Genomic DNA, 115343 nt, shown 5'->3' on the forward strand with positions numbered 1-115343 from the left:
GGCCGAAGATTTTGCAATGGCTGATCCCGAAACTCTAAAAGCCGCAATCGCAGCCTGGGAAAAAGAAGCCGACGCAAAACGGCACAAAGCCAAACAGGACGAACTGCAAAGCCTCTTTGAAGAATATAAAAGTGAAAGGCGCAGGGGCCTTGTTTAGAGAGCCTCCTTTTAACCTCCAAGCCGTTAACCTAAAGCTGTTGTGCCGAAACCGTTGCGCCGGTTTATCACCAAGCGTTGCGCCGTTTGATCACGCTGTTTTAATTAAAGCATGGTTTTTGATCAAATTTTTTTCTAAAAAGTTTGTGATCAAACATATTTACGGCACCTTTTTTAAGTAATAAATTCTATCTGGGTCAACATGCCATATCCCGTAAAAAAGCCAGCTGAAGAACCTGACCATGCCCCGATTAAAGAGCATTTCCAGCTCAGGGAAACCATAGTTACTATTGCGGCTGATGACCAGGCTCATATCGAAGCTGCAAAAGAAGCGATCCGCATCCACAGGGCAGCCCTTGAGACTTACATTCTTTCCGATCCTTATTTTCGGCTTACTCTTGAGCCCTATGAATGCCCGAAAAATGCTCCTGAGATTGTAAAGAGAATGGTAAAAGCCGGAAACACTATGGGAATAGGTCCTATGAGTGCGGTTGCAGGTACGATTTCGGCGCTTGCAGTGGAAGCTATGGTTAATGCAGGAGCTAGGTACGCAATTGTTGATAATGGCGGAGATATTGCACTTATTAACGACAGGCCTGTTGTGGTAGGGATCTATGCTGGACAATCCGCTATTAAAAATCTAGGTCTGATATTCGAGCCCCGACACTCGATTACAGGCGTATGCACTTCAGCCGGTACAGTTGGGCCCTCGATAAACTTTGGGATGGCGGATGCAGCGGCTGTGTTCTCGGACGACGTTTCCCTGGCAGATGCGGCTGCAACTGCTCTTGGAAATGAGGTGGGCATAGGCAAGGAATCCGTAGAGGCTTCTTTCAGAGCTGTGAAGGGAATTCCGGGAATAAGAGGGGCACTTGTGATTCAGGGAGAATACATTGGCATGTGGGGTCAGTTACCAGAAATTACAAGGGCTGATATTAGGTATGAACATATAACTAAAGCGTAAGTATTTTTAAAACAGGATACTCACATGAAATTTATCACGGCTTTTATATATTCAAAGCACTTTTTATTAGCTATGCATGTAGTAAAATGGCCTTTTAACTTGATTCTGCATGAAGCCAGGGCAAAAAACTAATACAATATCAGATTTATTTTTAAATAAATATTAAAATTATAAAGTATACCGACCCTGTTTTTGTACATATTCTAGGGAATATTCTGCTAATTTACCCTTTCTGCTATTTACTAGATATATCAGAAAAACTGTCTCATCTCAAAAACTAAATTACATACTAGCAATTAAATAAATATTTAAAGGTTATCATTAATTGTGGGGAAAGATATAGAATGAGTGAAAAACTGAGAAGATCCGGTATTGATATCATTGGAGATCTGCCCTGGGGAGCACATTTTTGTCAATTCTATCGGACAAAGGATGATTTGACGGAAGTACTTATTCCCTATTTTAAAGCAGGACTGGAGAGTAATGAACTTTGCCTGTGGATCACAGCATATCCGCTGCGTGCTGAAGAAGCAGAAGAAGCCTTAAGGAAAGCTGTCCCTGACTTTGATGTTTATCTCAAAAATGGCCAGATATAAATTATTCCCTACACTTACTGGTATGTAAAAGAAAATATTCTTGACTCGGAGAGAGCTTTAAATGGCTGGATTGAAAAACTCAGTCAAGCCCAGGAAAATGGCTATGAAGGAGTGAGATTTAGCTGGAGCTTTTCCTGGCTAAAAAAGGAGGATTGGGGAAATTTTGTTAATTATGAGAGAAAAGCGAATGATGTTGTTAGCAACTACCGTATAATATCTTTATGTACCTATTCTCTTGATGCACACGATGTAACAGAAGCCTTAGATATTGCCACAAACCACCAGTTCAGTCTGGTTAAAAAGGAAGGAAAATGGGAGCAGGTAGATAACTCCGGGAGGAAAAATCTCAACTGGCATAAAAGAATCGAGAAGACTCCTCCCCAGAACAAGCAGAGTATCAGGTTGAAGCCGGCAAATATGCTCTCACATGATAGGGAGACGATAAACCTGGAGTTTGCCGATATTATTGATATCCAGGCTATACAGTCTCTTATGGAGGATTTCTATAAGCTTGCTCACATTCCCATCAGTCTGAACGATCTCAAAGGCAATGTTCTGGTAAGTGTCGGATGGCAGGACATCTGCACGAAATTCCACAGAGTTCATTCTGAAACCTGCAAGCACTGCACGGAAAGCGACACAAAACTGTCTTCAGGAGTTTTTCCTGGCGAGTTTAAGATGTACAAGTGCAAGAACAACATGTGGGATATAGTGACTCCCATTATGGTAGGCGACCAGCATGTCGGTTATATCTTCTCAGGGCAATTCTTTTTTGAGGACGAGCCTCTTGACTATGAACTTTTCCGATCTCAGGCCAGAAAATACGGCTTCAATGAGGAAGAATACCTTGCAGCGCTTGAGAAAGTCCCACGGTTGAGCAGGGAAGCCGTGAACACAGGCATGTCCTTCCTCATGACGTTTGCCAATATGATCTCGCAGCTAAGCTATAACAATATAAAGCTAGCCAAATTGCTGGCTGAACGCAGTAAACTTGTTGACGCACTGCAGGAGAGTGAGAAACGTGAGCGGACTCGCTCAGATGAGCTGTCAGTATTACTGGATACTGTCCCTGTAGCTGTGTATATTACACACGATCCCCAGGCACTTAAGATAACTGGCAACCGGCTCTCATATGAGTGGTTACGGATTCCTGTGGGTACAAATTTCTCCAAGTCCGCTCCTGAAGGAGAGAGACCCGAGATGTTTAAGCTATTCAAGAATGGGGTGGAGATCCAACCAGAAAAAATGCCGTCGCAGATGGCAGCTACAGGCATAGAGGTAGACAACTGCGAGCTGGATATCGTATCTTCTGACGGCAAAACACGGCACGTATTGGGCAATGCCAGGCCTCTGCGTGACGAACAGGGAAACCTGCGCGGATCAATTTCTGCATTTATAGATATTACAGAACGTAAAAAAGCAGAAGAAGCACTGGTTAGAAGTGAGAACGAGTTCCGAACGCTGGCTGAGAATTCCCCTGACGTGATTGCTCGCTATGATAGACAAAAGCGCTACATATATGTTAATCCTGCTGCTGCAGAACCTGTTGGTTACCTTCCGGAAGAAATCATGGGAAAAACCAGCAGTGAACTGGGAATGGACCCTGAGATAGTAAAGTTCTGGGAAAAGCATATTGAAAATGTTTTCATTACAGGTAAACCTGAAGAAATCGAATCCCGATATAAATCACCTGATGGAAAAAAATATTATTTTAATACCAGAATAGTACCCGAGTTTATTGACGGTGAGGTGATATCAGCTCTTGCTATCTCACGGGATATTACAGATATAAAAAAAGCAGAGATCGGGTTGAAAGAAACACTTGATAATCTGGAAAAATTAGTTGAAAAAAGGACTGAAGAACTTGAGAAAGCTTATATTTCGTTAAAAGAAAGTGAAAAAGGTCTTGCTGAAGCTCAAATGATGGCTCATATAGGAAGCTGGGAATGGAATATTAAGACTGATAAAGCATACTGGTCTGAGGAGATGTATCGTATATTCGGGCGAGATCCTAAAAAACTGGCACCGTCTTATAATGAGTATCTAAGTTATATACATCCCGATGATCGAGATTATGTGGATAATACCCTTAAAGAAGCCGTAAGTTCAAGACTTCACGGTATTGAGTACAGGATTGCCCAGGACAACGGAGAAGAAAGGATAGTCCAGACTCAGTCTGAAGTTATTTTCGATGAAAAAAATACTCCCATTAAAGTAAAAGGAATAGTTCAGGATATTACTGAACGCAAAAAAGCCGAAAAAGCTCTTTTAAGCCTTGAAATTGCCCGCAAAAAGGAGATTCATCACAGGATTAAAAATAACCTGCAGGTGATCTCTTCTCTCCTGGATCTTCAGGCTGAAAATCTCAGTAACAGGAAATGCGTTGAAGAATCTGATGTCCTTAACGCTTTTCAGGAAAGTCAGGACAGAATAATGTCTATTGCCCTGATTCATGAAGAGTTGCATGAAGGTGGAGGAGACAATACACTGTATTTTTCACAGTATCTTGAAAAGCTCGTTGAGAATCTTTTCCAGACATACAGCCTTGGGAATGCCGATATTAACTTAAAGATGGATCTTGAAGACAATATCTTCTTTGACATGGATATTGCTGTCCCACTGGGAATAATTGTCAATGAGCTTGTCTCTAATTCGTTAAAATATGCATTTCCAGACAGGAATAGAGGAGAAATTCGGATTATATTATTCAAAGAAGAAAAAGCCGAAAATTCAGCAGATAATAATGATAAAGAAATTACTGGAAAAGGTGCAGAGTATACCCTGATTATCTCAGATAACGGAGTGGGCATTCCTGAAGAGATTTGTTTGGAAAATTCGGATACTCTTGGTCTACAACTTGTAAATATTCTTGTAGATCAGTTAAACGGTGAAATCGAGTTAAAAAGGAATAATGGTACGGAATTTGACATAAAAATAAAGGTATAGAAATGATAAGTGTTTTTCTATTACTTTGCAATCCCGAATGATCTTCTCAGCGCCTGGCAGCTATAGAATTTAAAAGGCTAAGTCTAAGAAAGCTGTACTGTAGTTCCAAAATAGATTTATGTTATTCGTACAGTAATTTACAGATAGAGAAAAAAATACAGATAACATTGACAAGGGATGAGCCTGGCATGGGATCAGTAGAAAAAGGTGAAACTTTGAAAGCTCTGGTTATTATAGATATGACTAACGATTTTGTCTATGACACATACGATTATGAAGGGACGTTATATGAGGGAAAACTTGTAGCCCCGATGGGAAAAGCGATCGTTGACAATATAGCCAAGCTGGTAATAAAAGTAGTAAAAGGGGGAACAGTCAGCGTCTTCAGGCTTCCGAAAGATCATGCCAGCGCCTTTATGAATCCCGAACTCGAACTGAAAATTGCAGAGCTTGGAATCAATGAAGTCTTCATAACAGGTCTGGTTGAGGAAGTCTGCATATACATTAACAGCATGGGTTTCCTTGAAAGGGGTTTTAAAACAAATATCGTAAAAGGGTGTACAGCACCTTTCAATAAAGAAAAAGGGAGAGAAGCCTTCAGGGAACTTACGGAATGCGGTGCAAAAATGGTTGATGATATTCCGGACGACATAAAAGTTATACTGCTTCTCGAAGACGAGCACGACGAAAACTCTGAAGAAATAAAATCAGGAGCCTGGCCGCCCCATAATATGAAAGGGACACCAGGTGCCCTGACCGTGAAAACGATCAGGGACGCACTTGAGGAAAGGATATAAGAGCAATAAAGCCCTTACTGGCTTCTTCTCATTTCTCTTTATACTTTTTCTTCGTATCCGAGTTACCATTTCTTTAAATATAATTTTTTCAGGCTTACTCTTCCTCTGCCAGTTTATGCAATTCCTGAATCCTTGATTCCACGACGTCCATGGCATCTTCAAAAAGTTGCCTGTTGATTTCGATCCCGAAGTGTTTCCTGAGTTTTGCTTCAGGAGGCATTGTGGAACCTGCCGAAAGGTACGCTATATAGTTTTTATTGAAAGTTTCGGGATCTTTCCTGTACTGTTTGAAGAGAGCGAGGGTTATTGCCTTCGAAACTGCGTAATTGAAGGTATAGTAGTTGCTTGTCAGGTAAATATGGTTGATGTAGGTCCATTCCGCAGAATCTTCAGGGTAATACTCAACTGAAGGGCTCCTGTACTCTTTTGATAGGCTCGTCCAGATGGCATTGAGTTCTGCTCCGGTTATGTTTTCTTTTTCTACACACAGCTTATGCGCTTTATATTCGAATTCCGTGATTAGCGGCTGCCTGGTGAAGAAATTCTGGTAATCGTCGATTTGCTGGGAAAGCACGGCAATTGCGGTAGCCCTGTCCGAAGTTTCGACAACGTGATCAACAAAAAGTTCTTCGTTAAAAGTGGAAGGGATCTCCATCTCGTAGATCGTGCCTGAGCAGTAAAGGTAGTCTACGGAATTGCTCATTAGATAGAAATTAACAGCATGTCCCAGCTCATGTATCAGAGTTTTCTGGTCTCTTAAAAGGCCATCGTAGTTCATAAAGATAAGGGGCGGAGCTTTCAGGGCGCATGAGTTGGTACAGTAGCTTCCTGGCTGTTTTCCGTGTTCAGGGTCAGGATATACGTCTATGAAGCTGCCAGTTACCATTTTTAAGAAGATTTCTTTAAAGCTCGGATCCATCCTCGAATAGGATTTCTGAACTTCTTTTAAGGCATCTATGTAAGCATACTTTTTCCCGGGTTGATCTGTCAGTTGCAGCATAAGATCGTACGGTTTTAGCACATCAACCCCTAGTTTTTTCCTCCTGAATTCGTTATAGTCCTCAAATACCCCTTTTCTCTGCTTGAAAACTGCGTTCATGTCATCAATCTGAGCATGGGTAAGATAGGAGTTATACAGGGTATTATCATAGAAGTCCGCGTATTTAAGCTCCCTTGCAACAAGATCGTCAAGCCGGGATTTTCTTGAATAAAGGGCTGCCATGGAATCTGACTCGTTTATCAGGTGGTAGAACCTCTTGTCATAACACCTTCTCCTGTTTTCCCGGCTCGGGTCGGTTGAAAGTAGGGTATTGTAAGACTGAGAATTGATGGAAAATTTCTCTCCGTTCTCAAGTGTTATTTCTCCTGCCTTTGTGACTTTGTTCGTTATTTGCGAAAGAGCTTCTGTCTCAAGTTTCATGCGCTGGTTTTCGAGTTCAGCGAGATACATAGCCTGAGACTCATTCACTGGCCTGTGTTCTGCAAACCTAATATAGCTGGCTTCAAGATAAGCCCTGTAGAATTCAAGTCCGGGCTCTTCGGAAAAGAGCCTGTCCCATTCCTCCTTCCCGAGCGAGGTCAATTTTACAGCTGAAAAGGCTATAGCTTTCCTGTATTCGGTAAACAGATCCTGAATACCCCTTACCAGGGAAATAAAAAACGGCTCGTTCACGTTTTTACTGAGCTGAGTATGTGCGTAGGTGTACAGAATCTCCAGCGATTTTGAATACTCCTTTTCACTTTCCAGAAAATCAAGTAAATCAGACCCCGACAGCTTTTCAAATTTTGGACGGAAAGTTTCGTTTATCTCTTGTGGTTTCTTTTTCAGTCTCTCAAGCTCTTTCGAAGCATCTTCCCTGCTGCTAAAAAGGTATGTATCATTCCATTCCGTCGTAACCTCATCGGGATTAAGCTCCTCTGATGCAGATTTCTCGCTTGTGATTTCAGAAGATCTTTCTGTCGTTTCCGAAGCCCTGCCTTCCGGAAAAACTGCAAAGGACAGCAATGCTCCGAGAGCGAGGGACCCTTTTAATTTTCCTGAGGATATAAGCCTTTTAACTGAATTCATAAAAAAGCTACCCCTGCTATAATATAGAAAAACTATTTATTATATTCAATTATTAGCATTGATATGATTTATTGCATGCTAATAGAGCAATTTGAATTTTTAATCAATTGCAGGATTGTGAGAGTTAACGGAATGAATATCCTTTAGAGTGTATTAACAGGTTCACTCAGGATAAAACCCTTTCCTCATAATTTATTACACTCTCGATTTGCTTTTCCGGCGGCATCATTTCTTCAGGGATTTTCTTTGGATCGGACTGGATACGAACTATACGCTGCGGTAAAGGAACTTCTATACCATAATCCTCCAGAGTCTTTTTTATATTCCATAGGACTCTGGTTTTTATTCCGAACCATTCACTCACAGGCGCCCAGATCCTGACAGTAAGATTTACCGAGCTGTCCCCAAAATCACTTACGAAAATCGAAGGAGGGGGATTCAGGAGAGCAAAAGGCTCTTTGTCGATAAGGTCTTTGATGAGAAAGATTGCGGTATCTGCGTCGTCACTGTAGCGGATCCTTATTGTATATTCAAACCGCCTGACAGGATGCCCGACAATATTTGTGATATTTGTGGTAAAGACCTGCTGGTTGGGCAGGCGGACAAGGAGCCCGTCATAAGTCCTTATAATTGTTGAAATTATACGAATATCGGTTACATAGCCTGAAATTCCGCTTATCTCAACCTGGTCTCCAATCTTTATTGGCCTCTCGACCATAAGGAAAAACCCCGAGATCAGGTTTCCCACAATGTTCTGGCTTGCAAAACCGAGAATGATACCTGTGACTCCTCCCGCAACCAGAAGAGCTGAGGGATTAATTCCTATTAGAGATAGATTAGAAAGAAATACAATAGTAAGCATACCGTAGTAAAAGATCTTAATTATAGTCTCACACATATCCTTACTGACTCTATCTTTGAGAGACCTGCGCAGGTAAAGCGAGAGAATTTTGGCAATGAGTGTTGAAAAAGAAAGAATTAGAATAAACTTTAGCACCGATCCCAGAGTTACGGTACCGTCTGAAATAGGCAGGCTGATATCAAGAAAATCGAGATCCGTAATCAAAAGCCCCACCCCATGTAAAACTTGGGAGGTACAAAACCAAGTTTCTGAAGACTATAGACCCCGAAAGCTTCTTTTCTGGCTTTAAAATCTCTTAGAGGGCTGCTTTTTAGCTCCCCACTAATATGCTGCAATTCAAAACTAGTTTCAGCCGTGTTCCTGTTGAGAATATCCATACGTGCCCGCATGAAAGCATCACCATCACTCCCATAATAAAGTTTCATACCATATGCACTGAAAACCGCCTTTGAGATGGACGCCCAATCCGAGGAGGTATTTCGAAGGGTCAATTCCATAATTCCCTCCTGTAGAGAATTGGGGGAAGGAGAAATTGAATATATCTTGCTTTTCCAGTGCTTACAGAGAACTCCATTTGAAACCTCCCCATAAAGGGTAAATTTCTGTCTCGCCAGTGTCATCACATCCAGAAGCTGAATATTCCTGTCTCCCTTATCCGAGATAAAAACGCCTATCTCTATCGGGAAAGTAAGGAAAATTCTTCTTTTTGCTCCTCCTGCAAGAAGCAGGGTTTTTTCAAACTCAATAAGCAGGTTTGGAGTAATTTCTTTAGGTGTATTCAGGGGTTCCACCGGATTTATTATCAGGCGTTTTCCATCCGCAAGGATAATCTTCTCTACTTTATCGGTTCCAAGCGTCCTTCTGTATATCCAGTGCTCTCCGTCGTTTTCCACAGAGATCGAAATCCCTTCCTGCTCTACTGAGAACGGGGGTTTATAATAACCGTACATAATAATCCGGAATTAAAATTTTGATAATTTCCTGAATCTCTTAATATAGACTTATAACATTATAAAAATTTTTATAGATAAACCCTTTCCTGGATAATGAGGGGAAAAGCAAAGAGGAAAAAGCAGGCAGGAAGCAGAAAAGAAGAAAAACGCCTGATAAGAAACAAAGGAAGAAGGTCTGCTGGGAGAGAAAACTATGAAGGCACGAAAAAGAACAAAAGAGAAAAGCAGTATACCTGGAAAAAAGAAAGTCAAACCCATTTCCTTTTTTTAAAATAAAGAAACATACTGACTCCCAGAATAGTCATTCCAAACATTACTGCCGGATAACCCCATCGCCATTCAAGTTCAGGCATGTATTTGAAATTCATGCCATAAACGCCTGCTATGAAAGTGAGGGGAATGAAAATCGTTGCTATAACGGTCAGAACCTTCATGATGTCGTTCATCCTGTAGCTTACACTGGAAAGGTAGATATCTACCATTGAAGATAGAATATCCCGGAAATCCTCGACTGAATCAATTACCTGGATTGTATGGTCATAAACATCTCTCAGGTAAATGCGGGTAGTCTCTTTGATAAGATCTGACTCGATCCTCTGCAAGCCATTTATCATCTCTCGGAGGGGCCAGACTGCTTTACGGAGAGTAATCATATCCCTTTTATATTTCTGGATAGTCTTGAGAGTTTCAGGCCTTGGCTGTATTACCAGCCCTTCTTCAAGATCTTCGATTTCGTCCCCGAAGTACTCAAGTATCGAAAAGTAATTATCGACAACTGTATCAATTAGGCTGTAGGCAAGATAATCCACCCCGGTTTTTCGCAGGCGGGAAGCCGGATTTACAAATCTTTCCCGCACAGGATCAAAAGCATCCCAATGCCTTTCCTGAAAAGAGAGGATATAATTGGGTCCAATGATGATGCTTACCTGATCTAGAATGATCGCTTTCTTTTCCTTATCAAGGAGCATCATTTTTAAAACCGTATAAATATACGATCCGTAATCTTCAGTCTTAGGTCGCTGCCCTGTGTTGAGCACATCTTCGAGGGTAAGGGGATGGATATTGAAATAACTCCCGAGCTTTTCTATAATGTCTATTCTGTCCAGCCCATCCACATTTATCCATAAATTGAGATGGGGCAGGTTCTTAAACTCCATGCATTCCTCAATGGTCTCCAGCTCTCGTTCTATAAGCTTATCACTGTTATAAGCCAGGACCCGGATTTCTACCTTTTCGACCTTCTTTTCTCCCACATGGACAAGTGTTCCAGGTGCAAGTCCGGTTTTTGACCCTCTTCTTTTAAAAGACCCCATGCGTGTTTCTCTGCCCCACATTCTAATAAAATAGATTATTCATTAATTAAAACTTCATTGATTTAAGCTTGTGCACAACTTTTTACTCGAACAACTTTTATACTTTTGAGTTATTCTGTCTTATTTTTAATGCAACAGAATTTTCAACTTGAAATAAATTTTTTATATGCCTGCAGATAAATATATGTATTATATATTTAATAGAATAATATATTAAATATATACAGATCTTTTCCAATAATTGGGGAATTTGGAAAGATCATCAGTTCTAGAACTGCAGCATGGGGTGGTTAATATGGTTGAAACAGAAATTATGGATAGCTTATACAGCATGATAGATCAATTCATAGCATTTATTCCGACATTAGTAGCCATAATTCTTTTAATTATAATAGGAACAATATTGGGGAAATTCCTTGGAAGGATTGGCGCAAAGATACTGGATAGAATAGGACTGGATGAACTCATTGACAGAACTGTTATAGGTGGGATGTTAAGAAGGGCACAGATGAGTACAGTCGCCTTTTTTGATGCAGTTATCCGGTGGTTTATTTATATCATCTTTGCCATAATCATTCTGGATCTTCTGAATATTGACGTTGTGAATGATTTCGTCAATCTTGTAATATACTACATCCCGCTTATTATCTCGGCTATTGTTGTCCTGCTCATAGGATTGCTGATTGTGGATTTTGTCAGCGATTTGCTCGAGAAGCTGCTTATATCGGCTGGAGTAGACGAGAAATTTGAGCAGACCCCTATTGGAGCCTCTCTCAGATCTGGAGGGCTGACAGTCTCAAAGGTAATAGCTGGAATAGTCAGGATATTCGGATACCTGATTTTCCTTACCGCCGCGTTTGATATCCTGCAACAGACCATGATTACCGATCTGCTGAGAGATATTACTCTGTACCTGCCACGTGTCCTTGTGGGTATCCTGATCCTTGTAATAGGGATTCTTGCTATTGATATAGTGATGGACTACCTGAGCAATACTGTCAGAGGCATGAATATAGAAGGAGCAGATATAATTATTCCGCTCCTGAGGGGCTTCCTGCTTCTCATTGTGATTCTGGTTGCCCTGGACACCATGCTAATTGATACCACCATAGTATACATATTCTTCAGGCCGCTGGCATGGGGAGTTGCAATCGTGGTCGCATTCAAGTATGGAGTTAAAGATGCGCTTATTGCCTATGCGAGAGAAAGGAAGTAACCCTTCCTTTTATTAATTTTTGAGCTCTTCTTTTTGCATCCTGATTGTATCAATACAGATTAGTCAATACAGACGAAAACAATCCTAATTGACCGAATTTGTTTTGACTGATCAGTCCTATCAAGGATAAAACCACAACTGCAATCCATTATAGAGAGAATAATATATAAATAAAGCAATATTTATCAGATAGTCGACTGTTTTCTAACATTATTTATCTGATAATCAACTTCTTTCTAACATTGGCAGACTATTTTTTAGATGCTATTCTAAAATAATAATTATATATTTAAGATTCATTCTTTTACAGCTGAGATTTTTCAATTGATCACTAATTAATTTTGGCCAGCATAGAAGAGGACAGAAAAGAATAATGTCTTTATATCCTGAAACATGAATAAAAGAACTCTTCTTGTAGGCGATATCGAATAAAGAAACCAGAGCCATAAAAAGGATCTGAAAGATTCTTCAAATTATAAGAGCTCAAATAAATTTTATAAAATCCGCATTATTCATTATAAAATAATATTAATAAGAAAATACAAGTACTTTTTGTATGATATATAAATTTGGAAATCATACATATTCACATAAAATAAATCTTTAAGCAGACCAAAATGGGGATACAGCTCTAACGTGAGGGATTGTTGTCTGCTAAAAGGATATAAGCGGGGGAATCTGGAATTAGATCAGGATTAAATCTTGTAGTTTATACTTTAATTCTTTTACTACTGGTAGGTGCAGCTGCCTGCACCGCTTCTGCGCAAGACGGCGAAGCAACAATTACGACGAATCTGACAGGAAATATATCGAGAGGAGCAACCGTACTGTATAATGACACAGTAAATCTAACTGAAGGTAACTTTACCTTCACACCGGAAAACTCTACCCAATCCTATCAGGTAGACAACTTTACGGATATTGGGGCTCTCAATGCGACAGGACTCCGGTATAATGTGTCCTTGATACAAGATGAGAATATGACTAATGTATCCGTATTGGAGGGCATAGAAGGCATAAGGAACAATTTTACGACCGGAGAAATCTGGTTTGTATATATAAACGGGGAACTTGCTGAAGAAAATTTTGGGATGAACCCGGTAGCTGATGGGGACAACCTGAGCTTCTGGTACACTGTTGAAGAAGATGGAGAAGCCGCTATCGAGAATGCAACCTACGTGGCAAGCATCACAGTTGCCAGGGAAGAAGGCATTAGAGAAGAAGAAGGCATGGAGACGCAGCCTGAGCTTGAACAAAACCTGACTGAATTGTATAACGATACTGTAAATCTCACTCAGGGAACCTTCATGTTCATGCCGGAAAACTCTACCCGGACCTACCAAGTGAATAACCTCACAGACCTCGGAGCTCTCAATGCGACAGGACTTAACTTCACTGCCTCGGTAATGCAGAATATGACCGACGCTCAAGCCGGAAATATGACTGGAGTCCAGACAGGAGACGTGACCCAGACTCAGGCTGCAAATCTGACAACTGGAACCCAGACTGCAAACCTGACCCAGACTCAAACTGGAACCATTATCCAGACACCGACCGAAACTATGACCGAAGATATAAACGTAACTCAAGAACTCATGCTTCAGAGCATAGAGGGCATAAGAAACAATAACACAACCGGGGAGATGTGGTTCACTTACATCGACGGAGTGCTGGCTAACAGAAGTCTCGGAATGAATAACATAACCAATGGAACCAATATCAGTTTCTGGTACACAACTGAGCAGAATAGAGAAGCCGAAATTGACAATGCAACCTATGTTGCCAATGTTACGGTTGCTGTAGAAGAAGGCATGGAGCTGGGAGAAAATCAGACCGGAGGCAATCAGACTGGAGATAATCAGACCACAAATCAGACTGTCGTTCAGGTAGCACAAAATCAGACGAACTTAACTACTTTTGTAAATGTTGTGCAGACTGCAAACATGACACAGACCCTGAACACAGAGAACTATACGGTCTTTGCCCCGAGCAATGAAGCTTTCAATAAATTGCCAGCAGCAGCTCGCAATGAGCTTATGGACAATACGAGTCTGCAAAGGGAAGTTCTCTCCTACCATACCGTGAGTGGAAAACTTACCAGCGAGCAGCTTACCAGTATGAATAATGTCACCAACATTGGAGGAAATGTACTGCAGATCAATGTTGTGCAGAATAATATAATGATACAAAATGTGAATATTACACAGATAATCAATGCAGATAATGGAGTCATCTGTGTAATTGATAATGTGCTCATTCCTCCAGACAGTGGAATAGGAGACAACCAGACAGGCGATAACCAGACTGGAGGCATTCCCGATGTTAACCAGAACGGAGGAAACCAGACAGGAATCTGGCACTTCTTCTCGATTCCGTTTGAAGCCAATAATACAAGCGTGGACCACCTGCTTTCGGGAGTAAACTATAACTCTCTGACATATTACAACGCTTCAAGCAAACGCTTTGAGAATGTTTCAAGAATCGAGCCACTGAAGGCATACTGGATTAATGTTCCCAATGGAACCCAGTTCAATGCTTCCCAACAGTTCGCCTCGGTTGAAAAGAAACTTGTTACGGTTCCGCCAAGCCTGAGAGTCTACCCTGGCTGGAATGCACTTGGCTCACCTATAAACGTTACTGTCCCTGCAGAAGTTGCATTCATAACTCTCGACAGCCTGAATGACAGCTCGAACAATAATTCGAATATCAGCTCGTTTGTAAAAGTTGTCGGACCCTGGGTGCCACGCAATAATACAACAGGCTATTATCAGTATGTCGGTTACAATGGCTTTAATGGAACGATAACTGAGAATCAGCTTGGGACTGATGAGTTCGAGGTCAGACCTTTCGAAGGATACTGGGTGTTTGTGGATCAGCAGGATCTGTATGCTTGAGGAGGTTGAATAAGCAGGACAAGACATCAGGGGGCTCAACTGAGTAAAATATAAAGAGATTTAATAAGAGACCATAATAGGAAACAACAATAGAAAATTGAGAAAAATAACCTGAAAAAGCCTAAGAAGGAGGTTTTTGATTATGGAACTTCCTTCTTTGGGCTAATGGATATTTCTGAGGGTTTCCAGCTTAAATATTTTATAATTTCTTTGTTTTAATTCACTACACTTTCAGCCGGAAAAAGCTTTCTTTGCAAACCCACTTTTTTACTGTTTTGATCTTTTTTAAATCAATATTTATTTAAAGCTTCTTGTCAATCACTCAGGGCATGGAAACCCCCGAACCCCCTTCCTCTTTCGCAGAAAATATGTCCTATTTTGATAGAGGACTGGAGCAGGCATTTGCCTGGTTTTCTGATAACCTTGGTACTTTTTTGTACATATTTTTTATTGGCCTGGTTACTATTCTTGTCGCAAGGAATGTAAACCGCCTTCTGGACAGCTATTTCAAAAGTGCAAAAAGCAGGCTGCATATAGACACTACATCTTTCCGAATGTTCAGGCATATTGTGGTCGCATTAATCTATTTTATGGGAATCGTTGTTGTTGTTCTCAGCATTCCCGGCCTTCGAAGCCTTTCGGTTGCTCTCTTCACAGGGGCAGGAATTGCCGGCATTGTCATCGGTCTTGCGGCTCAGAACACACTGAGCAATATAATAGCAGGGCTTTCCCTTGCCATTTTTCAACCTTTCAGGGTCGGAGACCGGCTGAATATTATGAATGAGTATGGGAAGGTTGCGGACCTTAACCTCAGGCATACTGTAATCATAACCTGGGACAACAGGCGGCTCATAATCCCTAACTCTAGAATCAGCAATGAAGCAATAATTAACTGGACTATAGAAGACCCTGCAGTGATCTGGCCAATAGACATAAGAATTAGCTATAATGCCGACATTGACCAGGCAAGAAAAATCATGATCGAAGAAGCCAGAAAACATCCCAATGTTATGCCCCCGCATGAAGTTAAGTATAACGTGGTGAGACCCAGCTTAATCAAGTCCGAGACCCTTAGAATAGGACTCTTTGACTCCCCTGTACTCCACCCCGTAGACCCGGATTTCAGGGAGAGGGGAGAAGTTAAAGTAAGAGTTGTCGAACTGGGGGAGTATTCCGTAAATCTCCGCATGAATGTCTGGTTCAAAGATAGGAGTGTTGCGTACAGTTCAGGCTGCGAAATCCTGGAAGCTATTAAAAAACGCTTTGATAAGGAAGGCATAGAAATTCCATATCCACACAGGACTATTGTGTATAAAACCGATTTTAAGAAGGAAAAAGAGGCTGTCGAAAAATTATCCCATCCAGAGGGGGATAAAATCGATTGTATGGTTAAAGCCGATTAAATTATACTGACGACCAAGTAAGCAATAAACCGGTGGCAAGAAAAGCAAATGAGAGATCAATGGCGAAAGGAGCAGTAAGAAGTTGGTTGATGAAAGGTTAAAAGGGGATTTCACAATTCCCTTTCATCAATTACTCTTTTTGTCTTTTTCATGCTGCGGGGAAGTTCCCCTATCTTTACACCCACAACGTCTACGGTTACACCTATGAAGTCTTTGAAGGCTTTACCTAGAACTTTTTCGGTTTTTTGCTTTATTGAAGGGTCTTCTGCATCTTCGATCTCGACCCTGAAGGTCATGTTATCCCGGCCGTTTTTGCGTGTAAGCAAGATCTGGTATTCACTGCTAACGCCCGGAACTCTATGGATAACATCTTCGACCTGGCCAGGGTAAATATTTACAGCCTTAAACTTTATGCGGTCATCCGACCTTCCTAGAATCCTGTCAATTCTCGGGAAAGGGCAGCCGCATTTACAGACACCTGGAATAATCCGGGTCAGGTCTCTTGTCCTGTAACGAATGAGAGGAGCCCCATCTTTTGTAAGGGTTGTAATTACAAGTTCTCCAAGCGTGCCTTCAGGAAGCTGCTCGCCTGTAATAGGATCAATTATCTCAAAGAGCAGGTGATCGGACCAGTAGTGCATGCCTTCATGGAATGAGCAATCAAGAGCAATGCCCGGCCCGTAGATCTCAGTCAGCCCGTAGATATCGAAAGTCTCTATCCCGAGTTCATTTTCGATGCGGCTGCGCATTTTTTCGCTCCAGCGTTCCGAACCTATAATCCCTGTCCTTAACTGGATTTTACCCTTAAGCCCGCGCTTTTCAATTTCTTCGGCGAGCAAAAGAGCATAAGAAGAGGTGCTTGCAAGAGCTGTTGATTTCAGGTCAATAAGCATTTCAAGCTGCTTCTCGGTATTCCCGGGACCCGTTGGGATAGCCATTGCTCCCAGGCGTTCAGCTCCAAGCTGGAACCCTATCCCTGCAGTCCAGAGTCCGTATCCTGGGGTGATCTGAATCCGGTCCAGGTTGGAAAGCCCTGCCAGCATGTAGCAGCGCATCATCATTTCAGCCCAGACATCCACATCTTTGCGGGTATAAGGGATGATTACAGGTTTACCTGTGGTCCCTGAAGAGGAGTGGATCCTTACGACTTCGGCTTCAGGTACTGCTTTCAGCCCGAGAGGATAAGCATCCCTGAGTTCCTCTTTATACGTGAAGGGCAGAAGTTTCAGGTCTTCGAGTGCCTTTATTTTTTCGATATCGATATTTGCTTCCCTGAACTTTTTCTGATAAAATGGACTGCTTTCAACTGCGCGCTTAAGCAGTGCCTTTAATTTTGCAAAAGTATCTTCTTCCGAAATATTGGGATTATAAAGCTGAACATTGGGATCAAGTTCAGCGTCAATGGATGCTTCATACATAAAATTTCACCTTCTGTTCCCCCGCTCAGGTACCGGAGATAAATCTGATACATTTCATTGCGCGTTCGAATGCGGCTCTGTTCACAGCTCTGTATTTTTCAGGGATTTCAGCCTCAAGTACTGCCTTTAAAATTTCTTCAGAAAAGGGCAAAGCCTGCGCACCCACAGCCGCTCCAAGCATTGCAACGTTTGCAGCCCTGTATGTCCCTACATCGCCTGCAAGCTCCGTGAAATCGGAACAGATAATGTCAGGGTAGCATTCACATAAAAAGGAGAGCAAAGATGCAGGGTCATATTCAGGGCTTCCTGGCGGTCTCGATGCTGGCGGGATAGCATGGGTATTTACCAGAACCTTCCCGCCCTTCCTGAGAAAAGGCAGGTTCCGTACGGTTTCCGCGGGTTCCAGGCCTAAAAGCAGGTCTGCCTGTCCTATGGGGATAAGTGACCCGAATAGTTTGTCTCCTATTCTCACATGGCTGCTAACCGAACCTTCCCTCTGAGACATGCCGATGGTTTCGGCAGTACTTACATGGAATCCGGCTCTAATGGCAGCAAGTGCAAGCAGTCGAGAAGCAAGCACAACACCCTGCCCGCCAACGCCTGCAATTAAAATATCATACTTCACAGCTTTCCCCCTCCTATGCAGATAGCTTCCGACGGGCAGATTTGTGCACAAAGCCCGCAACCGATGCAGCTATCATTTATGACAGGCTTATCTGAATCAAGGCTAATAGCAGGGCAGCCAAGTTCTTTTATACAGAAACCACAGCCTGTGCAATCATCAGATTTTATTCTGTAATATCTGTCAGATTTTGTAATCCCTGCGCATCTGCCTTTGAATACTATAACGGACGGCCCTTTAAAGTTCATGGCTTCCTTTGCGGTTTTTACACAACTTCCCAGGCTGTCCGCCTCTAAAGTATTTACAGTCCTTACAAATTCGACCCCGCAACTCCGAACCACATCTGCAATCTCAATGGCTTTTGAAGCACTTCCGAGTGCGGTCAGGCCTATGCCTGGATGGGGCTGATGTCCTGTCATTGCAGTTGTCCGGTTGTCAAGTACGGCAAGGGTGATATCGGCTCCGTTATAAACAACATTTACCAACGCAGGGATGCCTGAATGGAAAAAGGTTGAATCGCCGATAAAAGCTACATGCTTTGCTTTTGGGTTCGTGCGGAAAAGCCCTCCTGCAATGCTAACTCCGGCTCCCATGCAGAGGCAGGTATCCACCATGTTAAGTGGGTAGGCATTTCCGAGAGTATAACAGCCTATATCCCCGGAAAAAATCGTATCGGTTTGAGCCTCTTTTTTAAACTGCTTTGCAGCCTGCTTGAAAGCATAAAAGACGGTTCTGTGCATGCAGCCGGCGCAAAGAGTAGGTGCGCGGATCGGGAGGGGAGGAAGTTTTTCCATTGAAACGGCAGGAGAAGCGTGGGAAAGCCGTAAACTCTCCCCAAAAGCTGCGAGTGCGCTGTTTATGCTGTCAATGACAAGATCCACGTTATATTCCCCACTTACAGGGAAAAAGCCGTTCTTTTTTCCATAAACTTCAACAGGCAGGTGTGCTTTTCCTATTAGCTGGAGTACCTGTTCCTCAAGGTAAGGATCAAGCTCTTCAGCCACTATCAGCCTGTCAATTCCTCTCAGGGAAGAAAGGACTGCTTTTTCCGGAAACGGGTATACTGTCCCGATCCTGAAAAGTGTAAAAAGTTCTTCAAAATCGCTGACAGTTTCCACTGCTTCCTTTACATAAAGAGCTGAGACGCCTGAAGCAAGAATCCCAATTCTTCCCGATCCCGAAACCGTATTGAATGGAAGCCCGGAAAAACGCTCGGAAAGCTGCGCCTGTACGCTTTCAAGCCAGGGATGCCGCTCGGCAGTAAGCCTCGGAAAGATCGTCCATCGCCTGTCCTTTACAAATCCCTCACCTACAGCTTCGACAGGCTCGGGTTCTGCAACTGCAACCTCAACATCCCCGCAGCTATGGGAGACCCGCGTGGTGGTTCTAAGGATAACAGGAATCTCGAATTCGTGCGAAAGCTCAAAAGCAAGCTTTGTCAGTTCATACGCTTCCAGAGGGGTTGCAGGGTCAAGGACAGGAATATTTGCAAAGTGCCCGAAAACCCGCGTATCCTGTTCGGTCTGGGAGGAATGAGGCCCGGGATCGTCGGCAACGAGCAGGACAAGGGCTCCTTTTACCCCGATATAGCTCAAGCTCATGAGGGGGTCGGATGCGACATTCAATCCTACCTGCTTCATTGTCACAAACGCCTTTGCTCCAGAATAAGCAGCCCCTACAGCCGTTTCAAGTGCAACCTTTTCATTGCTGGACCACTCAATATAGATTCCATACCTGTCCGCATACCGGATAACCGTCTCCAGAGCCTCGGTTGAAGGAGTCCCGGGATACCCGGTAGCCACCTGGACGCCAGCTTCTATAGCTCCAAGTGCAATGGCTTCATTACCCATTAACAGTTTTTTTTTCGGTCAATAAATCATCTCGAATCGAGGGTAATATTTTAACAAATTGACAATATTAATAAACTTAGATAAACCTTAAGTAAATAAACTTGAAAAGATTTTGGATTTTTCTGAATTCTTAAACTATTTATCAAAATTATTTTGAGGACCCTAAACCACTTTAAGGCAGTTAACTGTTTTTGTGCCACGGAAAATGTGATGCCCATTTATGTACAGTGTTGTGAAAAGAAGTACGTAAAATTCAAATATAAAGTTTTTGTTTTATCCTGAGCCAGTTTTATGAAAAACCAAATTTGAGCTAACAAATTCTTTTGCAGTGTATATCATTCTCAGTCGCCCCACTCCTGATTGATCACTCTTCTTCTGGAGCGTAAGCAATCAAAAGAAATTAATGCCGAAGAAAAGAACAGAAAAAAATGTTTTAGAAATTTTAGTATTTTTTAGGCGTGGGGATCATCAAAGAGGATTATATCCAATTTAAAGAGATCCCATTACATACGCTAATTCCCCACTACCCATAGAAAATAATGCTAATGTTGTATTTATAGCTTCGGGAATTGAATTGTGGATTTTATTCGAGAGAGTCATAGCTGATCTGGCTCAGGTAGAAAATTGTTCCTGACCCAGAAGAAGCGCATCACAACTTACCGGAAATTATTTTAATATTTTGCAATATTGTAAGAGTCATGAATAACGAAGATAAAGCGTCAGGCGGCGCCGATAAGAGCCGAGAGTTCGGAGTAATGGGAGAACTCTTACGTGCACTCCAGAAAGAAGAGATGGAGCAAACCGAAATCTCCCCTGAAAAAATTCCCGAAGCCAGAATAACACAAAGCACAATTGACCTTATGACAGAAATCAATGCAACATTAAAAGAAGTAGCCGAAACACAGAAGAGCATACTGGAAGAACTCAGAACGATTAAATAAATATAATAACAAATTTTTTAGAAAAATTTTCAGCTCAAATTTTGTAATAGAAAATAACACAAAAACTGAAATTAGGAATCGAGAGCTGAAAAAATTCTGAAGGTCTTCCTTGATTTTTATATCATTAGATTCAGATTTGTAGTCCATGGTTTTATTCTTTAACCCTTTAGAATACACGACTTTTTGTAAGTATAGCTCCCGATTTCCTTATTGCCAATTGCCTTACTTCTTATTTTCTCAACGCTGCCTGAACCTTTTTAGTGTTTTCTATGGCTTTTCTTTTTAATTCAATCATTTTTTCCATTTCAGCTATTTTGGCTTCCAGCCAGAGTATCTTCATGTCCATCTTCATTAAAGCAATTTCCTTTTTCTGATCTGCAGGAAGAATTTCCCAGATTTCCTTCATCATTCCTCCGTGACCTTCATGCATGTTTAATTACCCCCTTTTCTCTAGTACTGATTTCACTGACAACTGCCACAACCATGACCAGGGACTGGAAAAAGTCTGTTGGCATCATAAAGAGATTATTATTACTGACATATAATAACTAGAGAAATATAAATTAGAATCCTATAATGATTGAAATTAGAACTTTAAAAGGAAAGAATGTCAAAGAATGTACTGGTGGTCTTCTATTTTGTTCGCAAATTACAGTGGATATTGACATAGAGGGAAAAAGTTAACTTGATCCTGTCTGGTAGCCCCATTCTGTGGAAATTATGACTTATATGGCTTTGAGATTAGGAAGGATCACAACCCGGAAGAACATTCAGGCGCAAGCTCATAAGGAGCCCTGTGAACTTTAAGTTATGATCCTTCCAGCATCCAATTCTTAAAATGTTAGTTTGCCTTCTAATTCAATCCTATGAATTTAAGCTCAGATCTGTGAATTTAAACACATATCTGTGAATTTAAACACATATCTGTGAATTTAAACTCAGATCGATTTCTCCCAGCCCTGCCCGAAATCTATCAGTGGCCTGACTTCATAGACTTCGAAGGTCAATGCAGCATGTATTAGCTTCGCACCTTCCTCGCCTACGAAATTTGCAGCCTGGGTCCGGATCATTTCGAGCAGTTCCCCGGATGTAGTATATTCCTTCAGTTTCATGTAAACCCGGATGCCTTTCCAATCCGTAATCGAGTCTGCTGGCTCCATAATAGTATATATCGCATGAGGATTCTCCAGAAGGTTTGCAAAGGTACGGTTGTTGGCAGTCGCCGCCAGAACAGTCTTTTCATCAATCATTTGAGGCGAGCCGAAGACAGCGGAATCGACCCGTCCGTCACTGCTTGACGTGCTGAGGACGCCAAGCCTGGGAGCTTTGTTAAAATATTCAATCAAGTTTGATGGCATATTTTATCTCCTTTGCATTAGTATTATCATTCATCCTTTAAAAAGAAAAGCGAAATATTTCGGAACTTTATCTCTTCAAAGGCAGTTTTTCTTTAATTCGTTTAGCTAGTTTTATTTCTTTTAGTCCAGCTTTGGAATTTCTGAACTGGTGAAGGTTTTAGCCCATTCTAAATCTTCAATCCAATTGAGGAGAGTCCGATTTAGGAGACTACTAACGATGATTTAGTATATAAGGTAGTAAATATCTTTTTGTATGTATGCCAAAAAATAGCGGCACTGGCAGATAGTTTTTAATATTACTCAAAGGCAAACTTCAGGGCAGCGACTGCAAAGACTCTGATAGAAAAAAATTCCTGAGCCTCCCCAAAAATGCAGTAATTTTCCCATAAAAATATTAGTTTTGGTTAATTGCAATGTTGTGACCTTGCCATAAATCCTAAGTTAACTTTTATATACGGTGGGAGAAATTGGCCTTCTGATCTATTTTTTGATTCAATAAATTTTTGAGATTTATGATTTACAGAAATTAGGTACACTGCCTTAGCTACAGGACTACAGAAGAACCTGCGCAAATATATATTCAATAATAAATAATTATGTTTATTATGTAATATAATCTAGCAAATATTATATAAAATAAAGGATACTAGAATATTTATGTGGGGAAGGGTAATATTTTCTATGGCGCTAATTTTTATTAGCGGTTTAATGATCACCACAGCTGGAGCGGTACCGGTAATCATAGATTTCAAAGATAAAGCTCACCCTGAGATTGTACAGCCTTATGGAAATGTAACACACAGCTACAAATATATCCCTGCAATAGCTGCTGATCTTCCGGAGCAGGCTATTGAAAATCTGAAAAAGAATAACAAAATCGCATGCATAGAACCAGACTATGAAGTAAGTACACTGGAAGAGATCGTAACGTGGGGAATAACCAGAATTGGGGCTCCATTGGTACATACAAATGGCAACAAGGGAGCTGGAATCAACGTTGCAATAATAGACACCGGAATTAATTATAATCATCCTGACCTGCGTGACAATTATAGAGGAGGATATGATTTCGTAAACGATGATATCGATCCTCTTGATGATAACGGGCATGGGACATATTGTGCCGGTATCATCGCTGCGGCAGATAATAATGTAGGAGTTATCGGCGTTGCTCCCGAAGCCAATATCTATTCACTCAAAACAGTTAATAGTACAGGAAGCGGTAGTATCAGCGACTTGATAGCCGCAATTGAATGGGCGATTGAGACTCACGAGGATGCGGATACTTCAAACGATATTCAGATAATATCTATGAGTCTGGCTTCAAAAAGTCGAGTGACAGCACTGGAAGCAGTGTGCTCACAAGCGTATGATTCCGGAATTCTGCTGGTTGCAGCTGCTGGGAATGATGGAAATATCGAAGGAGCAGGAGACTCTGTAGTTTATCCGGGAGCCTATAGTTCGGTAATAGCAGTTGCAGCGATCGATTCCTTGAATAAGAGGGCTTCATTCTCAAGCACAGGTCCAGCTGTTGAGCTTACTGCACCGGGCGTTAACGTACTCTCAATCTCCTATCAGGATGGTTTGACGTCGTTAAATGGGACATCTATGGCGTGCCCCCATGTTGCAGGAACTGCAGCACTGGTTCTGGCAGCAAACCCATCTTTCACCAACGATAAAGTAAGAGACAGGCTTGCACAAACAGCTACAGACCTTGGGACTCCTGGAAGAGACAAACTGTATGGATATGGACTTGTGAATGCAGAGGCTGCCGCGGCCGCCTGCACCTTATGAAACAACGATGAAAAATCGGAAAATGCCCTAAGAAACATTAAAGGCAGTTTTATCTTAAGCCGGCTTATTTTCTAGTTACAAAAAACAAATGAAAACTACCTCCTTAAATCAAATTGTTTTCACAAAAACCCCTAATAAAAACTCCTATTTATAAGCCTGCCGCATCTCCCGTTTTTAGAAAAAGAAAACGATTTTAAAAAACGCGTTTGTTCTTTATTCATTGTTCAAATGGGAAATCTTTTCTCTACATGTGTAGTGGCATTTCATAAAACATCCAGTTTAACCAAGGATTCCTGCAAGATTTTCTGAGATCTCCAAGAGACTCCTGTAACTTTATGCTTGCTGCTCTAGTTCGTGAACATTTCAATGCTGAGATCCCAGAGATTGCAAGACTCACTGTTCGTTTGAAATTCTCAAGAAAAGCAACAGTTTGTTTGATAATAAAATCTCAAGAAAATAGCCTAATATTCAGAGAAAAAGAGTTAAAGTAAATCCAAAAATGCCTTTAAGTCTTAAAAATTTTAAAGTAAAGGAAGCAGGGTATGCTCAAGAGCAAACCCATTCCTTATTTCCATCTTAAGTCAATCTGGGTTTTAATCCAAGTTCTATTCATTTACTCCTTTATTTATGCAGTTAGATTTTTCTATTTTCTCCAGCTTCTCTTCCCTTATTTCACCTGTGCCTTCTCCATTCCAGATACTTCGTAAACTCCATGACCATAAGGGTGGTTGAAGCCAGCGGGATTATCATTGCCCAGTCGGAAAGCGAGAGTGGAACAGTCCTGAAAGCCGTTTGCATGAAAGGCACGTAGATTGCAGCAAGCTGCAGAATTATTGTGCTCAATACGGCATAGATAAGGGACTTATTTGTAAAGATTCCCAGGGAAAATACCGAATATCGTTCCGAACGCCAGTTAAAGGCGTTAAACATAAGGGAAATAACTACCAGGGTAAAGATTAGGGTCTGGATTTTTGGGAGGGGTATACCGTTACCGAGAGCCCAGTAAAGAACCCCAAGCGACTGGACTGCAATCAAAAGTCCCAGTCCGAGGCTTGCTATAATCATTCGCTTTGAGACCAGCCCTTCTTTTGCTTTAGCCGGCTTCTGCTTCATAAGCCCCCTGTCAGGAGCTTCCAGGGAAAGCGCCATTGGAGGCAGGCCGTCTGTGATAAGGTTGATCCAGAGGATCTGAACCGCAATGACAGGCAGAATCTGCCAGGCAAGCACTCCGACAAGCACGATAAGTACGAGACCTATGTGACATGTAAGACCGTATGCAATGAAGTTTTTAATATTCTTCAGGATATTCCGACCCTCTTCGACTGCCGACACGATGGATGCGAAATTGTCATCGGTCAGGATCATGCTCGAAGCTTCTTTACTAACATCCGTACCTGTAATACCCATAGCTATTCCCATATCTGCGGCTTTCAGAGCAGGAGCGTCATTTACTCCGTCTCCCGTCATTGCAACTATGTATCCCTTTTTCTTGAGGGCCTCAACCACTTTCAGCTTGTGTTCTGGATATACCCTTGCGTAGACCGAGACTTTTTCCACTATTTCTTCGAATTCTTTATTGTCAAGCGCATCCAGTTCGACGCCTGTGAGGATAAGATCTCCTTCCCGGAAAATCCCGAGTTCCTTTGCAATCGCAAAAGCCGTGGTCTTGTGGTCGCCCGTAATCATCACGGTCCGGATTCCTGCACTGGTACAGGTAGCAATCGCGGTCTTTACCTCCTCTCTAGGAGGGTCACGCATACCCATAAGCCCTGCAAAAATCATTTCTTTCTCAGCGTCTTCAGCAAGAGTATCTTCCGGAACCTTGCGGTAGGCAAATCCCATAACCCGAAGTGTCTGATTTGCCATGTCGTTTACTACATTGAGGATTTCCTGCTTTCTTTCGGAGGTTAACTCTTCTTCACACTCCCCAAGGAAAATTTTCGTGCATGAAGCAAGGATAACTTCAGGGGCTCCTTTGGAATACGCATACGTCCCATCTTCGAAACAATTGAGAGTGGTCATCATCTTCCTCTCGGAAGAAAAGGGGATTTCTCCTTTGCGCCTGTGTTTTTCCTCAAGGGCGGTTTTCCAGATGCCTTCTTTAGCTGCCACAACTACAAGAGCGCCTTCTGTAGGGTCACCTGTAATATCCCATACTCCATTTTCCTCAACCAGTCCTGCATCGTTACAGAGAACTCCCGCAACCAGCAGCCTGTGAAGATGCACGTCTTCAGAAACAGGTCTATCTCCGCTGAAGAAATCCCCTATAGGTTTATATCCTTCGCCAGTAACACTTAAGAGGGTTCCATTCACGTACACCTTATCAACAGTCATCTTGTTCTGGGTAAGCGTCCCGGTCTTATCGGTACAGATAATATTGGTAGAGCCAAGTGTTTCTACTGATGGCAGTTTTCTTACAAGTGCGTGCCTCTTTACCATTCTCCGAACACCAAGCGCAAGCCCGACTGTCACAACCGCGGGGAGAGCTTCGGGAATAGCCGCAACCGCAAGGGCAACTCCCCAGAGAAACATCTCAAAGGGATCAAAGCCCTGGAAAATTCCGAGTATAGCTACAAAAGCCACGACTATAAGGGTTGCAGTCCCGAGCCAGCGCCCGAACTGGTCAAGCTTCTCCTGAAGGGGTGTTTTCTCCCTTTCGATTTCACCCAGAAGCCCGGCAAGTTTCCCAAAAGCCGTATTCATGCCGGTTGCCGTAACAACGGCTTTACCCCTGCCGTAGGTGACCGAGGTTCCGGTGTAAGCCATGTTTTTTCTGTCAGGCTGTGGGGTTTCGGTAGGAAAGATGTCTGTACATTTTCCTACAGGAATGGATTCTCCGGTGAGTGAGGACTCATCTATCTCCAGGGAGAGGGCTTCAAGAAGCCTTGCATCCGCAGGAATCCGATCTCCTGCCTGCAAAATTAAAATGTCGCCTGGGACAAGCAGGGAAGACGGAATTCTCACCTCTTTTCCGTCCCTTATAACCAGGGCTTCTGGGCTGGTAAGTGACTTCAAAAGTTTTATTGATTCTTCTGCCCTGTATTCCTGAACAAAACCAAGCACGCCAGCAAGAATCACGGTAAACAGGATAACAAAAGCATCAACAAACTCTCCAAGGAAAGCAGAAACAAGTGCTGCAGCGATCAAAATTATAATAAGGAAACTTTTGAACTGGGAAAGAAAAAGCTTTACAACCGAGGTTTTTTCTTCTTCTTTAAGTTCGTTTTTTCCGTATTTTTCAAGCCGGTTCTTCGCTTCTCCCGAACTCAATCCGTTTTCGGATGTGTTCAGGGTCTTTAGAACCGCGTCTGCGGCTTCGTCATAATACATCCAGTTTTTATCTCCAGTTTAATCCATGCAAACGCCTTCAAGTTAACAGCGTTTACAATCTGTCAATTTTAACTTATTTTCGGGAGCGTTATTAATTTAGTAATAGAATATAGAACTTTGTATGGAAAGATCCTTAAAATGCTCCTGCAAGTCTTTCACAGGTGCATTAAAATGAAAATTTATGTTTAATTCTGCTATAAAACAGGAATTTAATACTTAAAACAAAACAGGGTAAAAGCAGAGTAACTGGAGAGTCGCTTCTTAAGGCTGAGTGTTAAGATAAAAATAATTTTAGGGGCAGTTATCCGGGGGCTCACCGCAGTTTTCCCCGGACGACAATCAATTCCTCGAAAGAAACTTTTTTTCTTGCCACAACCTCAACCACAAACCCGAGTTTCTCCATTTTTTCCTTAACCGCTTCCATTCCGGTAATGGAAGAGATAAGCACAAGAATCTTTCCTCCTGGCTTGAGATAGTCTCTTACTTCGTCCAGAAACCGGTCCAGAGTCTCTCTCCCGCTGGTTCCACCATCAAAAGCATAATTCAGCCATCCGGGAATTTTTTCCTCCTTCGATGTGGGCAGATAGGGTGGGTTGAAGAGAATAAGGTCAAAACGAGTCTCCTGATGCCGGGGTTTGAGCCCTTTGAAAAGGTCGGTACGGATAACCTCAATCCCATTCATTTTCGCACAGCGTACAGCGTGCGGGTTAATCTCGGTGGCGACAAGGCGGATATCTTTCAAGTTTGCAAGGAGTACAGCCGATACAAAACCTGAACCTGTCCCTATCTCAAGAATGTGCATGCCTGGTTTTGCCTCTATCAGGGCTGCATCGGCAAGTAAGAAAGAATCTTCGGCAGGTTCATAGACAAGGTCCGTGTCACCAAGCTTGATCCTAGCTTTTCTGTATTCGATTTCAACCATAATTCCGAGTTCTTATTGTTCTTTTGTTTCTGCGAGAATTAATTTCTTTAAATTAACTATCTGATTTGCGACGTGTGCAAGTTCGTCTGGAGTCAGGTTTTCAGCGCGTTTGTTCATTAAATCCTCAGGCAGCCGGGCAATTACTTCTTTAACACTAGGAATTTTAAGCATGTGATTCGTGTTCAGGATTGCGTTTTTCAGTTTTTTCCGTCGCTGGCTGAAGACAGCAGCCACAAAATCCATGAAAAAAGCCTGGTCTTTAACCTCGAAAGGTGCAGGGCGGGGAACAAGTTTGACCACTGCAGAATCAACCTCTGGTGACGGCTGGAAAGCGCTCTTAGGGACTTTCATCAAAATAGAAGCGTCAGCGAAATAGCACGTATCGACTGTAAGACGTGAATAGTCCTTACAGTTGGGCTGGGAAACCATCCGGGCTGCAAACTCATACTGGTACATGAGAATGCCAAGTTTAAACTTATGGCGGAGGAGCTTGAAAGTAATCTCCGAAGAGATGGAATAAGGAAGGTTAGAGACGACCTTACTGAATTCCGGGAAATCTACTTTAAGAGCATCACCGGCAATGATCTCAATATTTTCAACCTCATCAAAACGGTCATGCAGAATTCTGACCAGAGCAGGGTCAAGTTCAATTACAATTACTTTTTTTGCCTTCTGTGCAAGCCTCTCTGTAAGGTTTCCGACACCTGCACCGATTTCAAGGACAACGTCATCAGGATCCAGATCAGCAGCAGCTACTATCCTGTCCAGATAGCCTGCATCGACCAGAAAATGTTGATCAAAAGTGCCTCCTTTTATATTATATTTTTTAAGAAGAGAACGAACCAGAGTTGAGACCTCCTGAGTAAATCAAGTATGAGTTCTTTATTTCCTTTAGTCTGAAGCGAGCCAGGTTAATGAAGATTAAGGTCATTTAAAGTCATAATCAAAAGCTAAATAAACCTGACTATATAAGAATTATTGAATAAAAAAAGAATAGAGAGAGTTCACAGCTCACTCGGCTTTCTGGCGGCGTGGGGGAATTGTGAACAGCCTGTACTTGATGAAATCATCCTTGAGTTCTTCTTCAATCCTGTTGGCAATGACTTTAGCCGGGTCATGCAGGCTTGGAATTCTCTCACGGATATCCTGGAAACTCTTGAATTCTCCTTTTTTGCGCTCGTCGATTATAGACCACATGAGTTTTTTGCCTATCCCGGGCAGAAGATCAAGCATGTGCAGGCGTGTAGTTATGGAATGGGCCTCGTTGAAAAACTTTACAAAACGCTCCTCCTGATACCTGACACATGCCTCAAGGATAAAAGGCAGTTCAAGATTGGCTCCTGCCGTAAGCTCAGAATAGCCTATTCTTTGCTTTACGTGATCGATTTCATCCCGATCTCCAGGGCCTATATAGACCCTTGACTGGATTTGAGGAACTACGCCGTTTTTGGGAACAAGCTCCATAAGGGTAAATTTTTTGTCTCCCACAGCCTGGACAAGAGGCTTCTTCTGGTATGAAGCGGTGCTATTAATGGACTTCCCATATGGGAGGTAGTCAAGAACCCATGCATATTCCTCTCTTTCCTGCAAAATTTCCTGGGATTTTCCGGATGAGCGCGAAGCTCTCTCTGATTGTCTATCTGATTGTGGTTTGCCTGTCGGACGCCTGCCGCCATAAGAAGGTTTTTCAGCAGCTGATCTGCCAGCGTACGGTCTACCTGATTGCGACTTCTCTACTCTCATCAGCACACATCCTATCAAATAAATATAAAATCCCATGGGAATCTGTGTTCAGGATGTAACTGATCCTGAGTCACACGATTTACTTTCATTCGGTTTGGAACCTATCCCATTAATTGGACTTGTCGAATATTCACAAAATCACGAGTATTCCTAAAATTTTATACTGTCCTGTAACCTTCATCCCCGGACTCCATCTTCCAAACTCAAAGAGTCCTCTGTGTTCGATTTCAAATCAGGGTACTCCCTGATTTAAAGCACTTTAAGTTTCGAATACTTCCCTTATAAACAACAAGATGAAAACTGCTATATAGCTTATTCCCTTTTCATTTCAGTTTTATTCAATGGCTTCCAGCACGTAATCGAGAATCAGATCCAGTTCCTCATTGCTCAGGGTATATTTCTCTTTAGCGTAGATTGATCGGATTTCGTCCCTTGACTGAGGCAGAATATCTGCGATCCTGATAGCGATTGCAGGCTTCATTTTTTCAAGCTCTAATAACTTGTTAACCAATTCTCTTGATTTTTCCCCGCTGATTTTTGAAAACTGTTCAGCATGACGCAGGGCCTTTCTGAAACTGTATCCTATCTCAAGCCCCTGCTCCCTGCGCTCATCTGCGATCTTGGTAAGTAGTTCTCTAACTTCGGCCAAGGTCAATAATTCTTCACTGAGGACTTCCTTAACTATCATTGAAATACACTCTTTTTGACTTAAAAGCTGTTTATGACGAAATTCGATCGTATTTAGCAATGACCTGAAATTGTTACAAATAATCGTATCCTAATCTGGCTCAGGTATATGTCTGACAAACGATATATAATTATAGATATCCCCGTATCAGAATAAGAGATAAAATCTTAAAAGCAGTTTCTTCAAACTCCCACTCACCTTTTAGCAAGTCTCCCGGGGGAGATTGAGTTTCTTACACTTATCTACAGGCCATATTCTTGGGAGTTTCCATAAACTCCTGGCAGTAGGCCAAGCTACAGTAGAAGCCTGCATACTGTAAACTCAGGAAAAAGGGTTAGGTTTTACAACCTAACTGCCCGGAATCGGAATTAATACTTCTGCGGTTTGAGGTGCTGAGGAAGAGAAATAACTTCCTTCATTGCATTTCCGTTGCGGACTTGAAGAATGTACGAACGGCCACGCTGCCCGATTACCTTTCCGGTAGAGCCCTGGAACTTAGGATTGGGCATACCTTTCTGAACGCTTGGGTCGATGTCGATATGGACCATCTGCCCTTCTTCGAATTCCTGAATTGCCTTGCTTACAGGGGAAATTCCTCTTTCACGAACTGTCTTCTGTAATTTGTACCTTGTGCAGCGTTTTTCGCCGTGGGAGTTTGTCATCGCATGTTCCTCCTTAGAATGCTCGATTAATTTCTCAATAGTATATACAGTTTTTCTCTAGATAAGATGGATATTATTTAAATAAATGTTCAGTCAGGCAATACTCTCCTGACCTGCGCATTAAATAAACCTGATTCAGATTGAATTTAAATATCGACGTTGACCACATCAAGATCTTCCACAAGCGCAGGGATACCTAAAAGCCCGCTCAGGTTCGGGTTTGTCCTGCCCTCATCTCCGGAAATAAGCTCTTTTACATACAGTCCGCCTTCGCAGTTTACTGTTATGTAAGCATAGCCCTCGGATGTCAGTTCCTCAAGCCTGATGCTGTGCACGCGCCTTTTCCTGATAAGATCAGCCCGCCTGTGAACCACACGCTTTGGAGTCTGCTGTGAAATCTCTGCGCCACTCAAAGCCTCAAGGCTGGATTTAAGCTTTTCCTCTGAAACAGGCTCTTTAAATGTAACTTTAAGCTTATAAGTTTTATCCGCCTTTGAGCTTTTCAGGGTCTCAATCATATCTTTTCCAGTGAAAGCAAGCTCGCTTACCTCAACTTTTCCGGCAGCTTTTTCGTTGATGTCTCTCATGAGGGCTTCAAGATCTACGCTGCGTTTTTTAGGGGATTTTGCTTCCACTATAAAAGGCCTTCCACTTCCAAGCATCAGGGCATCGATATCTTCTCTACCAGAACCGTGAAAAGCCGTATCTGTTGCCTGGAAAGCTTCGATTACAGGCCCTTTTATAAGCTCGTCTACGGATTCCTGGTACTGTTTCCCTGTAAAACCGCATCTTTCGCATCCCTTTCCCTTGCATTTCCTGCACGGCCAGCGAGTCTGGGGGATTCCCCTGACCAGCTTACGATAGCGCCCCAGAATATATGCCGAGCGGACCTGGAGTTCAAGTTCGTTTCTTGCAAGATCAAGGGTAATTGTGATGTCAGGATTCTCAAAATCCACATCTTTCTGGAATTTCTCAGCTATTCTTTTACCCACTTCCCTATTAAGTTCGGTCTTAATCTGTTCGGCGTACGCAGTTCCTATCTCAGCCCAGAGTATCTCTTCGTTTTCACTCAGAAGCCCACTAACCTTTGTGCCCACGAGGAATGTTGAGTATTCAAGGCCTTCAAGGGCTTTTGCAGCTTTATCAGCCCATTCATCCAGTTTCTTGAACTGGTCAAGGCAAACCCAGCACTGTTCATCTTCACCCCTGATTCCGAGTGTCTTTCTTGCAAACGCACTGCAAGGTGCAAGCTCCTTAAGAAGAGAATCGTCATTTTCAGTTTTGTTGATTCGGTCTCCTTCCAGGGCAAGGGCTAGTTTCAGGGCCTGCCCACGTTCTCTGTTGCTCAGGCCGGTGGACAGTTTTGCAAACTGGCGGCCCAGGCAGTTGTCACATACAGGGCCTTCGTGCAGAATCTTTTTTGAGATTTCAAGTACATCCATTTTCTTTCACTTTCTTCAAGCTCTTTGTTCGGAAATAGACCTGAGTGAATAATCAGGAAATGAGGGACAAATACTGGGTAAGAGCAACTGTCTTAAAGACGATATGTTACTGCCAGTCCCTGAAAAGGCAAAACTTAGGAAACACGGATTTCCGGAAAAAGTATTCGGAAAGATGCCTCCAGATAGGTCTCTATTCTGATACAGGAAGGTGGAATATAATTTTTGCGTTAGAATAAATTCAGGGACTTCAACTTAATTCTCAATCCAGCGTTCGATTTCTCCGGGCGACTCCCCTCTTTGCGCTTCAGCTCTATCCAGCTCATTATGCACAAGGGTTATGCAGTGGTTGGAGTGAAGGGAAAGAGGCCCCACCGAGATAATTTTCGCCCCTGCCTTAAGAAGTTGCTCTTCCTCTTCTTCTGTAACCCCTACATGGTCTCCCAGGAAGAAGACAGGGTCTCGGATCTCATTTGCAATTGCTCTGATATCCTCGCCGTCCTCTCTCAGGTAGAACAGGGTGCGCCCCTCAAACTTCGAGAGCAGGAAACTAAGGTCTCCCCTGCGAATCCAGATGCCTGGAGTGGAACGAATATCTTGCTCGGTTGCATCCTTTTTAAGGGCTTTCTGGATAAGAGAACCGCTGCTTCGCTCGTCTGGATTGAGATATCTCAGGTGAAGCCCTTCAAACCTGATGATTTTTCCAGGGTCAGGTTCTCCAAGAAGCAGCAAGTGCACATTTACATCCCTGCGCATTCCGAAAGAGAGAAAAAGGGCAGAACTCACGCAGCGGCAAAGGATATCCATTCTTCCTGCGGAACCAGGAAGATCGTTTAAAGAAAAATCGCCGTCTGTCTTTGCTTTATGCCCTATAATAACGATATCGCGCATGGGCACTATATTTACATAAGAAATATAAAAGATGTACGCAAACCTCATTAGGAAAAAGTTTTATCAAAATTTTTTAGAAAAAAGGTTTATCAAAAAGGCAGCCTTAGGATCTTTTGAATAATTGTGAATAATAGGACCCTTACTAATAATTACGAATAACAGGACCGGATAAGGATGAAGATACTGGCTATTTCTGATCCCCACGGGGATTATTCGAAGATAAGGAAAATGATGGAAAAGGCAGGAGATTTCGACCTGGTGGTTATTGTCGGAGATATTACTCATTTCGGACCCGATGAGAAGGTCGAAGAACTGATGGAACTCTTTGATAAGCCCGTACTGGCAATTCCTGGAAATTGTGATCAGAGAAGTATTTTGAAAACTCTTGACGCCTCAAAGGCTACGAATCTGCACGGGAAGATCGAGCAAATAGGAAATATTAGTTTTATAGGGCTTGGCGGATCAAATCCCACTCCTTTCAACACTCCATTTGAGCTTTCAGAAGAGGAAATTGAGAAAGCCCTTGAAGGAATGGTCTGCTCTGCCGAAAATACAGGCGAATGTGGAACAATAGTACTTCTTACTCATGCTCCCCCCCACGGCGCACGAGATGAACTTCCTTTCGGGCACGTGGGCAGTAAGGCTATCCAGAAATTCGTTGACAGGGTGGACCTGATAGTCTGCGGGCATATCCATGAGGCAAAAGGTCTGGAGAAGGTGGGAAAAACCGTAGTGCTAAACCCTGGCGAAGCTTCCAAAGGTTCCTGCGCCCTTGTTCATCTCGATGAACCAGAAGGCAAACCCATAGAGGTCGAATTTGTAGAGGTATAAGATATCCCGATTTAATAATGTGAAACGTCAATATACTATCAGCTTCACCCAGGCTTGGCAAGTTTTCCCGGGTATTGATATTAGGGAATAAACTATGGAGTTTCCCAGGTTAATAGTCGCCTGAAAAGATTTTTCTCAGGTTTATGAACACCTTAGGAAATCTCACACAGGCTTTTCAACATACACTCAACCTTTTTCTTTTTTCAGGGGCTAAATTCATTACCAGGGACATCCATACTATATAATTATATTTTTGTTTTAGCTCGCTAATCAACTTCATTTGCAGAATCAATATTAACTTTATTATTCATCTGACTACTCGCGATCATTCGTCTATCACACAATCATTTGCTTTATTACTCTCATTTATTTACCTGCATATTTTACTGGCATAATAACCAGGCACAGGCATGATAAAAATCACTAAGAGAAATGTGAATAATAGGATTGTGTGACCGATGACGGAGCAGATAGACAGATAGAATTTAAATAAGTTAAATTGAGATTTTAAATAAGGATTTTAAATACCCTAAATATGAATCTCAATTATGGTTTCCTTAAAACCTAATTCTAAGCTTTATAGATCGAAAAATCATAGAGGTTGAACTACGGGCATTATTGAAGATTTCGGTTTCGATCCGGTTTTTATGGATTTCATGAAAAAGCTTGCCATATCCTTTCTGATTGGAATAATGGTGGGTATAGAAAGGGAGCATAGAGCAATTGAGCATGAAATCTTTGCCGGTGTGAGAACCTACAGCATAACCTGCATAACAGGCATGTTAACTGCTTACGTAAGTGAAGCAACAGGACAGGGTTTTGTTTACGTAGCTGCGCTTTTCATCGGGGCAGTCTGTTCCATAGTCACCTATTCCAAGATTTTTCTCTTCAAACGGATAGGAGTTACCAGCCCTATCAGTCTCTTCTTTATTTTCGTAGTTGGTGTACTTGTAGGCTATGACTACGGCATGTTTGCTATAGTCTCTTCAATAGTTGTAGCTATTCTTCTGATCCAGAAGAAACTTCTTCACCAGTTTGTAGGAAGCCTGACAAAAGAGGAGCTTTACAATGCCATACAGTTCCTGGCTGTGGCATTCATACTTTATCCGGTAGTGCCGGATAGAGAGTTCTTCGGAGTTATAAACTTCAGGTCTGCAATCCTTATTGTAATTCTTGTCTCACTTATCAGTTTTTTAAGCTATGTACTCCTGAGAAAGTTCGGTACAACGCGTGGAATCTGTTATTCAGGCTTTGTAGGCGGCTTTGTAAACAGTGAAGCCACAACAGCCGCACTTGCTGGTCTCTCTAAACAAACAGAGGAAATGGCTGATCCTGTGCTTACAGGGATCCTGCTCTGCAATATTTCCATGCTCATCAGGAATCTCGTACTAGCTCTGATAGTTGACCCAACTGGTCAGACAACCCGGTTTATGTTCCCTCCCCAGGCGGTAATTATTCTCTTTTCCATAGGAATGGCCCTCAAGTACAATAAGGCATTCTGCCCGATAGGAGGGGAAGAATTTAAAATCGAATCTCCTTTCTCACTTGGTCAGGCGTTTAAATTCGGGGTTGCTTTTACGCTCATTCTTATAATAGGGAGCTTTGCTCATAGAATTGCAGGGACTGCTGGAATTTACTTCACTGCTCTCGGCGCCCTTATTAGCAGTTCGGGAGTGATAGTCTCGGTAACTTTACTGGCTGTAAGCGGGAGTATCTCATATGAGACCGCAGCGAGCACTGCAGTGCTTGCAAGCCTGGTCAGTACAGTTAACAAAATCCTGATCTCGAAAATTTCTGGTTCTCCCAGCCTTTTTTCCCTTGCGAAAAATACTTTTGGGATAATTACAGCTGTCGGGACCCTTGCTTTACTTTTATTGAGCAGTATATAAATAAAACTCTGAAGTGTATTTGTTTTCAGTAAAGGCATTTTATGATCTTAGAATAGATACTCCAGATCTCTTGTGACGTCTACACTTGATAAGCAGTGAATGCGATCCTCACAATTACTGCCCATTAGTGAATATCTTTATATGCGAGCAGTAGATTATAATTATTTAATAAGTAAGCTAAAACTGTGGGGTGGAAGCAAGCCTCAAGAGTTTTTGAAAGGAATACTTACTCAAGGTAGTAAGAACAATTCAAAAAGAGTGAAAAGTATATTTATATGTACGGGTAATCTTGAAAAAGAAAAATCAGATTTGAAATGCCTTTAAAGAAAGGCTGCAATACTATAAAATACCGGGTCTTATAAAGACTAAAAAAGCTAAAAATCTGGATAGTCAAGTATCAAATCAAACATTAGCTTAATAATTGCATGGAACTTCGAGCTGAGGTATTGATTTCGGAAATTTCATAACCGCAAGCGGTGGGGAATAAAATGAAAATAAAAATAATTGTGCTACTTCTTATATTTGGCGTCGTTTTACTTTCAGGATGCGCAGAGGATGAGCAGCCCTCGCCAGATGAAAACGATACTCCTGTAGAAACTGAAACACCGGAGGAAAATGTAACTGCTGTAGAAACTGAAACACCGGAAGAAAATGTAACTGCTGTGGAAACTGAAACACCGGAAGAAAATGTAACTGCTGTGGAAACTGAAACACCGGAAGAAAGCGAAACCGAGAAAACAGGCGGGGTCATAACTCCTGGGACAAAACCGACTACGTATACCATAAGACTGGACAATAATAGGGCAAGCCGATCAAATCTTGAGATTAAGCAAGGAGATACCATTGCCTGGTTAAACTGGGAGGATAGCCCGAGAAGGACTTTTACACTGGTGAGTGAAGAAAATCTCTTTGATAACACAAATCTTGCGTACAAGCGTCCTTTTGCCTATACCTTTAATGAGACCGGAGAATACCACTTCAGTGTTGTCGGCCAGCCCAGAATGAATGTTACTGTCAGCGTGGTTGAACCCTAAAAACGGCTCTGTAGAAAACCTGTGGAATAACAAATCTACATTAATTTGAACTGAACCTTATGATCTATATTTTCCATAGTTAGTTTCAGCCCCATAATGCTTATTTAGATAGGTTTTCTACAGAGCCCTAAAAACAGCTATTTATAACTAAAAATAGTTTTTTTAAAAATAATAGAAAGCTCAGGAAAGCTGTATTAATGGAGTGCTCGAATAGTTTCGTTGTCTCGAATAGAATGGAAGGCAATGATTAAAATTTTACAGGGAAAGCCGGGAGATCTCCTGACAAATCTATTTTTAATACTTTTTAAAGCAGGATTTCCTGAGCACACATAAGCTATTATTTGCATCCTCCAAAATACTTATTGGTTTTTGTTTTCACGGCTCCGGCATATAGGGATTTTACCTGACAGCTAGACTACGGAATTCTTAATACGCCTTACCTTTTCCGCAGTATCGCAGGATAAATACACAGGTGAATCTGAAGCCCAGTACATTGTCAAAAGAACTGGAAGATTTTCTGGATATCAGGTTGGGGTTGAAAACTGAGACCTTTAATGCTGTAGTTTCTTTTCTAAGCAATATACAAAGTAACACTAAGCTCACTTCAGTATTATGTCATCCATATCAGTACTTATCACTCAGAATCCGTGCCCATGCTTCAAGAATAACTCCGGTTTAAAGAACTGTTATAAGAAAGCATTATTATTTATAAATGGCTTATATTAAGTTGGGAATACAAAGGTAGATTACTAATAAGGGGGAGGCGATTGGGAACAAACAAAATAATTTTACTCTTAATAGTTCTGTCAGTAGTAATCTCAGGCTGCCTGAGTTCGGAAGATGAGGAGAATGAAGAAGAAGATCTGGAGGCAGGCGGCAGTTCAGGAGGCTCACAAAGACCGAGACAAATGACAACACCCTTAGGAACACAGGAAGAGATGTGGACAGCGGAAGAGACGGAAACTGAAGGGGAAACGTGGATAGCGGAAGAGACGGAAACTGAAGGCGAAATGTGGACAGAGGAAGAAATAGGAACCCCAGTGGAGACGGTAGCACAGGAAGAGCTTGAGACACAGACAGAAACAGAAACTCAGGAAGAACTGGGAACACCACAAGAGACAGCAATTCCGGGAGCCGGGGAAGAAGCTGAGGCAGGGCAAACGGAAGAAGGAAGACAGGCTGGAGATATACAGTCAGGCGGAGCAGTCCCAACAACACATCCTGTAAGGCTTAAGGACTATCTTATGATTCCCCCAAGACTGGAAATCAATACTGGAGAAACGGTTATATGGAGAAATTACCAGGAATCCAGTGTGCTTTTCCTTACCAGCAGGGAATATCTTTTTGAGGATCAAAGGCTTGTATACGGAGATACCTTTGAGTATACATTCGATGAACCGGGCAGCTATAATTTCAGTGTAAAAGGCTATCCCAAAATGCAGATGACCATTACTGTAAAATAATATCCCAAAGTATAGCAGTCTCAAATGATGTATAAAACTATAGTTGAAGGCACAACAAAGGTTTTAGTTCCGGTACCGCCTCAGGATGCAGCCTTCCCTCCATCGGCAGCTCCGGTTTTTTATAATCCGGAGATGGAGCTTAACCGCGATATTAATGTTGCAGCTACAGCTGCATTTGTGAAAAGGCTTCTCTCGGGAAAGAAGCTCCTCAGGGAAGAAATCCGTTATGTGGACGCTTTTTCGGCGTCAGGTATAAGGGGACTCAGGATTGCAGGTGAAGTAGGTATCCATGCTACCATGAATGACTGGAATTCAGACGCGTTTGAAATGATAAAAGAAAATATCAAAATTAACGGGCTTGAGGAAAAAACCCTGGCTACCCACAAGAGTGCAAATGTATTGCTTCACGAGCAAAAGTTCCATATCGTGGATATTGATCCATTCGGCACTCCTTCACCTTTCCTGGATGCGGCGTCGGCCTCGGTCAGAAATATGCTGTCAGTTACGGCAACGGACACAGCCCCGTTATGCGGAGCCCACCTGAAAGCCGGGATAAGAAAATATGCGGCCGTACCTCTTAACACGGAATACCACAGTGAGATGGGACTTCGAGTTCTCCTGGGAGCCTGTGCCAGAGAGCTTGCAAAGCACGAAAAAGGAATGTTACCCCTGATTTCCCATGTGACACGTCACTATGTTCGCACTTATCTCAAAGTTCTTCCCGGAGCAAAACAGACTGATAAAACTCTAAAGTCAATGGGTTTCAGCATTCACTGTCCGACATGTGGGTTTCGAGGGCCAGTGTATGGACTTGCAGTACATATCAAGAATGATTGCCCTGTTTGTGGGTCTTTCACACAGATTGCAGGCCCTTTGTGGCTTGGGCCTTTCAGGGAACAGGCATTTTGTGATGAAGTTATCTCCGAACTTGAAGTGCATCCTCTAAACACAAAGGATAAAGCGAAAAAGTTAATTACCTTCAGCAGGGACGAACTCGATATCCCGATGTTCTATGACCAGCATGTAATCTGTAAAGAACTCGGAGTTTCCGCAACTGGAATAGAAATCCTCATAGAAGCCCTTAAGGCTCACGGATTTGAAGCGTCAAGGACCCATTTCAGCGGAACCTCGTTCCGAACCGATGCGCCTATAACGGAAATAAAAGAGATAATCAGGGCGCTTTCTGAATGAATTTTCAGGCAAAAGTTCAGAGGCAAATGAAAATCGGAAACTCTCCCAGTATTGTATATAAATCACTGAAGAATACTTAAAACCTTTGATTGAGGTCCAGAAGTAATCCGCTAGAAAATTCCAATGTGATATTATGTCCGATGAAAATGCAGAAAAGTTATTTTTGCAGGAAAAGCCCACCCGTGCGCTGCTATTTATTGGCTCGATGGGAAAGACTTACGCATCTGTTATTTCTAAAGAGATAGATTCCACCTTTGCCCATACCACAAGAATCCTCGCGAAAATGGAACAGTGCGGACTTATAAGATTCACATTCGAGGGGCGGATAAAGTTTGTCGAACTTACGGAGTACGGGAGAGAAGTCGAAGCTGCCCTCAAAGAGTTCAGGGATATTATCGCAGAGAAACCTCCGGAAAATCAGGAAGAAAAGTCCCGGGTAACAGGGGTCGAAAGGGAGGAATTTGAAGCCGAGGAAGAAGAGAAAGAGCCTGAACAGGCAGAAGAACTTGATCCTCTGAGTGCAGAGATTCTTGAAAAGGTGAAAAAACTCCGGAGTAAAATAGAGAGCATTCACAGGGAAGCAGTGGAACAGGGAGATAGCAGGGATACGATTTCCCGGAAACTTGGCCCTTACAGTCGGGATATAAAGAAACTCCAGAACCAGATTGAAAGAGCAGAAAGCCCAATTAACGAAACTGTGACCTCAGCCCTGGATGAAAGTGAGGAACTTCTGGAAATGTATCTCAGGAGCTGAGGGGATGTCCCCCTCCCGGCAAAAAAGTAGAGAATAGGTAGGAAGAATATGATAAAAGTTGTAACCCTCCAGCATATTTATGGGAAAAACCGGGAAAGGATGGCTGAACTTCTAAAAACCCTGGTTGAGAATGAATTGAAGGATCTTGAAGTAAAAGTTGAGATATCTATCACCCCTGAAAACTGGGCTGAGTTTACTCTTGAAGGCGAGGATGAGGAAGTGTCTGCAAATTTGCTGACCTCCAGATATGGGACGCCTGCACAAAAAGCTGAACCCGGAAAGGTATACATGGGCTTTCTCCAGGCTTTTTTAGAGGACGCTTTTCTGGTCAATATTGGTATACCTGTCAGGGTTGAAGCCGGGGAACTGAAAGCTCTTGGCAGTGGAAAGCCAAAGCAGCTTGCCTCAAGGTTCGGCCTTATACCTCATTTGCCGGTTGAAGTCGAGGTTATTGAGGCAAACAGGGATTTAAAAGCTCGTCTCACTAAAAAGCAGCTTGATCTCTGGTGGAGCTGGAAAAAAGCATCTACTGATAGGGTAACTGTTAACGGAGCAACACGATCGGAAATCAAAAGTGCAATTAAAAAAACAGGCCACGGGAGGGATATTTACGAAATCGAGCGCCTGGGGCTGCTGGAACATGCAATCGTGTGCCGGGAAAAGACCGATGGCCCAGGTATAGTTGCAGCAATAGGGCCTCACCTGAAATCCGAAATGGGAGTTGTAATTGGAGAGGCGCGCTGACAAGACTGCCCTTAAAAGAAAGCAGGACGAAACCCAAAAAAAGAGCTGGCCTGGGAAAATTTTGTAAGCCAGTAAATTCTGAGAACGAGATATGGCTTAAAACCCAGGATACTAATAATAATTGGTATGTAAAACAGCGAATGTGATAAAGGAATTCATATTGTTATCTTGAAGAGGCAGTGTTCATGCCCTGTCCCATAACACTCAGTCTCGGTAACTCCATAATCCCTTTCAAGCTTTCCTTTAAGGATCCCCTCAATAATGCCTTCTATTAAGGAGCAGAATGGTTTCCCAATGACAGGCATTGAACTGGCTTTGAAACTGTCTTCAATCTGAAGAGCAGTGGGATCAGCGAGTACAGTAACTCGGCACTTTCCGTGGAATTCCAGAAAACCCGCAATCTCTTTCAGGAGTTCATCTGGGGTTCCGGATTTGAAAATTGAGGAGATAGACATTCCAAGATCGCTTCCTATCGTTTTTACAACTGGGGCATTGTCAATACCATATGCTTCAAAACCAAAGCAAAGCGCATGAAACAGGATTTCTGCAAAGCAGAACCTATCATATCCATTTGCAGGAGCCTTTTCCAATAGTTTCCTGTAGTGCTCGATAAATGGTTCCTGAGAGCAACCCATGTAGCGGGATGTGAGGGAATAGATTTTGCGGCGGCGGTCTTTTGGATTAAAGCTTTCTTCCACAAGCTCACACGACCTGAGATTGTTGAGATGTACGGAAATGGTTGACTTGGCTTTTGCTGTATATTTTACGATTTCATCGAACGACCTGGGTTCTTCCCTGAGCAGGTTGAGAATCTGGAGTTTTACAGGGCTGTCTATTGCTATCAGTCCTTTTTCATTATAAAAAAATTCTGTTCTACTCTCAGGTTTTGCCATAATATCTTTAGATAAGTTGCGCTTAGATTATATAAACCGTTCGCACAACCACGAATAATATCATATTATATATAATTACCAAATTATAAATCTCCGTTTAAAAGAGTATACTTAGAAAGAGATAACCTTGATTTAAGAAGGGAGACCTGGTTCGGGAAGAGAAATTTATAGGTAGAGATACAGATATGCTAATAATATAATTCCAGCGAAAACAAATAGACCGCAAATATACTGAAGCTTTCTGATAAAGTTTGTGAAAAAACTATAATGGAAATATTAAAAAAAGACAAAAACTCAGATCGTTCGGCTTTGGAATTTTTAAAAAGCAAAGGGGAAAATATATGGGATTATTATCGAGAATGGAGACAGTGCTTAAATCAAAGATGAGTAAGGTGCTCAACAAAATGGAAGACCCGCGGGAAACGCTGGATTATTCCTATGAGAGGCAGCTGGAATTGCTCCAGAATGTGAAAAAGGGTATTGCGGAAGTTGCAACCTCAAAGAAGCGCCTCCAGCTCCAGCGTGCAAAGCTGGTTCAGAACACGGACAAACTGGAAGGTCAGGCAAGAGATGCCATTGCATCTGGCAGGGAGGATCTTGCAAGGCTCGCTCTTGAAAGAAAGGCTGCCCTCCAGCAGCAGGTTGAAGAGATTGACCGGGAAATTGCAGAGCTTGACAAGCAGCAGGAGAAGCTGGTAGAATCAGAAAAGCGCCTCTCAACGAAAGTGGAGATCTTCAGGACTCGAAAAGAGTCGATTAAAGCCCAGTATTCGGCAGCTGAAGCCCAGGTGAAAATCAATGAGTCTGTCACAGGGATAAGCGAGGAGATGGCAGATGTGGGTCTTGCACTCGAAAGGGCCGAAAATAAGACTGAAGAGATGAAGGCACGAGCTGAAGCAATCGACGAGCTTATGGAAGCAGGCACACTTGAAGACCTTACAGGCGGCAGGGACGAAATAGATCGGGAACTTGCAAAAATCAGTACCAAAACCAGTGTAGAATCCGAACTTGCCAGACTCAAGGCTGAAGCCGGAAAAGAGACTGAAAAATTCAAAACCGGGAAAGAAGGCAAGTAAGGAAAAGCAGGGGAGAAGAAATAAGGAAGGAAATGTAAGGAGGTCTGAGAATTGATAATCAGGATTATGGGTGAAGGCCAGTACAGGGCACCGGAGGCTCTTTGTAACGAGTTGAATCAGATCGATAACAGGATCGTGGACTTGGTTGAGGAAGGAAAAGCCGAGGAATTCCAAAAAGAACTTGCTAAGTTGATTTCCGAGATAAAGAAAAATGGGGAGCCGGTTGAAGCGGAGGAGATAACAGAATCCGATATCATCGTGCCGCCAGCGGACCTGAGCCTTGAGGAAGCAAAAGACATATTTAAAGGTTCTGGAATCTTTAAGGATTAAAGTTACAGTTTTAAAGATTTTTCCGGCACTGGAGATCAGAGTTAATCGGGTTAGCAGGTCTTCAGGGCCTGTATTTATCGAATAATCATCACCGGTACCTTTGAGTGCCTGACAACGTTCTCCGCCACGCTACCGATCAGGAATTTTTTGATGCCTGTCAGACCATGCGTGCCCATTACTATAAGGTCAATACTGTTTTCACTGGCATATTCAAGGATTTTATCCGCTGGAATGCCTTTCATATATACAGGCTTAACTTTAACCCCGGCTTTTTCTCCCAGCTTTTCCACGTTTTCAACCGCAACTCCTCCCTTATCTGCAAGATACTCCTCAAAGGCTTCGCTCCAGCCCATAACCGTTCGCGTGGTTACTGCATGCTTAGTAGAGATTACATACAGGGCATGCACTTCAGCACCTGTTGTCTTTGCGACGTTTATTCCATATGAAGCAGCTCTTTCTGCATTCTCCGAACCGTCGATTGCGACCAGAATTCTTTTGAAGAGATTTCCTTCCATTCTATCCACCCCCCTCTATAGTAGAGATAAAACAAATCCTTTTTAGGCTCACTATTTTCTTATTTTGTAATATCTATAAGTGTTTTTCTTTATTAAAACTCATTCCATTCTTTATTCTATAATTAAAAATATGAGTATCAATATTATAAACCTCATCCTGGAAGTTAAGTACTGAATTATAGTGGAAGCTGTTCCTTTTAGGCAGACTTATGCTTTTTTCTATATTGCATTAACATCTGCATCAAACGTTTCCGTTTGATATAAATGGTTTATTATATACAGAATTAAAAATAAGCTCCCGAAAATTCATAACTCAAAGAAAGGTTTTAAAAATCGATTTAAGTATAGCATGTTAGTGTATACTCTACTAGCGTATTACACACATTTAAATAACGGATACCAAAACCAGCAGTCTCAACAATTTAAATAACGAATAGCGAAACCAGCGTCTCTACATCTACTGATACCGGTTAAGATTAATAAGCCAGAGAAAAAAACTAGAGAACTGGCTTCCTTCACTCCATGGAAGAGAGGGGTTTTAAATTTTTTCCCCGCCCCTCTTCATCCTGTTTTCCTATCCTGCTTTCCTGGATAGCAACTCTTTCTTTACGGCCTTTTCATTCTTTTTCATTTAGTCTTTTGTCCTGATGCGTGATAATTTCTGGCAAGTTCACACATCTGTTCCGCAACCTCGACAGGGTCTTTCCCCACGAGAATACTTACCGGCTCTTTTCCAACCGCACCGGTCACGTAAAAAATTCTGGGCATTTTCCCCCCTGCAGCCCTAATAGCTTCCTCGACCATCCAGGAGATAGCTTCTCCCTCCTCATCCTTCAGATTCTCAGGTTCTTGACTTCGGTCCACAACAGAGAAATCCCATCTTTTCTCTTTACAATAAGTTTTCAGAAAGTCGGCAATCTCGGAACTATTTGCAAAATCTATAATAGACCTTATCTCAGGATCTTTTTTCCGGATTTCCAGAAGGACACGTGCCATATACCCGGAAGCTCCAAATTTGATTTTTCCGATAGCTGCCGGAAATCCGTCAACTACGGAGATCCTTCCGTCTACTGCAAGCACATCTTCAGGACTTGTCGCTTCTCTTGATGCATATACAAAATTCGTACGAACCTCAGGAATCAAAGCTGAGAATTCCGCACACTCTTCAATCTGCTCAAGCCCAAGATATAAACGCCCAATCATGTCTGCCTTTTCATTGAGATCCATAACATCACGGCTCCCCATTCAGTTTATCTTATGATATCTCTTCCGCATCTGTAACTTCTGTTATCTGTCTGTTTGTCAAATGTTTTAAAAGAAGTAGCTTGCCGGCCCTTATGAATTAATTCTATCCGACGTGCCTGTAAGCGTAAGAGCTTATTCACTACCAGTATCATTTGTCTCTAACCGGTAGAAATGATACTCATATGGTTCCCAAGTATCGTTGATGGTTCCGTCTGTGACAGTTATGGTTCTGTTTTCCCATAAGACTTCATATGTTCCATCTGGCACGCCGGTAATTGTTGCATTATTTGGTGTACAGTCTGCCTCGGTAAAGTCAAGCATGCTTGACGAAGCTATTAGTTTTCTACCCTCGGAATCAGTAAACATATAGGCAGTAACTGCATCGATTGTGCCACCAGGATCTGAAGTTATACTCTCCCTGCCACTGGTTACGTTTGTTGTCAGAAGTGTCCTGTTACCATTCATAATCCAGGGCCAGATCTGTTCATATTTCGGTTTAAAGTCAGCCCACCCTTCATAGTTTGGAGTACCGGCTGCATACTTATAAGCATATGAGAAGACCCCCTGCGCTCCGCCTAAGATTCCCATGACAATCTGACTCTCGTGACGGTCAGCTACTTTTTGCTCAGTATCCAGATCCGGATCTGAAGGATTCACTTCAATAGCCTGACCAAAAGCTTCGGTTGTTACGTATACAGTCCTTCCTGCATTCTTCCAGTCAGGAGCATTGGCAATAAGATTCCCGTATACCCAGGCGTGAGGGCGTTCAGGATGGAATTTCGTGTAAGTTGTGAAATAACAGACATCCAGCCCCGGAATGAATTCTTCGTCATCAGGCCCGGTCTGCATATCACCTAAATAATCACCAGCAACAACATTTGGGAAGTACTGTTTCATAGCTGTACGCATGGTGATAAGTGTAGAAGGATCATCTTCCTCGTCAGGAAGATAAACGCCATAGAAATCATTATCAGTAACCCCCATGTCCCTGACGCCTCTCCAGAAGCTTTCAGACTCCATCTGTGGACCGCTGGTAGCTACCAGATATCTCGAAATACCGAGCTGTTTGCCTCTATTAATATTATCAACAAACTGCCGTGGAGTTATAGAAGTCCTCCATCCTAAATGAACAAGCGTAGCATCCTCGGTTAAAAATTGAGTCCCTGTCTCCCATCCCATCATTCCATATGGTGCAATTTTGCCACGCGGATATGGAAATTCACTGTTATTCGAGGAGTCATTTTCCGATGCATTTTGTCCGTTTGATGCCAGTGCAGCCGATGAGCCGAGAATTAAAACACAAACTAGGACTGCTGATGCCAAGAATAATAAGTATAAACTATCCTTAGTTTTCATCTGTTTCTATCCCCCTTTTCCATCTCCCCTCAAGATGTGTATGGATTACTCCGTGATTATTATAAATTTAGATAATATATATAACTGCAGGAGCATACTTCCCGGTACTCGGTTGATACTGTTTACAAATTAATCAGTTATTTTACAGTATTTTTTGGGGGCTATAAAAAACCGTGTCGTTTCAATTCAACTGCGTGATAAAACAAACTTTTCAAGAAAATGTTTGATTACAAGCCTTTTGAAAAAAAAGGCTTGAATGAAACCGTTGCGCCGGTATATCACGCCATCATGCCGGCTTTTGATCAAACTTTTTTCTAAAAAGTTTGCGGTCAAGCCTTTTCGTAAAAGGGTTGCAGTGCGACGGTTCTAATCAAACGACGCCACGTTTGTGGGTCAACAGTTGGATAGTAAACGATAAGGAAACCCTTGTTGTCGCAGTTAAAAAAGCCTAAGATTTGATGTATGCAAACCATCCGCTGATTTTGAGTTCTCGCCAGTGACAGGCTGCTCGGTAAACTGCAATACTGCTGAAGATTTCTCTATAACTATGATTTCTCAATTATTATATTAGTAATACAGGCTAAATAAATTCATATATTTTGGGGAAGATACATTCGTAAAAACTTTAAATATCTGGATTTTGCATGTTTACGAAATAATTCCAAAAGTCTTTTTATTTTTAACAATTCAATTAATAATTTCCAGAATTTTCTCATAGTCTGGAATTTTATAGATTCTATGGGGAGTAAGATTCGAAAACAAATCTTTGGTTTTAGGGCAAACTTATTTACAAAATGTATGAAGGGAGGCAAATAAAGTTGAAGAAAAATAATCAAAAAATGAATACAGAGATCAGCATGAAGAAGAATCTCAGTATAATAAGCGATCTAAATGTGAGAAAAAAGATAGTAATCTTCAGTGAACTTCTGGTTCTATTTTTTGTTATAGGGTCATCTATAGCGATGGCAGATACAGGATCTTCGGAAATAAACACAGCATCTGAGATTCAGAGTAATGCCCTAAACCAGACTGACAGTCTCCCAGAGCTTAAATATGCGCCGGAAAACCCCAAGTTTACCAAATACCTTAACAATAAAAATTACACTCAAAATGCACTTTCCCAAAATGAATATCAAACCGGTTTTGTACCCGCGCCTGTAGATCTCAGTCATCTAAGCGATGTTTCAGCAGGACATGTATCTGCTCCAGCTTACTATGATCTGCGAGCTCTGAACAGGGTAACAGATGTTAGAGATCAGGGTCATGAAGGAACTTGCTGGGCATTTGCAACCTATGCATCTCTGGAATCATGCTTACTGCCGGAAGAGAACCGGGATTTCTCAGAAAACAATATGAAAAACCTGCTTTCTTCTGTATATCCAGAAGGTTTTGACTTTACTCCGGATGAAGGCGGAAACCATCTCATGTCAACAGCCTATCTGGCTCGCTGGAACGGACCAGTGGATGAAACCGATGATCCTTATGATCCTTCTAATTATTCCTCGGTCTACTCACCCACTGGATTACATGTACAGAAGCACATACGAGATGTACTCATTATTCCAGACAGGAAAAGTCCAATGGACAATGATAACATAAAATCTGTAGTCCAGAACTACGGAGCGGTATACACCACAATGTACGTCAATCCTGCCTATTATTCCCCTGATCAACGTTACTATTACTGTAACAGTGTTATCTCATATCCTAATCATGCTGTGGCTATTGTTGGCTGGAATGACTCGTTTGATAAGAATCAGTTTTCCAACGTTCCGCCCGGAAATGGTGCATTTATTGTAAAAAATAGCTGGGGCAAGACCTGGGGGGAGGAGGGATATTTCTATGTATCCTACTACGACACAAAACTCGGATACGATGGAAACGTTGTGTTCACAGCTGGAAACACTGATGATTATGATTCCATATACCAGTATGACCCGCTCGGATGGGTCAACAGTGTTGGATATAGTAATCCTACTTGCTGGTGTGCAAACATCTTTACTGCAAAATCTTATGAAGTTCTCAAAGCCGTAGGTTTCTATACAACAGACTCAAACTGCAACTATGAAATATATATATACACTGATCCAGAGTTCAGCCCCATAAGTAGAACAGGCTATGTTCTTACCCAAAGCGGTACAATTCCATTTGCAGGCTACCACACGATTCCCCTGAATTCAGGAGTTAAGCTCAAAGCAGGTCAAAAGTTTTCGGTAGTTCTGAAGCTTACAACTCATGGATATAACTTCCCGATTGCCTTTGAATATCCAAAATCAGGCTACAGTAGTAAAGCAAAAGCAAACACAGGAGAGAGCTTTATAAGTCCTGATGGAATTAAATGGGAAGACTTAACAAAACATTATCCAAATGCAAATGTATGTATCAAGGCATTCACCTATCCAATTTCGTTTCCCGTTGCAAACTTCAGTAGCAATATAAGCGAAGGTTATGTTCCATTGAATGTACAGTTTAACGACAGTTCAAGAAATGTAACCAGATGGAACTGGGATTTTGGAGATGGAAATTATTCAACCGAGCAGAATCCAATGCATGTTTATTCCAGAACAGGAACTTATCCTGTCAACCTGACCGCAAGCAATGATAATGGTACAGATTCAAAACTTGCTACTATAGCTGTTCTTCAACAGCCTGCTTACGCATACATTGCAAACACGGGTAGCAACACTATCTCTGTAATTGACACCGCAAAAGACAATGTTATCACCACTGTAGAAGCAGGTGCTGGCCCTTATGGAGTTGGAGTAAGTCCGGATGGAAAAAAGGTATATGTAGCGCACAATGACAGCAACACTGTCTCTGTAATTGACACTGCAACAAACACTGTTACAGCCACGGTGCCTGTAGGAAGGAAGCCCTGGGGAATTGCGGTCACTCCGGATGGGAAAAAGGTGTATGTGGCGAATAATCTGGATAATACTACATCTGTAATTGATACTGCAACGAACACTGTCATAGCTACGGTCCCTGCAGGAATTTATCCTTCTGGAGTTGCAGTTACACCGGATGGAACAAAGGTATATTTTGCGAGTTCACTTCACTTTGAAAACTCAACAAGCAGTATTGTTTCTGTAATTGACACTGCCACAAATGGTGTTATAGCCTCGGTGCCCGTGGGAAATGCTTCTACAGGAATTTCAGTCACCCCCGATGGAACAAAGGTATACGTGTCGAACAGTCTGGATAATACTGTCTCTGTAATTGATACGGCTACAAACAATATAATAGCCACGGTGCCTGTAGGAGACAATCCTCAGGGAAATGCCGTGAGTCCAGAAGGAAGAATGGTATATGTGGCGAACTTCGACAGCAATACCATTTCTATAGTTGACGCAGTGACAGATACTCTTATAGCCTCTGTGCCTGTAGAAGTCAACCCTATTGGCGTTTCATTCAATCCTGATGAAAATGAGGCATATGTGACGAATAGTGGTAGCAACACTGTTTCTGTTATTGACACTGCCACAAACAGGGTTAAAACCACAATGAGTGTAGGAGAATCTCCTATTGCATTCGGGCAGTTTATAAAGCAGCCAGTACTTCCTTTTGCAAACTTCAAAAGCAATGTGAGCGAGGGTTATGCTCCGCTTTCTGTCCAGTTTACAGACCTCTCGAAAAACGCAATGGAGTGGAGCTGGGATTTTGGAGATGGAAACTATTCAACCGAGCAGAATCCAGTGCATATCTTTTCTGTACCACAAACCTATACTGTTAACCTGACAGTAAGCAATGAGAAAGGAACTGCCTCAAAGCTTGCTACAATAACTGTCACACAACAAAGCAGCTCAAGCGACGGTGGCGACGGAAGCACCGATGGAAGCAGTGGAAGCAGTGGAAGCAGTGGAAGCAGCCGCAAAAGTGGTGGCGGCGGTGGCAGCGGCGGCGGAGGCGGTTCTCCTGAGCCTGCAAAAAATGTTGAAGTAAAAGAACTTTCTCAGGCATCTATTATAAACGGGAGATCTGTAAAGTTTGATTTTGCAAGGAATGCCACCTGTGTCGTGTATGTGAGCTTTGACGCAAAGAAAACTTTTGGCAAGACCACAACTGTTGCTGAACAGCTAAAAGGCAAATCAGCTCTGGTCTCTGGACTGCCCGATGGTGAAGTTTACAAGTTCTTTAATGTCTGGGTCGGAAACGGAGGAGTTGCAACGGAAAAGAACATAGAAAGCCCTGTAGTATGCTTCAAGGTTGAGAAGTCCTGGCTTGAGGATAAGAAGATTGATCCGGTTTCGATCACTCTCAGCAGTTACATAGACAAAACATGGTCATATCTGCCAGCGGAATTATTATCCGAAGATAGTAAATACCTGTACTTCACGGCAGAAACTCCGGGGTTCTCATCCTTTGCAATAATAGGAAAAGCCATAGAGAAAGAATCCGGAGACGAAATTGAACTTGCAACTGATATTCAGGATCCTGGGCAGGAGAGTATAGCCCTCGGAAGTAAGGATAGAATGAAATCTGAAGATAGAATGAAATCTGAAACGGGAAAAATTACAAGCATACCTGGATTTAAAGCGGTTTGTGGAATTATCAGCTTGCTGGCTATATCTCTGTATCAAAGAAGATGTAATAAGTAAAACAGTAATTAAAATAGTAATGAGCGATTAAGTCTGTCATAAATGGGTGGTTAATCCACCTGATATTTTTTTAGAATCTGATATTTTTTAGGATATCTCGCTGTTGTGAAGCTTATAATTGATCGTTGAATAAACGGGCTATTGGTATTGTTTTCTTCAAATACATGCTATCACATAACCTGATAAGTGCAACATTAAAGAAAAATTTATTTAATTGCCACCACATATCTTAGTTCAGTTATATCCTCTTCTTTTCGTGTCATAAACTTAGATGTCCTTTACTGATAGTCGAGATCTGGATAATAATGTGAAAGATATAATCCGGACTGATGCCTGGTGAACTCCTTGGATAGAAAAATAAAATTTAAAGTAATGAGAACCTCCTGTATTTTTGCAGGTATATTATGCCTTGTTCTCGTCTGCCAGATAGCTGCAGCAGGCTCTTCTAATTGCCTGGACAACACAAAAAAGATAGCAGTATATCTTCCTTCAACTGATGTCGTGGCTCATGATCCAATATGTACTGCAGTGTTTTTTGAATACGACCTCGATTATCTTACAGACTCTACAATCACATCGAATCTCACTAAAAAGAACTACGAGCTGCTTCTTGTTCCTGATAAGCATATGTCAGACAAAGCTGCTACAGCTGTAAACAAGTACCTGAACAGTGGGGGTAAAGTCTGGTTTTTTGCCGATCCAAGATTGAAACCAGACGATTCGATGTCGGACTATAGGATCAATATATTAGGGAAGCCCAGTGAAATCTGGATTAGCCATAATAGTAATTTTACTGTAGACAATACCGACCCGATAACAAACGGTTTATCCAGATCATACAGATCCCTGAGCACAACCAATAAATCCACATACACGAGGTCGTTCAATCCTGACAGCGGCAATATATCGGGATTCAAATACAAAGTTCTGGCATCAGTATGCAAAGATGGGGATGTGCTCATCCGGTTCGAGAATACAAAAACGGGAGCTAAAGTCATCTATTCAAACGAAAACATGTTCATATCGGGCGGCTCGTGCAACTATTTCAATAAAGATACAGAAACCCGCCTGTTCCAGAACAGCAAAAACTGGATTCTCGGGCTTGACAAGAACACATATGGCATAAGCATCACCTATCCTAAAGGCGACAAACAGGTAACTGTGACAATAGATGATGTTATGGGGGCAGATAAAGAAATTCCAAAAACCCCAACTTTTTCGAGATGGAAAAGAGTAAGAAGCTTGCAAACGTGCAGGACATGAACACTTTCTTCATAGTTCCGGAATCACAAACATCAAAATCCGGGCTTGCCTATTTTTCTAATTACGGGGATACGCACACGATCCATCCACACAGGATTACGGATTGGGGAGCAGATTTTACAGTAGCTCAGTTCCAGAAAAATATTACAAAGGCTGAATCAATAATGAACAAGGCTGCCGGCGTGTCAAACTATGGCTTTTCATCAATCCGGTTTCCCAATACAGCCGCATCCATTCCGGCTTATCAGGCTGCATCGAATGCAGGGTTCATAATCGACAGCACCTACGGATACTACACCAGCATGACTGCCCTTGGAGATACGCAGTCAAATTACGTATTTTTCCCGAAGCAGAAGATTCTGTACGGAAAAGAGACAAACACCATCGAGATGGAAGTTCCGGCATATTTCGATATAAGTCCCCGTAATGCAAACGACTTTTATAAGAAAAATGCAGCCTGTATGAAGCATTTCAAAGAAATCAATTTCCCGGCGAACTTTATTATAGCAGGTCATATTCAGGGCATGATGACAAAACCAGACCTGTTTTCAAACATGTCGAAAACCCTGGATTATGTAAGTAAGAACTCAGGCTATACTGTATTTTCGACGCTTGACCAGATTGCAAAATATAACTCTTTGAAATCCGCAAAAATTCAGGCATATAACACTCCAAAAGGAGTTATTGTTGGCATTACCACCTCAAAACAAATTGATAACTTTACAATTAAGCTGACAAATATCAAAAAAGGTTTTAAGGCTCAGTATGACGGGACAGATAACTGTAATGTGATCCATGCAGATGGTGTTTATTATGTGTACCATACAGTTAGTCCGGGAACCCATCAAATAACTGTGACTGTTGTTTAACTGAGTATTTAAGGCTCAGTTCTTTTCTTTTAGAGAACGATACAGGCCAGGATTAAATTGTCAGACAGAAAACAAATCATGTTCTGAACATTGTTAAACCAGATATAACCTGAAATAGCAGAGATACAAATTATACCTTACCTAACAAGTAAGTATAATTCAGTATCAATCCTTTCCTTTAAATATGGAAAGAATAGCTGATCAAACATTTGTTTTACTATTTTAACAATTGCTTCAGCAGTTGCTAAATATTTTTCAATTTCTTCACTACTTATTGGTATCATTTTTCCCAAATTACACTCGATTCCACTTTGAGTGAGAAATTTTTTATCTACCAATCCATTATTGTGGACAATAGCATGTCTTTTATGCATAATAATTTTCAATTCTGAATAAATTTCCTCGTTGAATAGAGATTTCAAATCGACATTTAATTCTTCTTTAAATATCCTATCCATCTTTCCTATATTAAGGAACTCATTTTTTGATTCTTTGTAAAATTTAGATATTAATGAATGTTCGTTTTTTACGAATTTTAAATTCATGCCGATAGCAAAAATGTCTCTAAAGAATACTTCAAATCCCGTTGCAAGATTTACAACACATTGTTCTAACAATACTCTTTGAACTTTTTCCACTGTTGTATTTTCATTGATAGATAAATTGGTAACTGAAAGTTTGTGAAGAATACGGACTTTTTCCAGACTATAATGAATTTTATAAAAAGGATCGGATTCGTAGCAAATTCCACAATATTTAGGATTAACACCCATAGTAATAAGAGATTCCGTAATCATAGAAAGCATATAAAAATTGTTACAGTATGGACACATTCTAACAAAATGTGTACGATCTGGTTCTGATTGAATTTTTTTTTCAACTTTCATTTTCATATATGGACTAACTGTATTTAAATAGTGATCATCTATCTTTATCCAAAAGCTATCCATAAATTCACCAATTAGTTTAATATTTGACTATAATTAAAAATAATAGTTTTTTTATAAGTTAAACCAGATGTCCTAAAGCTCAAAAGGCTGTCTATTTAACTTTTCCATTTTTTTTCTCTGCTACACTAAGGATAGTAGTAGATAGAATTTATCGCTATGACTAAAATACCAATAAATAAGATAATCATTAGGATATCCAGAACCAATTATTGAAATGGTATCCGATAAGAGTTATCAAGACCTATAACTGACCACAATAATAATCTAAATACTAACTTTTAATTACCAATTAAATTTTTCAATATTTCTATTTTTGAGTACAATTGTAAGATATTAAGGAGCATATTGATAAGATTTATTTGTATCCGTTAGATTTTTCTCCAAATAATATTGTTACAATGTACTGTAATTGATCATATCTTCTGCATTCCATATGATGCAGAATAGCCGAATTTAGAAAAGTATAGTATGAAAAGATTAAAAAAATAAGAGGTTTTAAATTCACTCAACTACATGAGTTTTATCAATATTAAAAAAGAAATTATTACATGCCAAAATTATCTAATATTTGATCATATGACTGTTCAAGCATACAGATCCTGCCGTCTTTCCCTAATCCGAAGTCGAGAGCGATCGCAAATGGTCGATTAAAATCTTTCGCAGTGTCGCAAAGTGCTATCAAATGTTGTCGACTAACCCCAAAAACAGTACAATTCTCTACCCCATCGGCTTTTAATACTCTTTCAGCAGACTTTTTCGATATGAATAATGCTATCGCCCCATTAAGTGTCGTCTCCTCATGAGGATAATATCTCGACATATATAGTGCTACCTTTTTACTAGGTGAATAATATGTACCTTTATTTTTCCCATCTTCAGTTACTTCCATAATAGTCCAATATGGATCTCCATATGTATTTTCGTCTGGCAGAAGCCATTTCACATGGTTAAGAGTTAGTGGATATATATTTGGCAAATCTTCAGTAGTTATTAGCTCTATTCCATAGAATTTTGCTTCTAGTTTAGCTCCTTTTTGGTATCCATTCGCAGCGATCATAAAACCAGTCTTAATGTTGCAACCATCAAGTTTTGACTTAAAAGCGTCGAGCTTTTCTTTTTCTACATTTTTATTGTAATTTTTGCATTCAATTGCGACTTTGTGAGTTACTCCTGCTATTTCAACTTCAAAAAAAACATCGAACTCATGTAGGGCTCCAGATTTTGCTCTTTCTTTGTGGTTCTTTATTATTTTGAAATTTTTTAAATGCTCGTTTTGCAACAGAATTGAGTAAACGTTTTCAACATAATTCTCTAACTCCTTACCTGCTTCTTGCGACTTAGACATATTTCCTCCTTAGTAAATCTTGAAACTATATTCTTCCATAAGAAAGACACAAAAAAAATATTATTCCAAATCATATTCAGCTAAAATTTCATCGTATGAGTGTTTTACCGCAAAGAGACATCCATTTGAGTCAAGTGACAAAACGCTGCAGATTAGTAATTCGCATTTAAAAAACTGTGACAGGAGACAAATCCATTTCAATTGTTGTCGACTAACTCCAAAAACAGCACAATCCTTTGCCCCATCGGCTTCTAATGCTCTCTCAGCAGTCTTTTTTGATATGAATAAGAATATTGGCCTGTATCGCTCGTGGACGATAATTTCTAACACATTGAACTCGTCGCCATTGAGTGAATAATATGAACCTGTATTTTTCCCATCTTTAGTTACTCTCATAATAGTCCAAAATGGGTCACCATGTACACTTGAGTCTGGCACAGCACAGGCAGTGTGTAAAAACAATAGTCCTGGTATATTTGGTAACTGATCATCAGTTATCAGTTTTATATTATTAAGATCCGCAAATTTTTTTGCTCCTGCATTATAGCTTTTAGTAGCTAGAATAAAACCAGTAATATTATTGCATTCATTAAGTTTAGACTTAAAATCTCTGACCATTTCTTCTGTTATTCTTTTATTATAATATTTGCATTCTATTGCAGCTTTAATGGATACTCCCGCTATTTTAACCTCATAAAAAACATCAAATTTATGCTCAAACCCACCCTGTCCAATTTCGACGTGATTCTTTTCAATTTTGAAATTTTTTAAATTATCATTTTTTAACATACGTTCGAAAACGCTTACAATATAATCCTCTAGCTCTTGCTCATTCTCTTCCCACTTATACATTTGCTTAGACATATTTCCTCCTTAGTTCCGACATATTCACTTTTATTCGAAAAGCATTGATAATACAGGATTTATAAAAAAAGTCTTTTTCTGTATTTTCTGGGTATTTGATAAAGAGAAAGGAAATACATAACTATTCTGTTTTTATTTAAAACTTATATAGTATTGGGATTATAAATTTTTTCAACAGAAGTTTTGAAGTAAAAATGGGAATTAAGCTAGTGGAGATTTTATAAATGGCACTTCATCCGACTGATTATTTTAGGAAGGAAAGGGTTTTTGTTGATCGCGAGACCTGCATTGATAATTTTAAAAACTTCATTCAAAACCCTAATCAAGATTATAATGCTCTGTTTTACTATGGCATAGCAGGCATCGGTAAAAGCAAACTGCAGCGTGAGTTACAAAGTATACTGGATAATGAATACCCTGATATTCTTTGGGTATCCATGGATCTGGAAAATGAATATCACAGAAATGTGAGTACCTTTTTAGTAGCACTCAGGGATAAAATTCAGATAAAGCAACACAATATGAGGTTCTATAGATTTAACTTGGCTCACGCAATATTCTCGAAAAAAAGTCAGCCTGAAATCCCCTTAAAAAATGAGACGTATCCAATAATTAAAGAAGATGGATTTTTTTATGATATACTAAATGCTCTTAATGAAACTGTGTTTGGGTCTTTTCTATCAATACCTGTAAAACGGATACTTGATATTATAAACAATGCTCCAGAAAACACCCTAAAGTTTTTGAAAGAATTGCCTATAGATATTAAAAAGCTTGAATCTATGGAAGCCCACGAAATTGAAAAGATATTACCAGGTATTTTTGCTGCAGATTTTACAAGTAATTTAGGCACAAATTCAAGAGTTTGTATTTTTATTGATACTTATGAAGCTATTTGGAAAGACTGGCGGGGAGTAGGTAGTTTCAGTGAAAAGGATAAATGGATACGAAAGTGCCTAATCCCTAATATGCCAGGGGTTTCATGGGTAATATGTGGGAGAGAACAGATTAAATCACGGTGGGCAGAAGATGAAAAAGACTGGGAAATGTGCATGAAAGAGTATCCTATAGAGGATCTATCAGAAGGATATAGTGAGCGATTCTTAATAGAATGTGGTGTAAAAGAGAAAGACATTCGAGATGTGATAGTTAAAGCAAGTGAAGGAGTTCCATATTATCTTAATCTGTCTGTTGATACCTACGAGCAAGTCTGTCGGAGCAAAAAGCCAGAAGCTAAAGACTTTGCAGGTACAAAGAAAGAGGTTTTTGAAAAATTTGTTAAATATCTTGATAAAAATGAAATTAGGACTCTAAATGTACTCTCAGCACCGAATTCATGGGATCGGAATCTATTCGAATTATTGATAAAAAAATTCAATCCAACCTATTCAATTTATGAATTTTCAGACTTAATTAAATATTCTTTTGTCAAAGAGGTCACAGATGGGAGTTTTTCACTCCACCAGTTAATGCGGAAAAGTCTTCAAGAACATCAAGATCCGACATATAGAAAAGAAGTCCATCTATTTTTGCATAATTACTATAGTAACAAAATCAAAGACATTGATATTAAATCAATCACACCAGAGCATGAGATGGCGTTAATCGAAGCTTATTATCATGCAAAAGAAGCATTAAAATTCGCAGAATTAGGTGTATGGGTTATCAAAAATATTGAACTATTTGACAAAGCAGGATATTGGAAAACAATTTATTCTATTTATGAAGATTTTGTAGAAATATTAAAAGAAAAGGTAGGATCTGAAAATATTTATCTTGGGATTTTCATGAGGAGACTAGCTTTCCTAAATGAAGATAGAGGTCGATATAAAGAAGCAATCTCTTATTACCAACAAGTTCTAAAGATATTTGAAAAAAATATAGGTAAAAAAATATTAGAGAATAACGATGTTACAGTTGACGACCATTCAATTGCAATGGTATCTAACGATTTAGCAAACTGTTTTCTGAGTATTGGGGAATATGAAAAAGCACTTACACTGCAACAAAAAGTCCTGAAAATTGTCAAAAATATTGTTAATGAGGATCCTCTTTATATTGCACTTGTACAACAAAACATGGCGAATACTTATCAATACTTAGGCCAGTATAAAAGAGCAATGGAGCTATGTCAAGAAGCTTTAAATGTTCGAGAAGCTCGTTTAGGGGAAGAAGACCTCGAAGTTGCGATTACGCTAGAAAATCTGGCAGCAATTCATCAGCATTTAGGTAACTATGAAAAAGCTTTTTCCCTAGCTCAAAGAGCACTTAATATAAGAGAAAAAAAGCTTGGTCCTAAACATCCCCACGTTGCAAAAAATCTGTCTAGTTTGGGAGTACTGTGTACTATAATGGGCAACCTTGAAGAAGCCTTGAAATACAATCATAGGGCTGTTGAAATTGCAGAAGAAAGATTAGAGGAAGATCATATAGGTATTGCACAAACCCTATCCAACTTAGGAGCTACTTACCAATATATGCTCAGGTACGATAATGCATTAGAGACATATCTACGAGCTTTACAAATAACTGAACATAGTTTGGGATCAGATAATCCAATGCTTGTAAATATACTAAATAATATAGCAGAAACATATCGCAAAATGGAAAATTACGAAAAAGCACTAGAATTTTACCAAAGAGCCTTAAATATAGCTAATAATCGTCTTGGAAAGGAACATCCCGATACTGCATTAATTCTTAGCAACATTGGAAGGCTCTATATTGACAAAAGAGAATTTAAAAAAGCACATTCAATTTGCCAACAGGCACTTGATATTCGGGGTAAAACACTGGGAACTGATCACGTTGATTATGCAATAACACTACAGGATCTAGGATGTATTTATGGATATGTTGGAAGGGGAGACTATGCTTTACCCTTATTTGAACGCTCGTTGCAGATATTCGAAAATAAACTAGGTACTGACCACATACGTACTAAGGAAGCTAAACGGTTGGTGGATACTCTAAAGGAATTAAAAGTACAGGTAATAAAAGAATTAATAGAATCTGGAACTATGGTTTTAGATAATGGTAAATGGGTTGTCAAAAAGCAGGATAACTAATATTTACAATTCTCTTTTTGCTTCTTTTTTAATCCGAGTACATAACCTTGCAGGAATATGTTTTTCAGTTTTCTTTAAAGAACCTCCATTCTGGAATATTTTTTTGGAAATCAGTATTTTTCCGATAACTATAACAATCTTTCGGCCATATCAACAAGATTTATCAATAGCTGCTCTCTGAGCCTTCAAAGAGAAAAACATACTCCGAACATAATTCTCCAGCCCATACTTCCATTCCTTGCATTCGGGTCTGCCCCTGTTAATAAACATAGCCTGATGGGCACAGCCTCCCATGCAGATGGGCAGTATTTTGCATTTCACGCATTCCGAATATTCGAAAGGTTCCCAGGCAAGCCACTGGATTTCGCGGTTTCCTTTCTCCTCGTCCTGTAGTATCAGGTCGCCAATTTTTCCGATGCTTGCAGCTTTGTTGCCTATTTCGGTCCAGCACTTGTACATGTCCCCATCTGGGTCAAGGACAAAAGCGTTCGTCCGGTTGGCGTCGCAGGCGCGGGCAAAGCTCGGATAAAAGGACTCTCTGCCGGCGTCAAATCCCATGAGGTTCAGGTTTTTATAAAATTGCTGGTTTATTGCCGAAAATTCTTCGGTCAACATGCAGGAACTCTCATACGATTTGCATCCTGCCGTATAGGGTATAACCTGGCCCAGGTAGATGAACACGTCACTCAGGTCGTTTTCTTTAACACATCCAGGAGTCTGCTGATCTTATCAATGTTGGAGCGGTCGATATTTACGCGAATATATGTCTCGATACCGTTTGCCTTCAGAAGCTTGATTCCTTCAAGAATCCGGTTGAATGTCGTGCCGTTGCTTCCTTTAAGCATTCGGCGGCTGTCATGCACCTCGCGGGGTCCGTCAAGGGTAACGTGGATAAACTTAATTCTGTTCTTCTTGAGATTCGGCACGATGTCAGGGTCTCTGGAAATCAGGTAGCCGTTAGTAACCATGCCGGCTGAATACTCAACGTTATTTTCTTCCGCAATGGCAATCATTTTCTGCGATAAATCAAAAACAATTTCTCTTGCGAGGAGAGGCTCGCCGCCGTACCAGGTTACAAATATATTTTTTCCAGTCTTTACTATTTTTTCAATATAGCTGAGTAAATCCTGTTTTACATCGTCTGGCATGAAAGCATTTTGCTCACTCTTCCCGCTCTGGCTTTTTTCGGATTGTTCGAAGCAGTAGGAGCAGGCAAAGTTGCAGGCTAAAGTGGGAGCGATAACCAGCCTGGCTATCAGGCTGTCATATTTATCGCTGTTATAGTTAAATTTGACCGTTCTCAGTTCGTCGGCAGTATCGTCAACGACAAATCCTCCCTTTTGTAGCTCGTCAACGAATTGCTTTTCGTTTTCCGGCAGGAGAGCATAATCAAACTGAGGAACGTTCAATAAGCCTATACGGCTCTTTCTCACTTCAGCCAGTGCCGTAGTAAGACTATTAAAAATTATTGCTTTTTCCGGGTCATCGGTTGACCAGACAAAATTATAAGCTGACGGTTTCATCTCTGTAACTTATTTTTAATTTGTGCTTGATTCTTAATTTGTACCTGATCTCTGATTTGTACCTGGTCCCTGATTTGTACCCGATCACCGATATTGCTATTACACTCGCAGAATCCGCAACCTCCTACACCGTCGCATCCGACACACCCACCACTGGCTGCTTCCAGTTTTTGGGGCAATACCAAGTGGACAATATCAGCAGATTCCTCAACAACTTTAATTTTCGCAGCCGGATTCGTCTCTGCTTTAGAAATGACCTGCTGCTTGAGCTCTTCACGAGACCGTGTGTCTGTCGATTTGATTTCTTTTTTAGTTTTACTCATTATTTTGACCCCTGTCAATTATTAGAAAATGTTTCTATTTTTCGGACTTTTTCGGACTTCAAAAACATTCTAACTTATGTTAATAATTAATACTGATTGATAGTATAAACATTTAACTACAGATGAAATTCTTGTTTATAATATTTTAAAAATAATATATATGTTAAACTTAAAAGACCTATATTCAGAAGTAAGCGCATTTATCCTTCGCAATCTTCTGGTTTTCCAGTTAATATTAATATTTGACTATTGAAATTGCTAAAAACTTTCCACGGAAATTTTACTTCTAGAAATTATATACATTAAGCTTTAAGGTTAATCGAGCTTTAACTTAAACAGAACACAAAAATACATTACAGCAATCTTATTTTCTGGTTCTCATTTTTATTCCCCAGATAATTGCTCCAATTCCCCCGATAACAAAGAAGACTCCGAATACCCATGGCAGAACAATGACTCCAGCCAGAGAATTGGTTAACAGGAGTAAACCCAGGACTATGGTAAGCACACCAAGAATTCCCGTACCCCACCCTCCCCCTTTAAGTGCCGAAGTAATTATCACAGCACCGTTGACAAGAGCTAAAATCCCGATGAAGACCATGAGTAATCTAAGAACAATGTAGGGACTGATGATAGGATACATCAGTATTACAACTCCCACAATAATGCTCAAGATACCTGAAAGCAACTTCCATTTCCCATTCTTTGTAAAAATCAATGCCTTTATAACAGAAAAAATTCCTTCTACTAGCCAGAAAATGGCTAGAATTTGTACTAACAGAATAGTGGTTGCTATAGGCTCGTATAAGAGGAAAATACCTATAATAGTAGCAATAATTCCTTCCAGAAGAACCGACCACCAGAGTTCCTGAGGTACTTTTGGTTCCTGCGGCACTTTTAACTCTATTCTGGAATCGGTATCAACTGGTTGTTCCATATATCCCATCTCCCTTTTCCGAACTTTGCAAAAAGTCGTTTGTCTTCCTTCGTTTAATCCACATTTACTCCATATTATGTACCGGCAAAAATGAGTTTAAATTTATCATATAATATTATTCAGAGAATATAATATTATGAGAAATATAAATGAGGAGTAAGCAATAAATGAAGGATAGATGTGAATTAAAAAGTTATACGTGCAGGTATGATCACTGAATTAAAAACCTTATAAGAGTCCTGCTTCAAATCCCATAAATTCATTCTTATCTTCTTGCCGGACAAAGCATATCGTCGGTAAACCAGAAGCATCTCTTACATCCTGTAGATATTTCGGGCATCATATTCTTGGGCGAAGCGCAACGGAGTGAAAGGGACTGCGGGCTCTCAAAATGAAAGCATAACTTCGTCGATTAAATGCAATCAATCTAAAGATTTATATACTCCGAATACTGTATAAAAATGTGCAGTCTGCCAAGGTGGCGGAGGGGTCACGCAATCGCCAGCAGAGCGATTCAGTCCTGGTTCAAATCCGGACCTTGGCTTCTTCTATTCTTTAAGGATTATCTCTTTTTTAAAATAAATTTTTATTTCTCCACCTTTTTAATATTGTTAACTTTTCTATCCTTTTACTTCATTTAACGAATTAAAAAGCAACTTCTTTTGCCATGAATTAGCCTCTTGAGAAAACGAAGTGAACGAAAAGGGTGGCATCTTCCCAAAGCGGAATTGGGGTGGAAAAACATTTATCATGCCTTGAGATATATAAAAAATAGTCATGAATAACAGCTAATCTAATAAAAAAAGGGCAGCTGATCTATTGGCAAAAGACAAACGCATAAGGTTTCCACCAGGCTCGTATCAGGCTATATATGATGGTGTCAACTATAGAATAGATCCTGAAAACGATATCGTGGAAATGAGCCAGAGGCTAAACCCCAGGTACAGCCCTGAAAGCAGGGAAGAAGCTATCAATCTTGCAAATAAGCTTGGACCAGAAAAGATTAAAAAAAGAGCCAGGCTATTCTCAATACTTCTTCTTTTCTCAATATTATTATTCCTGTTTTTTATGATTTTCCCTATATATTTCCCTGTACAATCCGAAGGTCTTCTATCAGCCGGAAGATTTCTAACAATTGTCTCAGAAGTAATTTTTCTTTATATGTTTGGTTATTACAGAGCCATGGCAAGTTATTTTACGGATTCTTACTGCGAAAAATGCGGAAAACATTTCGTTTTTGAGGAGTTTCAGGCTCCGCTTGTAAAAGAGGAAAGCAAAATAGATACCTACACAAAAACCTTAACACAATACTGGCATTGTAGAAACTGCGGGTATGAGGATATAAAAATCGAACCTCAACCAGTAAATCATCATCACGAAAAAAAACAAAGTAATTTAAAAGAAGATACCTGCGAGGAATGCGGGAAAGAACATGCAATAGAAGAATACAGGGATATGGACGTACTAAATCGTGCTCTTAGAAAGAAAATCAGGTATTTTAAATGCCGAAACTGCGGCTACCATGAAATTAGACTAAATAAAAGGCTCAGAATAGTTTAACAAAACCGTTGTACAGCGATCGTTGCGCCGGTCGATCACGCTGGATAGGGTTTGGGGATAAGATCGTTAAATCCAAAAGTTAAGCCGAAACCGTTGCGCCGGTTTATCACGCCGTTGCTCGGGGTTTTCGCTCAAGCCTTTTTTGAAAAGGCTTGTGATCAAACTTTTTTCTAAAAAGTTTGCAATCCAAGCTATTTTTTAAAAAGGTTTGCGGTCCAGGCTATTTTTCAAAAAATTGAAGACGGAGCCTCTTAAAAGAGGCTCACTTTTCTAGCTGCCTGGTTTCAGGCCTGTTTCAGAAGCACTTTCATATCTTCTTCAACGGTTGTATTGGGTCTGAGATTGAAGTTTTCAACCAGCACTTTAATCACGTTAGGTGAGAGGAAAGCCGGAAGTGTCGGGCCGAGGGTAATATTTTTTACGCCAAGGCTCAGGAGGGCGAGCAGAACAAGCACGGCTTTTTGTTCGTACCAGGCTATATTATACGAGACCGGCAGGTCGTTTATGTTCTCAAGCCCGAAAGCCTCTGCAAGTTTCTGGGCAATTACCACAAGTGAGTAAGAGTCGTTGCACTGTCCGGCATCGATAACCCTCGGAATTCCTCCGATGTCACCGAGATCGAGTTTATTATATCGGTATTTGGCGCAGCCTGCAGTAAGAATTACGGTATCTTCAGGCAGGGCTTTTGCAAAATCGGTATAGTAAGCTCTTTCTTTATGTCTGCCGTCGCAACCTGCCATAACCACGAATCTGCTTATCTTCCCGGTTTTTACGGCGTCTATAATCTTATCCGCGACCGACAGAGCTGCCTCGTGTGCAAAACCTGCGGTTATAGTTCCGCTTTCGATCGGCTCAGGTGGCTTGCTCGTTTTTGCCTGCTCGATTAGAGGGGAAAAATCTTTAGTACCGTCTTCTTTTTCGTATATGTGGGTAAGCCCTTCAAATCCAACGACACCTGTAGTATAAATCCGATTTTTGTACGACTCTCTTGGCGGGATTATACAGTTTGTAGTCATAAGAATTGGACCGTTAAACTTCTCGAACTCCTCATACTGTTTCCACCATGAATTCCCGTAATTGCCTACGAAGTTATCGTATTTTTTGAAGGCAGGGTAGGCATTTGCAGGCAGCATTTCCCCGTGCGTATAAACATCAATTCCTGTGCCTTTTGTCTGCTCAAGCAACTGTTCCAGATCCCGGAGGTCATGTCCGCTAATGAGAATTCCGGGTCTGTCCCTGACTCCAATATTAACCGCTGTCGGCTCCGGGTTTCCATAGGTTTCTGTGTTTGCTTTATCGAGCAGGGCAAGCACGGATACGCCTTTTTTTCCGCATTCCAGAACCATTCCGAGCAGGGTTTCCATATCCAGGCTGTCGTCCGTAGTCGAGACAAGCCCTTTTTCTATGAACTCATAGATTCCTTCATCCTTATATCCCAGAACATACGCATGGTGAGCATAAGCAGCCAGACCTTTCAGTCCAAAGGTCAGAATCTCCCGGAGAGACCTGATATCCTCGTCCTGCGTGGAGTGAACTGCGATATCAAGGCTTCCTATATTCTCCGGAGTAACCGTAGCCACCGCAGGCAGGGATTTTTCAGCAGCTAGAACTTCAGCTGGCAGTTTTCCTTTGATCTCGTCTCTGAGCTTAAACGCTTTGTTTATAAGAGACTCAAATTCCTGTTTATCAAAATTGGTGTTCGTAAGGGTTGCAAAGTAGCTGTCAAGCACAAATCTGTCGGTTGCTTCTTCATTAACGCCTGCAGCTCTTGCTTTAAGGTTATAGAAAGAGATACTTTTGAGTATATAGAGCAGCCTGTCCTGGAGATCTGCAACTTCTCCTTTTTTACCGCATACCCCATTTTTTGTACAGCCCTTTACATTAAGTGCTTCCTGACACTGGTTACAGAACATTTCTTCACCTCAACCTGTTTGCAATGAAATTCCTGTTTTCTTTATTTAAAAATTATTGGGAATTCTTAAGTTTTTAAAATACTTAATATAGCATCATTTCATGCTGGTATATTTATTATCATAATTTAGTATACAAAATGATATAAACTAATATATACGAAACAGTTTCCAAGTAGGTACCTGTTATTTCTGTAATCTCTACAAGGCTTGTTTTTACTGCATCTTTCTTATCTGGAATTTCGAATTTTATACCACCTTACACCATCTCTATTTAATGCCAGTGCTTACTGACTGTAATTTCAGAACAAGTGCCTATATGTCAACCTATTGTAAACGGAAATCTTTATCTTTGAGTAAACGTTATTCTCCGACACCAGTTTGCATATATTTAATGGTTAACAATAAGATCATTTACCTGCGCTAAAAAACAGCAGGTAGTAACTATATCGATTTCAATAATAATTCAATATTGAGTTCAGCAGCTAATTTTCAGGGCTAAGCTTTACACAGTGAGGGTTCTTTTCATGAGCAGTAAAACCGAATTTCCAAAGATAATGTGCACCCAGCACCCTGACTCGGCATCGAAATATATCGCAACACAGGAAGAACCTGAAGAAGCTATAGAAGCTGCAATGATCTTCGGTTGTGATGAATACATGCCGGATTACGAGGGAAAGGCTACACCTTACCATCAGAATGTCCAGATTGTATCAAAACTTATAGAGGAAACTGGCCTTGTGCCCGGAAAGGACTTTTTCATCACGCCGAGGGCTCCAAGTGCAGTTCAAGAAAACCGGTTCAGGCAACTCATGGTTATGATGTCGATTGCAGAGGCTAATTACAATGCACATGAGTATCCGGACGTCCAGGCAATCAATGAGTTCGTGCATCCCATGACAGACAGTGTCAGGGAAATTCTTGAAGCCCAGCAACATATGATAGATGTAAGTGAACTTGCAAAAAAGGAATTCGGGTTCTCAATGGAAGTACCGCGCATAATTCCTCTTATCGAAGACGCTCCTTCACTGCTACATGCAACAGAACTTGTCGAAAACGCGATACATACCTGGAAAGAACGTTTTGGGGCAGCGCCGGACAGGTTCAGGGTATTTCTGGGCAAATCTGATTCTGCCCTATCTTTCGGGCATGTTGCAAGCACATTATCCTGCAAATACGCAATAAACGGACTCTCCGAGCTAAATTCTGAAATCGACACCCAAATCGGGATTATCTTCGGAGCAGGGACTCTGCCTTTCAGGGGACACCTTGACCTGAAAAACGCAGAAAATTTCTTCAGGGAGTGCCAGGGAATAGAAACCATTACTCTCCAGTCCGCCCTAAGGTACAGCCATAAAAAAGGCGACGCAGAAGCCCTGGTAAATCTTGCAAAGGCAAAACTGCCGGAGATGCCTGAACTCTTTTCAGCCGAGGAAAAAGAAGAAATCGTAAATCTCATAGGGATATTCGGGACAGGATACAGCCGGATTCTCAGGCAGCTAGCTCCCATGATAAACCGGATAGCTGATCTTCTCCCCCAGCATCGAGACCGTCTTATGCATAAAGGAACAGGCGGCTATTCAAGAAATGCTCCTAACATTTCGGGTGTTGTCAAACTCTGTCGTACCGATATAGGAAAAGAGCTTGAAGCCAGCATGCCTGCCGAAAACCTCCATCTTCCCAGGGCGATCAAGTTCACAGGTGCACTTTATTCCATAGGCCTGCCACCGGAATTCATAGGCACAGGACGAGCTCTTCAAGAAGCTCGGAAAAAACTCGGAGAAGCCGCCTGTGAAAATTTACTTACAAAGTATTTTCCTTCACTTGCAGGTGACCTGAATTTTGCATCCGGATACCTTGACCTCAATGTAGCTTCGCGCTTTCTGTCCGAAGCATGCCTGAAAGAAATCCGCAAAGATATTGAGATAATGCGTGAGGTCTTTGACCTTGAAACCAGACCCGAACCCTCATACCGCATCCTGCTGGAAATGATGCAGCCCGACCTTCTCCAGGCAAGAAGTGCAGAGGAGTGCATGGATGAGGAAGTTTCCCAGCTTGTGTGCTCGACCCTGACCAAAATGGGGAAAATCAGGAAGGCTCTCGGTTAAGGAAAAATCTCCTTAACCCCCTAGAACCTTTTTGGAATTAAACATATAACATATGCCTCCGCCAGCTTGTCTGGCGGCACCTCTCAAAAAGAAGAGAAAATTTGAAGGAAGAATGGAAAGAATCAAAAGTAGAAAAAAGAACTTTAAAAAAGCAATGTTAGAATTTTATAATCCGAATTAAAATCCAGTTCACATCTTCTTTTATCGCATATCAATCCCATTAAAATCGCACATGAGATTTTCGCGGATAGAACTCCCGTCATTCTCAGAACTGCACAGGTAATTCAAATCTTCCAGGTTCGGGTGCTTTTGCTTTTTCTTCTGTGCACTGAGAATTTTCTCAAGCAAAAGATCTGCGACTTTTCGTCGTGCATTCTTCAGCACACCAATCAGGACGAAAATATTCTCATCGGCTTCGATCTCAATAAAGGCAGCTTCAAAAGGAGTAACCCCAAGACTTTCTTTTACGGCTGCGTCAAGGTCTTTGAGATTAAAATTCTTTGCACCCTGGTGGGCATTGAATTTCCCTACTCCTAGGTAGACAGCGTCAGCTCTTCCTCGAATTGTGGCAAACAGGGCTTCTTTATTTCCCACAGGAGCCAGGATTTCAGGAGGAGAACTGGGAGAGCTGTTTTACCCTGAGTAACTGTTTTAGCCATGGAGTCTCAAACCCGCTGATATTATAAATCACATTTCACAAACGCCTTTTGGGATCTCAGATTAAATAACCCGCTAAAACGAAAAAAGTGAAAATTTATATATACAAATGAATAATTCTTAGTAAATAAAATTGGTTGTGACCAGATAACTATCTGAACATGGATTTTACCTGCTTTGTAGTATAGCTCCACAGGATTCCTGATTTCGTTTGAATCTTCTTTTACGCTCCAGTAAACGGATGAAGCTTCGTAAAACGAATAAGTACTGCAGGGATGCAGTATGAATGACCCATAGATTATATGCAGGTGCCAGTCCGGGGTAGACAGACTAATTAATTCTGCAACAGGGCAGCTATACTTGAATATGCATATTTTCTGAAGCTTCATCCAGGATGAGATATGACTCCATTTAAGCTGCTTGAGAGGATTGAGTCCCATTACCTTGATCCCTCAAGAATATACAAAGTTATAAGAAGAAAATACCAAGTTTTACACAGGCATAATATCGCTTACCTCTATGCTGCCAGTCCCTCTTTAAACAGGTTCTCTCACCTGACAATGGAAAAAATAATTCCGACATTTGAAAACTCGGTATCAGGAAAAACGACTTTGCAATTTATGGAGGATAGGGAATGGTAAGTGATGAAGAAATGAGATCCGGGAATATTGTGAATCTCTTCTTGAAATTTGCATTCCCTACTGTTGTAGGAGTCATCATTGCCGGAATTCAGGGAATAATTGACGGTTTCTTTATAGGGAATGCTATCGGAAGCCAGGGGCTTGCAGCAGTCACCCTTGCATATCCGGCTTATATGGCTATAATCGCAATTGGAGTATTTATCGGGATCGGCTCATCCAGTCTAACGGCGTTGCAACTTGGGAAAGAAAATCTCAGCGGAGCACTGAATACAGTACATAATGCTTTTTCCCTGTGCCTTCTTACAGGAGCTATCTTTACAATAGTGGGGCTGGTTTTCTGTAAAACTTCAATCAGCCTACTTGGGACCAGCGGTCCTGCCCTGGATTTTGCCCGCGAGTACCTGAGGATTATTTTTACGGGTTCGGTTTTCATGATTCTGGCAATTGCCCTTGACCCGCTGGTAAGAAACGACGGGAAACCCAAACTCTGTATGAATATCATGATTGCAGGAGTAATTGTAAATCTCGTGCTTGACTACCTTTTTATTATACGTATGGGCATGGGAATGTCAGGTGCCGCTTTTGCAACAATAATCTCCTTTGCCCTCCCGGCATTACTGCTAATACATTATCTGTTTAGCAGTCAGGCAAAACTCAAACTCAGGCTTAAAGCCATGAGATTGAAACTGGAAACTCTGCTCCAGATCCTCAGAGCCGGAATTCCGTCCTTCGTAATGCAGATATCAATTGCTTTTGTGCTTTTTGCACATAATTATATGCTGCTCAGGTACGGTTCCGAACTTGCGGTCTCAGCTTACGGCATTATAGGATATGTTTTCTCAATTTTCTATATGCTTTTCGAAGGAATAGCCCTGGGAGTGCAGCCGATTATAGGCTTCAATTACGGTGCTGGTTACTATGAGAGAGTCTCAAAGACCCTGAAACTTACAATTCTCTCATGTATTCTCGTGGGAGCTCTCGGGTTTGCACTGATCTACCTCTTTCCAGAGAGAGTTATTCAGATTTTCAGCCAGGACGACACCGAACTTCTGGAAGTTACGCTGCGAGGAATGGAGATCTTCATGTTCTCTTTGCTCGTTGAAGGTACTGTGCTCTTCACTGCCATCTACTACCAGTCAATAAACAGGGTCAGAGAGGCACTTCTCATCTATCTGGGAAAAATTTTTGTTTTCCTGCTTCCTCTACTCTTCATCCTGCCGATCTTCTTCGGTCTTGATGGGGTCTGGTTGGCCTCTCCGGTCACAGAGTACCTCATGATGATAGTAGCTCTGGTCATGCTTTCGAAGGAATTTAAGTTTCTCAAGCACAATGCAGTAGAAAATAAACATCCAGCTGGTAAAAATCAGGCGTTACCAGTAATCAGACAGATCGGAAAAACCGAAGTAGAGGAGAATTCCAGGTTTGTTAAATTCAGACCTGCTGAAAAGAAAGACATCTCGTGAGATGCTTCTCAAGGAAATTCCTTTTTTATAATTTTAAAAAAGTTAAAAAGAGGCAAAAATGCCTCTTCATTCTTGCTGTAAAAGCAAAGTTTATAAGGAGAGCCAGTTCATGCTGCTGTTATCTCCACTTTCACTAGAATTCTAGTTTTGAATGTGAGTGGTTACAACTTGTTGAGTCCAGCAATATAACTTACTCGCTTACGGAGTTAACGACTGCTGTAAAGTGCCATCAGCGGAAACCAATTCCTTGAAGCTTATATTGCGCGGAAAGTGCTAAAAACCCATACCTGTTCCGTAAATATTTTTTATTCCTAATAATTTAGGAAGGCACAAGAGAGCCTTTGTGCGCTCCTGATGCTAGATAATTCGAGTCCCAGGTAACGGTTTGACCGGTAAACGAGACCGAATCCGGATTGAAATTTGCAGTGATTTGAGAGGCAATCGGATCAGGAGAATTAAAGCCATCCCTTAAGATTTGCCTCTGAACCGATGCCGTGTAAACGCTGTCCTTAACCGCATGGATAAGGTCAGGATTCTCTTCTGTCCATACATGGTCATTAAAAAACGTTTTCAGTCCCAAGCTTTTTGCATATTCAAGGAGTGTCTTCTGTCCATACATGGTCATTAAAAAACCCAGCCATCAATAACCCCGCCTGTATAGCCAATGCTGAAACTTTAATTCTAGAATATTCGGAAAGTTATTCAAAGGAAGTCTAGATACAAACTTTCGAAAAGTAATATAATTAGGAGTTTTGTTGAAGTCAAGTTTTCCCTTATACTGTTCATTAGGTTAATAGGTCCTATAAAATCAAGATAATCTATACTTACACAAACCTTTAATAAAGTAAGAAGCTGACGTTATGTATTAACACTTTTTGAAAGTTTATAGGAGCTATTTTTGGAGTCAAATGGGCTCCAATATTATCTTTGCCAGAGATTCCTTTGCATAGCAATGCAGCAGAGTTAGTAGCAAAAGTAAGGAAAAAGTGTCAACCTTTAATCCATGATAGATAAAGGGACAAAAACAAAAGACAAATTTATGACAATGTTCAGACAACAAAAACTGGTTATAAGCGCATATGAACTACATCTTTATAAAGTGAGCAGTACATTTGAGATGCAATTTCTAAATCAATCACAGAAAAAAGTGCATTGAATTGAAAGTGGAAGAGCTTTCCACTCGATGATGAGGATATATAGTCTATGACGGGATCTGCAAGAGAAAAAAGAATTGATATTCTCAACTTTAAACGTGCACTTTCGCTTGTCTGGCAAAGTGCACCTGGATGGACGCTAATAAGTGCCTTTTTAGTAGTGTTGCAAGGTGCTCTGCCACTGGCTTCTCTTTATCTTATGAAATTGATAGTGGATTCTATAACGACTGGTATCTCCTCATCCAATAAAGAGGCTGCCTTTGGACATATCATGTTCCTTATCTTCCTAGCAGCTGCGGCGTCATTTTTAACTGTCTTAAACAGTGCAGTTTTAAATATAGTTAGTGAAGCACAGGCAGCTTTGGTTTCAGACAATATCCTTGATCTACTTCATGACAAATCAATTGAAGCTGACCTAGAATATTATGAGAATCCTAAGTATTACGATACACTCTATAGAGCTCAAAATGATGCTCCTTTCAGACCAACAAGAATAGTTAACAGCATTTTCCAGGTATGCCAAAATGGTATATCCTTAGTAATTATATTCGGATTGATTACTTCTTTTAGCTGGATTGTAGCTGCATCTCTAACAATTGCAGCCATACCAGTAGCCTTTGTTCGTTTGATATACTCAAACAAAGTTTATGAATGGCAATGTTCTTGTACGGCAAAGGAACGAAAAGTATGGTATTTTCACTGGCTGCTTACCAGTAATAGTAGTGCAAAGGAAATCAAACTGTTTAATCTTGGGCCTTTGTTCACGAAAAGGTACCATAACCTACGTAAGAAGCTTCGAAGGGAACGATTAACCATAACAGCTAAACAATCTGTAGCAGATCTGGCTGCCCAAACTGTTAGTATTGTAACTGTTTTTGTAAGTTTCATATTTATCGCTATGAGAGCTTTTCAGGGAAATATAACTCTTGGTGACTTAGTAATGTACTTTGGAGCTTTGCAACAGGGCTATTCATTTCTTTCTAATTTCCTAAACGGTTTTGCAGATCTTTATGAGGACAACCTCTTTATGACAACACTTTATAAATTTTTAGATCTAAAGCCTGCTTTGAAAAAATCATCAAATACAATACCAGTACCTGAGAAGATTAAAGATGGAATCTCCTTCGAAAATGTTGGATTTAGCTATCCTAACCAAAAAACCAAAGTCCTGAAAGACATCAACCTGCACATAAGTGCTGGAAAGACCATAGCTCTTGTTGGAAACAATGGATCGGGAAAAACTACATTGATAAAACTTCTCTGCAGATTCTATGATCCGACTGAAGGAAGGATACTGATTGACGGAATCGACCTCCGCGATTTCAAAATACTCGATTTACGAAAAGAAATTAGTGTCGTCTTTCAGGATTATATACACTACAATTTAACTGCTAGAGAAAATATTTGGTTTGGTGATATAAATAAGCCTGTTGATGAAAAGAATATCCTGCAAGCAGCGGAGTGTTCAGGAGCAGATCGTATTATTGAACAGCTTGATAATAGTTACGAGACAATCCTGGGAAAGTGGCTTGAGGATGGCACAGAATTGAGTATTGGGGAATGGCAGAAAATTGCTCTTGCCAGGGCTTTTTTCCGGGACTCCCAGATAATAGTTCTAGACGAGCCTACAAGCTCATTAGATCCGAAGGCTGAAGACGAAGTTTTCAAAAAATTTCAGCAGATTGCTGCAGGTCGAACTGCTATAATAATAAGTCACAGACTCTCAACAGTGAAAATGGCGGATTCCATATATTTCATGAAAGAGGGAAGGATCCTGGAAAGTGGTACTCATGATGAATTGATGGCTCTTGATGGTGAGTATGCACAACTTTTTAGGATTCAATCAAAACATTATAACTAAAGAAAAAAGATCTAAGATTAAGTTCTAATTTATGTTTAGTCATGTTACATTTTGCTTTTTTTCAGGATAGCAGCAGTAAAGGTTTTCAAATTTAGAATTAGTTGTAAAATAACAACTTCCCCTGCATCCACCTCGGCAAATGGCTCCTTTATCACAATCTTTACAACTGCCTGTCAGCATACTAACATCAAAATTTCTGTTGTAAGCAAAATTGCCTTCTTTAAACCAGATTTCGGATAAGGATTCTTCACGCAAATTGCCTTCAATAAACTCATCTGAGTACAGGGATTCACAACCTTTTACATTGCCTATACTATCTATTCCCACTACTCGCAAGCCCGCCTGGCATCCTGACCATTCACAAACTGTCCCTGGCGGACCCCTCAAATATGGTTCATTTTCATCAAAGTATCCGATGTCATCTCCTGCATAGATCGCGATCTTCTTTTCTTCACGCTTTTCTCTAATAAACTTGGTAATCAGCGGCACCTTAGCTGGGTCCAGGATAAGATTCCTTTTATCAGCCATATTTCCCATTGGATTAACTATCTGTATCTGCCAGGCCTTTATGCCCTTCTCCACAAGTAACTCATACATTGGCCATAAATCCTCAAAATTACTATCAACCAGACTGGTTACAACAGCCACAGGTATTTTTTCTCTTTTGAAGATATCAAAAGCTTCCATCACTTTTTCGAATGATGTGTTTACATTTCTCATATTATTATGATTGCTTTCCATTCCATCGAGAGAAATTCCCACATTAGTTAATTTGGCGTATTTGATCTGGGCAATTTGTTCATCTCCAAGTAAAAAGCCATTGGTAATAATATTAACATGAAGACCATTTTCAGATAATTTTCTGGCTATTTTTTCCCATCCCTTGTACAGAAAAACTTCTCCTCCAATGAAAGTTACCTGTTCGCATCCAAGTTCTATTAGCTGTTCGGCGACGTTAAGACATTCATCAACTGTGAGTTCTCTTCCTCTGGCTTTTCCTGCCATAGAGCCGCAGTGTTTGCAATTCATATTACATTTTAGCGTAAGTTCCCATACACAGAATTGAGGTATGTATTCAATTTGATTCATTTGTATTACTCCGTATAAAATGAGAATCTGGCAAAAGATAGATTTGAACATCAGGATGCTACATTAATTTAGGGAGGAATGCATTAATTTAGAGGTCAAATTTTAAATATAGTATGACTTACACAGTTGAAGTGTAAAATCAAGTACAATGTATTCTGCAATTAAAAATATACCATTTAACCAGTTATGAGTTTTTTATTGATTTTTCGGTTAAGCTGTGTAAGTCCTTTAAAGATCTCTTAAAGAAATATGAACTAAACTTTCTATAATCTTATTTCTTTCTTCATATTTCAATTACTTCACTTGGTATCCTCGACTACGATCACCCCGTACATGGGCACTATAGGTGGTACTGGTACTACCCCGTATTTCAGCACAGGACATGGTTTTTTCTTTCGTCTGTTTCTGTCAAATTGACACCAAGCAATGTTCATTTCATCAATTGTTCCGTCTGTCATCTCTTCACCACTCCATCTAATTTTTTTATTCTTTCAAAATGTAATTAATTAATAGTTTTTCTATAATTTAAAAACCTTAAAATCATAAAGGTACAATTTTATCATACTTGTTTTTGATATTTTATCACTTGTTTTTGCTCCGATTTTACCTCTTGTTTTTGCTTCAATTTTACCGAGACTACTTCCTTATTTTCCTTTAGTTTAACTTTTACTACAGCAGACTGTTTTTGATTAATTGTTCCATCCGATGTTTGTGCAGCATGCTGTAGTTGGTAAAGGTCAACATTCACACCATTTTCTATCTTTGATATGCCAAAACCTTGTTCAGAGCTAGTGTCTATTTCATTATCGCCGTTATTCGACCACGAATCAACCTGTTGTTCTTCATCCAACCTTGCAACTACTTTTTTTATATTACCATCTTTATCATAAACAACTTTTAAATTATTTTTACTGGCTTGATTTATCTCTCCGTTATCCGTTTGGGCAATCTGAACCTGACCAGAAATATAATTAACTCCATCGCGAGTAACGTTTAATGAGGCTGCTTGAACTTGATCCGCTGAAGATCCAGCTACAGCAGTACCGATACATGTCACCATTAATAATACACATATGAACAGCGAAAATATTTTATTAAAGACTGATTTATCTAATATTTCTTATCCCCCCTTGTGTTTAAAAAAACAAAAATACACTCCTGAATAGTATAGCATTATAATTCAGCTTCACTTAGAAGTAAAGTGTCCACTAAGAGTTTGATCGGAATATACATATGCGGAATTACCAGATGCAGAAGCCTGCGTAACACCTAAAGCAGCCATTCCATTCTTAAGTATTTCCGCCTGTGTATACGCAACTGCACTCGCAGATGAGGGCTTATCTACAGAACTTGCAGTTGCGTATACATAATTGGATACGCTTACAGTACCACGGATAACCTTATCTTTCTTAGGGGCTGCACTTGCTCCTGATACCAGCACTGTGAGAAGAATACACAGCACCAAACCCACTGCTATTAATTTTCTCATTTCGCCACACTCCTATGTTTACTTTAAATATTTGACAAATTTTTGTCATGTATTAATAGACGACCAATGCTTATGGAGTCGTCAAAATTATCATTATTTTCCCCACTAATCCATGAAATTCTTCTTTCCGAAGCTATCAAGCCAGCCGAAAGGGCAGTTCACATTACATCATTTATAGTTCACATTACATCATTTATTTTTGTTGCATGTGCATTATGCCTATCACTTTATCCTTTGGTGTAGATATGATTTTTAAGAAGGCTCTTTGCTCCTGGTAGATATCCCCATCCGACGCTTGACTTTGGCTTAACTTAATTTCCCCACTATCGTCTGTATTAATTGTCTTAACTAAATTTGAGTTTGGTTCCGCAATTGAATTTTTATTATTACTGTCATCCGTAGATGGGACATCAACGCTTTGGATTTCGCTCGCTCTTACAGTTGTGATTTCCACCCCACTTTGAGGGTTAACGAATACTTCTTCACTACCCTGCTGGGCTTGAGTTATTATTCCATCTCCAGATAATATCTCAGCAGATTGTTGCTGATCAACATTATAGCTAATCTTGCCATCATTAACGATCACTTCACCTGTTTGAGACTGATCAGCTGAAGACAAAGCTGAAGCACTATTAATAGAAGTTATCATTAGTGCTGCGCATATCAACAGAAAAGTAATACTTTTAAAAGTCAAACTTGTAAATATATTCACTTTTACCCCTCCATTTAAAAGTGAACTACACTCCCAGAGAATACAGCTTATTGTTTATACTCCGAAGCAACGCTAATAAGCCCACTAGCCCTACCATCTATCCAGAGCCACATGAAAATACCAAGATTTGCATTTTTCATATTGATCTGCTGTAATGATCAAAATCCCTAGTAATAAAAAAATGGCTCTGTTCATAGTGGCATTTTTTTTATATAAAAAGATATTCATATATTAAAAAACTATACAGTTTGAAACTTGATTTTTCTCTTCCCTTACGGTCATTCAGAAGACTGCCAGGGAAAAAAACATTTTATATTTTTTTGTTAAAAGAGTATAGAAGGTGGTCGATGATGTGAACTTAAAGTACAAAAACATAACATTTTACATTTTGATTTAAATCTAAATCTTGGACAGTTGAAGGTCAAATAACATTGATTTTTCAGCTCAATTATATAAATCTATGATTATTTTTATACCTTTTATAATATCAATTATGAAACCCTTTATATTATAATAGTCCTATTATATTGATATTTATCGTTTTAGGCTATATTAATTTTAATGTTTCTTTTATATTCAAAGAGATATATAAAAAGGATAAATTTATATATTTTAGTCGAATCCTAAGTATTGTGACTTATTCCAGCACAACTATGGTGGAAGGGGATGCTAGCTCAGAGTATGCTGAGCACATTTTGCATACGTCTCAGCCTATGGTTGTGAGGGACATTTTATACAATATTAAGTCACAAGTACTGTAAACTAGTACGGGGTATAAGTACTGTAAACTAGTACGGGGTATAGTTAGATATTACAGTATTGTAAATTTGTATGGGTATAGTTTAATCATCACAGCAGAACTACGGGGTAATTAATTAGTGGGTAATAATTAGTGTTTGATAGCTACCACTATCAATGGATCCCACTAATTAGTAATTAATTAGTGGGTAATAATTAGTGTTTGATAGCTACCACTATCAATGGATCCCACTAATTAGTGTTTGATAGCTACCACTATCATTAGATCCCACTAATTAGTGCTACAAAGGTACCTCTAGATTTGTTTGTGATGATATATATGTTTAACTTAGGTTTAGGAAGAGGTGAATAAATGAGAAAACTAATTGGAATATTAATTGCACTGTGTCTCCTCACAGCGTTTGTATCAACAGCCTCAGCTGGGGGCTGTAAGCCAGGTGAAAATTGTTTTGATACAAAGATAAAGAATGTTGATAATGGTCTAGCAAAGTCTACACCAATCAAACTTATCGTTGGCGCTAGCGATTCTGAAGCAGAAGCAGAAGCAGAAGGTGACTGCCCACAAGCATATGCAGAAACTGGCGCTGGTCAGCTTGAAACCGGTACCTTTGCTTACGGCATAGCACAAGCAGATGGATACAAGGCTGAAGCCGAAGCCGAATCAGAAAGCAAAGCATTCTCCGTATTTACTGCTAACAAGAAGAAGTACTAATTAAATCTGCATAGGAATTAGTATTGAAAAATACTAATTCCTTTTTTTGAGAGTTTAAAAAACTGTAATAACAGGTCATTTGCCCCGAAGATAAAAACACTGATGATCTTGTTTCTTTTTATAGATATTTATCGTTGCCGAAAATTGTTCAGAAATTAAAGTAATCCCACCGTTAAGGCGATCTCAATATCCATAAAGAAAAGTCATCCTACGAAATATTCAGCGAAGATGGAACGAAACAACTTTTGGTCAAAAATTAAAATCTATAATTAAAAAAGCAATAATTTCATATTATTAAGTAACTGTTGGATAGTCTTCTTAGCTTACTGGCAGTTCTTCTGTTATGCAGTACGTATCAAAAAATCAGTAAAAGAGCTGAAAAGAATGAACTGGAAAAAAAGTTTAATACTTATACTGGTTTTGATCTGTATTCCAGTCGCTGCAATCTCGCTTAATAGTGAAACCACATCACAGAATGGAGATGCTTCTGCGGCTTCAAAAGCTACAAGTCAAGCTACAATAAGCGATGAAGACATTTCTATGGCCTCAACACAGGATGAAGATGTCTCTGTGCCTTCAAAAGCTGCAAATCAAGCTATAATAAGCGATGGAGACGTTTCTAGGACACCAACACAGGATGGAGATGTTTCTGTGGCTTCAAAAGCTGCAAGTCAGGCTATAATAAGCAGCGGTGGAGACGTTTCTATGGTCTCAAAATCCACAAGTGAGGTCACTGTAAAACAGGGAGAAAGTTATACTGTTTCTCTAAAAGAAGATACGTCTACGGGCTATAATTGGAAAGTGACTCATTCAGATGGGCTCAAACTTCTATCTGACACGAACTCTGATGGAGAAAGGGAATTAAAGTTTCTTGCAGCTCAAAAAGGAAAACAAACAATAAAAGCGGAATACTACAAATCTGGAGAGGAAAGCCTAAAACTCACTTCTGAGTTTGTATTAAATGTAGTTTAATGCACATAGGATTGTGTACCGAGGACAGATATATGTTATAAAGATATAAAGGCAGCAGTTACGATTTTACGAGGAAATTAAAATTATTATAAATCCAGATTGTCCTTCCTGATCATCGGAATCTGACTGCGCACGCTAATTATCGATCTACTTCGAAAAGGCTAGTAACCATATATTAGATGGAAATATTAAGAAATTCTTTCGCTTCTTTTTCCAGAGATTTATATCTATTACCTGAGTTTATAAGAGAAATATGGGGTTTTCATGAAAAGAGGCTCTAACATAATAATCGTACTATTTTTTATATACCTGTCAATTCTCCTTGTTCCTGTCGTCTCTGCAGACCCAAATCCAGTTATAGTACAATATTTTCATCAAAAAGGCTGCCATTATTGCGAGATGACCGACCCTATTGTTGATAAAATTAAAGCTCAATACGAAAATGATGATGTTGTTATAATTGATATAAACACCAGCACCCCCGATGGTTTATATCAGTGGAATAAATATGGATTTGAAGGAATTCCAGCTATCGTGATAAACAATGAAACAAAGCTTTTCGGCGATGGAGAAATTACTGAAGAAAAACTGAGAACCACAATCGACGGGTATCTTGCAAAAAGTAGAGAAGAAACTGAACATACGACAGAGAACGCAACTGAAAACAAACGGGATAGTGAATATATAAATACGAATCTGAATTTACCAGTTGCTTATTCGCTCGGTCTTTTTGCAGGTTTTTCACCCTGTCTGATGGCCATACTGGGGTTTCTATTAAGCTTTACTGCAGGAACAAGCAATAGCACAAAAAATAGCATGATGCGTGCAACAGTATTTGGATTAGGACTGGTGACTTCTTACATAGTTCTGGGTCTGTGTTTGCTCTCTTTCAGAAAGTCAATTCCCAGTTTGGAAGGCTTTTCTTATGTTGCAGGAATAATCATAATTCTCATTGGATTAAACCTATTGGGGATTTTTAATTCACCTGTTGTTATGGATAATTATTTTCAAAACTCGGCTAGGAAATATGTAGGTACTTTGAGTGGAGTTTTCTTCCTTGGAGTACTATTCTCTTTTGTAAAAGTTCCCTGTACTGCTCCGATGCTTCTTGTACTGATCAGCAAAACCATAACAAATGGAACAGTTAGCAACCTGACCATGTTATTTGCTTTCAGCGCTGGAGTATTGACCCCTTTTATAGGAGTTGGCTTGTTAGGAGGCTATACTCTATCTAAACAAATTCGTTCATACAGGATGTACATAAAAAAAGTTAGTGGAATTGCACTTGTATTAATTGGTCTATGGATGATTTTTTAACTAATTTTTAAAAAACACTCATGAATTTACTCTACTTTTACAATAACATATTAGGATTTACCTGCAGGAAAAGAAGCAGCTTATCTTGATCAATTAGAAGCAGCTTATCTTGATCAATTCCTTCGTTTCATGATTCTTCAGAAACCTGTCTCAAGAATGCCTTTTTTAATTTAATTTTATTAGAATTTTAAAACGTTTTACTCAGAAGAAGAAAAGATAAGAGTAAATGCTATGAATACGATCGGGTTTACAAATTCTTAATTAAGTTGCCATTATTCTTAACAAACAGATGTATCATATAACTTACGAAAAATATATTTACTTTAAGAGAGTAGGTTCAACATTAGAAATCTTAATCCTGAAACTTTAATCCTATAAGAAAAGAGGATATCGGATTCTGATGAAACAAAACGGCAGTATGCGGGAAAAAGCCCTTAAAATAGAAAAGCTTGTGAGCTTTCTTTTGCCAGCGGTTATATTTTCCCTGGCTTTGTGGACTCTGGATAGACAGGTGCGTCACTTACACTCAATGTATATCATCAAAAATATTACCATCACTCCACTGAGCCATATAGAGCTTGCCTTTTTTTTAACTTTTTTGAGTTACCTTGCCTTAACAGGCTACGATTATCTGGCAGTCCGTCATATCAACCACCCTATGCCTTATAAACAGACAGCTCGGGCTTCATTTATCAGCATGTCCATAAGTTATAGTATTGGCTTTAATATCCTGACAGGAAGTTCTTTGCGATACAGATTTTATTCAAGAAATGGACTGGGTTTGCGCGAGATATGTGAGATCATAGTTTTCTGTATTCTCACCTTCTGGCTCGGCTTCTGTTTTGTCGGAGGCTTGCTCTTCACATTCTACCCTGTGAATCTGCCGGATTATATACTCAGGAATCCTGTCTCTTTAAACTTAATTGGAATTTTACTTCTGCTGTCCGTTGCTGTTTATTTCTTTTTCTCGTTCAGGAAGTGGAATTTCAGAATAGGGGAGTACCAGATAAGGGTTCCCGAACCAAAAATAGCTTTTTTCCAGCTTGTTTTATCCTCAGTAGATTATCTGCTTTCTGGAAGCATTATCTATTTCCTTTTGCCCTCAAGCCCACACCTTACCATGCTTCACGTACTTGTATTTTTTGCACTGGCTCAAATCATAGGTCTGATAAGCACTGTCCCTGGAGGGCTCGGAGTTTTTGAGACTCTGATGCTGTTTATGCTAGAACCATATTTCGGCACGGTTGATATAATAAGACCGCTTCTTCTCTTCAGGGCAATTTATTACTTCGTACCTTTCCTGTTTGGATTCCTAGCTCTTATATTGTATGAATATGAAGAGAGAGAAGAATTCCTGAAAAAAATCGGAAAAGCTACCTATTCCAGCCTGTCACAGGTAGTACCTCAGATTTTTTCTATTCTTGTCTTTCTTGGAGGTGTTTCTCTCCTCTTTTCCGGAGCTCTGCCTTCAAATCCCAGATACCTGCATGACCTCACTTACATAGTTCCCTTTCCCCTGATAGAATTTTCCAGGTTTTTCGGAAGCATTATGGGTGTATTGCTCCTTCTCCTGGCAAACGGTCTCTGGAAAAGAATTGACGGAGCTTATATTCTCTCACTTGCTGTGCTTTTGATGGGCGGAATTTTTGCCCTCCTGAAAGACTTTGATTATCATGAAGCGTCTGTTCTTTTTACCCTGTTTTTCTTTTTGCTCCCCTGCAGGAAATACTTTTACAGAAAGTCCTCACTTATGCACCAGTCATTTAGCAGCAAGAACATAATTGCTATAATCCTGGTGCTTGTAAGCTTTGTCTGGCTTGGACTTTTCTCATACCGGAATGTGGAATACTCAAACGAGCTCTGGTGGCAGTTTGGAATTAATTCCCAGGCATCCAGCTTTTTAAGGGCAACAGTTGGAACTTTCTTCCTGCTGCTGGTTTTAGGGATAGCTAAAATGCTGAGCCCCTTTTCCAGGGATATTCATATGCCAGGGGAAGAAGAAATGAAACTTGCAAAAACAATTATTAACCAGAGCAAGGAAACTGCTGGAAACCTGGCGCTTACTGGAGACAAATACTTGCTTTTCGACGATGAAAAGCAGGCATTTTTAATGTATGGAATTTACGGAAAGACCTGGGTTGCAATGGGAGACATTGTAGGAACCAGCAAACGGGCAAAAGAGCTGATCTGGGACTTTTATGAGATGAGTAGACTGAACCAGGGCAGGGCTGCTTTTTATGAGGTAAGTGAAAAGTATATTCCTGTGTATCTTGACCTCGGCATGACCCTGATAAAAATCGGGGAGGAAGCAAAAGTTCCCATTGAGACCTTTACCCTGGAAGGAAGTGCAGGAAAAGATTTCCGCTATACTGTGCGAAATGTGGAAAAAAAGGGATACAGGTTTGAAATTGTCTCCGGAGAAGAGGTTCTCCGCCTTATGCCCGAACTCCGACGTATCTCAGATGCCTGGCTGCAAATGAAAGCAGGAAAAGAAAAGCGATTTTCAATTGGGTTTTTTGACGAAAAATATCTGAGCAACTTCCCGATTGCCCTTGTGAGAAACGACTCCGAGATAGTTGCTTTTGCAAACATATGGACTGGAGCAGAAAAGGAAGAAATCAGTGTCGACCTCATGCGCTACGGTCCCAATGCCCCGTACAGAACAATGGAATACCTTTTTATCAAGCTAATGCTCTGGGGAAAAGAAATGGGGTACAAACACTTTTCTCTCGGGATGGCTCCTCTCTCAGGGCTTGAGAATCGACAATTTGCTCCTATCTGGCATAAAATAGGGTCTTTAATTTTTTCCCACGGAGAACACTTTTATAACTATAGGGGAGTAAGGGAGTTTAAAGAGAAATTCAATCCTGTCTGGAGCCCGAGATATATCGCACTCCCGAAAGGATTCAAACAGGGCCTGGTTTTAAAAGATATAGCAGCCCTGATCTCAGGAGGAGTAAAAGGGATTTTCACAAAGGAAAATAAGCGAGCAATAAGCCATAGAGGGCATCAAACTCCGGAAAAAGTGCCTGAATGATACCTTAATCTTTTGCCAGCAGGGATTTTTTAACTGTCTGCCGGCTGTATTTCAGGATTAGTGAGTGACCAAAAATTATATTGCTCACTCAAAGTGCGAGATTCAAAGAAATTTTGAGCTTTGAAGTCTGTTTATTAGATATCAAGTGGATTCTATTCGAATGCCGTGTGTCATGCATTCCATGATAAGGGGGAAGTAGGGTAGGGGGCTTTTTGCATACCATATTCCTGACACCCGGATATACTCGTTGCTTCAAATATCCTCAAATGGAGGTCAATTTAGACGCAAATAGTGGAAACTATGAAATTAAAAATAGTTATGGAAGTCCTAGTAAACCAGTTTCATCTCAAAGGTTGGCACTGGTGTGGAGTTCCTCACCCCTCACCGCAGCAAAGCTATGATAACAGTGATGCAGATAAGAATAACTTCCATATGATGCATATCGTCTGTCATATTACACCTCCGATATTAGATTTCATAATACCTGGTAACTAATACCAAGACATTGACTGATATTAGTCAATGATTTGGTATGCGTACTCAGCCGCTCGGCCTTAGATATTTTAAATCCATATCATCATAAGGAAGTTTTTTGAGATTCACTCTCACACCAGAGCTACTAAAGAATACTTTTTTAACGTACAAATATATTTCGAAAATGTTTGACAGATTTACAGCTTACTTTCCCATGGAACTTTTTCGATCTCTCCTATCGATTTCGCTGTTAAACGATTACGATATGTTCCTGAGTACTCGAACTCTTTAAGTAAAGAGAGTTCGAGATACCACAGTTCCAGATTGTATGCATCATAAATAGCCGAGTCAAAGTCCAAACTATCATATCTCTTTTTGGGGTGCACTAGATAATTACGAATTCCATTAAAAGCACTGGGTGCGTCAGTCCATTTTGAATCTTCCAATTGTTTCATAGATTTTTCCAATTGTTTCATAGATTTTACCTTATTAATATCTTCTGCTAACGTTTTTAGTATAGAAGTGTTTTCAGTAAGATCTACAAGAATATTCAAATCATGAAAAAGACATCTCAGCTTCTTTGAGGTATTACTCCTTTTAATTGGATTTGCCTTAAAGTGCTCAAAAGATAACCTCTCAAGTGCAGATTGAGCCAAAATAGTCCCAACTTGAAATCTCGAAGTATTAGCGAGTATATAATACATAACCGTTTGAAGATTGTCATTCCATTTGTTCATAAAACCAGGGAAGAGACTTTCAAGTTGCTCTGAATGATGCTCATCAAACCATGAACTATGTGGACGAGGACAACATTCCATGAGTGATGACCATGATTCCCATACTCGATCTGAGGAATTAAAACCCACTGCACATACAGGATTACACCAGACTCCTTTTGTAAACGAGAAAAAGTAATATAGCGCATGAAGCATGTCTCTAGCTTCTTTACCAGAAATAGGAGTATCATATTTTTTACTCAAACAACCTACATGTGTTAGACCGTAGCCACCTTCACTTCTTAATTTATTGAATGTGTTATCTGAATCTGCTAAAGATTTCAGCTCTACTACCCAGTTATCTGCTTCTAACTTGACATTTTTAGAATAACTACCTTTGTTTGCAATTATTTTTTTAAAGTTAAATAAATGAAAAATGATATATTGCATCTGAGTGTTGTCATCTCCAAATCCGACTATTGGCTCAGAAAATGGAGAAAATATTAGTGAGAGTTCTTCTGGATTTGACAAGTGACAAGTTGTTACGTATACTTTAATTTGCTTTTTATGATTCTTTAACTCTAAAGAAAAGAACTTATCTGATGCAAGCATCCAAGCTAATTCTACTCTTTCAGAGTTATCTAATTCTTCTATATTGGTGATATGCACACGAATTCGAGGTCGTGGAACTAGATCGAGACGAATTTCCGCATTTACAGTAGATAAAACAATCTCATCACTATCCTTAATCAATACTTTGTCCTTTGCAATGACCGTTGACTGATTCGGCTCACCGAAAGGAAAAAGAGGAACAAACTGATCTTTATTATTCATAATAGTACCTGATTATAATATATTAGATTCTTAAATAGTTTGAGTAATATATTCATCATATTTATCAGAGGTCTTAATATAAATATTCTTTGACAGTTTAGATGTAATACACTGTCTTATATCTCGTTTTCATATTCGCTATTTATTACACTATTTGAAAGGCAGAGCAGTCATAAAACATAGTTACTGGTGACTCCAACTGAGGATATAGTCTAAAATAAATATTTGGAAATACTACCAAAGCTGGCAATATCTTCTCAAAGCAAGCAGTACATATTTAAAACTTGATCTAGAAAAACAGCAGACTAAACATGAGGTAACTTCTGGGAAAAAGGAGAATAAATTACGTGAAGTTTCTAACAAATTTACGAATAAACGTCATTTTCTTTTAAATATAATATTTGAACAGATACATAAATACAAAGGTTTTAATATATGTTATTTCTTTAACTATTTGTTTCTAAACTCTCTTTCTTACAAGCCATGTTTAAATTTAAAAAATTTTGGTTCAAAAATAGGGTCATATGAGGCTATTTGGAAAATATTATAAGGTTGAAAATAAAAACGTAGCGATTAAAAAGACGACAAACTGATGTTAAAAATTGATGGTGTTCGCTCATGAATTTACAGGAACAAATCGAAGAGTTTAATAAGAGACCAAATGCCAAATATGCATATATAGGTTTAATAATTGCCGTCCTATTTACTATTGCAGCAATAGCAGATCCCCAAGCTACAATAGGAATGTTTTTTTCAATTATCTCACTGTTATTTTATTTATTAGTATGTTATTTTATCTTTAAATTTTGTTTCAGAAGCCAAAAACAACAACAGCAGCAACAAGTCGTAATAAACAATTCAAATAAAAAAGCGCGAGTTTGTCCTAAATGTGGATTACAAAATGATATCGACAGTAAGTTTTGCTCGGATTGTGGTTATGAATTTAAAATCGGCAAAAGTGAATAAGTATTTAAAATCTATCAATATTTGGTTGAGACAGTCCAATCTGTGTCACTCAAAACCTGATAGATGCTTTGTTTATAAGAATAGACATTTGCCACTATGTGCACGATGCACAGGAATTATTTTAGGAGGATTAATTTATCTCATATCTTCCAAGCTATTTTTTTTTATTTTACCTATAAATCCAACATATTTAAATTATAAACTATGTTTTGTCTTAGCAATACCTATGGTTATAGACGGTGGATTACAGTACTTGGGATATAAACAAAGTACTAATAATCGTAGGTTTGCAACTGGATTTTTATTTGGAATAGGATCAGTTATATTTTGCTTAAACATTACAGAGTGGTTTTTCTTACAACTGAATGCATAATATATTATCTCGAAACTATGCTTGCTGTACAAATATTCAGAGGCCGCTTAAGGAATAAATTTTGACATTTATTTATATTAAAGAGTCAATATTTTTTTCAGTGTTCTAAAAAGTGTTCTGTGAGCAGTAATTGATCTTAATTAGGTTTAGAGTGGACTTAATTGGGCTATTAGCGGCTGAACACTCTTTAAATCATTTTCTCAAACCTATCCAGCACTAAAAACATAAATTCCTTTGTGCCAACCAGATATTCTCGCTGCCCGAGCATTTCTTGCTTTTTCTGCACAAACGGTCCCTCCGCCAGCCCTTCCCCAAATCGCTCAATCAAAGACCGAATTCTTTCTTCATTCACCTCGGGATGAAACTGAAGCGCCACAACCCTTCCGTTATAAATGAATCCCTGGTTCTTGCAGCCCTCGCTTTCAAAAAGGTGAACAGCTCCTGCCGGCAGGTCAAAAGTCCTGCTGTGCCAGTGAAAAACCGTAATCCTTTCCGACAGCCCCTCAAGAAATTCTGGTTTATTTTTGCCGCCGGATGCCCTTACAGGAAACCATCCCATCTCCATATGCGGGTTTTCATAAACGCGGGCGCCGAGGATGTCAGCAAGCAATTGCGCACCAAGGCAGATTCCAAGTATCGGTTTTCCAGTGTCAACTGCCTGCTTGATAAATGCTTTTTCATCCCTCAGCCAGGGATTTTCTTCATAATCGTAGATTCCCATTGGACCACCCATGATGATAAGAAGATCAAAAGAATCAAGTTCCGGGGGACTTTTTGCCTCGTAAAAACGGGTTGACTCAAGCCTGTGTCCTTTGATTCTTGCATATTCTTCAATGGTGCCCAGGGTGTTTATGGGAGAGTGCTGGAGAACGTGGATTTTCATACAAGATCAGTTTGTAATTTCAAGATTAAATACTACCCTTAATTCATTGAGAATTTCATATATTACTGACAGTTCAATCGAAGAAGCTTTGCCCTCTTTTTCTTTATCAAAGGACATTAATTTTTACCAATCTTTTTTAAAATTAAAAATGTTCAATACAGGGATTTGGCTGAAATAAACTTATATTTCAGGATGAAGTTATAAAGATGATCACAATGAACTCTGATATTTTAATACGCAGTTTCATAATAGCCTGTTTAATAACACTTATAACAGTACTTATAGAAGCCGCTTATTACGGATTGCAGCCTGAAAACGCCTATTTAGCCAGCGACGTTGGTTATTCTGTTACCAGTCCTTTTGTGAATAATTATTCAGACTTAACAAGCCCTGTAAACCGGATAATCCTTGGTATAATATTCATCTCTACTTTTGTAATATCTTTAAAGGAGATATCTAAGAGAGCTAAAAAAGAAAAACCATGCAAAAGATATTACTGAAATCCCGACAAGGATGCAATGCATAAAATCTGACAAAAAGATATTCCTTCCTAAATCAGATTTAAGAATCATCTCTACACCTGTGTAGAGATCTCCGATTTATGTAAAGATACCTGATAAACATTTAGTGTCTCTAATAATACATCTGGTATACAAAGATACAGTTATTTTGTTCTTTAGCTTTTATTTAGCAGTTCCAGGGATAACTCAGAGTGGAAACAAATTTCTTTCAGCAGTCGTCCGTACCACAGATTATGGAAATATATAATGATCTGCAGCCAATCTATTCTTAAATAACATTTAAAGGGCTTAAAACAGATTTTTGACTTTTTCCGTTATTTTTCTCTCTTATTCAGTTAATTTAAATAATATTAGAGCTTTATTTAATTCGGGGAATATAAAACTACAATCCTATGAAACAATGGTTGAGGGATGCATTAAACGTTAAGGTACTGCATTTTTCCACCGCGTTTCCTGTCATAATTCATGAGTCTCATTTGATTGAACTCTAATTTGGGAGAAGCTGTATACCAGCGCACGGGAACTCAGGTTAATAGTGAAAAGTATGATCTTTTCAAGCTTTTTGTCAGTGAATGCCTGAAAAAGTTTTAATAAGAGAATTTTCACAAAATAAAAAACTCACAGCTAAAGCTATGGAAAGCATATTAAAAGCTCTCAAAACCTGATCCGGCAATCGAGAATTTACGCCTAACTATCAGACTTACTGGTTAAAGGCAGGGTAAAAGCATGAGATCAACAAAATCGGTTTGTCCGGAATGCAAAAAGATAATTACGGCTTCAATCTTTGAGGAAAATGGAAAACTGATAATGGAAAAAGGCTGCCCTGAACATGGGAACTTCAGGGATATATACTGGTCAGACGCTGAACTTTACAGGAAGTTTGAAATTCATTCACATACCGGATCAGAGATTTCCCATCTCCAGGATTCTGATTCCACAAATTGCCCATTTGATTGCGGTATCTGTCCTGCTCACCAGACAGGAACTTTGCTTGCAAATATAGACATCACCAACAGATGCAACCTTGCATGCCCTGTCTGTTTTGCAAACGCAAGAGTGACAGGTCTCATTTATGAGCCTAGTTTCGAGGAAATCAGAAAGATGATGGAAACGCTCAGAAACGAAAAACCTGTTCCATGCTATGCCATTCAATTTTCTGGCGGAGAGCCAACAGTAAGGGATGACCTTCCTGAGATTATTGAACTGGCAGAAGAACTGGGTTTTTTGCAAATCCAGATTGCAAGCAACGGAGTTAAGCTTGCAAAAAGTCCAGAGTACTGCAAAAGACTTAAAGACGCCGGACTTCATACAATTTACCTCTCTTTTGATGGAGTCACACCAGATCCCTACATCAAAACCCGAGGTTTTAACGCCCTGCCCCTAAAGATAAAAGCTATCAAAAACTGCAGGGATTTTGGACCAGATAGTCTTGTGCTTGTGCCGACGCTTGCAAAAAAGGTTAACGATTCCCAAGTTGGAGGAATCATCCGGTTTGCAGCCGAACATCTTGACATTGTAAAAGGAGTAAATTTCCAGCCCATTGCCTTTACAGGAAGGGTGGACCAGTCTCAGCGAGAAGATAAAAGGATTACCATACCCGATGTGCTGAGACTTGTGGAGGAACAGACCGACGGAGAGATCTCCCGCAACGCCTGGTATCCTGTATCTTCTGTAGTCCCTATAAGCCGGTTTTTATCAGTTATGATGAAAGTCCCAATCCCTGAATTCACAGTCCACCAGCACTGCGGGGCTGCAACCTATCTATTCTTTGAAGAGGGTCATTTTATCCCGATTACAGATTTTATTGATGTTGATGGTTTTCTTGAGTTTATAAACGAAGTAATCCCTGAGATAAATGGGAAAGGAGGGCGGGTCCGAACCCTTGCAAAAGTCATAAAGGAGGTCCCAAGGTACATTGACGAGAGCAGGGGACCGAAATCAATAAACGTAACCCGGATGATTCTTGACGTCCTTAAAGCCGGCGATAAAGAACATGCTGCACGCTTCCACAGGAATACCCTATTTGTCGGAGTAATGCATTTTCAGGATCTGTATAACATAGATCTTGAGAGGATCAAAAAGTGCGGAGTTCATTATTCTACACCTGATGGCAGAATAATCCCTTTCTGCACATACAACACATTTTATAGGGATTCGGTTGAGCTAAAGTTTTCAATGCCCTATACGCAAACAAATAAATCCGAACGGTAATAGCATAAGACAAAATAACGATCTTAGCAGAGCAGTAATGATATATGATAAAAGCAGGAATAAAATCCAATAATAGAATATAAAACCAGAACATCAAATAAATTATTTAAAAAATTACCCCCACATATATTGAGATCTCATGAAAGTGTGGCCTCTAAATTCAAAAATTTTAGAAAATCCAGATTCTGAAAATGCAGATCAGAAAAAAACAGGCTTTAAGAAGTTTCAGGTTCCGCAAAAAGGTGAAACCGGCTCTTTCTGGGAAAAAAGGGGAGATAGATACCATTGCGGAGTTGACCTTTATGACCCTGAAAACACGGAGTAGTTTCGATTGAAAGAGGAGTTGTCGCAGAGATAGGGCTGATGACCTCGCCTGAAATCCTGCCTTATTGGAATCCGACTTATTATGTAATTATTGAACATAACAGGGAACTGTTCTGTAAATACGGTGAGTTTGCAGGCTTTACCGTGAAAAAAGGAGACGAAATCGAACCCGGGCAATTGATAGGGCATGTGGGCATGGTACTGAACTCCAGCAAAATCGATGAATCCTGCCCGCTTTATATCCGGAAGTTAAAAGACAGGAATCCGAGCATGCTTCATTTTGAGTTCTGGAAAAAGCAGCCCATTACTACGCACAGGAATTATCTTGGGGGAAACTGGTTTGGCGAAGAAAAGCCTGAAAACCTGATTGATCCTACGGGCTACCTTGAACAAATACTATCGTGACATCCACAAATTAGACCTGACAATCTCACCTGTGCACTTATATAAAAGGAAGCTAATTTTTCTTCACGCAAGGGTGCAGGAAAAAGCCTTAGCTTGCTGCCGTTTTAACTATCTGGCTGGTGTTCTATGGAAAATCCAAATTTTGAGATCTCTGCAATGAATGAAAAAATAAATCGCCTTGAGAAAACTCAGGTAATCAAAAATTATTATCTGGTTCTGGGAGGGGGAAAAATCGGCACGGATTTCCTTCATTATGCCCGGAAAAACAAGTTCCCCTTTGTACTCGTTATCGACAGGGACGAAACCGTGCCTGCTTCAGATGAGGCAGACATCAAAACTGAAGTCGAGCTGGTAAATCTTCTGAAAAATAAGGCTTCAGAGCCTTCACCGAATAAAGTGTTTAAATCTCCCAGAGTATCAGGGGCAATCAAAAGGGAAGATGAAGGAGAAAGCGAAAAAGAAGGTAGAGAACCTGAAATCTATTTTTGCAAAATGGATCTTAAGCACATTCCTTTTCTTCTAAGCCATGGTATTCCTGAATATATTATTCCTGCTGTCCCCTGTCATGCGGTTGCATATATGCTCTCCGATCTTCTAAAATTCCCTCTTGAACCTGCAAAGAATGAAAACCCGGAAAAAATAGAAGATAAAAGCCAGAAAGGAAGCAGCCCTGTAACCGAACTTATTATCGGACCTGAAAACCAAAGGCTCATGGCATTTTTCGAAAAGCTTGCAGCTTCCTTTCCTGCTGATGTAATCGCAGGGCGTTACCCTGAACATGGAATGCTGTTTTTCTCTTATGCCAGGGAAGGAGAAATCTGTCCTGATGGCTGTCCGGGCCCTAGAGACCGCTGTCCCACATTCGGGCGGATAAAACCCAATACCATTACGGAATATGCAAGGAAACTTCGCCAGAGCCTGCCAGGCTGGGTCTTTGAGAGCCACCAGATGAAGCCAGGTACAGGAGGGCTTAAAGGAAAGGAACTCAAGCAGAATCTAATTGAGATCTTTGAGTTTGTAAGAGCATTTAAAGAAAATAAGAGTGGAGAAAGGTTTGAGAACCCTGAAGATAGGGCATTTTTCATTGCCACTACCTGCACATGCCATGGAGTATTGAACCTGTTTTATGTTCTCTGAGAGTTTATTTTAGATAATTGGATTGTATATTTATTAATAACTGAACTATATAATCTCAATTGTGTAAAAACGCAGCTGGCAGGTATAAAGGTATACTTGCAGTGATTGAATTCTTAGCTCCGCCAGCTTCGTTCTATTTTTTCGTACAGGCCAAGTAAATTATTTCGTGTGATTTTAAAATAGGGATGGTCTGGGCCATATCTTTTTTCGATTATATCGAGGGATTTTTCATATAGGTCGATTGCAGTTTCGTATTCGCCCATGCTTTCATGCAGACCTGCAAGGTTGTTAAGAGTTGTGCCGATATCGGGATGGGTCGGGCCTAGAGTTATTTCATAAATCTGAAGGGCACGAGTATAGAGAGAAAGGGCTTTTTTGTGCTGACCAAGGATCCTATAAAGTTCACCCATGTTGTTTAAGGTCTTCGCAACGTCAGGACTGTCAGGACCCAGGATGCGCTCCCGGATTTCGAGGGCTCGCGTGTATAACTCCAGCGCTTTTTCATAACGGCCTTTCTGGATATAGACGCCTGCGAGGTTGTTAAGGGTCGTAGCAAAGCCCGTATGTTCAGTTTTTCCGAATTTTTCCATGATTTCTAGGGATCTTGTGTAAAGGATCATGGCTTTTTCATATCTTGTGGTCTGGAAATAGAGCAGGGCAAGATTGTTCAGAGTCTGGGCAACCTGCGGATGCTCAGCACCATATACCTTTTCCTGAAGCTTTAAAGCCTGCCCATAAGTATCCTCAGCTTCATCAAGTTTGCCCATCTCCGCGAGCAAAACGCCCAGGTTATTCAAGGTTCCGGCTTTATACCTCATAACCGCATGGCTTTCAGGCTCCTGCTCAAGAAGTTTTTCGAGAAGTTTGAGAGCCCTCCTGAAGTGCTCTTCAGCTTTCTCAGGCTTTTCCAGCCCCTTATAAAAAAAAGCCATCCTGTTCAGGGTCCTGACAGCGCCGAGGTTCTGTGGGCTAAGGAAATTCTCCTGAATCTCCAGAGCGCGGGTGTAGTATGAGACAGCCTCTTCATGCCTCTCCATCAGATAGTAGAGAGTACCAAGCTCACTTAGTGTATCCCCGGTTTCAGGTCTAGGTTGGTTGGCAAGGTTTTCGCGGATTCTCAAAGCCATTAAAAAAAACCTTAGGGCTTCTTCGTAATTCTCCATATAACGGTAGATTCCTGCAAGCCCGTTCAGTACAGATGCAGCCTCTGGACTCTCAGGCCCAATTTCCTTTTCCACAATACCAAGCAGTTCTTCATAAAGGGGGAAGAGCACTTTCCAGGATCCGGATCTGTAGAAAGGTGCGGCTTTAACTGTGAACCAGCTTACCAGTTCTTCCGGTTCAAAAGCTTCCTTTGCATGTATAAATGCTTCCTTTAAGGCAATTTCATCTTCAGGAGTGATAAGCTCCGGATCCAGATCTTTCAGCCTGTTCCCGTACCTTTCAAGCAGAGCTCGATGTTTTTTCGTTTTCTTTTCAATTCCCAACTCTTCTTCCAGGCTTTTATTTGAAATGTCAGTAGAGCTACTTTCGCCAGAATCTTTTCTTTTTCCTGAAACTACTTCTTTTCCTGAGATTTCCTCTTCTTCTGAATCTTTGTTGAAATTAGTCGTGATTTACCCCTCCTGAATAAAAATAAGATAATAAAAGTCTTTATTTTAAGATTTACTATATCTAATTCTAAATATCACAGAATGCTTCTATATAAAGTAAGTTTGTCCAATAATATATGTTGTCAAAATCACCTAAATTATATAGGACTTACGCGGTTGAAGCACTTTGTGACTCAGATTAAAATATTCTTTCATTATGATTGCAATAAACGCTGTTAACCAATTTATAAGAGAGTCAGTTTACACCTTAGGATAAAAAAAGAAAAATTCAAAAGTTGCCTGCAAAACAGGAATCCGCGTAAGTCCTATTATAATTTCGTCATAGATAAATCCCTGATTCTTGCAGCCACTTTTCACTTTTTTGCTTCATCGAGTATACTAAAACCTTCACCTCACTATATTCATATATCAGCTTGTGCCATAGCCACAGTATATGGCGAGCTACAAAGCCCTTGTAAAAGATGTTATCAGAAAAGCTGATGTCCTTCTCGAAATAATAGATGCTAGATTTCCTGACGAGACCCGGAACAGCGAAGTAGAACGCGATATTATTCGCTTAAACAAACCTCTCATAATAGTAATCAACAAATCTGATCTCGTATCAAAGGAAAAACTTGAGAAGACAAAAACCCGTCTTTCAAAAATTGCACCTGTAGTTTTTGTCTCCAGCAGGGAAAGGTCAGGAACAACAATGCTCAGGCACCAAATCCTTGCATCTGCCGCTATAAAAGCGGGTATAAAAGGGCGAGATATCCTGGTCGGCACTCTCGGCTATCCCAATGTCGGCAAATCCTCCGTAATCAACAGCGTCACAGGCAGGCACAGGGCAAGTACGTCTCCTATATCAGGCCACACAAAAGGCGTTCAGCACGTATATGCAGGTTCACACATTATGTTTATAGACACGCCTGGGGTTATCCCCTTTGATGAGAAAGATGAATACCTCCAGGGCCTGCTAGGAATAAAGGATGCAACCCACCTCAAGGACAAGATAGGAGTAGCCTTGAAAATAATCGAAAAAATGCTTGCCGAAAATAAAGCAGCCCTTGAATCGTTCTATAATGTTACAATCGAAGACGAAAGTTCTTACGATGTGCTTGAGATGATAGGCAGACTGTGTAATTTCCTGCAGAAGAAAGGAGAGGTGGATGAAACAAGAACCGCTACCAGAATAATCAATGACTGGCAAAACGGGCTGCTTCTTATATAAAAACTCATGCAATGTTGTTCCGTAAATCTTCGGTACAGAATACGATACATTTAGTGAATCATGATAGATAGGATGTGAGAAGGATAGGTTTCACCCCATTTCCATGAAACTGTTTATGATTTTTTCAGGCAGCTTATCCCGATTCTCCTCATCAACCGTCAATACCTCGAATTCTTTCCTCATCCTTTGAGCCAATTGGTGGCTGCTTGACCGATGTAGTACAGCAAGAACAGATTTATTGGATTTCAGGACTGCTTCAACTGCCGAAACGAAAGCTTCGGATTTGAGCTCCATCGGCCCAACCTCATCGATAACTATAAGGTCACAATCCAGAGCACTCCTTAGAGCATTTGCCCCGATTCTTTCAAGGTCTTCCAGGTTGACGTGATATTTTCCAACTCTAGGCCCATTTCCTCTGATAGAAGCCAGAAATCCTGTTTTTCCGGTAGAAAGATCTTTTATCGAGAATCCTTCCCTCTTCCCTTCATTCCGGATTTCAGCAGTCTGGATGCCGCCTATTTCTAAGCCCGGCTGGTCGGCAAGTTTTTCAGCAACTTTTGCCACAACTGTTGATTTTCCAATACCCGGGCTGCCGGTTACTGCGATTCTTAACATTGTATTTTCGTCCCCTTTATTTTCCTGTTTCCTAGAATTACCTCATTTCCCTGAAAAATAGATCTTGATTTTATTTAAATCGGCAAGCAATGAAGTTTTACGTTGACTATAAAATGATTGCAGAACATACTGGAGTATACGTCAGAAGTTTCTATTAAGTTAACTTTAGTAAATATATACGAGGTTGAAAACCGTGACTACAGACCAGGAAATTCTTACCAGACTGCAGGAGATCGAGAAAAGGATGGAAAGGATGGAAGCTTCACTCGAAAGCATTAACAATATCCTGAAGAAAGTGGAGCAAAATACCTATTTTGGGTGCTATATGCCAGAGAAGAAACTGGAGTAATAATAGATAAACAGGAAATATGTTTCCAGATTTTCCAGACCTTACTTTTTTTCGACGCTCCGCTTATTAATCGTTTAATGTAATTCTGAGGCAGCAAAGAGGTGTCTCAAGGTCGCTTTTGTCCCGCGCCGAGGTGCGGCTGGGGCTAATTGACTTTGATTGAGTGAAAGCTGAAATCTCTCCAGCTCTGAGAGAATTGAGGTAAAACATTAGTTTTTAGCAGTAGGTCGTCCTTTCTCCGATCTTTATTGTAAATTCGTTTTTTAGTCTTCATTCTTCTTCAATTGTTATCCCTGTTATGGATAATTTCATAGCTTACCTTTCCCCTGCCAATGCAGTCCCTGACAAGTTTTTCTCTCGGGGAAAGGGCTCCGGTTTTTCCGGTTTTGACCTCGACAAAGACCACCCTATTCATTTTTCCTTCCGAGAGCCCGTCAAAAACAATGAAATCTACAGGGGTGCCGAGGAAGCGGGCATCTTTAGGGTTGTACTCGAAATCCGGGAAATAGGGGATAAGGTGTTCCGTAACCTTGCCACGGGTAACAGCTTCGCTTTTCTTTACTGCGTCCTGGCGGATTTTTTTCTCCTCGTCCAATTTCCAGGTTCTGAAGAGAGTTTCGGCTTTTTCGGAAACCTGACGGTCCATCTCTCTCGCCTGCCAAGTTTCGAACATCTCCCTGGCACGGGACTCGGTCCGGCCTTTTAGGTCAATATATTTCAGGAGAAGATAAGCAGCAAGCAGGCCAAATAAAAGGGCAAGGGTTGAAATTATCCAGTAGTCCACGGTTATTTCTCCGGAGAAAGTCAGGGTATATGAAAGGTAGGGTAACGAAAGGTCAGAGCATACAATGGTATTATGTGAGAAATATGTCTCAAATAATAAATTTTAGACTCTATAAATAGCTGAAATTATTTAAAACTTCTAGCAGGACTTTCTTTAGATCAGGATAAATATGCACACCGTTCTGGATCTCAGAAAATCTTGCTGGCTTGTAGAGCAACTGAGGTAGGATATCTGGAAAAGAAAAGTCAAGATAATCGAAATAAAGAATCAGAAAAAGTAAAGTAAAAAACAGATACAGGAAAATAAAAAGTCGAGGTACCGGAAAATAAAAATCAAGACATCCGGGAAAGTAATTAAAAATATGTGCTGGTTGAGTATTTTCACTTACCAGACACGGGTGTTTTTCAGAGTTGCCAGAATATTTGTGAACTCATTGCTGAACCTGCACTTCACAAAGTCTGGAGAATTCAGGATGTTTTTCTTTATTTCTTGCAATCCGATCAGGAGATTTATATCGTCGCTGTATTCAAATCCTTCATCGGATGCCGTAATGTTCTCTGCAAGAACATCAAGAAGCTTTGGGTCGAGATCGTTTGTAATATAAGTATCCAGAATCAGAAGATCTGAAATTCTCTTGTAGAAGTCAATGAGCTCCTGGTAGCCGGGTATGGAGTACTTTTTTGCTATCTGCTTCTGCCTGTTGAGGTAAATCAGGTAACGGGAGATTGTACTTATAATGTTCTCGGTAATCTCTTTTTTAGGGAACGTTATTGGGAACCTTTTCAGCATCTGTGAATTCAGGCCGCTGGTATTCTGTACTCCCTGGCGGCTCCAGATTTCGGGGAAAGCACCTGCTATCGAAGAGTTGAGCACGGCTGTAACATAGAGGTAGAGTGTAGGATCTCCGAGCACGATTCCTACTCCGTTTGCAAAAACGTGCTTTCCGGTCGGATCGTACGAAGCCTGCAGGCGTAAGTTACTGGTAGCGATGATTTTAGGCGTATTAATGTATCTCAGGAAGCTCTCGTCCTCAAGACGATAGTCAGCCAAATCGAACTCCTGTTTTTCAATTTCTGATTGCTGTTTAATTTCCATTAGATGCTTATAAGCTACAGGAAACATTGTTTTCAGTTCCTCGGGCTGGAATATCCTGTATTCTTTCCTTATGCTGTTGTCGAGGATCTCATAAGGCAGTATAAACTGGTACTTAGTTGACTGAACCGCAAATTCGCTTGAGACGGAGCCATCCACATAAGGATGCATGAGCTCCTTCTCTATACTTACCTGTTCTATGCCTACATTTGTGTGTGCGTCTCTGCTGATGCAGGATACATCTGTGCAGTTCTCTCTCGAAAGGTCAGCTTTTTGCAAAAAATCATTCGTTGGGGGGACACCTTCAAAAATTTCTATTGAGATGTCTTCTAGGGTTCTAGGGATTTTGCTCAGCCTTTCAACTATCTCGTCTTTACTCCAGAACATATATTTCACTTCTTTTTTATATATATAGGGAATTCCGGGTAAAATGGCTTCTTTGGTGGTTGGATTCTCAAAAATTTGTTTTTGATCTTGAGGCACCTGATATTTAACTCCTCAGAATCTCCGTATTAAACTTTGGATACACTTCTTAATATAATAATTTATTCTTAATAAAGGTTAACAATTAAAAAAATAGTTTTTCAGTAAGACTCAAAAATAAGAAATTAGCGCCGTTAAATCTCATTATTTTCTCAAATAAAATGAAGCTTTTTATGAATTAAGAAATGAATTTGGAGTTTACAATCCAGAAAAGGCTTTTAATGTCATTCTTGCATTTTCCAGCATATTATGGTCGTTATTGAAATAAATGTAGACTTTCTCAGGCCCAAATTCACGCATTTTCCTGAAAGTTTCGCTAATTTCTTCCCTGGAATAATTATAACTGTACCAACCTTCCCTGCCGTGCATCCTCATATATATGATTTTTCCGGGAAAGATGCGATTCCTGTAGTCCGGGGAATCTACTGATACCAGGGTAACCTCCTTCATAAGCTCTGCACATGCCTCATCATTTCCCAGTAGCTCTTTATTCCTGATCTCCAGGGCGAATCTTTCCCCGAGTTTTGCGGCTTCTGCAAACCTGAGTGCTCTTGCTACATCATTGAAGTTCGGAGGCACCTGAAAGAGGTAAAAATCAATAATATGATCCATGGGTTCAAAAAGCTCCCTGAAATTCTCCCAGATTTCAAGGGAACTCTCACTGAGCTGGCGCCAGTGGGTTATGGATCTATGCACCTTTATGCTCCACCTGAGTCCTGTCCCTTTCGTGCTCCAGACTTCAATCTGCCTGGGAAAAGGAAATCTATAGAAGCTGGCGTTAAGTTCGACACTGTTCAGGCTGGAATTCTTTATAAACCAATCAAAGTTCTTCTTTTTGTTCCAATCGTAGTACCAGCCGCTCGTACCTACAAACACATCCATACATTTCCCTTCGGATATCCGGCTTAATGGCAGATTTATTTCAGGTTCACCGAGTTTAGAAGTGGAAATCCTCGCGTTTCAGTGAAGTTTGTTTCCAGTATTTTTTATATCTTAATGTTTAATACTTCCCGGTCACTTTTGCAATCATCCTGTGCACGCCATGTATACTCAACCCGCTACCAAGATACATCATGGGGCAGTACCCTATAATGCATTCGAGTTTCAGTTTCTGGCAGGCTTCAAGGGCTTTTTCGGTTTTGGTAGTCCAGTGGAGCCAGATTTTGTTTGCGCCTTTTTCCCTGAGAAGAGGAACCAAATCTCCAGGATCTGATTTTGTTATTCCTATAACTGCATTGGCTATGCCTGAGGGAAGAGATATGACATTTTTCAGGGAGTTGGGGTCAGGTTCCCCAGAAAGGTCTACAAGATAGACTTTTTTGCCACGATTTTTAAGTTCGGAGGCAGCCCATTTCATAGCTGGCTTTGTGCGGTCAGTAATTATTGCAAAAGTTTCTGCATCCCAGAATTTTTCCCTGTCTGAGCCTGTCGGATCCGTATTAGATTCACCTTTTTATATAATCTGGATAAAATATAACTCTTAAGTATAAATAAGTTGCAATCCTGTGATCTTTAAATTGATTTTAGAAATGGAAGTGGATTATAAAGATTTTAAACATTGAATACATAAAATATGCTTGAAAAATTAAACGGAAAAAATAAAAAAGTAAAAATAAAAATTAAAGGAAAAATAAAAATTAAAGGGCAAAGGATCTGAGCAGGATCCTGTTTATTTCTGCCTGTTTATCCTGCTTACTGCTCTTGGAGTTTCTGCCCGGCTGCCTGGAGCGCTCCGCCAAGTGCCTTTGCAAGTTCACAGTTTTGATTACACTTCGAGGCACAGGTGCAGTATTTAGGCACGTTTTCCATCATCCACTGTCCCAGGAAACCGAAGGCTTTGAGTTGATCTTCATTTGCGGTCTGCACGAAGTTGTTTATATCCTGTAATTCCATGATTTTTCACCAGAGTCAAGAAGGTTTGTATATTTATATACTTGAGCGTTATAATTATGTACAGATTTTTGATTGTACAGAAAAATGACCTTTAATAACAACCTTTAAGAAGAATATAAGCTAACACGTAATTAACAGTGTTAATTTTTAGACTTGATTATAACAAAAAATTAACTTAAATAGTTTTAATTGAATATAGTTCAGTTTCAAAAATTTCAGAGGCAAGTTAAAAATGGAGACGGCTAATGAGAATTCTGAGATCAATTACAGAAATGAATTGCACTTTATCAAGGAAGAAGTAGCATCCCTCCGGAATGACTTTTCACGGTTCTTACAACGTGCAAACCAGCAGCACATCGAAGGAATAATTGGGGAGATGAGAAAGAACTTCATGAGGCCTATGGTAGACTATCTATGTGAAGACGCAAGCGAGAGGATGCATACCCGGATGACTGCTGACTGCGAGATGCGGGATTTTTGCGAGACGGCTTTCCGGGAGCTTTTACAGGAAACCGCAGGATTTGTTGGGAGGGGTAGGGTCGAAACTGAAACCATAAAGATGTATCGGAACAGGCTTGAAGAACTAAAAAAGGAAGCAAAAACCTCCAGTTGCAGCAGGTGTTTTCTAGAAGCTACGAACCTTTTTGAGAAGCAAGTCAATCTCATGCGTTCGCTTCAGATTTATGAGGAGCGGGAAGAAGAGGGTAACAAGATAGATATTAGTGAAATCGAGCCTGAGAAACTGGTCTCTGAGGTCTGCGAGCCGGTAGCAAACCGACAACGTCTCCTTATGCTCAAGGCGCTTTCAGGGGGGAGTAAAACTTTCTCTGAACTTTCCAAACTTACAGGTCTGCGCGGTGGAAATTTGCTCTTCCATCTTCAGAAATTGCTTGAAACAGGAATGATTTTACAGCGAAATGAGCGAGGAGATTATATCATTACCAGAAAAGGTTACTCCACTCTTCAAGGGCTTTCCAGAATTTATTCCGAAATTGAAAAGGAATAAAAACTGAAAAGATATAAAGAATACTGGAGAAAAATAAAAGAAGTGAAGAGATATAAAGAAAATTGAAAAGAAATTAAGAAGGGAGAATCTTACTTCTCAACAAAACAATCTTGCTCAGGTTTCGCGATTTGATAAAAATTATTTAACAGTATCTCAAGATTCTCTGTAAGTTCTCCGCCTTCTCAGGTTTTCCGTGGCCAGAGATCAACAATAAAGGCCTTAAATCCCTGTTATCTTTAAGAAGGAAATTTAAAGTTTTGTTATGGTAGAGACTTAACTTACTCTAATTATACCAGCAGATACAGCTATTCTGCAAATTATAGCCAACTGACTTATAGCCGATTGACAAAAAATAAGGAAATAGTGGAATACATGATAACTATTTTTAACCATCATTTCCTATTGCATTAACCGGGCAAAGATCCAGTGCCTCTTCACAGAGTTCTATTTCTTCATCAGTTTCAGGCTGCTTATATACGTAAGCATTGGAGTCATCATCGTTCATCTTGAAGTTCTCTGGTGCGGTATCCACACATAGATGACAGGCTATGCAGCTATAGTCACAATAATAGGGTCCTGGAACATTTTCAGCAACTTTGTCTGTGTTATCAGCTATACTTCACTCCCCCATTGTATTTATTTCACAATAAGAGTAATTAAGAGGATTTTATATATAATTTAACATTTGAAAACGATTTTTTAGCACTTCAAATCCTTGATTAGCTCTAAAATTCTGTAGACCTTAACCTATAACGAAAAACAGAGTTATATCAACAATTGTCAGGAATTCTCTGCAAATGTTGTATTCTTTTCTTGCAAAAAGAGAATTGTATATAAATCGGCTCTTAGTCTGCTTCTTAAAAAGCTATCTGTTTTAATGAATATATGTAATGATGAAACTATTTAATGATGAAACGGCGCGTTAAAAGCAACTATCATCTTTTAAAGCTCTGATAAAGATATAATTCCGAAATGAGATAGTAAGGATTGTTCTCTGCTCCCGAATATACCCTGAAAAGTTACCTTATTTATTCAATAACCTTCTTCTTTATAAGCAATTATATAAAACCAAATAAGGGGAAACAAGTATGGGAATAAATCTTGGAAACCAGAGCCCTGGGGACCTGCCTATGAAACTCAGGCTTCCCGGGCCGGAGGCTTCGGGAATTAGCCAGATTGAAGAGCTCATTGCAAAGCGTAGATCCGTACGAAAATATAAAGACAAAAAACTCTCCGAGTCTGTGATTTCTCGTCTGCTCTGGGCAGCTCAGGGCATAAGTTCGGAGACCGGTTTAAGAACTTCACCTTCTGCAGGTGCGCTTTACCCGCTAGAAGTTCATCTCATTATAGGAGAAGGCGGTGAGCTTGAGCCCGGGGTTTACAGGTACGTTCCTGAAGACCATACCCTTGTTCTGGAAATCTCGGGTGATATAAGGGAGAAACTTTCAAAAGCTGCACTCTCCCAGCCCATGATCAAGAATGCTCCTGTTTCAATTGTGATTTCTGCAGTCTATGCACGGATAACGAGCAGATACGGAAATAGAGGTCTCCGTTATACCCATATGGAGGCAGGGCACGCTGCCCAGAATGTATATCTCCTTGGAGTGGAACTTGGGATAGGGACCTGTGCAATAGGAGCTTTTAAGGATGAGGAGGTAAGAAGTGTGCTTAAGTTGCCGACAAACCAGGAGCCTCTTTATATACTGCCTCTGGGTTACGTATGATGAATTCCTTTTCATTACCGAGTCCCTGAAAGGTTTTAAGAAGGGATTTAAAAAGGGAGTTAAGAAAGGATTCAGATGTTCCTTTTAAGCTCAGGGCTAATCTCAGCGTTTTCACGTATTAGCTTGCCATCAGAGTAAATGTATATTGCAAGCTCGCCTGTGGAGAACCTGACATCCCTGATATCCTCATCGGAAATCCCTTCTATATATTTAACCAGAGCTCTCAGACTGCTCTGGTGGGCGCAGACCAGCACTTTTTTTCCTGCTTTTACAGCAGGAAGGATTTCCTCTTCGAAATATGGCACTGCACGCTCATATACAGCTTTGAGACTTTCTCCTTCAGGCGGGCCAGGCTCAAAGTTCCACCGCCAGGAGGCAAGCTTCTCTGCTCCGTATTTCTCTTCCATTTTCTGTTTTTTCCTGCCCTGAAGCCTTCCGTAGTGACGTTCGTTTAAAGAAGACGTTAAATAAATCGGGATAAGTTTTTTCCCGAGCTTTTCAGGATACGAATACCAGTCTATTTTCCCTGTACTATCTCCATCGCTTGACCCTTCGTGGACAACAACTCCTGTCTTTTTCTGCCCTGACAGTATTATAAAAAGAGTTTCCTGTGTCCGGACAAGGTTTGAGGCAAAAGCAAGATCCAGCTCAAACCTTCCAAGCTCTGCTGCACACTCAAGAGCCTCTTCAATCCCCTTCCTGCTAAGAGGAACATCTACCCAGCCGGCAAGCCTGTTATCAGGCTTTAAGCCGGGTTCTCCATGCCTGACAAGTATAAGAAGACCCATATAATTCTACTCCGTTAAAAATTAAATTTATATAAAAACCATATTCGATAGATAAGTTACAATAATCCAGTAAATAAATTTCAATAGTCGGAAGCCAGTAAATTCTCAGGATTATCTCTTCAGTGCAGGCCTGAACTCAAGCCTGGTGTCATAAAGAAGGTGCCAGAGATCGCCTTTTTTTTCCATTCTATCCGCATCGATTACAGCTCTCTGTCCCTCAATCTTGAGCCTTATACTGTGCTTCCCGAAGGTAACTTTTCCGAGCCTGCTTTCCATCCTGCTGTAATCAAGGGCATCGGCAAGCCTGACAAGGGCAGCCACTCTCAAGGTAAAATCCTGAAGCTCCTAAGGCATTCTCCCAAAACTCTTTCCTTTAAGCTTCTCAAGCTTCTCGTTTCCAATTCTCTTTTTGTGCAGGAAAGCTGTCCAGGAAACAACTGGCCACAGCCTTTCAGGCACTTCCGATGGCGGGTGCAGGAGCAGAATAAGTCTTCCTGCTTTATGATGATTCTCAAAATCCATGGCCGCGCCTATATCATGAACAAGCGCCACTATCTCTACAAGGTTTCTCATCTCAGGACGCAGTCCATGGATAGAATTAAGGATATCAAAAAGCTCAAGAGCATTCCTTGCCACATTGTCGGCGTGGCTGCGTTCAATTCCATAGATATGGGAAAGATCTTCTAAAGGCAGAGGCTCGGGTGAAAAGGCTTCCTCCGAATAGCCAGATTTTGAAAACCCGTCAGTTACACTCACATTTGACTCCTTTCTTATTTTTCTCTCATTAATCATAATTGCACTGACTTAAACTTATTTTCGAACTTTTCATAAGTTGTTTTCACTCAAATCTTATCTCAAAATACTTGCGCTGCACCTCTTGACCGCGCCTACCAGCCGTTTTCGATAAAACCTTTTCTCAAAAGGTTTTTGATCAAACTTTTTTCTAAAAAGTTTGCGGTCAAGCAGTTTTTTGAAAAAATTTGCGGGAATGATAAGTCAATTATTATATATAACGTCCAGGCTCTTAATAAGCAATGATTAAAATTAGTTTCAAACAGGGAACGCTTCTTATAGAGGGGAATGTGAGGGTTCCTAATTCAGTTTGGGACGAAAGAAGCGGAAGTTTCAGGGCTCTTGCCCTTTATTACAGAGATATAATAAATTATCTGAAAAGTTCTAAAATTCCTTTTAAAGATGAAGTACTTGACCTTCTTCCCTGTCCTGATCTGGCAGCAGCATACGAAGCTTCGGGAAAGAAACTTAAATTAAGGGATTACCAGGCTGAGGCTCTCGTGTCCTGGGGGGAAAATGATAGATGGGGAGTGCTCGTCCTGCCGACTGGTAGTGGAAAAACTCTTGTTGGGATTCGGGCAATTGCAGGCTGCAATACTCCTACCCTTGTGGTTGTTCCAACGCTTGATCTGCTCGAACAGTGGAAAAGACAGCTTGAAGAAGCTTTTTCTATGGAAATCGGAAAGCTTGGAGGCGGAGAGAAGAAGATTCTTCCAATAACGGTTTCCACATATGATTCTGCTTATATCTATGCCAAAACTCTTGGGAACAGGTTCGGTCTGCTTATTTTTGACGAGGTTCACCACCTGCCTGCAGCTGGGTACAGAAGCATTGCCGAGTTTTCCGCAGCTCCCTACAGGCTTGGGCTGACAGCTACTTATGAGCGTGAAGATGAGCTGCATTCAGAGTTGAACAGGCTTGTAGGGGGAAAAGTTTACGAAAAGCACGTTTCGGAACTTGCAGGCGGCCATCTTTCCCCTTACAGGATTGAGCGTGTAGCTGTTGCACTCACGGATGAGGAGAGGAAGAAGTACGACAAATACCATTCCACCTATATCGATTATCTCAGGAAGACCGGGATGGTAATCCGGGGACCAAGGGATTTTCAGAAGCTGGTTATGAGAAGCGGGAGAGACCCAGAAGCCAGGAAAGCCCTTCTTGCAAGAAACGCTGCAAGGGACCTTGCTTTTAATACCGATTCAAAAATTGAAAAGTTAAGAGAGATCTTGAAAGCACATACGGAAGACAGAATATTCATTTTTACGGAACATAACCGGCTTGTTCACCAGATTTCCAGGGAATTTCTTATTCCTGCAATTACTTACAGAACACCTGCAAAAGAAAGGAGCTCTATCCTCGAGAAATTCAGAAGAGGGAAGTACAGGGCTGTAGTCACCTCAAAAGTACTTGACGAGGGCATTGATGTTCCTGAGGCTAACATAGGAATTATAGCCAGCGGGACAGGAAGCAAATTAGCGTATATACAGCGCCTCGGAAGGATTCTCAGGAAAAAGGAAGGAAAAGAAGCCATACTTTATGAAATAATAACCGTAGAAACGACAGAGGCCGAAACTGCAAGGAGGAGAAAGGAAGCTATTTCAATCCGAAAAAAAGCTGAAAAATCAGGAAGGGAAAGCGGAATGAAAAAAGAAAAAAATCCTGGAGGCGGCTCACCTGCTTACATCTGACCTGCTTGTAACACGCATTTCCGGAGGGAAAATAAAGCCTGTATATGCAGCTTTTGATCCAGAAAACCTGGAACTTGCAAGGCTCCTGATAGAGACTTTTGAGCAGCATGTCGGAAAAACTTATGGAGATCTCCTGACCGAACTTGAGGGCTATGAGGAGATGAATTACCGTTTTATAAGAGGGCTCTCCCAACTGCTTGGAAGGCGGGTAGTGATCGAAACGGATGCAGCTGTTGACCCTTTTCTTGCAAGGGAAACGGTTTTTGAAGCTTGTAGAGGCATGGCACTTTCTCGTGTCGAGAGAGAAGAGGCTCTGCAAAAAGCCGCAAAGAAACTTTCAATTTCGATCAAGGAACTCGAAAAGGCACTATGGGCTGACCTTGAGGAGAATCAGGTCGTAAGAAGTTTTCTTCCCCTTTCACCCGCAGAACTTATCCAGCAGTACAATATTTCCCTGACACAGACCCTCCTTTTTCGTGCAATCGACCTTGACATCTGGACAAAAGGCGATTTTCAGAAGTTGCTCTGGAGAATCCTCCGCCTGGGACTAATGTATTCCCTTGAAGATACTGAAGAGGCAAAAGGCGAAAGTGATAAGGGAAAAGAAGGATCTGAAGGAAAGTCCGATGGAAAAAAAGAGGGATCAAGAGCCGTTCACCTGCACCTTGACGGGCCAGCCTCTCTTTTTCGGATCTCGGAACGCTATGGGAATTCCTTTGCAAAAATCTTTCCTGCCCTATTGAAGTCAAAAGGCTGGAGGCTCAGGGCTGGCATTCTTCACAAAGGTTACCAGGGAAAGCGAATTCTGGAGTTTACTCTTGATGATTCGGAAGAAGCGTTCAAAGCTACGCCTGAAGCAGCCCTGACCCCGGAGGTTCTTTCTCCGGAAATTCAGATTAAAGAAGAAAAGGGAGAATACCAGGCTGGAACTGAGGAAATCAAAGCCGAAGAGGCAGCCTATGACAGCAAGCTTGAACAGATATTCGGCAGCCTCAGTCTTGGGAGCTGGAAGATAAAAAGGGAACCGACAATTCTTAAAGCCGGAAAACATGCTTTTGTCCCTGACTTTGCCCTGCAACGAAATGGCATAAAGGTATATCTGGAAATCGTCGGTTTCTGGACACCGGAATACCTTGAAAACAAGATTAAGAAACTCAAGCAGGTGAAAGAACCTGTAATTCTCCTGATTGACAGGAAGCTCAAATGTTCTGAGAAGGATTTTCCATCGCAGGAAGTTATTTTCTTTGATAAAAAAATTCCGGCAAACGAGGTCATGCAGATACTCCGAAGGTACGAGGAGAAAAAGCTTTCAGAAGACCGATCGAAACTTGGGGAAATGGAACTTTCGCTTTCAGGTGAACTTATAAACCTTGAAGAAATTGCAGCCGAAAAAGGAGTACTGCCCGATGCCCTAAAAGAAGTGGTCGCAGACAGACTTTCAAGGGTTGAAAAAGTGGAGAGAGAAGGGAAATTGGAAAAAGCCATAGAGTTAGAAAAATATCAGGACTACATTCTCCTTGAAAATTACTTAATTCACAGGCAGCTATTGGAAAGAATTGATAAGGAGCTTGAAAAGCCGGGTGCAGTAGAGACATATGCCGACGCAGTAAAAGTTTTCGAAATTTTCGGGCTTGATCGCAGCCTTTACTATCCTGTACTCGAACAGCTCGGGTATAAGGTAATCTGGACAGGGCTGAGTGAAGAGAATGCGAAGGTGAGGAAAGCCGAAGATTAAATAAACCGTAGAAGTTTAATTGGTTTTAAGTTAGAAACAAATAGGTTTTAACATGTTAACTAAATTTTGCTTCACCTTCAAACTTCTCTAAACTTCGTTCTCCAGGCTAATTCTGATTCCAGCTCATTCAACGTACTCCACATTCTTTTTTACAGGCTTGAAAAGTTTCATGAACTCATGCACCTCTTGAGGAAAATCTGTGCTTATGGGAAGTCCCAGGGCTTTTGCATCAGCGGCTGAGAGGGGAGTGCTGTGGATCATCTCCCCGCTGACCAGTTTATCGACCACTTCATCGAGCCTGCTTTCACCAGAGGGGCCTGGCTGGATTTTGCCTTCGAGAAGCTCTTTTGCGACGTCCCTGGTTAGCTTAAGGGCTTTTCTCGAGATGTCGCTCATAACAAGGGTGGTGTCATCGGCTTTTTCTTTTTTTGTTTCTGCTGCATAGATCCAGGAAGGGGCAGGGAATGCCCCGCGCACGAAATCTCCTATCTGAGGATCAATAGGCCCTATAACAGCGTCTTTATCCATTACAATTTCATTTGCAGCAAGGGCTATAATTGTGCCTCCTGACATCGAATAGTGCGGGATAATAACCTTTGTGTTTTTAGGGTGCCGCCTTAGAGCACGAGCAATCTGGATGCTGGCATGGAGTTGCCCGCCGGGAGTGTGCAGGATGAGTTCAAGCGGGTAATCCTGGTATTGCCTTATCCAGCGCAGGATCTGCTCGGCATCTTCCTCATCTATGTACTGATAGGCAGGCAGCCCGAAAACGGAAATTGCCTCCCGTCTGTGGATCATAGTGAGCACCTTGCAGCCGTGTCGCTTTTCCATAGCTTTCAGTTTTGACATGCGCTTCATGCGAATTTGCTTTAGCTGCGACTGTGGGTAGATTACTGCATAGAAAAACAGAAGTATAAACAGGAGAGACATCAAATCCCAGAGACTAATTGTAGTATTGTCAAGCGTAGCCAGAATATTCCTCCATAATCTCCCGAAGGCTACTAAAGTTACTGAAAATTGAAATTAACCTCCGGGCTTAATCCCAATATAAATAGATGTGCAGGTTTTTAATTTTTAGTGCCCCGTCCTGAAGGAAAATGGCAGTATTAGATGGTGTTTTAAAAGTCTACAATCGGGAGAAGAAAAGATAGAAAAAATAAAGAAGAGTAGATAAGAGGGTGGAGAATAAAAACTTACAAGAACTTTACCTGGCTTTATTGAGAAATCAGCCTGAGTCCGACTATTCCTGAGAAGATCAGGAGAATACAGAAAACTCTGGCAAGATTCAGGGACTCGTTAAAGAGCAGAGCTCCTAAAATAGTGGTGCCAATAACTCCTATTCCGGTCCAGATTGCATAGCCGGTTCCTATTGGCAGGGTTTTCAGGGACTGGGACAGGAAATAAAAGCTAAGAATCATGCAAACGACGGTAAAAATACTGGGATAAAGCCGCGTGAAACCATCGGTATATTTCAGCCCGATTGCCCACGCAGCCTCAAAAAGCCCCGCGATAAAAAGAAAGAACCATTCCATTTTTATTTTACAACCTTTTATTTTACAATTCGTTTAAGTAACTTATAGGGTCGCCGTGAAGAAGGCAATTAGAATGCGTTTAAAGCCTTTTTATAACTTTGCCTGCAAGAACTCTGAAAACCTGTTAAGCATCTAAAAAATGCAATAATAAATATTAAAATCAGAGCTAGAAAACAGAAAAAAGTTTGAAATTAGAATTAAAAGTTAAGAAGCATAACTGAATATCAGAATTGGAGATCTAAACTAAAAATCTGAGCAAAAAATCGTAACTGAAAATAAGAACTAAAAAGAGGAAGAAGAAACAATAAACCTTTAATCCATTCCGGATAATATTTCAATATGGGATTCCCGAAGTACCTGAAACGTTACTTCAAGGTGCAAAAAGATGAAACGCCTGCCCTCTTCAAGATAACAGAAAGAGTTCCTGTCGAGTTTGACCCGGGCATGCAGCTTGAAGAACTCAGGAAAATTCACGAGAAAGAAATCGAAGAATACCGAAAATTCAGGGAAAATCTTGAAATCGAAGCCGCAGAAGCTCTTGCTTATAAGGATACGGCTGACAGGTTAACGTTTTTTACTGAAAGCTTCCTGGAAATGCCGAAAGCCAGTCCCTCCCTCCTCGACCTTAAGGTTGAAATCGTGGACAGGATGCTGGAGAAGTGCCACTGCTGCGGATGGCGCTGTGAGGTTAACAGGAAAACAGGTGAAAAAGGTTTCTGCAGGCTGACAGATCTCTCAAATTATGCCTCCGAGTTCCTGCATATGGGAGAAGAGCCAGAACTTGTGCCCTCTCATACGATATTTTTTACGGGCTGTACCTTCGCCTGCGTATACTGCCAGAACTGGGATATTTCAACCTGCCCTGATTCCGGAACCCGTATCGAACCCAGGAAACTTGCAAAGTTAATAGACCTGCGCAGAATGCATGGAGCAAGGAATGTAAATTTCGTAACTCCTACCCCACACACACATACTGCACTGAAAACTATCCGTGAAATCTCTGTAAACACGCCTGTAATCTGGAACTCAAATATGTACCATTCCCGGGAAATTGCAGAAATGCTCGAAGGGGTTGTGGATGTCTACCTGGGGGATTTCAAGTACGGAAACAATGAATGTGCCCGGAGATATTCAAAGATAAAAAATTATCTTGAAGTCGTGCAGCCCAATTTCGAATTCGCCTACAAGACCGCAGAAGTCCTTCTTCGTCACCTGGTTCTCCCCGGCCACCTAGAGTGCTGTACAAAGCCTATTGCAGAATGGGTCGCAAAGAATATCCCGCAAATCAGGTTCAACCTTATGTTTCAGTACAGGCCGTGTTACCGGGCTATGGAGTATCCGGATCTTGGACGCCACCTGACCCCGGAAGAAGAAGCCAGGGCAATCGAGATTGTAAGAGAAGCAGGAATTGAAGATTTACTATTTTAAAATTGAATAATTGTTTAACTATTATAGAAAAAACGGTATGGTAAATGGTACCATAAATGGTACCATAAATAGTATACAGATAATACAGCAGATAATGAAAAAGACAGCGAGTCTAGTAACATAGAGAAATATGAGTGGATTTTTTAATTGCCAATTATTTATGGGAACCTTCTTTTTTGAAGCCGGATATCAAGGTTTTTCGACAAAATGAACTTCTGTTTTGTTATTTTTGTACTTACAGCGCTGTTAGCGTTGATTATTTTCGTTGTTTTCTGTCCTCAGGTTGTCTTGATAGGAATGAATAACTCCTCCGCTATTTCGTCCTGTTCCAAGATGCCCTGCTAAAAACAGATAATTCCTCTATTTTCTCGTTCCAGTCAGGAAATTCCTCTATCTTTTTTACCTTTATGTCTTTTGCCAGCTCATACCAGAGTACAAAAAAATAAGCATTGCCTGGTCCTATCTCAGAAGAATTACGATTGCACCATTTATAACATTAATAGTTATTATATCCTTAATTACATGCGAGACACAAAGGATGTAACTAACATAACTGTAAACCAACTGAAGTGTTTGAGAGAATCTACAATTGTAAAAAAGAAGCAGAAGAACTAGCAAATGGAATGGATATTGATGTCAAAGAACTTTACAAAGCTTTGTATGAATGTTCAGAAAACACAGCAGTAAACAACATTGGACTTCAAAATAAGGGAGAAAAATACCCAGATAAAGAAAAATAAAATAAGAAGAATAAAAATAAAATAAGAAGAATAAAAATAAAATAAGAAGAATAAAAATAAAATAAGAAGAATAAAAATAAAATAAGAAGAATAAAAATAAAATAAGAAGAATAAAAATAAAATAAGAAGAATAAAAATAAAATAAGAAAAGCTAATAAGAAAAACTAAAGTTCAGAGGAGGTTTAGTAACCTTTATTGAACCTTATACAATCCGCAGTGTACTGCCGTTTAAATCCTGGACATTATTGCATGATATTTATATTCATAATACATTGATTGCACATAGCGCATCTCAAAACCATGCTTATTTGCGATTCTCTGAAGTTTATAAGGGTTATGGGAAAAACCGTAAATGTTTCTTGGGCGGTTTTTTAAAGTTGCCGATACTGAATACCGGAAGTCGCACCATATCCTGTATAGGGCTTTCAAGACTCCTGCTTTCGGTGCAAATAACCCTAATTTCCATAATGGATATAGTCGGGGATCCAGTATGTCAAAAAAGACTATTTTACCATCGGTATTGAGATATTTTGATGCATTGGCAATAAAGGCATCAATCTCTTGAAATGTTAAGTACTGGATTACTCCGGCTGCAGTTATCCGATCAAAGGTGAATTGCAGATTATCCCAGATAGTTTCGTGGTTAGCAAGGATCAGGTCGATGTTATTGCATTGCTTTTCCTTGATCCTTTTATCTGCTTCTCTAAGCATGGATGGGGAAAAATCCACTCCTACAAGCTTTTCATACTCAGGAGCATAGTATGTCAGGAGTTCTGCAGAGCCGCATCCGAAGTCGAGAAGGGTTTTGCCTCCATCAAGGTGAAATAATTTTTCCCTGGCTTCCATGGCAAGAAATTCTTCAGTTGAATACCTGTGCCCTCCATGTGTCTTATCCTTAAAAAAATCTTCCCAGATATTTATCGGCTTTGCATGAATTTTTTTCATCCTCTCCCTGCTTTCTACTTCCATACCCCTTCTTCCTGTATTATTTTTCTTAAAATTAAATTTTAGAAATATCATTAGTCAATTATATTAGCTGTAATAAAATGACCAGCAATCTCCAAATTATTTAATTCAAACCGCAAAATAGTGTATTCTGTTTTTTCGGGAAGATCTGAAAGCCTTTCTGCTTAAGACCAGTACACTATTTTTCTTTACCCACCCTTAATACTTCTAATTAATAATATAATATATATTTAATCCTTGAAAAAATAATGTCACTGAAAAATTCTTAAGTCAAAAATAAAACCCCTGAGTCTTTAGCCGGAGGATATAAGAGTCTATTTCCTCACGTTCTCCTATTAAAGAATCTCCAGTTAAAAACTGAATCTCTTATCTTTATCTAATGTTCTTAGAAAAAGTAGCAAGAACACTAGAATAAACTAAGTTTGCAGGAAAAGGCTTAAGTTAAGAAACTGACCTGTGGAAAAACCTGAAGTCCTCGCAACAGTTCCCCTGGTTCACTTAAGCTCAGAACAGAGTTAAAGGTGAGGCATCTGCGCTATAGTATTTCCAGTTAGGATTTTTGGTTATTTTTTGTGATATCTGGTAACGATTAAAGGCTGGAAAAAAACTATTCTAGCATCCATTTCCACACAGGCTTGACCAGAATTATTTTCTTTCCGCTCTTGCTTTCAACTTTTACGATCTCCTCATCATCCATTGTCAGAATAAGCCCTTTTTCAAGACCGTATTCTTCAAGCGCCTCTGTAAGTCCCAGAATTTCTCTTTCCCTGACTGCTGGGCTTCCGAAACAAACCGAGATCTGAATCGCAGCCGAGACTTTCTGGCTGTCCTTTTCCTTAATAATGAAATCACATTCTTTTCTGTTCTGGAAATAGAATACCTGTTTTTCCCTCCTCAGCAGTTCAAGGAGTACAAGGTTTTCAAATCTCAGCCCAAGGCTGTCAGGGTAACCGGGATATACTGCTTTGAAAAACCCTGTATCCCCTATGTAAACTTTACAGGAAGTTTCTTCAATACCGTCATCTTCCTGAAAAACATTAAGTTTTGGGATCCTGTACAGTAAAAAAATATCTTCCAGATAATCAAGATAGTTGTTTATGATCTCCTCATTCTCAATTCCACTCACTTTTTTTAAGGTATCGAGGGAGTATTCCGAAGCCATGTTCGAGATAAGGAATGTAGCGAGCTCTCTTAGCTTCTGGATATCATATCCGGCTACAGCCCCTTGTTGCAGACCTTCTTCAAAGTAGTCCCGGGAAAAACCTATATCACCATTTTTTATTACATCCGGGAAACCGCCACTTTCAAAGTATTGCAGGAACATGCATAATAGTTCATCGCTTCTGGAAGGGGTTAAAAAGCCTGGTTCCGGTATTCCTGTACCTTTAATCCGCAGGTATTCTTTAAAGGAGAATGGGAAGAGCCTTAGAACTTTTCCTCTTCCTTCAAACCTTGAGGAGAATTCATTTATTAATTTTAGTTTAGATGAAGTCAGGAAAATTCCTGCCCCCTGTGTGTGAAGCCTGTCAACCCAGTTTTCCCATTCTGGGAGATTGTGGATTTCATCAAGGAAGTAGAAAACCCGGGCTATTCTATCTTCAGTTTCCCTTTTACAAAGCTCAGCTGCAGTTTTCTCAATAGCCTGCAAACCCTCTGGTCCGATCCGCTGCATCCGACTGTCTTCAAAGTTGATATAGAGTTTTGCTCCATCCACAGAGCCTGCAATCTGACTC

General features: G+C 40.4%; 99 protein-coding genes, 1 tRNA gene and 1 pseudogene (2 of these 101 cut by a window edge). 48 read left to right on the plus strand and 53 right to left on the minus strand.

Translation table 11 applies throughout. The features are described from left to right. The 5 genes and pseudogenes from AOB57_RS13595 to AOB57_RS13615 all read left to right on the plus strand — a co-directional run. Window positions 1-157, plus strand: partial view of a DUF460 domain-containing protein gene (locus tag AOB57_RS13595; RefSeq protein ID WP_054298156.1) — the final stretch only. Its footprint begins 1826 nt before the window's first position; the window shows 157 of its 1983 coding nt (coding positions 1827-1983); its start codon lies off the left edge, out of view; the stop codon is at window positions 155-157. Window positions 158-358: 201 nt separating this feature from the next. After that, window positions 359-1120 (plus strand): UPF0280 family protein, encoded by a 762-nt coding sequence (locus AOB57_RS13600; protein WP_054298158.1) that lies wholly within the window; start codon window positions 359-361, stop codon window positions 1118-1120. A gap of 344 nt (window positions 1121-1464) precedes the next feature. Next, window positions 1465-1989: pseudogene (locus tag AOB57_RS14720) on the plus strand (MEDS domain-containing protein); the annotation flags it as partial. A 144-nt stretch (window positions 1990-2133) separates the two neighbouring features. Beyond that, window positions 2134-4662, plus strand: coding sequence for a PocR ligand-binding domain-containing protein (locus tag AOB57_RS13610; RefSeq protein WP_167829684.1), 2529 nt, complete (start codon window positions 2134-2136; stop codon window positions 4660-4662). A 167-nt stretch (window positions 4663-4829) separates the two neighbouring features. Continuing rightward, window positions 4830-5459, plus strand: a complete 630-nt coding sequence (locus tag AOB57_RS13615) for a cysteine hydrolase family protein (protein WP_226999530.1) — start codon at window positions 4830-4832, stop codon at window positions 5457-5459. 94 nt (window positions 5460-5553) lie between these two features. Here AOB57_RS13615 and AOB57_RS13620 read toward each other — a convergent pair whose 3' ends face one another. From AOB57_RS13620 to corA, 4 genes are all read right to left on the minus strand, one after another. Next, window positions 5554-7527, minus strand: a complete 1974-nt coding sequence (locus tag AOB57_RS13620) for a M3 family oligoendopeptidase (protein WP_082384098.1) — start codon at window positions 7525-7527, stop codon at window positions 5554-5556. A gap of 166 nt (window positions 7528-7693) precedes the next feature. Further along, on the minus strand, window positions 7694-8602 hold the full coding sequence (locus AOB57_RS13625; RefSeq protein ID WP_054298161.1) for a mechanosensitive ion channel family protein: 909 nt from the start codon (window positions 8600-8602) through the stop codon (window positions 7694-7696). Beyond that, a complete protein-coding gene (locus AOB57_RS13630) occupies window positions 8590-9339 on the minus strand; it encodes a DUF432 domain-containing protein (protein ID WP_054298162.1) in 750 nt (249 codons plus the stop codon). The genes AOB57_RS13625 and AOB57_RS13630 overlap by 13 nt, the downstream gene beginning before the upstream one ends. A 251-nt stretch (window positions 9340-9590) precedes the next feature. Beyond that, window positions 9591-10676, minus strand: a complete 1086-nt coding sequence (gene corA / locus AOB57_RS13635) for a magnesium/cobalt transporter CorA (protein ID WP_226999531.1) — start codon at window positions 10674-10676, stop codon at window positions 9591-9593. Between the two features lie 274 nt (window positions 10677-10950). Here corA and AOB57_RS13640 point away from each other — a divergent pair, with 274 nt between their 5' ends. From AOB57_RS13640 to AOB57_RS13650, 3 genes are all read left to right on the plus strand, one after another. Continuing rightward, entirely contained in the window at window positions 10951-11871 is a 921-nt protein-coding gene (locus AOB57_RS13640) for a mechanosensitive ion channel family protein (RefSeq protein ID WP_054298165.1), read from the plus strand. A gap of 980 nt (window positions 11872-12851) precedes the next feature. Continuing rightward, complete coding sequence (locus AOB57_RS13645; protein ID WP_054298166.1) at window positions 12852-14765, plus strand: fasciclin domain-containing protein; 1914 nt, start codon at window positions 12852-12854, stop codon at window positions 14763-14765. Window positions 14766-15094: 329 nt separating this feature from the next. Beyond that, window positions 15095-16168 (plus strand): mechanosensitive ion channel family protein, encoded by a 1074-nt coding sequence (locus AOB57_RS13650; protein ID WP_054298167.1) that lies wholly within the window; start codon window positions 15095-15097, stop codon window positions 16166-16168. A 110-nt stretch (window positions 16169-16278) separates the two neighbouring features. Here the strand turns inward: AOB57_RS13650 and AOB57_RS13655 are convergent, their stop codons facing one another. The 3 genes from AOB57_RS13655 to iorA are packed head-to-tail and all read right to left on the minus strand — an operon-like array spanning window position 16279 to window position 20058. Next, window positions 16279-17586: a phenylacetate--CoA ligase family protein gene (locus AOB57_RS13655; RefSeq protein ID WP_054298168.1), complete on the minus strand. Its 1308-nt coding sequence runs from the start codon at window positions 17584-17586 to the stop codon at window positions 16279-16281. Between the two features lie 25 nt (window positions 17587-17611). Then, window positions 17612-18211, minus strand: a complete 600-nt coding sequence (locus AOB57_RS13660; protein ID WP_167829639.1) for an indolepyruvate oxidoreductase subunit beta — start codon at window positions 18209-18211, stop codon at window positions 17612-17614. Next, a complete protein-coding gene (gene iorA, locus AOB57_RS13665; protein WP_054298170.1) occupies window positions 18208-20058 on the minus strand; it encodes an indolepyruvate ferredoxin oxidoreductase subunit alpha in 1851 nt (616 codons plus the stop codon). Before iorA ends, AOB57_RS13660 begins: the two co-directional genes overlap by 4 nt. Before the next feature lie 698 nt (window positions 20059-20756). Between iorA and AOB57_RS13670 the strand changes: the two genes are divergently transcribed. Further along, window positions 20757-20999, plus strand: coding sequence for a hypothetical protein (locus AOB57_RS13670; RefSeq protein WP_054298171.1), 243 nt, complete (start codon window positions 20757-20759; stop codon window positions 20997-20999). 229 nt (window positions 21000-21228) lie between these two features. On the opposite strand, the gene AOB57_RS13675 is transcribed toward AOB57_RS13670, so the two are convergent. After that, complete coding sequence (locus AOB57_RS13675; RefSeq protein ID WP_226999532.1) at window positions 21229-21408, minus strand: hypothetical protein; 180 nt, start codon at window positions 21406-21408, stop codon at window positions 21229-21231. Between the two features lie 529 nt (window positions 21409-21937). Then, the gene (locus AOB57_RS13680) at window positions 21938-22357 is read right to left on the minus strand and encodes a pyridoxamine 5'-phosphate oxidase family protein (RefSeq protein ID WP_054298172.1); all 420 of its coding nucleotides are present in this window, start codon (window positions 22355-22357) and stop codon (window positions 21938-21940) included. A gap of 708 nt (window positions 22358-23065) precedes the next feature. Here AOB57_RS13680 and AOB57_RS13685 point away from each other — a divergent pair. Then, window positions 23066-24151, plus strand: a complete 1086-nt coding sequence (locus AOB57_RS13685; RefSeq protein ID WP_167829640.1) for a S8 family peptidase — start codon at window positions 23066-23068, stop codon at window positions 24149-24151. Between the two features lie 672 nt (window positions 24152-24823). Here the strand turns inward: AOB57_RS13685 and AOB57_RS13690 are convergent. The 8 genes from AOB57_RS13690 to trmY all read right to left on the minus strand — a co-directional run bounded on the left by AOB57_RS13690 (window position 24824) and on the right by trmY (window position 33826). Beyond that, window positions 24824-27481: a calcium-transporting P-type ATPase, PMR1-type gene (locus AOB57_RS13690; protein ID WP_054298174.1), complete on the minus strand. Its 2658-nt coding sequence runs from the start codon at window positions 27479-27481 to the stop codon at window positions 24824-24826. Window positions 27482-27794: 313 nt separating this feature from the next. Next, window positions 27795-28403: a HemK2/MTQ2 family protein methyltransferase gene (locus AOB57_RS13695; RefSeq protein WP_054298175.1), complete on the minus strand. Its 609-nt coding sequence runs from the start codon at window positions 28401-28403 to the stop codon at window positions 27795-27797. Window positions 28404-28415: 12 nt separating this feature from the next. Beyond that, window positions 28416-29249, minus strand: coding sequence for a 16S rRNA (adenine(1518)-N(6)/adenine(1519)-N(6))-dimethyltransferase RsmA (gene rsmA / locus AOB57_RS13700; RefSeq protein WP_193726306.1), 834 nt, complete (start codon window positions 29247-29249; stop codon window positions 28416-28418). Window positions 29250-29414: 165 nt separating this feature from the next. Continuing rightward, window positions 29415-30146 carry a DUF655 domain-containing protein gene (locus tag AOB57_RS13705; RefSeq protein ID WP_054298241.1) on the minus strand — a complete coding sequence of 244 codons (732 nt, stop codon included), beginning with the start codon at window positions 30144-30146 and terminating at the stop codon, window positions 29415-29417. 334 nt (window positions 30147-30480) lie between these two features. After that, on the minus strand, window positions 30481-30834 hold the full coding sequence (locus AOB57_RS13710) for an RNA polymerase Rpb4 family protein (RefSeq protein WP_054298177.1): 354 nt from the start codon (window positions 30832-30834) through the stop codon (window positions 30481-30483). A gap of 368 nt (window positions 30835-31202) precedes the next feature. Continuing rightward, entirely contained in the window at window positions 31203-31496 is a 294-nt protein-coding gene (locus AOB57_RS13715; RefSeq protein WP_054298178.1) for a 50S ribosomal protein L21e, read from the minus strand. Window positions 31497-31642: 146 nt separating this feature from the next. Continuing rightward, the gene (locus tag AOB57_RS13720) at window positions 31643-32938 is read right to left on the minus strand and encodes a tRNA pseudouridine(54/55) synthase Pus10 (RefSeq protein WP_054298179.1); all 1296 of its coding nucleotides are present in this window, start codon (window positions 32936-32938) and stop codon (window positions 31643-31645) included. Window positions 32939-33190: 252 nt separating this feature from the next. Beyond that, complete coding sequence (gene trmY / locus AOB57_RS13725) at window positions 33191-33826, minus strand: tRNA (pseudouridine(54)-N(1))-methyltransferase TrmY (protein WP_054298242.1); 636 nt, start codon at window positions 33824-33826, stop codon at window positions 33191-33193. Window positions 33827-34000: 174 nt separating this feature from the next. On the opposite strand from trmY, the gene AOB57_RS13730 reads away from it, so the two are divergent. From AOB57_RS13730 to AOB57_RS13760, 7 genes are all read left to right on the plus strand, one after another. Beyond that, window positions 34001-34657: a metallophosphoesterase gene (locus tag AOB57_RS13730; protein ID WP_054298180.1), complete on the plus strand. Its 657-nt coding sequence runs from the start codon at window positions 34001-34003 to the stop codon at window positions 34655-34657. 647 nt (window positions 34658-35304) lie between these two features. Beyond that, window positions 35305-36546, plus strand: coding sequence for an MgtC/SapB family protein (locus AOB57_RS13735; RefSeq protein ID WP_054298181.1), 1242 nt, complete (start codon window positions 35305-35307; stop codon window positions 36544-36546). A 488-nt stretch (window positions 36547-37034) separates the two neighbouring features. Then, window positions 37035-37580 carry a cupredoxin domain-containing protein gene (locus AOB57_RS13740; RefSeq protein WP_054298183.1) on the plus strand — a complete coding sequence of 182 codons (546 nt, stop codon included), beginning with the start codon at window positions 37035-37037 and terminating at the stop codon, window positions 37578-37580. 767 nt (window positions 37581-38347) lie between these two features. Continuing rightward, window positions 38348-39043, plus strand: coding sequence for a cupredoxin domain-containing protein (locus AOB57_RS13745; protein WP_054298184.1), 696 nt, complete (start codon window positions 38348-38350; stop codon window positions 39041-39043). Window positions 39044-39067: 24 nt separating this feature from the next. Continuing rightward, the gene (locus tag AOB57_RS13750) at window positions 39068-40234 is read left to right on the plus strand and encodes a tRNA (guanine(10)-N(2))-dimethyltransferase (protein ID WP_054298185.1); all 1167 of its coding nucleotides are present in this window, start codon (window positions 39068-39070) and stop codon (window positions 40232-40234) included. 133 nt (window positions 40235-40367) lie between these two features. Further along, the gene (locus AOB57_RS13755) at window positions 40368-40988 is read left to right on the plus strand and encodes a MarR family winged helix-turn-helix transcriptional regulator (RefSeq protein ID WP_054298186.1); all 621 of its coding nucleotides are present in this window, start codon (window positions 40368-40370) and stop codon (window positions 40986-40988) included. A gap of 48 nt (window positions 40989-41036) precedes the next feature. Then, the gene (locus AOB57_RS13760; RefSeq protein WP_054298187.1) at window positions 41037-41732 is read left to right on the plus strand and encodes a DUF2110 family protein; all 696 of its coding nucleotides are present in this window, start codon (window positions 41037-41039) and stop codon (window positions 41730-41732) included. 155 nt (window positions 41733-41887) lie between these two features. On the opposite strand, the gene AOB57_RS13765 is transcribed toward AOB57_RS13760, so the two are convergent. Continuing rightward, entirely contained in the window at window positions 41888-42625 is a 738-nt protein-coding gene (locus AOB57_RS13765) for a V4R domain-containing protein (RefSeq protein ID WP_054298188.1), read from the minus strand. A 341-nt stretch (window positions 42626-42966) separates the two neighbouring features. On the opposite strand from AOB57_RS13765, the gene AOB57_RS13770 reads away from it, so the two are divergent. Together AOB57_RS13770 and pspAA are read left to right on the plus strand one after the other, a co-directional pair. Then, window positions 42967-43701: a PspA/IM30 family protein gene (locus tag AOB57_RS13770; protein ID WP_054298189.1), complete on the plus strand. Its 735-nt coding sequence runs from the start codon at window positions 42967-42969 to the stop codon at window positions 43699-43701. Window positions 43702-43752: 51 nt separating this feature from the next. After that, complete coding sequence (gene pspAA, locus AOB57_RS13775) at window positions 43753-44031, plus strand: PspA-associated protein PspAA (protein ID WP_054298190.1); 279 nt, start codon at window positions 43753-43755, stop codon at window positions 44029-44031. A 74-nt stretch (window positions 44032-44105) separates the two neighbouring features. Here the strand turns inward: pspAA and AOB57_RS13780 are convergent, their stop codons facing one another. From AOB57_RS13780 to AOB57_RS13790, 3 genes are all read right to left on the minus strand, one after another. Beyond that, window positions 44106-44546, minus strand: a complete 441-nt coding sequence (locus AOB57_RS13780) for a universal stress protein (RefSeq protein ID WP_193726267.1) — start codon at window positions 44544-44546, stop codon at window positions 44106-44108. 627 nt (window positions 44547-45173) lie between these two features. After that, complete coding sequence (locus AOB57_RS13785; RefSeq protein WP_054298192.1) at window positions 45174-45773, minus strand: thiamine-phosphate synthase family protein; 600 nt, start codon at window positions 45771-45773, stop codon at window positions 45174-45176. A 150-nt stretch (window positions 45774-45923) separates the two neighbouring features. Beyond that, window positions 45924-47114 carry a hypothetical protein gene (locus AOB57_RS13790; RefSeq protein ID WP_226999533.1) on the minus strand — a complete coding sequence of 397 codons (1191 nt, stop codon included), beginning with the start codon at window positions 47112-47114 and terminating at the stop codon, window positions 45924-45926. 851 nt (window positions 47115-47965) lie between these two features. Between AOB57_RS13790 and AOB57_RS14725 the strand changes: the two genes are divergently transcribed. The 3 genes from AOB57_RS14725 to AOB57_RS13820 all read left to right on the plus strand — a co-directional run bounded on the left by AOB57_RS14725 (window position 47966) and on the right by AOB57_RS13820 (window position 53877). Further along, complete coding sequence (locus AOB57_RS14725; protein WP_226999534.1) at window positions 47966-51745, plus strand: PGF-pre-PGF domain-containing protein; 3780 nt, start codon at window positions 47966-47968, stop codon at window positions 51743-51745. Between the two features lie 345 nt (window positions 51746-52090). Beyond that, on the plus strand, window positions 52091-53008 hold the full coding sequence (locus AOB57_RS13815; RefSeq protein ID WP_054298195.1) for a hypothetical protein: 918 nt from the start codon (window positions 52091-52093) through the stop codon (window positions 53006-53008). Next, window positions 52969-53877, plus strand: a complete 909-nt coding sequence (locus tag AOB57_RS13820) for a hypothetical protein (RefSeq protein ID WP_054298196.1) — start codon at window positions 52969-52971, stop codon at window positions 53875-53877. The genes AOB57_RS13815 and AOB57_RS13820 overlap by 40 nt, the downstream gene beginning before the upstream one ends. A 137-nt stretch (window positions 53878-54014) precedes the next feature. Here AOB57_RS13820 and AOB57_RS13825 read toward each other — a convergent pair whose 3' ends face one another. The 3 genes from AOB57_RS13825 to AOB57_RS13835 all read right to left on the minus strand — a co-directional run bounded on the left by AOB57_RS13825 (window position 54015) and on the right by AOB57_RS13835 (window position 57036). Further along, window positions 54015-54770 carry a HEPN domain-containing protein gene (locus AOB57_RS13825; RefSeq protein WP_167829641.1) on the minus strand — a complete coding sequence of 252 codons (756 nt, stop codon included), beginning with the start codon at window positions 54768-54770 and terminating at the stop codon, window positions 54015-54017. A 601-nt stretch (window positions 54771-55371) separates the two neighbouring features. Then, complete coding sequence (locus tag AOB57_RS13830) at window positions 55372-56172, minus strand: restriction endonuclease (RefSeq protein WP_054298198.1); 801 nt, start codon at window positions 56170-56172, stop codon at window positions 55372-55374. Window positions 56173-56232: 60 nt separating this feature from the next. After that, a complete protein-coding gene (locus AOB57_RS13835) occupies window positions 56233-57036 on the minus strand; it encodes a restriction endonuclease (RefSeq protein WP_054298199.1) in 804 nt (267 codons plus the stop codon). 224 nt (window positions 57037-57260) lie between these two features. Here AOB57_RS13835 and AOB57_RS13840 point away from each other — a divergent pair, with 224 nt between their 5' ends. After that, window positions 57261-60104 (plus strand): tetratricopeptide repeat protein, encoded by a 2844-nt coding sequence (locus AOB57_RS13840; RefSeq protein WP_054298200.1) that lies wholly within the window; start codon window positions 57261-57263, stop codon window positions 60102-60104. A gap of 150 nt (window positions 60105-60254) precedes the next feature. Here the strand turns inward: AOB57_RS13840 and AOB57_RS14730 are convergent, their stop codons facing one another. The 4 genes from AOB57_RS14730 to AOB57_RS13855 form a co-directional block, all read right to left on the minus strand. Continuing rightward, window positions 60255-60785 (minus strand): SPASM domain-containing protein, encoded by a 531-nt coding sequence (locus AOB57_RS14730; RefSeq protein ID WP_226999535.1) that lies wholly within the window; start codon window positions 60783-60785, stop codon window positions 60255-60257. A gap of 5 nt (window positions 60786-60790) precedes the next feature. Then, window positions 60791-61627, minus strand: a complete 837-nt coding sequence (locus AOB57_RS14735) for a radical SAM protein (RefSeq protein ID WP_226999536.1) — start codon at window positions 61625-61627, stop codon at window positions 60791-60793. Beyond that, window positions 61624-61950 (minus strand): hypothetical protein, encoded by a 327-nt coding sequence (locus tag AOB57_RS13850; protein ID WP_054298201.1) that lies wholly within the window; start codon window positions 61948-61950, stop codon window positions 61624-61626. Before AOB57_RS13850 ends, AOB57_RS14735 begins: the two co-directional genes overlap by 4 nt. A gap of 364 nt (window positions 61951-62314) precedes the next feature. Beyond that, window positions 62315-62887, minus strand: a complete 573-nt coding sequence (locus AOB57_RS13855) for an HdeD family acid-resistance protein (protein WP_054298202.1) — start codon at window positions 62885-62887, stop codon at window positions 62315-62317. A gap of 472 nt (window positions 62888-63359) precedes the next feature. Here AOB57_RS13855 and AOB57_RS13860 point away from each other — a divergent pair. Beyond that, window positions 63360-63431: transfer RNA gene (locus AOB57_RS13860), tRNA-Cys, on the plus strand. Between the two features lie 275 nt (window positions 63432-63706). Further along, the gene (locus AOB57_RS13865) at window positions 63707-64447 is read left to right on the plus strand and encodes a hypothetical protein (RefSeq protein ID WP_054298203.1); all 741 of its coding nucleotides are present in this window, start codon (window positions 63707-63709) and stop codon (window positions 64445-64447) included. Window positions 64448-64731: 284 nt separating this feature from the next. On the opposite strand, the gene hcp is transcribed toward AOB57_RS13865, so the two are convergent. Beyond that, window positions 64732-66360: a hydroxylamine reductase gene (hcp, locus tag AOB57_RS13870; protein ID WP_054298204.1), complete on the minus strand. Its 1629-nt coding sequence runs from the start codon at window positions 66358-66360 to the stop codon at window positions 64732-64734. Between the two features lie 524 nt (window positions 66361-66884). Between hcp and ppcA the strand changes: the two genes are divergently transcribed. Then, on the plus strand, window positions 66885-68465 hold the full coding sequence (ppcA, locus tag AOB57_RS13875) for a phosphoenolpyruvate carboxylase (RefSeq protein WP_054298205.1): 1581 nt from the start codon (window positions 66885-66887) through the stop codon (window positions 68463-68465). Between the two features lie 201 nt (window positions 68466-68666). On the opposite strand, the gene AOB57_RS13880 is transcribed toward ppcA, so the two are convergent. Next, window positions 68667-69059 carry a DUF3656 domain-containing protein gene (locus AOB57_RS13880; protein ID WP_054298206.1) on the minus strand — a complete coding sequence of 131 codons (393 nt, stop codon included), beginning with the start codon at window positions 69057-69059 and terminating at the stop codon, window positions 68667-68669. Between the two features lie 464 nt (window positions 69060-69523). On the opposite strand from AOB57_RS13880, the gene AOB57_RS13885 reads away from it, so the two are divergent. Both AOB57_RS13885 and AOB57_RS13890 read left to right on the plus strand, forming a co-directional pair. Beyond that, window positions 69524-69763 carry a hypothetical protein gene (locus AOB57_RS13885; RefSeq protein WP_054298207.1) on the plus strand — a complete coding sequence of 80 codons (240 nt, stop codon included), beginning with the start codon at window positions 69524-69526 and terminating at the stop codon, window positions 69761-69763. Continuing rightward, complete coding sequence (locus tag AOB57_RS13890; protein ID WP_054298208.1) at window positions 69757-71226, plus strand: MATE family efflux transporter; 1470 nt, start codon at window positions 69757-69759, stop codon at window positions 71224-71226. Before AOB57_RS13885 ends, AOB57_RS13890 begins: the two co-directional genes overlap by 7 nt. Before the next feature lie 319 nt (window positions 71227-71545). Here the strand turns inward: AOB57_RS13890 and AOB57_RS13895 are convergent, their stop codons facing one another. Beyond that, window positions 71546-71851, minus strand: coding sequence for a hypothetical protein (locus tag AOB57_RS13895; RefSeq protein ID WP_054298209.1), 306 nt, complete (start codon window positions 71849-71851; stop codon window positions 71546-71548). 578 nt (window positions 71852-72429) lie between these two features. Here AOB57_RS13895 and AOB57_RS13900 point away from each other — a divergent pair. Then, on the plus strand, window positions 72430-74241 hold the full coding sequence (locus tag AOB57_RS13900) for an ABC transporter ATP-binding protein (protein WP_054298210.1): 1812 nt from the start codon (window positions 72430-72432) through the stop codon (window positions 74239-74241). A gap of 39 nt (window positions 74242-74280) precedes the next feature. Here the strand turns inward: AOB57_RS13900 and AOB57_RS13905 are convergent, their stop codons facing one another. The 5 genes from AOB57_RS13905 to AOB57_RS13925 all read right to left on the minus strand — a co-directional run bounded on the left by AOB57_RS13905 (window position 74281) and on the right by AOB57_RS13925 (window position 77531). Then, window positions 74281-75330 carry a radical SAM/SPASM domain-containing protein gene (locus AOB57_RS13905; RefSeq protein WP_054298211.1) on the minus strand — a complete coding sequence of 350 codons (1050 nt, stop codon included), beginning with the start codon at window positions 75328-75330 and terminating at the stop codon, window positions 74281-74283. A 299-nt stretch (window positions 75331-75629) separates the two neighbouring features. Further along, window positions 75630-75788 (minus strand): hypothetical protein, encoded by a 159-nt coding sequence (locus tag AOB57_RS13910; protein ID WP_167829642.1) that lies wholly within the window; start codon window positions 75786-75788, stop codon window positions 75630-75632. A gap of 101 nt (window positions 75789-75889) precedes the next feature. Beyond that, window positions 75890-76390: a hypothetical protein gene (locus AOB57_RS13915; RefSeq protein WP_048166572.1), complete on the minus strand. Its 501-nt coding sequence runs from the start codon at window positions 76388-76390 to the stop codon at window positions 75890-75892. A 126-nt stretch (window positions 76391-76516) separates the two neighbouring features. Beyond that, a complete protein-coding gene (locus AOB57_RS13920; protein ID WP_048166573.1) occupies window positions 76517-76819 on the minus strand; it encodes a hypothetical protein in 303 nt (100 codons plus the stop codon). A gap of 193 nt (window positions 76820-77012) precedes the next feature. Next, complete coding sequence (locus AOB57_RS13925; protein ID WP_054298212.1) at window positions 77013-77531, minus strand: hypothetical protein; 519 nt, start codon at window positions 77529-77531, stop codon at window positions 77013-77015. Between the two features lie 1111 nt (window positions 77532-78642). Here AOB57_RS13925 and AOB57_RS13930 point away from each other — a divergent pair. From AOB57_RS13930 to mprF, 4 genes are all read left to right on the plus strand, one after another. Continuing rightward, entirely contained in the window at window positions 78643-79002 is a 360-nt protein-coding gene (locus AOB57_RS13930) for a hypothetical protein (RefSeq protein WP_054298213.1), read from the plus strand. Between the two features lie 384 nt (window positions 79003-79386). Beyond that, window positions 79387-79974 carry a protease inhibitor I42 family protein gene (locus AOB57_RS13935; RefSeq protein WP_054298214.1) on the plus strand — a complete coding sequence of 196 codons (588 nt, stop codon included), beginning with the start codon at window positions 79387-79389 and terminating at the stop codon, window positions 79972-79974. A 399-nt stretch (window positions 79975-80373) separates the two neighbouring features. Beyond that, complete coding sequence (locus tag AOB57_RS13940) at window positions 80374-81291, plus strand: cytochrome c biogenesis CcdA family protein (protein ID WP_226999537.1); 918 nt, start codon at window positions 80374-80376, stop codon at window positions 81289-81291. A 400-nt stretch (window positions 81292-81691) separates the two neighbouring features. Continuing rightward, window positions 81692-84328 (plus strand): bifunctional lysylphosphatidylglycerol flippase/synthetase MprF, encoded by a 2637-nt coding sequence (mprF, locus tag AOB57_RS13945; protein ID WP_054298215.1) that lies wholly within the window; start codon window positions 81692-81694, stop codon window positions 84326-84328. A gap of 671 nt (window positions 84329-84999) precedes the next feature. Here mprF and AOB57_RS13950 read toward each other — a convergent pair. After that, the gene (locus AOB57_RS13950; RefSeq protein ID WP_054298217.1) at window positions 85000-86352 is read right to left on the minus strand and encodes a hypothetical protein; all 1353 of its coding nucleotides are present in this window, start codon (window positions 86350-86352) and stop codon (window positions 85000-85002) included. 618 nt (window positions 86353-86970) lie between these two features. On the opposite strand from AOB57_RS13950, the gene AOB57_RS13955 reads away from it, so the two are divergent. Further along, window positions 86971-87318 carry a zinc-ribbon domain-containing protein gene (locus AOB57_RS13955; RefSeq protein ID WP_054298218.1) on the plus strand — a complete coding sequence of 116 codons (348 nt, stop codon included), beginning with the start codon at window positions 86971-86973 and terminating at the stop codon, window positions 87316-87318. After that, the gene (locus AOB57_RS15105) at window positions 87290-87691 is read left to right on the plus strand and encodes a DUF2085 domain-containing protein (RefSeq protein ID WP_082384106.1); all 402 of its coding nucleotides are present in this window, start codon (window positions 87290-87292) and stop codon (window positions 87689-87691) included. Before AOB57_RS13955 ends, AOB57_RS15105 begins: the two co-directional genes overlap by 29 nt. A 187-nt stretch (window positions 87692-87878) precedes the next feature. Here the strand turns inward: AOB57_RS15105 and AOB57_RS13965 are convergent, their stop codons facing one another. After that, window positions 87879-88574 (minus strand): type 1 glutamine amidotransferase, encoded by a 696-nt coding sequence (locus AOB57_RS13965; RefSeq protein WP_054298219.1) that lies wholly within the window; start codon window positions 88572-88574, stop codon window positions 87879-87881. Between the two features lie 206 nt (window positions 88575-88780). Between AOB57_RS13965 and AOB57_RS13970 the strand changes: the two genes are divergently transcribed. From AOB57_RS13970 to AOB57_RS13985, 5 genes are all read left to right on the plus strand, one after another. Next, window positions 88781-89074, plus strand: a complete 294-nt coding sequence (locus AOB57_RS13970) for a hypothetical protein (protein WP_226999538.1) — start codon at window positions 88781-88783, stop codon at window positions 89072-89074. 747 nt (window positions 89075-89821) lie between these two features. Further along, on the plus strand, window positions 89822-91306 hold the full coding sequence (gene tes, locus AOB57_RS13975; protein WP_054298220.1) for a tetraether lipid synthase Tes: 1485 nt from the start codon (window positions 89822-89824) through the stop codon (window positions 91304-91306). 191 nt (window positions 91307-91497) lie between these two features. Next, window positions 91498-91641: a hypothetical protein gene (locus tag AOB57_RS14740; protein WP_226999539.1), complete on the plus strand. Its 144-nt coding sequence runs from the start codon at window positions 91498-91500 to the stop codon at window positions 91639-91641. A 28-nt stretch (window positions 91642-91669) separates the two neighbouring features. Then, entirely contained in the window at window positions 91670-92035 is a 366-nt protein-coding gene (locus tag AOB57_RS13980) for a M23 family metallopeptidase (RefSeq protein ID WP_264371702.1), read from the plus strand. A gap of 126 nt (window positions 92036-92161) precedes the next feature. Next, window positions 92162-93172 carry a hypothetical protein gene (locus AOB57_RS13985; protein ID WP_054298221.1) on the plus strand — a complete coding sequence of 337 codons (1011 nt, stop codon included), beginning with the start codon at window positions 92162-92164 and terminating at the stop codon, window positions 93170-93172. A gap of 113 nt (window positions 93173-93285) precedes the next feature. Here the strand turns inward: AOB57_RS13985 and AOB57_RS13990 are convergent, their stop codons facing one another. Further along, a complete protein-coding gene (locus AOB57_RS13990) occupies window positions 93286-94659 on the minus strand; it encodes a tetratricopeptide repeat protein (RefSeq protein WP_226999540.1) in 1374 nt (457 codons plus the stop codon). A gap of 559 nt (window positions 94660-95218) precedes the next feature. Between AOB57_RS13990 and AOB57_RS13995 the strand changes: the two genes are divergently transcribed. Continuing rightward, the gene (locus AOB57_RS13995; protein ID WP_054298222.1) at window positions 95219-95995 is read left to right on the plus strand and encodes a GTPase; all 777 of its coding nucleotides are present in this window, start codon (window positions 95219-95221) and stop codon (window positions 95993-95995) included. Window positions 95996-96085: 90 nt separating this feature from the next. Here the strand turns inward: AOB57_RS13995 and AOB57_RS14000 are convergent, their stop codons facing one another. After that, entirely contained in the window at window positions 96086-96610 is a 525-nt protein-coding gene (locus AOB57_RS14000) for an NTPase (RefSeq protein WP_054298223.1), read from the minus strand. A 193-nt stretch (window positions 96611-96803) separates the two neighbouring features. Here AOB57_RS14000 and AOB57_RS14005 point away from each other — a divergent pair, with 193 nt between their 5' ends. Then, complete coding sequence (locus AOB57_RS14005) at window positions 96804-96959, plus strand: hypothetical protein (protein WP_167829643.1); 156 nt, start codon at window positions 96804-96806, stop codon at window positions 96957-96959. A gap of 280 nt (window positions 96960-97239) precedes the next feature. On the opposite strand, the gene AOB57_RS14010 is transcribed toward AOB57_RS14005, so the two are convergent. The 5 genes from AOB57_RS14010 to AOB57_RS14030 all read right to left on the minus strand — a co-directional run bounded on the left by AOB57_RS14010 (window position 97240) and on the right by AOB57_RS14030 (window position 101211). Beyond that, complete coding sequence (locus AOB57_RS14010) at window positions 97240-97743, minus strand: Holliday junction resolvase-like protein (RefSeq protein ID WP_167829644.1); 504 nt, start codon at window positions 97741-97743, stop codon at window positions 97240-97242. Window positions 97744-98127: 384 nt separating this feature from the next. After that, window positions 98128-99318 (minus strand): hypothetical protein, encoded by a 1191-nt coding sequence (locus tag AOB57_RS14015; protein WP_226999541.1) that lies wholly within the window; start codon window positions 99316-99318, stop codon window positions 98128-98130. Window positions 99319-99516: 198 nt separating this feature from the next. After that, on the minus strand, window positions 99517-100200 hold the full coding sequence (locus tag AOB57_RS14020; protein ID WP_054298224.1) for a DUF72 domain-containing protein: 684 nt from the start codon (window positions 100198-100200) through the stop codon (window positions 99517-99519). Window positions 100201-100318: 118 nt separating this feature from the next. Further along, the gene (locus AOB57_RS14025) at window positions 100319-100675 is read right to left on the minus strand and encodes a hypothetical protein (protein ID WP_226999542.1); all 357 of its coding nucleotides are present in this window, start codon (window positions 100673-100675) and stop codon (window positions 100319-100321) included. Between the two features lie 335 nt (window positions 100676-101010). After that, window positions 101011-101211 carry a hypothetical protein gene (locus tag AOB57_RS14030; RefSeq protein WP_054298226.1) on the minus strand — a complete coding sequence of 67 codons (201 nt, stop codon included), beginning with the start codon at window positions 101209-101211 and terminating at the stop codon, window positions 101011-101013. Between the two features lie 232 nt (window positions 101212-101443). Between AOB57_RS14030 and AOB57_RS14035 the strand changes: the two genes are divergently transcribed. Then, window positions 101444-102217 (plus strand): winged helix-turn-helix domain-containing protein, encoded by a 774-nt coding sequence (locus AOB57_RS14035; RefSeq protein ID WP_054298227.1) that lies wholly within the window; start codon window positions 101444-101446, stop codon window positions 102215-102217. Window positions 102218-102602: 385 nt separating this feature from the next. Here the strand turns inward: AOB57_RS14035 and AOB57_RS14040 are convergent, their stop codons facing one another. Further along, complete coding sequence (locus AOB57_RS14040; RefSeq protein ID WP_054298228.1) at window positions 102603-102833, minus strand: ferredoxin; 231 nt, start codon at window positions 102831-102833, stop codon at window positions 102603-102605. Between the two features lie 472 nt (window positions 102834-103305). Between AOB57_RS14040 and AOB57_RS14045 the strand changes: the two genes are divergently transcribed. Then, a complete protein-coding gene (locus AOB57_RS14045; protein ID WP_082384109.1) occupies window positions 103306-103941 on the plus strand; it encodes a SagB/ThcOx family dehydrogenase in 636 nt (211 codons plus the stop codon). A gap of 71 nt (window positions 103942-104012) precedes the next feature. Here AOB57_RS14045 and AOB57_RS14050 read toward each other — a convergent pair whose 3' ends face one another. From AOB57_RS14050 to AOB57_RS14055, 3 genes are all read right to left on the minus strand, one after another. Beyond that, the gene (locus tag AOB57_RS14050; RefSeq protein ID WP_054298229.1) at window positions 104013-104729 is read right to left on the minus strand and encodes a histidine phosphatase family protein; all 717 of its coding nucleotides are present in this window, start codon (window positions 104727-104729) and stop codon (window positions 104013-104015) included. Between the two features lie 111 nt (window positions 104730-104840). Further along, the gene (locus tag AOB57_RS14745) at window positions 104841-105056 is read right to left on the minus strand and encodes a hypothetical protein (protein WP_226999543.1); all 216 of its coding nucleotides are present in this window, start codon (window positions 105054-105056) and stop codon (window positions 104841-104843) included. 18 nt (window positions 105057-105074) lie between these two features. Continuing rightward, complete coding sequence (locus tag AOB57_RS14055; RefSeq protein WP_226999544.1) at window positions 105075-105521, minus strand: HD domain-containing protein; 447 nt, start codon at window positions 105519-105521, stop codon at window positions 105075-105077. A gap of 242 nt (window positions 105522-105763) precedes the next feature. On the opposite strand from AOB57_RS14055, the gene AOB57_RS14060 reads away from it, so the two are divergent. Together AOB57_RS14060 and AOB57_RS14065 are read left to right on the plus strand one after the other, a co-directional pair. Beyond that, entirely contained in the window at window positions 105764-107209 is a 1446-nt protein-coding gene (locus AOB57_RS14060; RefSeq protein ID WP_054298230.1) for a DEAD/DEAH box helicase, read from the plus strand. A 31-nt stretch (window positions 107210-107240) separates the two neighbouring features. Continuing rightward, window positions 107241-108944: a DUF790 family protein gene (locus AOB57_RS14065; protein WP_264371754.1), complete on the plus strand. Its 1704-nt coding sequence runs from the start codon at window positions 107241-107243 to the stop codon at window positions 108942-108944. 123 nt (window positions 108945-109067) lie between these two features. Here the strand turns inward: AOB57_RS14065 and AOB57_RS14070 are convergent, their stop codons facing one another. Together AOB57_RS14070 and sugE are read right to left on the minus strand one after the other, a co-directional pair. Beyond that, on the minus strand, window positions 109068-109874 hold the full coding sequence (locus tag AOB57_RS14070) for an SDH family Clp fold serine proteinase (protein ID WP_082384110.1): 807 nt from the start codon (window positions 109872-109874) through the stop codon (window positions 109068-109070). A 284-nt stretch (window positions 109875-110158) separates the two neighbouring features. Next, window positions 110159-110476, minus strand: a complete 318-nt coding sequence (gene sugE / locus AOB57_RS14075; protein WP_054298232.1) for a quaternary ammonium compound efflux SMR transporter SugE — start codon at window positions 110474-110476, stop codon at window positions 110159-110161. Between the two features lie 339 nt (window positions 110477-110815). Here sugE and AOB57_RS14080 point away from each other — a divergent pair, with 339 nt between their 5' ends. Beyond that, window positions 110816-111904: a radical SAM protein gene (locus tag AOB57_RS14080; RefSeq protein ID WP_054298233.1), complete on the plus strand. Its 1089-nt coding sequence runs from the start codon at window positions 110816-110818 to the stop codon at window positions 111902-111904. Window positions 111905-112473: 569 nt separating this feature from the next. Further along, on the plus strand, window positions 112474-112644 hold the full coding sequence (locus AOB57_RS14085) for a hypothetical protein (protein ID WP_167829645.1): 171 nt from the start codon (window positions 112474-112476) through the stop codon (window positions 112642-112644). A gap of 228 nt (window positions 112645-112872) precedes the next feature. Here the strand turns inward: AOB57_RS14085 and AOB57_RS14090 are convergent, their stop codons facing one another. Together AOB57_RS14090 and AOB57_RS14095 are read right to left on the minus strand one after the other, a co-directional pair. Then, on the minus strand, window positions 112873-113613 hold the full coding sequence (locus tag AOB57_RS14090; RefSeq protein WP_054298234.1) for a class I SAM-dependent methyltransferase: 741 nt from the start codon (window positions 113611-113613) through the stop codon (window positions 112873-112875). A gap of 604 nt (window positions 113614-114217) precedes the next feature. Continuing rightward, window positions 114218-115343: the 3' portion of an ATP-binding protein gene (locus tag AOB57_RS14095; RefSeq protein ID WP_226999545.1), read on the minus strand. It continues 62 nt past the right edge of the window; only the last 1126 of its 1188 coding nucleotides appear in the window; its start codon lies off the right edge, out of view; the stop codon is at window positions 114218-114220.

It is taken from the genome of Methanosarcina flavescens (assembly GCF_001304615.2).
GTDB lineage: Archaea > Halobacteriota > Methanosarcinia > Methanosarcinales > Methanosarcinaceae > Methanosarcina > Methanosarcina flavescens.

Bases quoted from the DNA above. Each gene is read 5' to 3' on its own strand.
- AOB57_RS13600 (WP_054298158.1), top strand. From the start codon at position 359: ATGCCATATCCCGTAAAAAAGCCAGCTGAAGAACCTGACCATGCCCCG.
- AOB57_RS13610 (WP_167829684.1), top strand. From the start codon at position 2,134: ATGCTCTCACATGATAGGGAGACGATAAACCTGGAGTTTGCCGATATT.
- AOB57_RS13620 (WP_082384098.1), bottom strand. From the start codon at position 7,527: ATGAATTCAGTTAAAAGGCTTATATCCTCAGGAAAATTAAAAGGGTCC.
- AOB57_RS13630 (WP_054298162.1), bottom strand. From the start codon at position 9,339: ATGTACGGTTATTATAAACCCCCGTTCTCAGTAGAGCAGGAAGGGATT.
- corA (WP_226999531.1), bottom strand. From the start codon at position 10,676: ATGTGGGGCAGAGAAACACGCATGGGGTCTTTTAAAAGAAGAGGGTCA.
- AOB57_RS13640 (WP_054298165.1), top strand. From the start codon at position 10,951: ATGGTTGAAACAGAAATTATGGATAGCTTATACAGCATGATAGATCAA.
- AOB57_RS13645 (WP_054298166.1), top strand. From the start codon at position 12,852: ATGACTAATGTATCCGTATTGGAGGGCATAGAAGGCATAAGGAACAAT.
- AOB57_RS13650 (WP_054298167.1), top strand. From the start codon at position 15,095: ATGGAAACCCCCGAACCCCCTTCCTCTTTCGCAGAAAATATGTCCTAT.
- AOB57_RS13655 (WP_054298168.1), bottom strand. From the start codon at position 17,586: ATGTATGAAGCATCCATTGACGCTGAACTTGATCCCAATGTTCAGCTT.
- iorA (WP_054298170.1), bottom strand. From the start codon at position 20,058: ATGGGTAATGAAGCCATTGCACTTGGAGCTATAGAAGCTGGCGTCCAG.
- AOB57_RS13670 (WP_054298171.1), top strand. From the start codon at position 20,757: ATGAATAACGAAGATAAAGCGTCAGGCGGCGCCGATAAGAGCCGAGAG.
- AOB57_RS13675 (WP_226999532.1), bottom strand. From the start codon at position 21,408: ATGATGAAGGAAATCTGGGAAATTCTTCCTGCAGATCAGAAAAAGGAA.
- AOB57_RS13680 (WP_054298172.1), bottom strand. From the start codon at position 22,357: ATGCCATCAAACTTGATTGAATATTTTAACAAAGCTCCCAGGCTTGGC.
- AOB57_RS13685 (WP_167829640.1), top strand. From the start codon at position 23,066: ATGATCACCACAGCTGGAGCGGTACCGGTAATCATAGATTTCAAAGAT.
- AOB57_RS13690 (WP_054298174.1), bottom strand. From the start codon at position 27,481: ATGTATTATGACGAAGCCGCAGACGCGGTTCTAAAGACCCTGAACACA.
- AOB57_RS13695 (WP_054298175.1), bottom strand. From the start codon at position 28,403: ATGGTTGAAATCGAATACAGAAAAGCTAGGATCAAGCTTGGTGACACG.
- AOB57_RS13705 (WP_054298241.1), bottom strand. From the start codon at position 30,146: ATGAGAGTAGAGAAGTCGCAATCAGGTAGACCGTACGCTGGCAGATCA.
- AOB57_RS13710 (WP_054298177.1), bottom strand. From the start codon at position 30,834: ATGATAGTTAAGGAAGTCCTCAGTGAAGAATTATTGACCTTGGCCGAA.
- AOB57_RS13715 (WP_054298178.1), bottom strand. From the start codon at position 31,496: ATGACAAACTCCCACGGCGAAAAACGCTGCACAAGGTACAAATTACAG.
- AOB57_RS13720 (WP_054298179.1), bottom strand. From the start codon at position 32,938: ATGGATGTACTTGAAATCTCAAAAAAGATTCTGCACGAAGGCCCTGTA.
- trmY (WP_054298242.1), bottom strand. From the start codon at position 33,826: ATGCGCGATATCGTTATTATAGGGCATAAAGCAAAGACAGACGGCGAT.
- AOB57_RS13730 (WP_054298180.1), top strand. From the start codon at position 34,001: ATGAAGATACTGGCTATTTCTGATCCCCACGGGGATTATTCGAAGATA.
- AOB57_RS13735 (WP_054298181.1), top strand. From the start codon at position 35,305: ATGGATTTCATGAAAAAGCTTGCCATATCCTTTCTGATTGGAATAATG.
- AOB57_RS13740 (WP_054298183.1), top strand. From the start codon at position 37,035: ATGAAAATAAAAATAATTGTGCTACTTCTTATATTTGGCGTCGTTTTA.
- AOB57_RS13750 (WP_054298185.1), top strand. From the start codon at position 39,068: ATGATGTATAAAACTATAGTTGAAGGCACAACAAAGGTTTTAGTTCCG.
- AOB57_RS13755 (WP_054298186.1), top strand. From the start codon at position 40,368: ATGTCCGATGAAAATGCAGAAAAGTTATTTTTGCAGGAAAAGCCCACC.
- AOB57_RS13760 (WP_054298187.1), top strand. From the start codon at position 41,037: ATGATAAAAGTTGTAACCCTCCAGCATATTTATGGGAAAAACCGGGAA.
- AOB57_RS13765 (WP_054298188.1), bottom strand. From the start codon at position 42,625: ATGGCAAAACCTGAGAGTAGAACAGAATTTTTTTATAATGAAAAAGGA.
- AOB57_RS13770 (WP_054298189.1), top strand. From the start codon at position 42,967: ATGGGATTATTATCGAGAATGGAGACAGTGCTTAAATCAAAGATGAGT.
- AOB57_RS13780 (WP_193726267.1), bottom strand. From the start codon at position 44,546: ATGGAAGGAAATCTCTTCAAAAGAATTCTGGTCGCAATCGACGGTTCG.
- AOB57_RS13785 (WP_054298192.1), bottom strand. From the start codon at position 45,773: ATGGATCTCAATGAAAAGGCAGACATGATTGGGCGTTTATATCTTGGG.
- AOB57_RS13820 (WP_054298196.1), top strand. From the start codon at position 52,969: ATGGAAAAGAGTAAGAAGCTTGCAAACGTGCAGGACATGAACACTTTC.
- AOB57_RS13825 (WP_167829641.1), bottom strand. From the start codon at position 54,770: ATGAAAATGAAAGTTGAAAAAAAAATTCAATCAGAACCAGATCGTACA.
- AOB57_RS13830 (WP_054298198.1), bottom strand. From the start codon at position 56,172: ATGTCTAAGTCGCAAGAAGCAGGTAAGGAGTTAGAGAATTATGTTGAA.
- AOB57_RS13835 (WP_054298199.1), bottom strand. From the start codon at position 57,036: ATGTCTAAGCAAATGTATAAGTGGGAAGAGAATGAGCAAGAGCTAGAG.
- AOB57_RS13840 (WP_054298200.1), top strand. From the start codon at position 57,261: ATGGCACTTCATCCGACTGATTATTTTAGGAAGGAAAGGGTTTTTGTT.
- AOB57_RS14735 (WP_226999536.1), bottom strand. From the start codon at position 61,627: ATGAAACCGTCAGCTTATAATTTTGTCTGGTCAACCGATGACCCGGAA.
- AOB57_RS13850 (WP_054298201.1), bottom strand. From the start codon at position 61,950: ATGAGTAAAACTAAAAAAGAAATCAAATCGACAGACACACGGTCTCGT.
- AOB57_RS13855 (WP_054298202.1), bottom strand. From the start codon at position 62,887: ATGGAACAACCAGTTGATACCGATTCCAGAATAGAGTTAAAAGTGCCG.
- hcp (WP_054298204.1), bottom strand. From the start codon at position 66,360: ATGTTCTGTAACCAGTGTCAGGAAGCACTTAATGTAAAGGGCTGTACA.
- ppcA (WP_054298205.1), top strand. From the start codon at position 66,885: ATGAGCAGTAAAACCGAATTTCCAAAGATAATGTGCACCCAGCACCCT.
- AOB57_RS13885 (WP_054298207.1), top strand. From the start codon at position 69,524: ATGACTCCATTTAAGCTGCTTGAGAGGATTGAGTCCCATTACCTTGAT.
- AOB57_RS13890 (WP_054298208.1), top strand. From the start codon at position 69,757: ATGGTAAGTGATGAAGAAATGAGATCCGGGAATATTGTGAATCTCTTC.
- AOB57_RS13895 (WP_054298209.1), bottom strand. From the start codon at position 71,851: ATGACCATGTATGGACAGAAGACACTCCTTGAATATGCAAAAAGCTTG.
- AOB57_RS13900 (WP_054298210.1), top strand. From the start codon at position 72,430: ATGACGGGATCTGCAAGAGAAAAAAGAATTGATATTCTCAACTTTAAA.
- AOB57_RS13905 (WP_054298211.1), bottom strand. From the start codon at position 75,330: ATGAATCAAATTGAATACATACCTCAATTCTGTGTATGGGAACTTACG.
- AOB57_RS13910 (WP_167829642.1), bottom strand. From the start codon at position 75,788: ATGACAGACGGAACAATTGATGAAATGAACATTGCTTGGTGTCAATTT.
- AOB57_RS13915 (WP_048166572.1), bottom strand. From the start codon at position 76,390: ATGGTGACATGTATCGGTACTGCTGTAGCTGGATCTTCAGCGGATCAA.
- AOB57_RS13920 (WP_048166573.1), bottom strand. From the start codon at position 76,819: ATGAGAAAATTAATAGCAGTGGGTTTGGTGCTGTGTATTCTTCTCACA.
- AOB57_RS13930 (WP_054298213.1), top strand. From the start codon at position 78,643: ATGAGAAAACTAATTGGAATATTAATTGCACTGTGTCTCCTCACAGCG.
- AOB57_RS13935 (WP_054298214.1), top strand. From the start codon at position 79,387: ATGAACTGGAAAAAAAGTTTAATACTTATACTGGTTTTGATCTGTATT.
- AOB57_RS13940 (WP_226999537.1), top strand. From the start codon at position 80,374: ATGACCGACCCTATTGTTGATAAAATTAAAGCTCAATACGAAAATGAT.
- mprF (WP_054298215.1), top strand. From the start codon at position 81,692: ATGAAACAAAACGGCAGTATGCGGGAAAAAGCCCTTAAAATAGAAAAG.
- AOB57_RS13950 (WP_054298217.1), bottom strand. From the start codon at position 86,352: ATGAATAATAAAGATCAGTTTGTTCCTCTTTTTCCTTTCGGTGAGCCG.
- AOB57_RS13955 (WP_054298218.1), top strand. From the start codon at position 86,971: ATGAATTTACAGGAACAAATCGAAGAGTTTAATAAGAGACCAAATGCC.
- AOB57_RS15105 (WP_082384106.1), top strand. From the start codon at position 87,290: ATGAATTTAAAATCGGCAAAAGTGAATAAGTATTTAAAATCTATCAAT.
- AOB57_RS13965 (WP_054298219.1), bottom strand. From the start codon at position 88,574: ATGAAAATCCACGTTCTCCAGCACTCTCCCATAAACACCCTGGGCACC.
- AOB57_RS13970 (WP_226999538.1), top strand. From the start codon at position 88,781: ATGATCACAATGAACTCTGATATTTTAATACGCAGTTTCATAATAGCC.
- tes (WP_054298220.1), top strand. From the start codon at position 89,822: ATGAGATCAACAAAATCGGTTTGTCCGGAATGCAAAAAGATAATTACG.
- AOB57_RS14740 (WP_226999539.1), top strand. From the start codon at position 91,498: ATGCAGATCAGAAAAAAACAGGCTTTAAGAAGTTTCAGGTTCCGCAAA.
- AOB57_RS13980 (WP_264371702.1), top strand. From the start codon at position 91,670: ATGACCTCGCCTGAAATCCTGCCTTATTGGAATCCGACTTATTATGTA.
- AOB57_RS13985 (WP_054298221.1), top strand. From the start codon at position 92,162: ATGGAAAATCCAAATTTTGAGATCTCTGCAATGAATGAAAAAATAAAT.
- AOB57_RS13995 (WP_054298222.1), top strand. From the start codon at position 95,219: ATGGCGAGCTACAAAGCCCTTGTAAAAGATGTTATCAGAAAAGCTGAT.
- AOB57_RS14000 (WP_054298223.1), bottom strand. From the start codon at position 96,610: ATGTTAAGAATCGCAGTAACCGGCAGCCCGGGTATTGGAAAATCAACA.
- AOB57_RS14020 (WP_054298224.1), bottom strand. From the start codon at position 100,200: ATGGATGTGTTTGTAGGTACGAGCGGCTGGTACTACGATTGGAACAAA.
- AOB57_RS14025 (WP_226999542.1), bottom strand. From the start codon at position 100,675: ATGAAATGGGCTGCCTCCGAACTTAAAAATCGTGGCAAAAAAGTCTAT.
- AOB57_RS14030 (WP_054298226.1), bottom strand. From the start codon at position 101,211: ATGGAATTACAGGATATAAACAACTTCGTGCAGACCGCAAATGAAGAT.
- AOB57_RS14035 (WP_054298227.1), top strand. From the start codon at position 101,444: ATGGAGACGGCTAATGAGAATTCTGAGATCAATTACAGAAATGAATTG.
- AOB57_RS14045 (WP_082384109.1), top strand. From the start codon at position 103,306: ATGGGAATAAATCTTGGAAACCAGAGCCCTGGGGACCTGCCTATGAAA.
- AOB57_RS14050 (WP_054298229.1), bottom strand. From the start codon at position 104,729: ATGGGTCTTCTTATACTTGTCAGGCATGGAGAACCCGGCTTAAAGCCT.
- AOB57_RS14055 (WP_226999544.1), bottom strand. From the start codon at position 105,521: ATGATTAATGAGAGAAAAATAAGAAAGGAGTCAAATGTGAGTGTAACT.
- AOB57_RS14060 (WP_054298230.1), top strand. From the start codon at position 105,764: ATGATTAAAATTAGTTTCAAACAGGGAACGCTTCTTATAGAGGGGAAT.
- AOB57_RS14070 (WP_082384110.1), bottom strand. From the start codon at position 109,874: ATGTCTCTCCTGTTTATACTTCTGTTTTTCTATGCAGTAATCTACCCA.
- sugE (WP_054298232.1), bottom strand. From the start codon at position 110,476: ATGGAATGGTTCTTTCTTTTTATCGCGGGGCTTTTTGAGGCTGCGTGG.
- AOB57_RS14080 (WP_054298233.1), top strand. From the start codon at position 110,816: ATGGGATTCCCGAAGTACCTGAAACGTTACTTCAAGGTGCAAAAAGAT.
- AOB57_RS14090 (WP_054298234.1), bottom strand. From the start codon at position 113,613: ATGGAAGTAGAAAGCAGGGAGAGGATGAAAAAAATTCATGCAAAGCCG.